This is a genomic window from Vreelandella venusta (assembly GCF_044809155.1).
Classification (GTDB): Bacteria; Pseudomonadota; Gammaproteobacteria; order Pseudomonadales; family Halomonadaceae; genus Vreelandella; species Vreelandella venusta_B.
Genome location: NZ_CP085241.1, coordinates 3,515,564 through 3,625,435, shown reverse-complemented (window position 1 = coordinate 3,625,435; position 109,872 = coordinate 3,515,564). Strand labels below are relative to the sequence as shown.

Here is a 109,872-nt window from a genome sequence, read left to right as displayed (position 1 = left end):
TCATCTCACCATCGGTTGAAAACGGCCGACCATTGTAGCGCCCAACGAGACGGTTATCCACACGAGGTGGCGCCTCTTTTTAGCCTGTGGACAACTTTTCGTAAGCTACGAGGAAAACCTTGTGACGGTCACGGGATAAAAGGAAGAAAGGCCACTTCCAAGGTTTCTAATCACATCTAATTAACAGTTTATAAGGCCGTTATTTGAGGGTTATGCACAGATTTTTTATCATTTTAATGTGTTGATAAAAATAACTTAAAGCAACTTATCCACAATTAGTATCCCCACTATTAATAACAGCAAGTTTTAAATAACTTAATTAGTAATAATAGTGCAGTGACTGCCAAACAGAAACGACACCAAGATGGCAGGGCCATTGCCTTTTTCACGCTTTTTATGCAAGGAAAAATTGCACCGGCGGCGGGAAGTCTCTACAATTTCCGGTCTTGAATTGAATCTACCCGGCTAGTTCCTCACTGGACCGGGTTCTTTGGAATTCACTTTCCGTCCTAAAACCACGTGGGAATAACGAGTTATGAAACGCACTTTTCAACCTAGCGTTCTCAAGCGCAAGCGCGCGCATGGCTTCCGTGCTCGTATGGCAACCAAAAACGGCCGTGCCGTTATCGCACGCCGCCGCGCCAAAGGCCGCAAGCGTCTGAGCGCCTGATCTCGGATTGCGTGTGCTGCATCAAGGCTTTCCCCGGTGCTTACGTTTGCTAACCGCTGGGGATTTTAGTCACGTGTTTGAACAGGCAGACCTAAAGGTTCATGGCAAAGGTATGATGGCGTTAGCACGCTTAAGTACCCGGGGACACCCCCGCATTGGCCTAGTGGTCAGCAAAAAAAATGTGAAACGCGCTGTCGATCGCAACCGCTTTAAGCGCCTTGTTAGAGAATCTGCCCGGCTTCGCCAAGACCACTTACCCTCTGTGGATATCGTGATTCTGGCTAAGCGTGGTGTGCAGGATATCGATAATGAGACGCTACACCGCCAGCTACACGGCATGTGGAAACGACTTCAGCGTGACGCACAGGCGGTGTCTTCAACTCCCCCGCTTGATGGCGTAACACGTGACGCTTGACGACACACCTCGCCGCTCGACCTCGGCCTGCCGCCTGGCAGGCTTTCGTGTGTCATGGGTCGAGTAAATGACACTGCGCCATTAGCATGTTCACCACCCATCGGGCAGAACCCTCATGGACGTAAAACGACTTCTATTACTGATTCCACTGGCTGTACTTGCCTACCTACTGGTAGTCCAGTGGAATCAGGATTACGGGCAGATCTCCTACGATTCAGCGCCTGAAATTACGCAAAGTAGCAACGGCGATTCGCCAAGCGATCCTGCCAATGGCGATGATTTGGCGGTGCCCAGCACGTCGGCACCCCAAAACGCAATCGGCGATGGCATGCAGGATGCGTCTGAAAGCGAGACGGCAAGCCGCGACTTTATCGCCGTGACCACCGACGTTCTCGACGTGCGTATTGATCCGCACGGCGGCGACATTGTCTATGCCGCCTTGCCGCAGCATAAGCTGACGCTGGATTCCGATCGCAACTATGTGTTGCTGTCAGATAATGCCACGCGCAGCTATGTGGCTCGCTCAGGCCTACAGTTGGACGGCCAAGCCAGTCGCATTGCCTTCACTCCCGAGCGTAATGAATACCGCCTGGGTGATGATGAAGAGCAGCTCACTATTGACCTCACCGCCAATGTGAACGACGTTGACGTCATTAAACGACTCTCTTTTGAGCGCGGAAATTATGCGGTCGATGTTAGTTACTACTTAGCCAACAATACCGATGCGCCCGTCAGTGCACGCTTTATTGGTCAACTAGCACGCGATAACAGCCCTGACCCGTCTAGCGGTGTCGCCATGGGTATGAACTCCTATCTAGGGGCAGCTTACTCAACACCGGAAACTCGCTACGACAAAATCGATTTTGACGATATTCAGAGTAGCCAGTTTGAAAACCGCGAAGCACAAGGCGGCTGGGTAGCCATTATCCAGCACTACTTCGTGTCAGCCTGGGCACCCCCGCAAAATCAACAGAACCTCTATTACGCCACCACGGATTCTCGCGGTCGTAATGTGGCTGCCTTTGCAGGCCCGACAACTAACGTTGCCGCGGAAGGGGAAGCTACGCTGAGCGCTACGCTCTACATGGGTCCGAAAGTTCAAGACTACCTTGAGCAAGTCGCACCGAACCTTAAGCTCACCGTGGATTATGGCTGGCTTTGGTTCATTGCCAACCCGCTGTTCTGGCTGCTGGATAAGATCCACGACATCGTCGGTAACTGGGGCTGGTCGATTGTTCTGCTGACCGTGCTGGTGAAGCTGGTGCTCTTCCCGCTCTCTGCCAAGGCCTACAAGTCCATGGCGCGTATGCGCAAACTGGGCCCAGAGATGCAGCGTCTCAAAGAGATGTATGGCGACGACCGCCAGAAAATGTCTCAAGAGATGATGAAGTTCTACCAGAAAGAGAAGATCAACCCGCTGGGTGGCTGTTTGCCGATTCTGGTACAGATGCCGGTATTTATCGCGCTTTACTGGATGCTGCTGGAATCCGTTGAGCTTCGCCACGCACCGTTCATGTTCTGGATCCAGGATCTCTCGGTTAAAGACCCATTCTTCATTTTGCCCATTTTGATGGGTATTTCGATGTTCGTTCAGCAAATGCTGAACCCCACACCGCCAGACCCCATGCAGGCGAAGATTATGAAGATGCTACCGATTATCTTCACCTTCTTCTTCCTGTGGTTCCCGGCTGGTTTGGTCATCTACTGGGTAGTCAACAACATTATCTCGGTCGCACAGCAGTATGTGATTACGCGCAATATCGAGAACGACCCCAGCGTAGGGAAAGGGATGCGAACCAAGTAACGCACCTTCCAATGCCACCAGACCCCCGCCCTAGCGGGGGTCTGGCGTTTTAGGCGACACTTAGGCATAAACGCCTGACTACTTTCCAATTCGCCATCTTCTATCAGCAACGGAAACCGCCATGGCCGACCGACTCTATACTCAAGACACTATTACTGCCTTGGCAACCCCCCCTGGCCGAGGTGGTGTGGGCATTATCCGCGTATCTGGCCCTGCCTGCCGTGATATCGCCTCTGCCATACTCGGCCACTGCCCAGCCCCGCGCCACGCCCATTACGGGCCATTTAAAAGCGCTCAGGGCACCATTGATGAGGGGATTGCCCTACTCTTCAATGGCCCACACTCCTTCACCGGTGAAGATGTGCTGGAGCTTCAAGGGCATGGCGGGCCGATCATTATGGATATGCTGCTGGAGCGCTGCCTTCAGCTAGGAGCTCGCCTGGCTCGTCCTGGCGAATTTTCCGAGCGCGCTTTTTTGAACGATAAGCTGGACCTCGCCCAAGCCGAAGCCATTGCCGACCTGATTGATGCCTCGTCACGTTCGGCTGCTGAAAACGCCGTAAGGTCGCTACAAGGGGAGTTTTCAAGCCGCGTCTCGGCCCTGGTACAGCGGCTTATTGAACTACGCGTATACGTAGAAGCCGCCATTGATTTTCCGGAAGAAGAGATCGACTTCCTTGCCGACGGCCATGTTGCCCAGCACTTGGCGGGCGTACAGCAAGCGTTAGCCGATGTACGTAAAGCAGCCGGCCAAGGGGCTTTGCTACGCGAGGGCATGAGCGTGGTTATCGCCGGGCGCCCCAATGCGGGTAAGTCCAGCCTGCTAAACGCACTGACCGAGCAGAATACCGCCATTGTGACAGATATCGCCGGCACCACTCGCGATGTGCTGCGTGAACACATACACATTGACGGTATGCCGCTGCATATCATTGATACTGCCGGATTACGCGACACCCCGGATGCGGTGGAGAAGATTGGCGTGGCCAGGGCCTGGGAAGAGATCGAAAAAGCTGATCGAGTCCTACTGCTTGTGGATGCAACCACCACCGCGGCCACCGACCCGATGACCATTTGGCCGGAGTTTGTGGCACGGCTTCCCGATCAAACGCGATTAACGCTGGTGCGTAATAAGATTGATACCAGCGCTGAACCGGCAGGAATTGATTTATCCACAGCCACTCCAACGCTGCGCTTGTCAGCAAAAACCGGAGCAGGTGTGGATAGTTTAAAAACTCACCTTAAAGAGGTGATGGGCTTCTCGACCACTACCGAAGGGCGTTTTTCGGCACGTCGCCGTCATTTGGATGCTTTAGACCGCGCCATGGGCGCGCTAGAGACCGGGCGCGCTCAGCTAGATGGCTACGGCGCCGGTGAGCTGCTTGCTGAAGACCTACGCGATGCCCAGCAGGCGCTGGGAGAAATTACCGGCGAGTTCAGCGCTGATGATCTGCTTGGCGAAATTTTCGGCAGCTTCTGCATCGGTAAGTAACGCCCACCCAGCCGCTACTCCTCTACCAGCCAACCCGCATGGTAGCGGCTCTCATTGCCTAACAGCGGCGTTATGTGTGCCATGGCAGCGGCTAAGTGCTCATTCAAACCCCAGGGTGGGTTAATGACAAGCATGCCGCTGCCATACATTCCGTGGCCTTGCTGGTTAGGTTGGCGTAGCAGCAGCTCACTGCGCCAAATTTTACGAATTCCGCTCTCTTCTAAGCCGGTTAAAAGGGTGTGATGGTGGCCTGCGGGCAACAGCGGATACCAAATCATCACCACGGCGTGGCGCACTTTTGCCATCGTATGCGCGACCGTCTCGACCACTTCTTGATACTCCGTTTTACGCTCATAGCTGGGGTCGATCAGTGCGCATAGCCGTGGAGTAGACACCGGCACCAACCCTCTCAGCCCTGCCAAACCGTCACCATAAATTCGCTGGGCCCGCTTGGGAAACGCTTGGCCCTCCAGATGCCCATGTTCCCCAGGGTGCAGCTCATAAAGCTTGAGTCGATCCTGTTCCCGCAGCGGCTGGGATAGCCACCACGGCGATCCAGGGTAGTGGGTTAGTTCGTCCGCTTCCGGCTGAGCATTAACCAGCGCTTCCATCCAAGCGTTCAACAGCACACTGTTTAGATCACGGCGCGCTTGCCACAGCGGCCAAACGCCTTCGCGATACTCTTGTAGCCGCTGTGTCTCTTTTGTAGCAAGCGGATAGAGTCCTCTACCGGCATGAGTATCCACATATGTAATGGCTGTTTTTTTACGTAATAAATAATCGGTAACCGCGTAAAGCGTAAGATGCTTATGTATATCGGCAAAATTGCCCGCATGGTAGGCGTGTTGATAAGACAGCATGGCAGCTCGCTAGCAGTGAATCGAAAAAAAGCCCGCTATATCAGCATAGCGGGCTTTTATCAGCAATACCGAAGTTAGAGCGTTCTCATCAACCGGCGATATGGAAAAACCTGGTCTAGAAGCGCTTAACTCGATAATGGTTGGTTAGCCTTGGCCATCACCCGTGGGGGTGAGGGTAATTTCAACCCGACGGTTCTGAGCACGGCCTTGATCGGTATCGTTGCTCGCCACAGGCTGGGTCGCACCGTAACCCCGGATGTTAAGACGCATAGAAGAAACGCCGTTTTGACCTAGATAGCTACCCACCGCCTGAGCACGACGCTCAGAAAGGCGCTGGTTGTAGTTAGGGTCCCCTACGCTATCCGTGTGGCCTGCAATATTAACGCGCGTGTCTTGATACTGGGTTAATACGCTAGCTACTTCGTTGAGTGCACTACGCGCTTCGCTAGTAAGATCCGCTGAGTCAAAGCCAAACGTTACACCACTTGGCATATTCAGCACGATATCATCGCCGCGACGGTCAATTTCGATCCGTGACCCTTGTAGGTTTTCTCGTAGCTGCCGCTCTTGGCGATCCATGTAAACGCCAATGCCTGCACCTGCAGCGGCACCCACGGCCGCACCGATGAGGGCACGATCACGGCGACTGGTACTTCCATCGCCGGAGAGTGCACCGGCTGCAGCGCCCACAGCAGCACCGATACCCGACCCCATCGCGGTACTGGAGCGCTGCGTTTGCCCGCTGTAAGGGTCAGTAGTAGCACAACCAGCCACCAAAATAGCAGCCGCTAATGGGGTCAGTAGTCGAGAAATACGCATCGCTCACTCCTTGTTGTCTTCAGGGTAGTTGCTTTCTGTATCGCTGATCACTCATTACTTATTAATGCCAGCAACTCATTCAAGAATAATAGACCTTGAGGTGAAGCACGCAGATTTTCAGGCATTTCCATTAAAAGTCCTTTTTCATGGGCACTTTGTAAGCGCTTAAGTAACACTGCCTCAGGCTGCCCGGTATGGCGTGTCCATTTATCCATGGCGACTCCATCGGTTAAGCGCAGCGCGTTCATTGCAAATTCAAGCGGCAGTTCATCCATATGGATGAGCTGCTTGCCTGCAATAAAGCCACGGAGGTCATTGGCACGGCGCAAGTAGGCGTCTGGTTGACGTGTTTTCCAACGCCGTTCTATATGCCACTTCCCCTCTTGATCAATGGTCGTCAGCTTACCGTGAGCCCCCGCCCCGATGCCAAGATAGTCGCCAAACTGCCAGTAATTAAGATTGTGCCGGCTTTGCTGGTGAGGCTTTGCGTAGGCTGATATCTCATAGCGATGTAAGCCTGCTTGCTCAAGCTGCTGGTGACCCGCTTCCTGGATATCCCAAAGCGCTTCCTCTTCAGGGAGTGTCGGAGGGTGAGAAAAGAAGGCAGTATTAGGTTCAAGGGTCAGCTGATACCAAGAGAGATGCTCGGGTGAGAGCGCCAGGGCTTGCTCTATATCTTCCAGTGCTTGTGCAGGCGTTTGCTGAGGCAACCCATGCATCAAATCAATATTAAGATTATCAAACCCCGCTTTACGGGCCTGCTCGACCGCTTGTAGCGCTTCTTGGCCACTATGAATACGCCCCAACGCTTCGAGCTGCGTAGCATGGAAACTTTGCACGCCTAACGATAAACGGTTAATACCCGCTTCTCGATAGCCAATAAAACGCCCTTGCTCGGTTGTCCCAGGATTGGCTTCAAGGGTAATTTCAATATCGGCAGCAAAGGGTAAGCGTTGGCGTATTGCACTAAATAGTTCGCTGTAAAACGCTGGCGATAGCAAGCTAGGCGTCCCCCCTCCAATAAAGATCGTCTCAATCGTTCGCCCTGCCGCCAGGGTAAGATCTCCATCAAGATCTTTCAGAAGTGCGCCTAAATAGGCGGTCTCTGGCAGCTCACTGCGCTCAGGCTCATGCGAGTTAAAGTCGCAATAGGGACACTTGCGCACGCACCATGGCGTATGGATGTATAGCGAGAGCGGAGGTAATGGCTCAGCCATGCGCCACCTTCAAAAGGTCCACTAAACTCTGTAGCGCGCGACCTCGATGACTCAAACGATTTTTGGTTTCACTCGGTAGCTCAGCCACACTCATCCCCTGGTCAGGTAACCAAAAAAGCGGATCGTAACCAAAGCCGCCTTCCCCTCGTGGATGGGCAAGAATCTCACCCTCCCAACTGCGTTGAACAATAACAGGAACAGGGTCTTCAGCATGGCGCAAATAGACCAGCACGCACCAGTAGCGACCGGTTCTCTGCCCCTCCGCACACTCACTCAGTGCTTTAAGCAGCTTTGCATTATTTCGTTGATCGCTTTTAGGTTCCCCAGCGTAACGCGCTGAGTAGATCCCCGGTGCCCCGTGGAGTGCATCAACTTCTAAGCCAGAATCATCGGCCAATGCGGGTAACCCACTGACGCGGCTCGCCTCTCGCGCTTTTAGCAGTGCATTTTCGACAAACGTAAGCCCTGTCTCTTCCACATCGCATACACCAAATTCTGCCTGAGGGCGGACATCAAACCCGAGTGGCATCAGTAACTGGTTGAACTCTTTAAGCTTTCCATCATTACCGCTGGCTAACACCAGGGGAGTAAGCGTTGACATAGGTAAATCTCCAAACAAGAGATGCTCAGTCTACGCCTATCGAATTCTCATCAGAAGCCAACAAAATGTTACTCAATGTATCGATGAAGGCGAGCCTTATAAATAAATTTACTCATCATATTTCCATTAAAAACAATTGACTAAAATAAATATAAACAAAAGAAATAAGTATATGACGTTTATTTTTACCACAACTCTAATAACAAAACTTTACGAAATGTATCTTATAGGCAACACTTGAGTGAGCCACAGCTCACTCTTTCTATCTATGAGGATTTCACAATGTCGCAGGAAAAGACCGATGATTTGGTGTACATCATCACCGAAAAAAGCCCACAGTCTCAGCTGTTTGCTGATTATCTACATGAGCATACGGGCTGTGACGTCAGTATTTACTCTCCAGGAATCGCGCTTCCCGCCGTCACCGCCGAACGCATGCTGATTCTCATCGACAGTGACCACATCAGTATCGAGGCACTGCCGGATTGGCAAGATGCGTTGACCGAAACGCTCGCAAAAGTCCCCCTTGCTGCGTTCAACATCCACGATATGGATCACGCATTAGAAGCGCTCTCCTGCGCTCAGTTGAAAGGCGTGTTTTATCGTAACGAAAGCCTCGAAGTGATTTGTAAGGGTATCCATGCGCTGATGGAGGGAGACCTTTGGATGTCACGAGACCTGATGGCTAAGCTCATCCTTTTTTATCGCAAGTACCAAAGTAACGCCTTCCGACCAGCGTGCGGCCTTACGAATCGTGAAATGGAAATTATCTCTTTATTAAGTGCCGGCTCATCTAATCAGCAAATAGCTGACAAGCTGTTTGTAAGTGAACACACCGTTAAATCGCACCTTTACAACATTTTCCGAAAAATAAACGTGCATAACCGAATTCAAGCACTTAATTGGATACATCAAAACCTAGGCCCCATTTTGCCTAATATCGATACCGCAAGAAGCTTAAAACGGCACCGTTAGCCGTTAAGCCAATCGTTAAAAAATTACTAAAAAAGAGTTACTTACCATGCCGCTATTGTATGTCTTTTTACTCACATGGTTTCTAGCGTTCTCACCAACGTCCTGGGTGCTCGCTAACGAGCCCGCCCCTCCTGCCGAATCGCTGGCAGAGAATGAACAAGATGCTGTCGATGCTATTAATCAGCTATCAAGCTCTGATGGCCCAGAAATTCAGAGCCGCGCTAACGGCAGTAGCGAGCTGACCGGAATAATGGTTGATCGAACCATCACGATGGCAGGCAAAACGTTTTATCGCGCCTTTAGCCAGCAGGCAATGGGAAACGTATTGATAGGCAATGCCACGCTCACCATTCAAGAGCGTCCTGACGCACGTTGGGGCAGCCAAGTATGGATTATGCAAGGCAACCGGATGTACTTCAGAACACAGCTCTCTCCCAGGATTAGCGAAGCGGATCAGGTGGCTGGGGAGGCTGTACAAATCGTCGAGGAAGCACTTCTCCAGCAACAGCTGGCTTCCGCTATTACCTCCGACAAAGACTTGGGAAGAGAGGAGTTATTCTAATGAAAAAGCTAAGAAACATAAGCGCAGCAACAGCGCTACTCGCATTAGCGCTATCCCCCGCTGCTCAGGCTGGCGAACTGATCTATCAACCGCTCAACCCCTCTTTTGGCGGTGACCCGTTTGTCGGCAGCTACTTACTAGGTAAAGCCCAGGCACAGGACACCAACACCGACCCAGATGCACGACGCTCCCAACCTATTTCGTCTACCCAACGCTTGGTACAAAGCCTGGAAAGCCGACTCATTTCACAGCTCATCAGCGATGTGGGAAGGGGCGAAGCCGGAGAGGGCAGTTTTGATAGCGATGAATTCGGCGTCGTGGTCAGAGATGACGGTGGTCAGCTTACCGTCCAAGTAGTAGACAAGCTCACTGGCGACGTTACCACCATCAATGTTGGCGGCTTATTTAACCCTTGAAGCAAGTGATTCGACCATCCAAAAAATTAAACGCAATAAAACAAGGGGACACCCATGAGAATTATCATCGTTGGGATATTAGCATTCTGGCTAAGTGGCTGCGCCGGTACTATCGCCACCTCAGAAAATTTGGAGGGGGCACCCGCTACCCTTACGCCCAGGGGGGCTGCCTACCAAGATCTTATATCGCTACCACCACCAGCAGGGCGTATCTTTGTATCCGTGTATGACTTCCGGGATCAAACAGGTCAATACCGTCCAGCCCCGGCTAGTACGTTCTCCACCGCCGTTACACAAGGGGCCGCAGCAATGCTCACCGGAGCCCTTGCCGACTCGGGGTGGTTTATTCCTCTTGAGCGTGTCGGCTTACAAAACTTGCTGACCGAGCGCCGCATCATTCGCGCAGAGTTTGAACGCTTTGGCCAGCCCGATACGCTGCCATCCCTGCGCGCAGCGTCTGTTATGTTGGAAGGGGGGATCATCGCTTATGAGTCCAACATACGTACCGGAGGGGCGGGGGTTGAATATTTCGGTATCGGCGCCTCAGGTCAGTATCAAGTAGACCAAGTGACTGTAAACCTCCGGGCGGTAGAAATTTCTTCCGGCGAGGTGCTAGCGAACGTAACAACTACGAAGACTATCTACTCCAAGGAGCTGCGTGCCGGTGTCTACCGCTTTATCGACTTCAGTCGTCTACTAGAAGCAGAAGCCGGTATTACAACCAACGAGCCCGTACAGATGGCGGTGATGTCAGCCATCGAGTCGTCGGTCATTCATTTGATTGCACAAGGGGTAGAAAATCGGCTTTGGAACCTGCCCAGCGATGTCAATTTCAACGAAACCATATTGGCGGATTATTTAAATGCACCGGTACCGCTGCTGTAACGCTATTTAATTCCTCAAGGGAACCTTGAAGGTCATGCTTTTGCATGACCTTTTTTTTCGTTAACGACCTTTTAATTAACAATAATTTACTGAATTTAAAAGCTATTTTCATATTCTTCTAATTATTATTTTTTCATCTATATCATTTTCTCAATCATATTGATGATTGCCTCATAGCGATATAAATAATCGCTTACCCATTAAAGAACATTATTTTTAAAAACATTAAACCCGAAAAACTTCTTATAGCAAAAAAACGCTTAGCGTCCAGAATGAGTGCATGTAACAAACAGAAACAACATGTTTCTTTTGGAGGTTTTAAGTGACTACTTATGGCTGTCATTTTTTTACTCGCGCTAAAAAGCAGCTCTGTTTTTTTATATTTTTAGCTGCTTGCCTATTTACAATAGCGCCAGTAAACGCTAACGAGATTGAACAAGCGCTGCTAGAAAAAGCAAGAATCACTCAACATATTGAACAGCAGCAAGAGCAGCTAAATCAGTACGGCGACATAAGCAATGCCAGTATTATTCAACAAATAGGCAGCAATAACAGCGCGACTACTGCACAGTCTCAATCGGCTAACTTTCAAGCAAGAAACTTTGCTTTTATTTATCAATACGGCAACCGGAATAACGCAGATATCTTTCAGCAAGGAAGCGGACACAGCGCTGTTATTTGGCAAGAAGGAAACGGGCACAAGGCTACCATCAACCAACTAAACGATAACCGCGCCTTTGCAGCCGATATCCGCCAGTTTGGCAGTTCAAGCGAAGTACAGATTTCACAATCGGGGAGCGACCCGCGCAGCATTAGCGTCGAACACCACGCGTATTCGGGCAATGCACAGCCGGTCTTCGTCGAGAAACACTGAGCAGCATTCCGCTACCTCAGTGATCACCAAAGCAAGATGGTCGAAAACAAAGGGGAAACACCATGAAAATGCAACTCACCGCACTCGCTGCAGCCGTCGCTTTAACAGCCAGTTTTTCTACTATGGTGCAAGCGGATCCACGTGACTGGGACAATCCAGATAATGACACTACCAGCCACTCTCCCTCTGCGAGTACTTTTAGTGCCCAAGAGACAATCAGAGAAGGTATGGATGGTTTTGAAAAGCACGTCAACCATGCAAACGCCGATGCAAATACTCAGTACTCTAAAGTCCAACAGAGTGGCAGCTATGCTAGTGCTCTTGTTAACCAACATGATGGCCCTCAGTACTCGCTAATTCAACAGTCCGGTTATGCTGATGAAGCTACTGTTTTACAAAAAAATGCAACCAATAACGCCGGTGGTACCAATGAGTCTATCATTAAACAAGAAGGATCAACTCACACTGGGAATACAGCAATTGTAACCCAAATTGGATATCTAAACGATTCTTTCGTGGATCAGCGTGGTAATAATAATAGAGCAGAAGTCGATCAAATCGATAACACAGCAAGCAGCGACTCTATTATCCATCAACGTGGGGATGACAACACTGCAACGATCATGCAGACAAATAATACTTCTCAAACATGGAGCTTCGTTGGGCAATATGGCAATGACAACGTCGCTGACGTTACTCAAAACTACGCAGATCTTAGCTCCTCCTTTATTTATCAAGATAGTAGGGGTAGCCAGGGACATTATGCTGAAGTTAGTCAAACTGGTCCTAGTAACTTCTCAATGATCCGTCAGATGGGTCATACGCAAGGAGGCGCTGTGCATTCCCAAACAGGTAACGCTGGAAACAATACTGCCGTTACCAATCAGTGGTGAAGCATAGTAATATTTTTGCAACATATCTTGTGTCAAAACCGCCCTACGGGGCGGTTTTTTTATGCTTTTTCCTGCTGACTTGACCTTTCATCAACTTATCAACGCCTATCGCCAGCCCCACCATTAAAAAACTAAACACTCCATATGAGAAACCTCATTTTTTTGAAATTTAAGAAAATGGGGTTTTTAAGCTTCAATTTCAATTAAAAGCATCATGGTAATGCCATGAGGATATTCCATACTCAACTCAACGAAACGTTACATAAAAATACAAAACGCAAAGGCAGTTAACATGAAGATTTATCAACAACGCTCCAGCGCTTTGACAAGCATCAACATACCAAAGATTACTCGGAAAGTGTCGCTTTTATCGCTGGGAGTCGTCGCCGCCGTGTTTTCAATTTCATCATTGGCGCAGGATGATCAGATTATTAATCCCGGTGTGAATGAGAAAACGGCATATACCCATATTAATAAGAGTGAAAATTCACTGCTAAATAGTGACATCAAAATTCCAGCATCAAGCGGTAATATGTCACTCATCAAACAAATAGGTGATAGAAACACAAGCACCGTTAATCAAAATCGAGTCATTCAAGGTAACGCTAATTTTTCGTCTATCTACCAAAGCGGAAATTTAAATAACGCCTCAATTAATCAAGAAGGCTCACAAAATATTGGCCTTATATACCAGGACGGTAATCGATTAGAGGCCACTATTACCCAGACAGGTAATCAATTCGAAGCTCAAGTCACTCAGTATGGGCTTGATGCAAACGTCAACATTTCACAATCGGGGAGTGGCTATCGCAGTATTAACGTCGAGCAACAGTCTTACTCGGGTAATGCTTCACCAGTCACTATCGATACCTACTGAGCAACACAAGTTGCCTCAGTTATAACTAAGCAAGTAAATCGAAAAGGGGAAATATCATGAAAACTCAACTAACTACTATTGCTGCCGCTATTGCTTTCACCATGAGCGCCGCTGCACTGGCACAAACAATGCCTGACTCTAGCTTCAATAGCTCTAGGAATACCATCAACGGCATGGCTGGTCCTGGCTACGATGGTAACCCTGTCGGCAGTGATTCTTTCATCAATCAAACGGGGAATAATAACAATAACGCAGTAGTACAATGGGGTACCCAAATTTCGCGCATTCAACAGAATGGCAACAACAACGGCACCAGCATTAATCAAGATGATGTTGTGGGGCAAGCACTAACATCCCCAGGTCAACACTACTCTTTAGTTGACCAGGATGGAAACAATAACTATGCGTCGGTTGCGCAGCTTGGTAAGTATAATGACTCTAAAGTCTATCAAGAAGGTAACCGTAACTACGCAAATATCGATCAAAGCGGTGAGTTAAACGACTCATGGGTCAAGCACGATGGCAATGACAATAGCAGCGAAGTCAATCAGCACGGTAAGTTAAATGACAGCTATGTCCTCTTTAATGGCAATAGTAACTACTCGTCTACCAACCAAATGGGGGATGAACTAGACAGTGACATTATCGCTCATGGTAATGATAACAACTATGTTATTACTCAAAGCGGCTATGGTCACGACTCCTTTGTTCGTACCAGCGGTTCGGGTAACAACTACAACGTAACTCAAAGTGGTGACTTCGGTGCAAGTGGCCAGCACTTCTCACAAATTAAAACAGTAGGTAATAATAACTACAACTCTGTGAGCCAAGGACACTAAACCCTAGGACGCTACTATCTAGATATAATCCGCCCCTTACGGGGCGGTTTTTTCGTTTCAGCGCACCATAATGGTTAATGTGCCGCCTTTGCCTTGGGTAGAAGAACGCGAGCGGTTGGTGCCTTTTACAATATCAACGTCAAGACGCTCATCGTCGGTCAGCAGCTTTACTGTTCCCTCCAGGGTGGTTCCTTCAAACGTGTACTCCGCGGGCACGGTGCCCTGCTTTTCGATGTGCTCGGTTGTTTCACCTTCGCGCGTAATACGCCATTCGGCGGAAAATTCAGCGCCTGGCGAGCCACTCATTGTGATGTGAATCTGTGTCATAGCATGCTCCTGTGCAGCGGCTGCGCCTAACGGTACACCCAGGGTGGTCACAGCGGTTAAAAGTGCGTAATTGAACAATCTATAGTGCCAAGCCGTTTGCCCTTTCATGCTTGCCTACCTCATTAACCACAAGAGCCGCTCGATATGAGCGGCTCTTGCAGTGTAGCAGTAGAAACAGATCTCCGTTACTTTACGTTACATAACAGAGAAGGCTTTTTCTGCGGCATCTAAGGTGAACTGAATATCTTCAGGTGAGTGGGCGCTCGACATAAAGCCTGCTTCAAAAGCAGAAGGGGCAAGGTAAACGCCGTGATCCAACATGGCACCGAAGAAGCGCCGGAAAGCCTCAGGGTTACACGCGGTCGCCTGGGCAAAGTTATCCACCCGTGACTGTGAGGTGAAAAAGACGCCGAACATGCCGCCGGCTGATTGTGTCATCATCGGAACACGTGCCGCATTGGCGCGCTCCTGCAGGCCGTTACACAGGGTTTGCACTCGCTGTGTCAGTGCATCGTGAAACCCCGGTACCTGGAGCTTGGTTAACAGAGCGACCCCTGCAGCCATGGCCAGCGGGTTACCGGAAAGCGTACCGGCTTGGTATACCGGCCCCAGTGGCGAGATATTTTGCATGATCTCCTGCTTGCCGCCGAATGCGCCAACGGGCATGCCGCCGCCAACAATCTTGCCTAGGCAGGTTAAGTCCGGTGTGACGCCGTAGTGCGCTTGAGCACCGCCTAACGCAACGCGGAAGCCGGTCATCACTTCATCAAAAATCAAAATGCTGCCGTGCTCATTACATACCCGGCGCAGCGTTTCTAGAAACCCTGGCTGGGGTGGAATGCAGTTCATGTTGCCAGCCACCGGCTCGACAATAATGCAGGCAATCTGCTCGCCAATCTCCGCAAAACACGCTTCCACGCCTTCAGGGTCGTTATACGACAGGGTAATAGTGTGCTCAGCGAGCGACGCCGGTACGCCGGGCGAGCTGGGTTCACCATGAGTTAACGCGCCGGAGCCGGCTTTAACGAGCAGTGAATCCGAATGGCCGTGGTAATTGCCTTCGAATTTCACAATTTTGTCGCGCCCTGTCGTGCCGCGCGCGAGGCGAATGGCCGACATCGTCGCTTCGGTGCCCGAGCTGGTCATGCGCACCATTTCCATGGTGGGAATGATATTGCAGATAAGATCTGCCATGGTGGTTTCAACCGCCGTCGGCGTCCCAAAAGAGAGGCCGTTATCCAATCGAGCACGCACTGCCGCCAGTACGTCTTGGTCGGCATGGCCGGTAATCATTGGCCCCCAAGAGCCAACGTAATCTACGTAGCGATTACCTTCCACATCGAACAGATAAGCACCCTGGGCGCGCTCCATAAAAACCGGCGGACGATGAAGACCTTTAAATGCTCGGACGGGCGAGTTAACCCCGCCTGGAATATGGCGACTGGCAAGGTCAAACAGTTCAGCAGATGTGGTCATGGCATCCTCAATATAAATGGTTTACCGGCAATGAGATCAAAAACGTACGGGGTGTGGCAAGCGATTGGGCAGGCACTGACCGCTGGGTGGCTGATAGCCCTGAGACAAACTTTCCCAGGTAAAGTGCTGCGCCTGCTCGCACGCCATGGGCAAGCGCTCCCCTACGGCTAATCGGGCGGCAATGGCAGAGGCTAATGTGCAGCCAGAGCCATGAAACGTTTCTGGCAAGCGGGGCCACTGCCACTGGCGGGTAGTGTCTGGCGAGTGGAGGGTATGTATCACTTGCTGCGTGTTGCCCGGCAGAGGGTCGTCGGTTGCGGTTACTAAAATAGCTTGGCACCCCCGCGAAAGTAACGCCACCGCCCGCGCCGTATCGTCAAAAGGCGCGGTAATCTCAGGGGTTAGCGCAGCCAATTCAAAGCGGTTGGGGGTTAAAATATCCACAAGGGGCAATAAACGATCCACATACAATTTTTGCAGGGCCGGTGTGGATAACTCTGTTCCGCCCCCCGCTTTCAGCACAGGGTCAGCCACCACCGGCACACCGGGAAACCGACGAATAATTTGCTCCGCCGCGCGAAGCGTTGGCTCATCGGCTAATAAGCCAATTTTTATCGCGGCGATCTGCATATCGCCCAGCGCCTCCGCCATTTGGCGCATAGCCTGGGGGTCAGCCGGCAAAATCCGTAAGACGTTGTGGCAGTTTTGAACTGTCAGCGCGGTTGGAATCGTGGCGGCCCAACCGCCACAGGCGGCAATGGTTTCACTATCAGCCACTAGCCCAGCACCGCCGGTTGGGTCATGGCCTGCAAGCACTAATACCACGGGAGGAAGAGGTTGGCGCATCAAAAGGGCTTCACCACCGCAAGAATAATAATTGCGATTAACGCAATCACGGGCGCTTCGTTAAACCAGCGGAAAAACACGTGGCTTTTGCTGCAGCGGGCTTGTTCAAATTGTTTTAAATAAATGAGACATACATGGTGATAGGCGATTAGCAGAGCCACCAATGCTAATTTGGCGTGCATCCAGCCTTGGCTCAACCACGCGGGCGCCAAGTAGAGCATCCAGCCGCCAAAGATCAATACCACAATCATTGAGGGCGTCATAATGCCCCGATACAGCTTGCGCTCCATGGTTTTAAAGTAAGTGATCGCTTGCTCATCGCCTTCATCCCGCGCCATGGCGTGATAAACATACAGCCGTGGCAAATAAAATAGCGCAGCAAACCAGGTAACAACCGCCATTAAATGAATGGCTTTTACCCATAAATACATACTCTCTCCTTAGGCAGTAGGGTCATTGCTGGAAAATAGCCGTCTAGGCGTCAGGGCTTTTTTTCAGCACTTTGGCTTTCAACACTGAGAGGGTCAACGTAGTGATAGTAACGTTCGATAGCATCACGGGTAATGATACCTGAAATACGCTGATGCTTTGGTCGATAACCGTGAACCACGTAGAGCGCATCCAGCGTATCCGCCTGTAATTTTAAAAATGCCTCAGAGAGTGTGGCCTGCAACGCAATAGGCGCCATTTCCAGGCGCTGACCGGGAACTTCAAGTAAATCAATCAATTCATCTTCCGGTGGTGTTTCACCCTCAAGCGCCTTATCGTGCTCCAACAACCAACGGGCAAGCTCCGCGGCTTTGAGCGCCAACACCGGCTTTTCACTGCTGGAGCGCTCAATCACCAGCCAGATGGGGCTGCTTTCCAGCAAACGGCGGGCATGGCTTGGCGTGATCATGCGCTCTGTACGCACTAACTGCCGCTCCATCACCGCAGGCACTGAAACCCGCGAAAGTGCCTGCATCAAAGGCTGTTGGAGTGGATGCAAACCGTAGCGTACCGAGCTAATAAAAAAGCCTTCACAGCCCGTTAGCTGGCGCGACGTTAGGCAAGCCACTACCACCACTAACATACCCGGTAGCATTATGTTCGGTGAATGGGTTAGCTCAAGCAGCGCCATCAATGCTGCCAGCGGTGCTTGTAGTACAGCCCCCATCATCGCCGCCATGCCTAACATGGCATAAATGCCGGGGTCTGCCGCTTTATCTGGCCATAGCCAACCGCCTAACATCCCGCCTAGAGCACCAGTAGCAGCACCCACCACTAATACGGGACCAATAATGCCAATCGGCACCCCACCTGCAACGGTAATCGCGGTAATCAGCAGTTTAGCCATCATCAGCGCCAGCAGTACGGTAACGGTCAGCTGGTTGTTTAAGATGGCAGCCACGCTGTCGTAACCAATGCCCTGTACGCCAGGAAACCACCAAGCGACAGCACCTGTTGCTACGCCTACCACGCCTAACCTTAGCCACAGCGGCCACTGCTGCAGATACTGGCTACGTGACACATGAATAAACAAACCTGCTAACAGGCCAATCACTAACCCCATCACTACCACCCAAGGCACATTCAATAATGAACCTAGAGCAACCTCAGGAATACGAAACGCCGGTTCGTTGCCGTACACCAGCTGAGCAACGAGTGCCCCCATGGTTGAGGCGAGTATCACGGGCATAAAGCTCATCAGGGTGTATTCCATCATCACCACTTCCATGGCGAAAATGACACCCGCTATAGGTGTATTAAACGAGGCTGAAATACCCGCAGCGGTACCGCAAGCCACTAACACGCGCAGGCTATTATTGGGTAGGCGAAGCTTAAGCCCCAAGCCGCTTGATGCCGCAGCGCCCAAATGAATGGCCGGCCCTTCACGCCCCGCAGAAAGCCCACCGAGCACAGATACCACACCCACCCACCACTGGTTTAACCAGTTGCGCATGGGGAAACGCCCTTGATGATAGGTAAGGCGCTCAATCACGTGGCCAACACCCAATTTACGGGCGGTCGCCTTTTGGCGATAGAGCAGTGCACCGATTAGGCTGACCGCAATAATGGGCAGTAGCGCCCGAAGCCATGGCGCTAAGCCTTCAAAAGCTTCCGGGTCACCTTCAGGCATATATAGCGCCGCGCCCGCCTCAAGCAGTAGGCGAAAGGCTACCATTAATGCGCCTGTTATCACCCCCGACATCAGCCCCAGCACGCATAGCTGCGGTAGGGCATCCACGTTCGCCAATTGGCGACGAAAACTCTCTAAGGTGAAATCTGATCGGGAAAAACGTGCCACAGCGACCATCCTTGCGCTTGGGTTACGAAAGGTTCTATCAGCATACCCGAATTAACTAACACCGTGGCGTTCATCGCATCGTTCGTACCATTGAGCGCTCTTATGGGGGACGCCTCTTGTGTATCATAGCTTGATACGCTTCGACATCCTGCCCCCAGTGAACAGGGCTGTTGATGACTGGCGCTTTATTGTTAAGACGTAACGTGCTCAACGCGCAAGGAGTGGTTTGTGATTAAGGTTGGTATTGTCGGCGGAACGGGTTACACCGGTGTCGAGCTTTTAAGGCTCCTCGCCCAGCACCCCCACGTTAGCGTAGAAGCGATTACCTCACGATCGGAAGCGGGCGTTAAGGTGTGCGATATGTACCCCAACCTGCGCGGCCACTACGACACGTTGGCGTTTAGCGAGCCCGATGCCAACGCGTTAGGGGCGATGGATGCCGTGTTTTTTGCCACTCCCCATGGTGTGGCCCACGCCCTTGCCGGGGAGCTGCTCGAAAAGGGCACACGGGTTATCGATCTCTCGGCCGATTTTCGCCTGCGCGATGCAGCGGAGTGGAGCCAGTGGTACGACCAGCCCCACGGCGCACCAGAGCTATTAAAAGAAGCTGTTTACGGCCTGCCAGAAATGCATCGTGAGCAGATAAAAAGCGCTCGCTTAATTGCCGTACCCGGCTGCTATCCTACCGCCGTTCAGCTGGGCTACCTGCCGCTTTTAGAAGCTGGGCTAATCGACCCAGGTCAGTTAATCGCTGACTGTAAATCCGGCGTTACCGGGGCTGGCCGTGGTGCAAAAGTAGGGTCACTGCTCGCCGAAGCCAGCGAATCCATGAAAGCCTACGGTGCGGCGGGTCATCGTCATTTACCGGAAATTCGCCAAGGCTTGGGTGATATGCAGCAACATCCGGTAGGACTCACCTTTGTCCCCCACCTAACACCGATGATTCGCGGTATTCACGCGACGCTCTACAGCACACTCACCAGCGAACCCGGCGATTTGCAGGCGCTGTTTGAGCAGCGATACGCCCACGAACCGTTTGTGGATGTAATGCCTGCCGGTAGCCACCCGGAAACCCGCAGCGTCAAAGGTAACAATACCTGCCGCTTAGCGATTCACCGCCCAGGCAATGGCAATATCGTGGTCGTACTCTCGGTGATTGATAACCTCGTGAAAGGCGCATCAGGCCAAGCGATTCAAAATCTTAACTTAATGTTTGGCTTTGAAGAGAATACCGGCCTCACAGCTCCTGCCTTGATGCCTTAAGTCGCTACTAATTCCCAGCAATAGTTGACCCTTTTGCTGGGAATTACCCATAATCGTTTTCTAATACCGATTATTCGTTCTTTAAAGCTCGCGGGAGGTACCCATGAGCGGTGCAGAAGCTTTTGTTCCAACCCCTCTACTTTTATCTGATAGCGCACGCAGTCGTATCAACGCGCTGATAGAAGAAGAGAGCAATCCAGCGCTCAAACTACGCGTTTATGTGACCGGCGGTGGCTGTTCAGGATTTCAATATGGTTTTGATTTCGCTGAAAACGTCGCCGAAGACGATACGCTGATTGAGTTTGGCACTGCCACGCTAGTGGTCGATCCACTCTCCTATCAGTATTTAGTAGGTTCCACTATCGATTATGAAGAGGGTCTTGCCGGGGCGCGTTTTCGCGTACAAAACCCCAATGCTACGACTACCTGTGGCTGTGGCGCCTCATTTATGGTCTAACCAGCGTTAGTAGCAAGCCCACCCCGTGACTTGACGCCTTGGCGGTTTCTCGCCAAGGTTAAAAGGTCAATAACGGTTGCAGACGTGATTTATAAGAAAAACTCTCTTTGAATAACGTCGCTAACCAAACAATACACGGGGAAACGAATGAGCTACTTACTGAAAAAATCTGTCATTGCCACCGCTCTCGCATTGGGCTTGGGCAGTACCACTATCGCGTTTGCACAAACGCCTACTGTAAATGTGGCCACTGACCCAAGCTTTGTGCCGTTTGAAATGATGGACCCAGAAACCGGCGAAATGATCGGTTTCGATATGGATATCATCAACGCCGTTGCCGAACGCGCTGGCTTTGAGGTTAACCTCACTACCATGGAGTTTTCTGGCATTATTCCTGCGGTACAGACCGGCAGCCAGGAAATCGCCATTGCGGGCACCACCATTACCGAAGAGCGTGCCCAGGTTGTCGACTTCTCCGACCCCTACTATGACTCAGGTCTGCAAATTATTGTGCGCGCCGACAACGAAGAGGTCTCTTCGATTGAAGATCTAGCGGGTCTCACCGTTGCCACCAAGATCGGCTCCACTAGCTACGACTTTCTTCAACAAGAACTCGGCGATGATGCTGACATTACTCCCTACCCAGGCACCGCCGACATGTATATGGCGCTGTTAGGGCGTAACGTCGATGCCGTACTGTACGACGCCCCTAACGTGGCCTACTTCTCACAAACCCGCGGCGAAGGACGTACCAAGGTTGTCGGCCCACTGTATGAAGGCCAGCAGTACGGCATCGTGTTCCATAAAGGCAGCGAGTGGGTAGAGCCTACCAACGAAGCGCTAGCCTCCATGCGTGAAGACGGCACCTATGATGAAATCTACACAAAGTGGTTTGGTGAAGCCCCCAGCGCTGAGTAACAGCGCTGTTAGCGACCACTGATACCCATTAGTGCTTTTCATCGCAGGGCCGGGCGGCTACTCCCCCGGCCCTGCGTCGTTGTTTATTTTTCTGGAGATAACGCGTGGACGTTAACTTTCAGTTTGATTGGTCGGCCGCATTTGGGTCGATTCCTTACTTGTTGCCCGGTATTCCTTGGACACTGCTCATCTCGTTCGGCGGCTTGGCGATCGGCTTCTTTATCGGCATTTTCTTTGGTTTATTACGTATCAGTCCCGTGCGCTGGCTACGCTGGCCAGCCGTTTTATATGTTGAGGTTTTCCGCGGTACGCCGATTTTAGTGCAGGTTCTGTTTATTTTTTATGGCTTGCCCCAACTGCTGGGAGGGCCGATCAACGCACTCGTTGCCGGTATTGCCGCTATCGCCATTAACTCAGGAGCGTATATTTCTGAAATAGTGCGGGGCGGCGTACAGTCTATTGAACGAGGCCAGCGAGAAGCATCGCTCTCATTAGGCCTCTCTCGAACCCAAGCGTTTCGTTACGTGATTTGGCCACAAGCCCTAAGACGCATGATTCCTCCACTGGGTAACCAGGGCATCATTAGTATCAAAGATACCTCGCTATTTTCAGTGATCGGGGTCGGTGAATTAGTCCGCCAAGGGCAGATTTATATTGCGACTACCTTTACCGCACTTGAGGTCTATTTCATGGTGGCGCTGATGTACCTTGCCATCACCTGGACTCTCTCTTTGATTCTGCGCCAAGTTGAGCGCAGAGGCCTCGCAGGACAATAAGGAACGTGCAATGACCTCTACCCAATCGCCCATTGTGCGTATGCAGCAGCTCAATAAGCATTTTGGCAGCCTGCACGTACTCAATAATATTGACCTTGAAATTATCCCTGGCGAAGTCGTCGTTATTATCGGTGCCAGCGGTTCAGGTAAATCAACGCTCATCCGCTGTATCAACGGCTTAGAAGAGTTCCAATCGGGTTCTCTTGACGTTGATGGCAACCCACTGCTGCCTAACGGTAAAAGCAGTAAAGCGCTACAAACCATCCGCACCGAAGTCGGCATGGTATTTCAGCAATTCAACCTCTTCCCTCACTTAAGCGTACGCGACAACGTTACCCTTGCCCCCATGAAAGTACGCGGGTGGAGCCGCCAAGATGCCGAAGAGACCGCTGAACGACTGTTAGAGCGCGTTGGCATCGCTGACCAGGCCGAGAAGTACCCAAGCCAGCTCTCCGGCGGTCAGCAGCAGCGTGTGGCGCTAGCCCGAGCGTTAGCCATGGAACCCCGTCTTATGCTGTTTGACGAGCCCACATCAGCGCTGGACCCTGAAATGATTGGCGAAGTGCTGGATGCCATGCGTGAGCTTGCCAAAGAGGGCATGACCATGGTGATTGTGACTCATGAAATGGGCTTTGCGCGTGAAGTGGCGGATCGCGTTATTTTTATCCATAAAGGTGAAATTGCTGAACAAGGGCCTCCCGAACAGCTATTCGACACGCCACAACACGAACGAACACAATCCTTCCTTGCTCGTGTTTTGAAGCATTAGTATCCGCGTTTCTCTGATTTTTTGATCAAATTTTACCGCGTTAAATGGCCTGTCTTCGTGACAGGCCATTTTTTTTGCCTGTGGATACTATTTTTTACACGCGATGCCATATCGCTCTGCAGCCCTGACTATGAGCGCGAATAGTCACTTTATAGAACACCTGTCTCTCTTGTACACAGGTGCGGTAACAAACTCGGTATGGCCCGGTGGATAACCCGTAGTTGATTCTGCCTGTGCGTAAGTCACACTTTCATCCACAGGAGTAGCACCGTTTCTACGCAGGTACTCCGCCGTTTAATCATACGATAGCTAACATCCTAATCAATTGAAATATAGCCAATTATTTTAGTTATCAACAGAATTTGTCCACACCATTAGTTACAACATCAATAGAACTTCTCTTATATATTTTTATTTTGTTATTAATAAAAGGTTAGATAGCGTTCAAGGGTGTGGAAAAACCTGACGGTTACCCACAGGAGGTTTATACTGGCGAGCTTATTTCGTCAGTATCGATTTACTGACCACATCATCCGTGCCAACAGGCGCAAGACGAGGTGTCTCTTGAACTACCCCGACCGCTTTGACGTGATTGTCATCGGCGGTGGCCATGCGGGAACTGAAGCCGCACTGGCCTCTGCTCGTATGGGCTGTCAAACCCTACTGCTGACCCATAACATCGAAACGCTTGGCCAAATGTCATGTAATCCTGCGATTGGTGGGATCGGCAAAAGTCACTTGGTGAAAGAAATCGATGCCCTTGGCGGTGCAATGGGGCTAGCCACGGACCTCGGCGGCATCCAATTTCGCGTGCTTAACGCACGCAAAGGGCCAGCAGTGCGAGCAACCCGCGCTCAGGCCGACCGTATTCGTTACAAAGCCGCTATTCGTGGCATGTTGGAAAACCAACCCAACTTGACGATCTTTCAGCAGGCCGCTGGCGATCTGATTGTGGATAACAACACCGTGCGTGGCGTCGTGACCGAAACCGGCATTCGCTTTCATGCGGAATCTGTCGTGCTCTCAACGGGTACGTTCCTGGGTGGCGTTATCCATATTGGGTTGGATCAAAGCCGCGGTGGTCGTGCCGGAGATCCCCCCTCCAATGCCCTCGCTGAACGGTTGCGCGCGCTGCCGTTTCACGTGGATCGGCTCAAAACCGGGACGCCGCCGCGTATTGATGCCAAAACCGTCGATTTTTCGCAGTTGGAAGAGCAACCGGGTGATACACCCACACCCGTGATGTCCTATTTAGGCTCACGGGAGATGCACCCCCAGCAAGTGAGCTGCCACATCGCGCACACCAATGAGCGTACCCATGAGATTATTCTGGGTAATTTAGATCGCTCGCCGATGTACTCCGGCGTCATCGAAGGAATTGGCCCACGTTACTGCCCATCGATCGAAGATAAAGTGCATCGCTTCGCTGATAAATCGAGCCATCAGGTGTTTATCGAACCTGAAGGATTAGATACCCATGAGCTGTACCCCAACGGTATTTCTACCTCGCTGCCGTTTGATGTTCAGCTGCAGGTCGTGCGCTCAATCAAAGGGTTAGAAAACGCGCATATCACGCGTCCGGGCTACGCAATTGAGTACGATTTTTTCGATCCGCGAGACTTAAAACACTCGCTGGAAACCAAATTTATCCACAACCTATTTTTTGCCGGACAAATCAACGGCACTACAGGCTATGAAGAAGCAGGTGCCCAGGGGCTACTGGCAGGCTTAAACGCTGCTCGTCGTGCCAAGCAGTTGGAGGCTTGGTACCCGCGTCGTGACGAAGCCTATCTTGGCGTGCTGGTGGATGATCTGATTACCATGGGCACCAAAGAGCCCTACCGCATGTTTACCTCCCGTGCGGAATACCGTCTTCTATTACGCGAAGATAACGCTGATTTGCGCTTGACTGAGAAAGGCCGTGAACTTGGCCTGGTAGACGATACCCGCTGGGCAGCGTTTAGCGAGAAACGCGACGCTATCGAGCGTGAAACCGAACGCTTAGCAACGGTCTGGGTGCAGCCAAATACCCCTGCAGCAGATAAAATTGCCGAGAAAACCGGCAAGCCACTGTCACGTGAGTACTGTTTAAGCGATCTACTCAAGCGCCCTGAACTCACTTACGCTGATATTGCAACGCTGCCTGGTTTGGAAGAGGCTGGCGTTGAAGACGATGCTGTTACTGAACAGGTGCAAATCCAGGCGAAATACCAGGGTTACATCGAACGTCAACAGGACGAGATCGATAAGCTAAAGCGCCACGAAGCAACGCCGCTACCTGCTGAACTGGACTATGACCGCGTAGAGGGCCTCTCTAACGAGATTCGTCAGAAACTGAGTGAAGCACGACCGGAAACGCTGGCGCATGCAGCACGCATCTCGGGAGTAACGCCCTCGGCGATATCGATTTTATTGGTTCATTTAAAAAAGCGTCGTTTGGTGAGTAGTTCTGAGGTGGTTAACGGATGAACCCTTTGCAGCCTCTAATAACGAGCCTACCCACTGGCGTTGCGCCCCGTGTAGATGAAGGCCTGGCCGCGCTTAATGTGGGCGCTACCCCCTTGCAGCGCGAACAGCTGCTAGCGTTATTGGCTCTGTTGCATAAGTGGAACAGGGCTTATAACCTCACTGCAGTGCGTGATGTGGAAGAGATGGTCTCCCGACACGTGCTTGATAGCGCTGCGGTGGCTCCTTATGTGCATGGGCCGAGGCTACTTGATGTTGGCGCTGGGCCGGGGTTGCCGGGGTTAGTGTTAGCAATTCTCAAGCCTGAGCTGCAGGTAACGCTGCTGGATAGCAACGGTAAAAAAGTGCGCTTTCAACGCCAAGCGGTGATGGAACTAGGGCTTAACAACGTTACCCCCACCCAAGTGCGCGTTGAGCAGTTTAACGGCCAGGCGTTTGATCAAGTTATTTCACGGGCGTTTGCTAGCTTGGTGGATTTTGTCACCCTCACCCACGCATTACCGGCAGCAGACGGGCAGTGGCTAGCCATGAAAGGCCCCGGCGCCGATGAAGAATTGAAACAATTACCCCCAGGTATCGTGCTCCAAGAGCGTCATTTGTTGAGCGTACCTTTTGAAACGGCCGAGCGGCAGCTGTTGATTCTGACCCCAAAAGGAGTTGAGTAGTGAGCCAGATCATTGCCCTGACCAACCAAAAAGGCGGCGTGGGCAAATCCACCTCAGCCGTTAATTTAGCGGCCAGCCTAGCAGCGCTGGATCGCCGTGTACTGCTGGTTGATTTAGACCCGCAAGGGCATGCCAGTATGGGCAGCGGCATCGACAAATATGAGCTGGATAAAAGCGTACTCGACGTACTGCTGGGGGAGGCAACCGCCAACGAGGTTATCGTCCGCGACCTGCCGGTAAAATTTGATGTGCTGCCCGGTAACGGTGACTTAACGGCGGCTGAAGTCGAGCTACTGGACATCGATCAGCGCCAAAGCCGTTTATCGCTGGCGCTTAACGCGGTGGCGGATGACTACGACGTGGTGCTCATCGACTGCCCGCCGTCGCTTAATATGCTGACGGTTAATGCCCTAACGGCAGCGGATGGGGTGCTGATCCCTTTGCAATGCGAGTTTTACGCATTGGAGGGCCTATCAGCACTGCTGGATACGGTCGAACAAATCAAGCAGAGTGTTAACCCTGAACTCGCTATTTCAGGCATTTTGCGCACCATGTACGATAAGCGCACCAGCTTAACGCGAGAAGTCGATAAGCAACTGCGCGACTTCTTCGGTGATGCGCTGCTGAAAACAACCATTCCGCGCAATGTAAAAGTTGCCGAGGCACCCAGTCATGGGTTGCCAGTCACGCAGTACGCGCGCTTTTCACGCGGTAGCCAAGCGTATCGAGTGTTAGCGAAAGAGATGATTCGTCGTCTATCACTTTAATGATCTCGCAGTAACGTATTGCTAAAAGTTCGAGGGGAAGCGAATGACGCGTAAACGCGCGCTAGGACGTGGCCTGGATGCCCTGATTGGTGCGGGCGCCCGTCGTCGTGACAGTTTAGATTTAACCGGTGACGCTACGCTAGAGCGTACAGACGCGCCGTTACTGCCCGCTGCCTCCCATGATGCGTCAGCGGAGCGCCTAGAGCGTCTGCCTTTAGGCCAGCTTTCCCGCGGTAAATATCAGCCCCGCCGAGATATTCAGCCCGAAGCCTTGGAAGAGCTGGCCGACTCCATTCGCGCTCAGGGCGTTATGCAGCCCATCGTGGTGCGCCCGGTAGGAGAGGAGCGCTACGAAATTATTGCCGGTGAGCGTCGCTGGCGAGCTGCGCAGTTAGCAGAATTAGATGTCATCCCGGCTGTTATTCGTGACGTCAGCGATGAGGTTGCGCTTGCTCTGGCGCTAATCGAAAACATTCAGCGTGAGAATCTGAATGCCGTTGAAGAAGCCTTGGCGTTAAAACGCTTAGGTGATGAATTCGAGCTTACCCAGCAGCAAATAGCCGACGCGGTCGGTAAATCACGCACTCAGGTAGCCAACTTATTACGCTTACTAGCACTAGATCCTGAAGTGCAAACACTGCTTGAGCGCGGTGATCTCGATATGGGGCATGCAAGAGCGCTGCTATCGCTTAATAGCACTCAGCAGCGCCAGGTTGCCCATGAGGTCGTCAATAACGACTTGACCGTTCGGGCTACCGAAGCGCTAGTCAAAAAAGTGCAATCGAGCCAAGCGCCTATTAAATCCTCTTCGCGTGTTGCTAAAACGCCAGATGTAGCACGGCTCGAGACTCATTTAGGCGAGTTGTTAGGTGCGCCTGTCTCAATTGATCACGGGCAGAAAGGTAAAGGTAAAGTGACAATTCGCTATACCAGCCTTGAAGAGTTAGACGGTATCTTGGCGCATATTAAATAGCAGGCTTATTAAATGAGTGGGTCAAAGCGCAACTTTTTTAACCCATTGGTCGCATGTAGTTGCTAAAACGCGTCAAATCCGTGCAACTTCGGTTGAAGGTGTGATAGCGCTTCCCTATAATCGCGCAAGATTTGTGCAGGACGTTCATCATGACGATGGGCAATCGGTTGTAAAATTATTCAACCTAACGTGCTGGGATATTATGCGACGTTTAGAAACCCAGCGACAAAGAACATATTTTGTTCGGCTACTGCTGGCGCAACTTTTTGTTACGCTTTTAGGAATGCTGCTTGCTCTTTCGATAGCACAACTGGTAGACGCGCTATCAGTACTAAAAGGAGCGCTGGTAGCGCTGCTACCACATGCTTTTTTTATACAGCGAATAGGGGTTTTTCGCGTAAGGCGTCGTTCATCAAGCGCAATGGACTTATTTCGCGCCGAAGCAGGTAAGTTTGGTTTGACGGTGGCACTTTTTTCATTGGTATTCGTTGTAGTTCCACCCTCAAACCCAGCTTTCTTTTTTAGTGCTTATGTCGCGGTTGTTTTGACGCATTGGCTAGCACCCTGGTTAATGCCCAGGAAATCGCACAACTTATTGAGGTGACATGTCTATGGCCGCAGGAAACGAAGTCTCATCGACTTACTATATCCAGCACCACTTGCAGAACCTAACCTTTGGTAATCATCCAGAAAATGGTTGGTCGCTGGCCCATTCCGCTGAAGAAGCACGTGAAATGGGTTTTTGGGCTATCCATCTGGATACCATGGGTTGGTCAATTGCCATGGGCTTGTTGTTCATTTGGCTCTTCCGTAAGGCGGGTACACTTGCCACTACCGGTGTACCCGGCGGCTTACAAAACGCCGTGGAAATGGTGGTTGAGTTTATTGAGAACCTGACCCGTGCCACTTTCCATGGGCGTAATTCCATAATTGCGCCTCTGGCGCTGACGTTGTTCGTGTGGATTCTACTCATGAACACGCTAAAAATTATCCCCGTTGATTACTTCCCTGTGCTGTTCAATAAGCTAGGTGTTGAGTACATGAAAATTGTACCGACAACGGACCCCAATGCCACACTTGGTATGGCGTTAGGCGTGTTCTGCCTGATTATTTATTACAGCATCAAAGTGAAAGGGGCAGGGGGCTTTGCTAAAGAGCTTTCATTGACACCATTCAATCACTGGGCCCTTATTCCTTTCAACCTGGTGCTGGAAGTGATTGGCTTGCTCGTGAAGCCGCTAGGCCTTGGGCTGCGTCTGTTCGGCAACATGTTTGCCGGTGAAGTTATCTTTATTCTGATCGCCCTGCTGCCTTTCTGGGCTATCTGGCTGTTGGACGTTCCGTGGGCCATTTTCCACATTCTTGTGGTAACGTTGCAGGCCTTTATTTTTACCACGCTCACGATCGTGTATCTGAGCGCGGCGCACGAACACCACTAAACCAAGCAACAACGCTTTCATTAACCCTCAACCCTTAACCAAAACTTAAACTCTGGAGCAACATCATGGAAATGGTTTATCTTTCAGCTGCTATCATCATCGGTCTGGGTGCACTGGCTACTGGTATTGGCTTCGCCTTGTTAGGCGGCAAACTGCTTGAATCTACTGCGCGTCAGCCGGAACTTGGCGACCAGCTGCAAACCAAAACCTTCATCATGGCCGGTCTGCTTGACGCCGTTCCGATGATCGGTGTTGGTATCGCGATGTACCTGATCTTCGTTGTTGCCGGTTAATGCAGCTTAACCGAGCGGCTCTCCGCTCGGTTTTGTTTCACTCCGGTCGCCACGAACTTGTCAGAGGTACATCCCTGTGAATATCAACATGACGCTTATCGGGCAGACGATCGCCTTCGCGATCTTTGTCTGGTTTTGCATAAAGTATGTGTGGCCTCCGATCAGCAACGCGCTTCACGAGCGTCAAAAGAAAATTGCTGATGGCTTGGACGCAGCTAGCCGTGCTACCCGTGATCTTGAGCTAGCTCAAGAGCGTGCTGAACAGACGCTACGCGAGAGCAAGGAACAGGCATCTAAAATTCTCGAGCAAGCTAACAAGCGCTCTGCCCAAATGATCGAAGAGGCACGTGAACAGGCCCGCGCTGAAGGCGAACGCCTAATCGTAAGTGCACGTTCAGAAATTGAGCAAGAAGTGAATCGAGCAAAAGACGAACTTCGTGCCCAGGTTTCTCACCTCGCCATCATCGGTGCTGAGCGTGTTCTTGAAGCTTCGGTTGACGAGAAAGCACATCGCAAGTTACTTGATGAGCTTGCTGCTGAACTGTAAGGAGGTGACCCATGGCGGAATTACTTACCGTCGCTCGTCCTTACGCTAAGGCGGCGTTTGAATACGCGCGTGATCATGAGGCGTTTGATAGCTGGTCTCAGGCGCTTGGTTTTTTGAGCGCTGCGGTGGCTAACAGCGACGTACGTCGTCTGTTGGGTAGTCCAAAACTTGAGAACGACAAAAAGGTAACGCTGCTTTCGGATATGTTGCCCGAAAAGCATGACGGCCTGTCGCGGTTTTTGGATACCTTGGCCGACCAAGGTCGTTTGTTGGCACTGCCCTTCATTGCTGAACAGTTCGAGTACTTGCGTGCCGAACATGAACAGCGTGTTGAAGTGACAGTAACATCAGCGTACAAGCTGACTACCGCCGAGCAAACCAAGCTAGCGAACGCACTTAAGAAACGTCTGAATCGCGAAATCTCCATTACTACTCAGGTGGACAAGTCGCTTATTGGCGGTGTCATCCTGCGTGCCGGCGACACCGTCATTGACGGGTCGGTGCGTGGTCGATTGAACCGCCTTTCCGAAGCGCTGACCGTTTGAGTCTGAGGGACATGGCATGCAGCAACTGAATCCTTCCGAGATCAGCGACATCATCAAGCAGCGAATTGAGAAGCTTGACGTCGCATCTGAAGCCCGTAATCAGGGCACCATCGTCAGCGTTTCCGACGGTATCGTGAAAATTCACGGCCTCGAAGACGCGATGTTTGGTGAAATGATTGAATTCCCCAACAGCATTTTTGGCATGGTACTGAACCTGGAGCGTGACTCCGTTGGTGCTGTTGTCCTGGGTGACTACTTGCAGCTTGAAGAAGGCATGACCGCTCAGTGTACCGGTCGTATTCTTGAAGTACCGGTAGGACCTGAGCTGATTGGTCGTGTTGTCGATGCGCTGGGTAATCCCATCGATGGCAAGGGCGATATCAACGCCAAACTGACCGACGCGGTAGAAAAAGTAGCGCCCGGCGTTATCACCCGTCAGTCCGTTGATGAGCCGATCCAAACCGGTTTGAAATCTATCGACGCTATGGTGCCGATCGGTCGTGGTCAGCGTGAGCTGATCATCGGCGACCGTCAGATTGGTAAGTCTGCCATTGCTATCGATGCGATCATCAACCAGAAAGGCAAAGGCGTTACCTGTGTCTACGTGGCCATCGGTCAAAAGCAGTCGACCATTGCTAACGTCGTCCGCAAGCTTGAAGAGCACGGTGCGATGGAACACACCATCGTTGTAGCTGCAGGCGCTGCCGATCCGGCACCCATGCAGTTCCTGGCCGCTTACTCTGGCTGCACCATGGGTGAGTACTTCCGCGACCGCGGTGAAGACGCACTGATCGTTTATGATGATCTTTCTAAGCAGGCCGTTGCGTACCGTCAGGTATCGCTGCTGCTGCGTCGTCCGCCGGGCCGTGAAGCGTATCCGGGTGACGTGTTCTATCTCCACTCTCGTCTGCTTGAGCGTGCTGCACGCGTGAACGTCGACTACGTAGAGAAGTTCACCAACGGTGAAGTGAAAGGCAAAACCGGTTCGTTAACCGCGCTGCCTATTATCGAAACCCAAGGTGGCGACGTATCAGCGTTCGTTCCGACCAACGTTATCTCGATTACCGATGGTCAGATCTTCCTGGAAACCAACCTGTTTAACTCCGGTATTCGTCCGGCGATTAACGCAGGTCTCTCGGTTTCTCGTGTTGGTGGTGCTGCACAGACCAAAATCATCAAGAAACTGGGCGGTAGCGTGCGTCTAGCGCTGGCTCAGTACCGTGAACTGGCGGCGTTCTCGCAGTTTGCATCTGATCTTGATGAAGCGACGCGTAAGCAGCTTGAGCACGGTCAGCGTGTGACCGAGCTGATGAAGCAGAACCAGTACTCGCCGATGTCTGTGGCGCAAATGGCGCTGTCTCTGTACGCCGCTAACGAAGGTCATCTGGATGATGTGAGCGTCGAAAAAGTGCTGGACTTCGAACGTGCTCTGCACGATTACATGAAGTCTGAGCACGGCGACCTGCTCGACAAGATCAACCAGACCGGCGACTACAACGGCGAGATTCAGGACGGCTTGAAGTCAGGTCTCGAGAAGTTCAAGGCGACTCAGAGCTGGTAATGTCCGGCCCGCCTGCGGGCGGGCTTGCATGCTTTCTGAGAGCCACGAACGAAGGGTAGATCGCTATGGCAGCTGCAAAAGAGATACGCACCCAGATCGGGAGCATTAAAAATACGCAGAAGATTACCAGTGCCATGGAAATGGTCGCTGCATCGAAAATGCGTAAAGCGCAAGATCTGATGAAGGCTGGCCAGCCGTACGCCAAGCAGATCCGCAATGTGGTAGGCCATATTGCCGACGCAAACCCCGAATACAAGCACGACTACATGGTCGAGCGTAACGAGGTAAACCGCGTTGGTTATATTGTGGTCTCCACCGACCGCGGTCTGTGTGGTGGTTTAAACGTCAACTTGTTCAAGGCTGTGGTGAAAGACGCCATGTCCTGGAAGAAGCAAGGCGCTGAGCTGGACTTCTGTGCCCTCGGCTCTAAAGCCGGTGCTTTTTTCCGTAACTACGGGGGCAACCTGGTTGCCGCCAAAAGTGGTTTAGGAGAAGCACCGACCGTTGAGGGTCTGATCGGTAGTGTTAAGGTCATGCTCGAAGCTTACGACGACGGGCGTCTAGACCGTCTGTACGTGGTATATAACGAATTCGTTAATACCATGACACAGCGTCCCGTTGTACGTCAGCTTCTTCCGCTGTCGTCCGATATGGGCGCTGACGCGAAGCATGACGAAGAAAACGCCCGTCCCGGAAGCTGGGACTACCTGTATGAACCGGATGCCAAGGCGTTGCTAGACAGCCTGTTGGTTCGATTCATCGAATCGCAGGTGTATCAGGCGGTAGTCGAAAACGGTGCGTGCGAGCAGGCCGCCCGAATGATCGCTATGAAGAGTGCCACTGATAACGCGGGCAACCTGATCGACGATCTGGAGATGGTATACAACAAGGCCCGTCAGGCCGCCATCACCCAGGAAATTTCCGAGATCGTCGGCGGCGCTTCTGCCGTATAACGCCTAGGGAGCTTGCTATCGCTTAGATGGCTCCCGGCAGACAGGTTTCATTTGCAGGTTTTTGAGAGGAACCAAGATGAGCGGACGTATCGTACAAATCATCGGCGCGGTGATTGACGTAGAGTTTCCGCGGGACTCTGTGCCCAAGGTCTACGACGCGCTGAAGGTCTCCGAAAAAGAGACTATCCTCGAAGTCCAGCAGCAGCTGGGCGACGGCGTGGTGCGCACCATCGCCATGGGCTCCACTGAGGGCTTGAAACGTGGCTTGGACGTGACCAGCACAGGTGCTGCGATTTCCGTACCGGTTGGTAAGGAAACGCTGGGTCGTATCATGAACGTACTCGGCGAGCCGATTGACGAAGCGGGCGACATCGGCGAGCAAGAGCGCATGCCGATTCACCGTAAAGCACCGAGCTATGCCGACCAAGCAGCGTCTAATGAGCTGTTGGAAACCGGTATCAAAGTTATCGACTTGGTCTGCCCGTTCGCTAAGGGTGGTAAGGTCGGTTTGTTCGGCGGTGCCGGTGTTGGTAAAACCGTTAACATGATGGAGCTTATCCGCAACATCGCCACCGAGCACAGCGGCTACTCTGTATTCGCTGGTGTCGGTGAGCGTACGCGTGAGGGTAACGACTTCTATCATGAAATGACTGAATCCAACGTTATCGACAAGGTAGCGCTGGTCTATGGTCAGATGAACGAGCCGCCCGGCAACCGTTTGCGCGTGGCGCTGACCGGTCTAACCATCGCTGAGAAATTCCGTGATGAAGGCCGTGACGTTCTGCTATTCGTCGATAACATCTACCGTTACACCCTGGCGGGTACAGAGGTATCTGCCCTGCTGGGTCGTATGCCGTCTGCGGTAGGTTACCAGCCGACACTGGCCGAAGAGATGGGCGTTCTTCAGGAACGTATCACCTCGACCAAGACAGGCTCGATCACATCCGTACAGGCCGTTTACGTCCCTGCGGATGACTTGACCGACCCGTCGCCGGCCACCACCTTCTCGCACTTGGACGCCACTGTCGTATTGGCGCGTTCTATCGCTGAGCTAGGTATCTACCCGGCTATTGATCCGCTGGATTCTACCTCACGTCAGTTGGATCCGCTGGTCGTCGGTGAAGAGCACTACAACACCGCTCGCGGCGTACAGAACGTTCTGCAGCGTTATAAAGAGCTGAAGGATATTATCGCGATTTTGGGTATGGACGAGCTGTCTGATGAAGATAAGCTGGCTGTATCTCGCGCGCGTAAAATCCAGCGCTTCCTGTCGCAGCCGTTCTTCGTGGCCGAGGTCTTCACTGGCTCGCCCGGTAAGTATGTTTCTCTGAAAGATACTATCACTGGCTTCCAGGGCATCCTCGCGGGCGAGTATGACGATCTGCCGGAACAGGCCTTCTACATGGTCGGCTCCATCGACGAAGCTGTCGAAAAAGCCAACCAGATGAAGAAGTAATCCCGTCCATTAGGGGGATTCGCTATGGCGAATAGCTTCACTTGCAATATCGTCAGCGCAGAAGCATCTATCTTCTCAGGCAGTGTTGAGCAGGTAGTAGCTTCCGGGATTATGGGTGACCTCGGCATTTTGCCGGGGCACGCCCCGCTGCTGACCGAGCTTCAGCCGGGCCCTGTCCGCGTGATCCACGATGATGGCAAGGAAGAAAACTTCTTTGTCTCAGGTGGCTTCATGGAAGTCCAGCCGGACGTGGTAACGATCCTGGCAGACGCTGCGGCGCGTGCAGGCGACCTCGATGAGGCTGCCGCTGAAGACGCGCGTCAGCAAGCGCTGAAAGCCTTTAACGAGAAATCAGCGGAGCTGGATTATACCCGTGCTGCTGCTGAACTTGCCGAAGCCGTTGCTCAGCTGCGAACGATCCAGCAGCTGCGTAAAAAGGCGGGTAAAGGCTAGAACACGCATTTGCGTGAAGAAAGCGCTCCTTGAACCCGATAGGGTTTAAGGGGCGTTTTTTTTGTCTGTTAATATGAGAAAACGCATTCAGCGTAGGGACGCTCGTTTGTAATAGCGCATCGGCACACTATGAGTCTGTACAAGGGAGAGAGCGATGTCATTGAACGATGAAACCCTACAGGAACTAAAATCTGAGCTGCTTGACGAGCTAAATAAAGAACAACCAGACAAAGCGGTTCTTGCGGAGCGCTTAGCCGAAATTCGTTCGGCAGACATTGGTGAGGTCATTGAAGAACTCATTGAAGAGGACGAAGAGCTGCCCGCTGCGTTGCTGGTACTCGATATTCTCTCCACCGAGCGTGCTGCCAACGTACTGGGTTATCTACCAAGAGAAAGTCAGCTGGAAGTGGTGGGTAAGCTGTCGGACACTCAGGTGCTTAAACTGCTCGAAGATATGGGGTCTGATGAGCGGGCTGACTTATTTAATCTGCTGGGTGAAGACCGCCGAGAAGCGCTGCTTCGCCGTATGGCCCACCAAGAGCGGGAAGATTTAAAGCGTTTAGCGAGTTATGAAGAGGGCACCGCAGGCGCCATCATGACCTCTGACTATGTGGCCATAGCCAGTGGCATGACGGTGTCGCAAGCCATGATGCGCGTGCGTCAAACCGCCCCCGATGCGGAAACGGTGTATCAGCTCTACGTGCTTGATAGCGACGGCCAACTGATCGGTACCATGTCACTACGCCAGCTTATGGTGGCGCGCCCTGGGGCACTGGTGGATGACATCATGATTAAAGATGTTATCCACACCCCCGTTGATAAAGAGCAGGAAGACGTGGCCCGCATTGTGGCCCGCTATGATTTACTTGCCCTGCCGGTGGTTGACGCTGACGGACGCATGGTGGGTATCGTGACCCACGATGACGCCATGGACGTTGCCGAGTCGGAAGCCACCGAAGATATCCACAAAGGGATGTCGATTGGCCAGCTGGAAGATGGCGTTAGCCGTGTACCGCTGTGGAGCCTCTACCGTAAACGGGTCTTCTGGCTGGTACTGCTGGTGTTTGCCAACCTGTTTTCAGGCGCAGGTATTGCCTACTTTGAAGACACCATTGCAGCCCAAGTGGCGCTGGTGTTCTTTTTACCCTTACTGATTGGTAGCGGCGGTAACGCAGGTGCCCAAGCGGCCACGCTGATGGTGCGCGGTATGGCAACCGGCGATGTGGGAGTTAAAGACTGGAGCAAAATGCTGGGCCGTGAGCTGTTGGTCGCAGGGTCGCTAGGCCTGACAATGGCGGTAGCGGTCACGCCGATAGGCGTCATGCGCGGCGGTGAAGCGGTGGGCATTATTGTCGCGCTTAGTATGGTCACGATTGTGCTCTTTGGCAGCATGATCGGCATGTGTCTGCCGTTTCTGTTAGAGCGCTTTAAAGTCGACCCGGCGACAGCCTCAGCACCGCTGGTAACCACGTTGATTGACGCCACGGGCGTGTTGATTTACTTCAGTATTGCCACTGCCATACTGGCAGGCGTTTAGGAAGATTTAACGCATCGAACTGCTGGCAGCGCGGGTAATAAACATGACCTCCACGTGGCCCAGCCACTCAATATCGCTTGCCAGCGCTTTCAACTGGCTTGCTAAGCACTGCGGGGGCTGGTGCACTGAGTCGCCAATAATCAGCGATACGGACACCTTATCGTCTAGGTAGTGCAGCTGTAATTCGCTTAATGTCCGCCATACAGGATGCCTATACCAGCGCTCATTAAGTGCGGCCTCTACCTCCGGGCGAAGGGGAAGGCCTGGTAAGCGGCTGGGGTCACCCTCACCAGCATCATCTTCAGGGTCGATGTGGAAAATAACGTCGGTGAGCAGTGGAAAGTCATGGCGTAGCCGTCGGCTAACTTCGTTACCGATTTCATGGGCTTCTGAGACGGTAATTTTAGGGCCCACGACCACATGCAGATCAACCATGACCCAGCCTGCCGATTGCCGGGTGCGTAGGTCGTGCACGCTGTCGACGCCCGGAACGCTGCAGGCAACATCATGCATTTGCTGCTGAATACGCTCGGGCAGTGCGGTATCCACCAACTCCCGCGCCGACTCCCAGAGTAAATCCCACCCCACTTTACCGACCAGTAAACCAACAATGATCGCGGCCACGGCGTCTAACCAGCCAACACCAAACTGCGCACCAATGAGCGCAACCAGTACGACTGCGGTAGAGAGCGCATCGCTGCGTGAGTGCCAAGCATTGGCCTCAAGAAGCTTTGAATTGACACGCTTGGCCACCCGCATGGTGTAGCGGAAGATCCACTCTTTGCTTATCAGGGCCAAAACGGTAATCAAAATCGCGATTAGGCCGGGCGCTCGCACTGCGGTGCCGCTGAATAGGCGGTCTAAGCTTGACCAGGCGATGCCGCCTGCGACGAAGATGAGTACGCTGCCCAGCAGCAGCGTGGTCAGGGTTTCGATACGGCCATGGCCATAATGATGGTCAATATCCGGCTCTTGACGGCCATAGTGAATGGCTGCCAGTACAAAACCGTCAGTCACAAGGTCAGAAAGTGAGTGGATGCCATCGGCAATCAGCGCTGCTGAGCCAACGAAAAAGCCCACCGCGACTTTAACGATACTAAGCAAACCATCCAGCCACGCGCCGATATAAGTGACGCGTTTGGCCTCTTGGCTATCTAGCTCGCGGTTGGGAACCACTGGCGTTTCTACGGTCTGAGTCATGAGGTACCTTGCAGGGACGCACACTTCCAATAGTTGCCCATTGTAGCGCACAGCAGTACTAGCTCTATAGCCTGTTTATCAGTCGCGCACTTTTTCCAGTGCGGACAACGAATTAATGGATGTGTATCCTTAGCGCCACGATAAATGCAGAAACGGCGCTAAATAGTTAAAAAGCATACAGGATGACCTATGGATTGGCTCCAGGTAGTGGTACTCGCGGTCGTACAAGGCATTACGGAATTTTTACCTATCTCAAGCTCTGCTCACCTGATTTTGGTGCCGGTGCTTACTGCCTGGGAAGACCAAGGGCTCGCTTTCGACGTCGCGCTACACTTAGGGAGTTTAGCCGCCGTCGTGCTGTATTTTCGCCATGAAATCTTACGGATGCTCGCCAGCAGTATCGATGCCGTTACCGGTAGAGGCGTTAACGAAGACGCAAAGCTGGCCTTATGGGTAGTGTTGGCAACGCTTCCGGTTTGTATCATTGGCTTTTTAGGGCGTGACCTTGTTGCAGAGCACATGCGCTCGACACTGATTATTGGTATGAGCCTGATTGGCTTTGGTGTGGTATTAGGCTATGCCGATTGGAAAAATCGAGGCAGTCGAAGCGAGTACCATCTGCGCCTTAAGGATGTGCTGATTATTGGTGTTGCCCAAGCGCTGGCGCTGATTCCAGGCACCTCGCGCTCTGGCATTACGATTACCGCCGCGTTGCTGGTGGGGATGAGCCGGGAAGGGGCCGCGCGTTTCTCTTTTCTACTCTCAATACCGGTGATTGTATTGGCCGGTGGACTAGAGGTTATTGGGTTAGCAAGCTCTCCTGCGCCGATCGATTGGCCTGCGATGATAGTCGGAACGTTGCTATCAGGCATTAGCGCCTACCTCTGTATACACTACTTCTTAGTCATTATTAAAAAGCTAGGGATGCAGCCGTTTGTGGTCTACCGGGTGCTGTTTGGTGCGTGGCTGCTGTGGTTCTTCCACTTTTAATACCCAAGCATACTGTTCAAGGAAACTGATCATGAACCGCTACCACCGATCGTCGCGTGTCATCGGCTTAGTGCTGCTCATTACCCTCTTACTTGTTGGCTGTTCAGAAAATGACCGCCCCTTGGAATCGCCCGTTCGTTTCGAAGGCGCTATTTTTGGCACGTTTTACCAAGTAACCGTGATGGATCCACTGACCCAAGGTGAGGCCAACGCGCTGGAAGAGGGGTTCCTGGAGGAGCTTGAGAGTGTCGATCAAGCGATGTCGACGTACCGTGACGACGCAGAGCTGATGGTGTTTAACGAAACCCCGCTCAATGAATGGCAGCCGCTATCCAATGAGCTAATCGAAGTGCTTGCCATTAGCCGTTCGGTATCAGAAGAGAGCAGCGGCGCTTTTGATATTACCGTGGGTGGTTTGGTCAATTTATGGAGTTTTGGCCCGGAAGCTCGCCCTGAAGTCGTCCCTTCTGAAACCGAGCTAAACGAGCGCTTAGCCACGGTAGGTTACGATGCGATTGATGTGGACACCCAGGCCATGCAGGCGCGGCGTACTCGGGATGTATTCGCCGACCTTTCAGCGGTTGCTAAAGGGCACGCTACTGACCGGGTCGCGGCGTATCTTGATCAGCAAGGAGTAGAGCACTATTTAGTGAATTTAGGCGGCGACCTGATTTCACGCGGTTACCGTGACCCCGAGACCCAAGAATCGTGGCGTGTTGGCATCGAAGTGCCCCACACAGGCCCCCAGCAGGCCCAGCATATCCTGCCCTTGGAAAATATGTCGGTGGCGACCTCAGGCGATTACCGAAACTTTTTTGAGGAAGATGGCAAACGTTACTCGCACACCATTGATCCGCGCACCGGTCGTCCGGTCAACAACCGCTTAGCGTCTGTCTCTGTGTTTCACCCGTCCAATGCCTGGGCCGACGCCTGGGCGACGGCGCTCACTGTTACTGGCAGTGACGCTGGTATGCAGCTAGCGCTTGAGCACGATCTTAATGCCCTGCTGTTAATTAAAAGCGAGGAGGGCCAGTGGCAAAGCCTTGGCACCCCCGCATTTATCAACTATTTCGGTGACGCGCTGGTGGAGGAACTAGGTATAGACGCCTGGGAAGACCCGTCTGCCACCCGCCAAACGGCCACAGGTGAATAACATGCAAGAGCTTGATATCGTTATCCTTGCGGCGGGTAAAGGTACCCGCATGCGCTCGCAGATGCCCAAGGTACTGCACTCTTTGGCAGGCAAGCCCATGGTGCAACACGTTCTGGATACCGCGGCAGAGCTTAACCCAACACGCATACACGTCGTTATTGGCCATGGCGCTGAACAGTTACGCGCATCCCTGGCGGAAAGCGCTGTTTCCTTTGCTCTGCAAACTGAGCAAAAAGGCACCGGCCACGCGGTGGCCCAAGCCCAGCCGCAGCTGGGGAGTGGTAAGGTACTGGTACTTTACGGGGATGTGCCGCTTATCCGGTGTGAATCGTTACATGCCCTGTTAGCCCAGGTGGATGAGCAACACATGGGGCTGTTAACCGTCACGCTAGATGACCCCAACGGCTACGGGCGTATTGTGCGCAACGAGGCAGGTGACGCGGTAGCCATTGTTGAGCAAAAAGATGCCGACCCCGCACAGCTGGCGATTACTGAGTGCAATACCGGCATTATGGCGATGACCAGCGCCCAGCTAAAACGCTGGTTGCCCCAGCTATCGGCGGAAAATGCCCAGGGTGAGTACTACCTGACCGACGTGATCGCCATGGCCGCGAAAGAGGGCATTAACGTATGTACCGCCCAACCAGCCTCTGCGGTAGAGGTGGAAGGGGTTAATAACCGGGCTCAAATGGCCCGCTTGGAGCGGGCCTACCAGAAGCAGTTGGCCGATCAACTTATGCAACAAGGCGTCGCGCTAGCTGACCCGGCAAGAATTGACATACGCGGTAAGCTAACCTGCGGTCACGACGTCTTTATCGATGTGGGCTGTGTGTTTGAAGGCGACGTAACGCTTGGCGAAGGCGTTCAGGTTGGCCCTTATTGCGTTATCAAAAACAGCACCATTGGCGCTGAAAGCGTGATCGAGAGCCACAGCGTTATGGATTCGACGGTTGCCGCTGGGTTGAACCAAATAGGCCCCTATGCGCGGCTGCGTCCCGGTACACGCTTAGCTGTTAAAGCTAAGGTAGGTAACTTTGTCGAAACCAAAAACGCTGAGGTGGGCGAGGGCAGCAAAATTAATCACCTAAGCTACGTTGGCGATGCCCATTTAGGCCGGAACGTGAATATAGGGGCAGGGACGATTACCTGTAATTATGACGGTGCCAATAAGCACCGCACGGTGATTGGTGATGATGTCTTTATCGGTTCCAATAGCGCGCTTGTTGCGCCGGTAACGGTAGGTAAAGGGGCCACCGTGGGCGCTGGCTCCACGATTGCTAAAGACGTTAGTGAGCACGCGCTGGCGGTTACCCGCAGCCGGCAGTTGGAAAAGGCCGACTGGCCGCGTCCGGAAAAAAAGCTTAATTAATTCGGCTTTCATATAATTTATTAGTGTTCTAAAAGCGCGCTAAAACGCCAAGGAGAAACGTTTATGTGTGGCATCGTCGCTGCGGTTGCACAACGCAATGTGCAAGGCATTCTGCTGGAAGGGCTTAAACGCCTTGAGTATCGCGGTTACGATTCGTCTGGCATGACGGTGCTCCACGAGGGGGCGCTAACTCGTCACCGCGCCCTAGGTAAAGTGGTGGCTCTTGAAGCGCAGCTAGCCACCGCGGCGCTGCCCGGTGTTGCCGGTATCGCCCACACCCGCTGGGCTACCCACGGCAAGCCTTCTGAAGCCAATGCTCACCCTCACCACAGCAGTGATCAAGTCGCCGTGGTGCACAACGGTATTATCGAAAACTACGAACACATTAAGGCAACGCTGCAAGCAAGCGGTTACGCTTTTACTTCGGAAACCGATACTGAAGTGATTGCCCACCTGCTGGCCGACAAACTGCAAAGCGGACTTGGCCTGTTTGAGGCCACCCAGCAGATTGTAAATGGTTTAGGCGGCGCTTATGCGCTAGGTGTTATGAGTGCATCCGAGCCTGGCCTGGTGGTGGGCGCCCGTCAGGGGAGTCCGTTAGTGGTAGGCGTGGGTATTGATGAGGCGTTTTTAGCCTCTGACCCGCTGGCGCTTTTACAAGTCACCGATCGTTTTATCTACTTAGAAGAGGGCGACTTGGTTGAGCTTCGCGCTCTGGGCGAAATTCGTATCGTCGACCGTGAAGGCAACACAGTAGAGCGGCCTATCCAGACATTTGAGCACGGTGACGGCGCCGCCAGTAAAGGTGATTACCGCCACTACATGCTTAAAGAGATTTTCGAGCAACCGGAAGTCATTAGCGCAGCCCTTGAAGGGCGTTTAAGTGCAAGTAGCGTACTGGTAGAAAGCTTTGGCCCCGAGGCCCAGGCGCTGTTTGAAAACACCCGTCATATTCATATTATTGCTTGCGGCACCAGTTACCATGCAGGCTTAGTGGCACGCTACTGGCTTGAGCGCTACGCCGGTGTGCCGGTGCAGGTAGAAGTCGCCTCCGAGTACCGTTACCGCCACCCAGTGGTGCCCGAAGGCACGCTTTTTGTCACTCTATCTCAGTCGGGCGAAACCGCCGATACGTTGGCCGCGCTGCGCTTTGCCAAAACGCTTAACTACCTAGGCACCTTGGCGATTTGTAACGTACCGGGCAGCTCATTAGTGCGTGAATCGGACACAGCGCTAATGACGCGGGCGGGGCCGGAAATAGGCGTAGCGTCTACCAAAGCCTTCACCACCCAGCTAGTCGCGCTGATGCTTTTGACACTCTCGGTGAGTAAGGCCAAACATCAGCCTGAAAAAGCGGAGGCGATTGCCGAAATAGTCACAGCGTTACGCCAGCTGCCTGCTCTTTGCCAACAGGTTCTGGGGTTGGATAGCCAAATTGAAGCGCTATCGCAGGCATTTGCAGAAAAGCACCACGCGCTGTTTTTAGGCCGCGGCGCCCACTACCCCATTGCGCTGGAAGGCGCGCTTAAGCTGAAAGAGATTTCTTATATTCACGCTGAAGCCTACCCCGCAGGCGAACTTAAACATGGGCCGTTGGCGCTGGTAGATAGTGAAATGCCGGTGATTTCCGTGGCACCTAACGACGACCTGCTGGAGAAGCTTAAATCTAACCTGCAAGAAGTGCGCGCCCGGGGCGGCCAGCTATTTGTGTTTGCCGATGAAAGTGTCGGCATTAACGAGCAAGCCGATATTCGCGTATTGGCGCTGCCTCACGTACACGAAGCACTCGCTCCGCTACTTTACACGCTGCCATTACAGCTACTTAGCTACCACGTTGCCGTGCTAAAAGGAACCGATGTGGACCAGCCTCGTAACTTAGCGAAGAGCGTCACCGTGGAGTAAATAGCGAGACACAATTAATTGCAAAAGCAGCGATAAAAGCGCTTTACAGGATGCGACGAATGGCCGCATCTTATGCGCAATCGCTGCGTTGCAGCACTCTGTTAGTGTGCTTATTATCGTGGCGATATTCCCTCACCTCGTCAGGACCTCGCCACCATGAAACCACCTAACGTCCTTGCAATGCGGCAGGCTACTTGCCGGTTTGCTTGGTTGTTGTCGGCACTTTGTTTGTTTGCTTTTCCTAGCCTCTCCTATGCAGCTTCCGGCCCTTTAGATCTTACCGCTTCGTTTGCGGGTATTGCCTCTGTTGCTATCTTCGTTCTTGCCTACGCCTTGGTAATGAGCGAAGAGCTGATCCACATGCGCAAATCCAAACCTGTACTCGTGGCCGCCGGTCTTATTTGGGCACTAGTGGCGTGGGTTTATGTACAAGCCGGCATGCCGCACGAAGCGGAAGCGGCGTTTAAAGAAACGCTGCTTGAGTACACCGAGTTGTTACTGTTCTTGCTGGTGGCGATGACCTACATCAACGCCATGGAAGAGCGCCGTATCTTTGATGCCCTGCGGGCATGGCTGATACGTAAAGGTTTCAGTTATCGTAGCTTATTCTGGATTACGGGCTGTCTTGCCTTCGGCATTTCTGCCATTGCCAACAACATGACCACGGCGATGCTAATGTGTGCGGTGGTGTTGAAAGTCGCAGAAGGCGATAAAAAATTTATTAGCCTGTGCTGTGTCAACGTGGTGGTGGCATCCAATGCAGGCGGCGCGTTCAGCCCGTTTGGCGATATCACCACATTGATGGTGTGGCAGGCAGGCCAGGTACCGTTTGGCGGCTTCTTTGCGCTACTGATACCTGCCATTGTCAATTTCATCGTGCCGTCGGTGATTATGAATTTCTTCATCGTCAATCGACAGCCTGCCGCGCTTACTGAAAACGTCTGGTTAAAGCGTGGCTCGCGCCGCATCATCGCGCTGTTCCTGCTGACCGTGGCTATTTCCGTGCTGTGCCACTCGGTTCTTTATCTACCGCCTGCGATGGGTATGATGTTTGGCCTTGGCCTGTTGCAATTCTTTGGCTACTACCTGCGGCGCAGCCTGCCGCGCTCACTAGAGCGCAAGCGTGAGCGTTACTCTCGTCGCGGCGACTGGAAGAAGCTTGAGCAACTGGGCAGCGTCGTGCCTTTTGATATCTTCAGCCGTATTGCCCGCTCAGAGTGGGATACGCTGTTATTTTTCTATGGGGTCGTGATGTGTGTAGGCGGCCTGGGATTCATGGGCTATTTGAGCCTCTTATCAGAAACTCTCTACGGTAACTGGAACCCAGTGTGGGCCAACGTCGTCTTGGGGCTGATTTCAGCGGTGGTCGATAACATTCCGGTTATGTTTGCCGTGCTTTCCATGGCGCCAGATATGTCGCAGGGTAACTGGCTTCTGATTACCTTGACGGCTGGTGTGGGTGGTAGCCTGCTTTCGATGGGTTCTGCAGCGGGAGTTGCGTTAATGGGGCAGGCACGCGGTATTTATACCTTTGCGGTTCACTTGCGCTGGGTACCGGCTATTTTGCTGGGTTATGCTGCAAGCATCATGGCCCATCTATGGATTAACGCAGCGCTGTTTTAAGTTCGCGGCTAACGCCGTTAGGTAAAACAAAGCGCCCCCTATCATTGATCGGGGGCGTTTTGGTAAAAGCGCAGCAGCATCGACACTTAGGGCGTCTTCAACCAGTAACATGCGCATATCAACAGATGACGCTTTTTTTCACGGCTGGCTAATTAGGAACGTAACATGACAAGCGATTCTCCTTTCGGCCACCGCTCCTCAGCCATCACAGTAATGCCGTGCCCACCGGAGCAGCGGCGTGAAGCGCTGCTGCATTTAGCGGCGGTACATGACCCTGCCCAACAGCCTGCTTTACAGCAGGCTTTATCCAGCGTCAAAGGTGGGCCTGACACTGTTTGGCAGGGCCTTTGGATAGCCACCCAAGCGGGCCATATCGACGCTGCTGCCTGGGTGCAGCCATTGGCTAACCAAATGGCGCAGCTTTGGCTTCCCAGGCAGCATAATTCAGCGGCTGATGCGCTGTTGAACGCCCTACAGGGCTGGGTAAGCGAGCAGCCGATTGCGCTATGCCATGTGGCGCTAAACGATGGCACAACCACCTGGGAAACGGCATTAGTCACCCACTCTATGCGGACACTTGCCACCCTGGAGCACCTTGTGTGGCCGTGCCAAGCGGTTCCATCGCACGATAATCGGCTACTGCTAAGCCCCTTTGTTGAATTGGCCCCTGCTCAACAGCGGGCGCTGGTAGCGAAGGTGAGCGAAGGCTCGTTAGACTGCCCAGGGCTTCGCGAAGCGCTCACCATCGATGCGCTGCTTGCCGGGTTTTATGGTCAAGCGCCGAATGCACCAGACCATTGGTACCAGGTATGGCATCAGGGGAAAACAGTGGGCGTACTGCTACTTGCACCCGACCCTGTGAGCCAGCGCTGGTCACTGCAACTGATGGGGCTGCTACCTGAGTGGCGAGGTAAGGGGCTTGGTAAGTCAATCATTGAAAAAGCGCAAATGCTGGCTAATAAGGCAGGCGCCCGCGACATAACGCTCACCGTTGATACGCAAAATACGCCAGCAAAGCGTGTATATGCTCAGGCAGGGTTTACGCGCTATGCTCAGCAGCGTTTACTGGCATGGTGTTAATTTGTCCATCGTGACACCGTTTTTAAACCGCTAAATAAAGCACAGAGTACGGCATAGGTTGAATTGCCGCGCTTAGTAGCATTTTCTTACGCTTGGCGTTCTCGGTATACTAATACGATATGCACGTCTTGGCGTTTCGGTTGCCGCAGGTTGATGATGTCGCTGCCGCGCGCAGGGTTAAGCACAAAACGTTTTATGACAAAACTCAAGAGGTGGTGAGAGTGAAATCTAAGCTGATCATGAGCGGGCTGGCGGCCCTAGGCGTCATGGCAGGCACATCCGGTGCTTATGCCCAAGACGCAGCACGAGACGCAATTGCTGAGCGCTTAGCGCCGGTAGGCCAACTCTGCTTGCAAGGCCAAGACTGCGGTACCGCCGCTGCCCCGGCCGCTGCGAGCAGTGATGGCGGTGGTGACGAGATTGATGGCGCAGGTATCTATAACAATGTCTGCATGGCGTGCCACGAAACTGGTGCAGCGGGTGCCCCTATTCGCGGTGATGAAGCGGCATGGGCTGAGCGAACCGAACAGGGTTTTGCCACCCTGCTGGAACACTCCATCAACGGTATTGGTGCCATGCCTGCCCGCGGCGGCAACCCCAACCTGTCAGACGAAGAGATGGAAGCGGCGACAGCGTATATGGTCGAGCCTGTCATGGAAGTTCCTGAGCTAGGTGGCGGTGACGAAGGCGCGGCTGCTGAAGCAACTGACGAGAGTAGTAGCGACGAGATGGCGGCGGCAGATGCTGCGGCCAGCGAAGATGAAGCGGTCGCCAGTGAAGAAGACGCTTCCAGCGGTGGCAGCGGTTTAGACGGTGAAGCGCTTTACGCCAGTGCGGGCTGTGTGGCGTGTCACGCCGCTGGCGTGGCGGGTGCACCGAAGATTGGCGACGCTGAAGCTTGGGGCCCGCGTATTGAGCAGGGTACCGACGCACTCTACCAAAGCGTCTTCAACGGTAAAGGCGTGATGCCGCCGCGTGGTGGTAGCAGCGCTTCCGATGAAGAGATTATGGCCGTGGTGGATTACATGGTCTCGCAAGTACAGTAAAGGCTAGCGGCCCGCCCTTATGGGGCGGGTAGGCCAAGCGTTATAAAATATCCACAGGTGGGTGCTCCAACCCCCCTGTGGATATTTTTTTGCGCGATACATCGCGCTTGCCCAGCACGCTTACCCCAGCAGCGAGCGCAGCCCAGCAATGGCATCCTTACCGCGTGCCTGCTTTTTCTCCGGGTCTTCTTTATCGGCGCGGCCCTCCCACTCCAAGTCATCAGCGGGCAGCTCATCCAAAAAGCGGCTGGGTTGGCAGTCCATCAGTTCGCCATAGGCCTTGCGCTGGCGTGCGAGCGTTAGCGTCAGCGTGCGTCGGGCGCGGGTGATGCCGACATATGCCAAGCGGCGCTCCTCTTCCACGGTGCCCATTTCGATGGCGTTACGGTGGGGCAGCAGATCCTCCTCCAGGCCCATCAAGTAAACGTGGGGGAACTCTAGCCCTTTCGAGGCGTGCATGGTGAGCAGCTGCACCCGGTCCGAGTCATCCTCTTCGGCCTGTTGCTCCAAAATATCCCGCAGCACTAAGCGTGAAATGGCCGCTTCTACGCCGTCGGTTTCCGTTGCGGTAGAGTCATCTGCGTCTTCCGGATCGCGGTTGAGCGACTTCTCTAACTGATCAATCAAAATCCATACGTTGGCCATGCGCCGCTCGGCAATAGTAGGGGCGCTGGCGTTTTGGTAGAGCCACGCCTCGTAATCCATATCCCGCAGCATATCGCGGATCGCGGCAATGGCATCGCCCTGATCCATCCGCTTGCGCACACCATCAATAAAGTGGGTAAAGCGCGATAGCCGCTCCACGGCGCGGGTAGGTAGGGTTTGCTCAAGCCCTAGCTCATGGCAGGCGGCAAACAGCGAAATCGAGCGCTCGGTGGCATAGTTAGCGAGCTTTTCCAGCGTACCGGGGCCAATCTCGCGGCGGGGCACGTTGACGATGCGTAAAAAGGCGTTGTCATCGGCGGGATTAATCAGCAGGCGCAGGTAGGCCATGGCGTCTTTAATCTCGTTACGGGAGAAAAACGACGTGCCGCCAGAGAGTTTGTAGGGAATTTGGTAGTGCTGAAGCTTGAGTTCTAATAAACGCGCCTGGAAGTTGCCCCGGTAGAGCACCGCAAAATCCCGCCACTCGGCTTTCTCTTTGATGCGCCGGGTGAGCATTTCACTGGCGACCCGCTCTGACTCCGCCTCTTCATGGCGGTTAACGATCACACGAATCGGCGCCCCGTCGCCCATATCCGACCACAGGGTTTTGTCGTAAACGTGGGGGTTATTGGCAATCAGCGTGTTGGCAGCGCGCAGGATGGTGCCGGTGGAGCGATAGTTCTGCTCCAGCTTGATGACTTTCAAGCGAGGGAAATCCTCCCCTAAGGTGACGAGATTTTCCGGCCGCGCGCCCCGCCACGCGTAAATCGACTGGTCGTCGTCGCCTACCACGGTAAAGGTGGCCCGTTCCGCCATCAGCAGCTTTACCAGCAGGTACTGGGAGACGTTGGTGTCCTGATACTCATCCACCAGCATGTAGTGGATTTTACGCCGCCAGCGGGCCAGCGCCTCAGGGTCGCGCTGTAAGAGCACCACCGGCAGCAGAATTAGGTCGTCAAAATCCACCGCGTTGTAGGCTTTCAAGTGGCGAACGTAGGCTTCATAGACGCGTGCGGCGAAGTGCTCGTCATCGTCGGCCGCGAACGAGAGCGCATCCCCCGGCAGCACTAGGTCGTTTTTCCAGGTCGAGATTTTGGCCTGCACGGCGTTGATCTGCTCGGCATCCACCTGGGCATCCTTGTTCATCAAGTCGCGCAGCAGCGCCTTGGCATCCTCCGGGTCGAACAGCGAAAACCCCGGCTTGTAGCCCAGGGTTTTCAGCTCGCCGCGAATGATGTTGAGGCCCAGGTTGTGGAAGGTCGAGACCGTTAGCCCGTGACCCTCTTTGCCCTTGAGCATTTGGCCCACCCGCTCTTTCATCTCCCTGGCGGCTTTGTTGGTAAAGGTCACCGCGGCAATTTTGCGCGCGCTCATGCCACACTCTTGCACGAGGTAGGCAATCTTGGTGGTGATCACGCTGGTTTTGCCCGACCCCGCGCCCGCCAGTACCAGGCAGGGGCCATCGATGTAGCGCACCGCTTCTTGCTGGCGTGGGTTGAGCCCTTTGATACGGCTAAGAATGCTCTTTGGCGGCTGGGGCATCATGGTGAAGGGTGACCTCTACAAGTGTTTCGGGGCAATTTCTATTACAATCAGCGGCGCTGGGCGAACGCACAATGAGTTAATAATAGGCAGGTGGTAATGTTTGAAGTAGCGCTATTTGAACCGCGTATGGCACCCAACACGGGCAACATTATGCGCCTAGTGGCGAACAATGGCTGCCGATTACATTTAATTGAGCCACTGGGCTTTGATCTCGAAGAGAAAAAGCTACGTCGCGCTGGCCTAGACTACCGCGACCTTGCCAACGTGACGCGCCATGCGGATTTTACGGCGTTTTACACCGCCATGCAGGGGCGTACTATCTGGGCGATTACCACCAAAGGCACCCGTGCCCACAGCGACGCGGCTTTTGCGCCGGGAGACGTGCTGCTGTTTGGCTCAGAAACCGCCGGACTCTCCCCGGAGGTGCACGCTATGCTGCCGGCTGTGCAGAAACTGCGCATCCCCATGCAGCCCAATAACCGTAGTTTGAATCTTTCCAACGCGGTCGCGGTGGTGAGCTATGAAGCGTGGCGCCAGCAAGGCTATGCTGGCGCATTAGACAGCGAGTAACAGGCAAGACTAGCCAGCGATGCCGTAGCGGTCGCGATAAGCGCGAACGGCCTCGGCGTAAGCCAGCATTTCGCCGCCCGCATGCTCTTCTAGATACGTCAGCACTTGCTCTAAGGTAACGATACTGACCACTGGCATGCCGTACTGGGCCTGTACTTCCTGAATAGCGCTCTGTTCGCCTTGGCCGCGCTCTTGACGGTCAAGCGCAATAATAACGCCGCCTGCGCGAGCGCCGCTTTGCTCAATCAGGCTCATTACTTCGCGGATCGCAGTGCCCGCGGTGATCACGTCATCAATGATCAAAATATCGCCAGAAAGCGGCGCACCCACGATGTTGCCGCCCTCGCCGTGGGTTTTGGCCTCTTTACGATTGAACGCATAAGGCATATCCCGGTCGTGGTGGTCGGCTAGGGCCGCTGCGGTGACCGCCGCCAAGGGAATGCCTTTATAGGCGGGGCCAAACAGTACATCTGCCTGCAGGCCGCTATCGACAATCGCTTGAGCGTAGAAGCGGCCCAGCTTAGCGAGCGCACGGCCGGTTTGAAACAGCCCTGCATTGAAAAAGTAAGGGCTTACTCGCCCCGATTTAAGCGTGAACTCGCCAAACTTGAGCACGCCCTGCTCAATGGCGAAGGCAATGAAATCGCGTTGATAGGGTTGTAGAGTGGTGGCCACGGTGGTCTTCTCTTCTCGGTAGGAGTGGTCGATAAGAATGTAAGTCAAACGCAACAATAAAACGGGGCTAAATAGCAAGATTAGGTTTGTCTATTTACCCAAACGTCTAAACGTCGGGTATCATACAGCAGCGACGCAAAAGGGACGATTTATGAAAATTGCCAGCATCAATGTCAATGGTATACGTGATGCCGTCGACCGTGGCTTCCTGGACTGGCTGGCTCAGCAGGATGCCGACGTGGTCTGCGTGCAGAACATCAAGGCGAAAAGTTTTGAACTGGATGACCACATCCTCTATCCGGAAGGCTACGAAGGCTACTTCCTGGATGCCGAGGAGGATGGTTTCTCCGGTGTGGCGCTTTATTGCCGCAAAATCCCTAAAGCCATTATGTACGGCTTGGGGTTCCCTCAGTGCGATCACGAAGGGCGCTTTCTGCAAGCGGATTATGACCGCTTCAGCATCGCCACGTTCTTGATGCCTGATGGAAGTGACCAAAAAGCCAAACAGGCGTTTATGGAGCAGTACCAAGAGTACCTGACGAAGATGTCCCGCAAACGTCGCGAATACATCATCTGCGGTACTTGGCACGTTGCCCATAAAACCATCGATTTGGCCAACTGGTCGGACAACCAGCTCACTTCTGGTTTCCGCCCGGAAGAGCGTGCCTGGATGGATCAGGTGCTTGGCCCCACCGGCTTTATCGACACCTTCCGCGAAATTAATCGCGACGCTGGTGAATATACCTGGTGGCCAAAGCTCGACCAAGACGTGCCCCGTGAGCGCCAAGAAGGCTGGCGGATCGACTACCAGCTGGTCGGCCCCAACTTCCGTCGCCATGTGGTCGACGCGTGGATTGATTACGATGCGACCTTCTCTGAGTTCGCACCGTTGATCGTTGAGTATGACTTAGCGCTGTAAGCGCTCACTTTCCCGCGTCGCGTTACCCGTCTCAGCAACAGGCCAGCGTAAAAGCTGGCCTGTTGCTTTACGGTGTTTAACCGCACACCCTTAGCCGCGAATGCCCAGCGCTTCACGCTGCTTTTCGCGCAGCTCATCACCGGCTTTTTCAGCCAAATCCAGCATGGCATTCAGCTCTTGACGGTTAAACGCACCGGCTTCCGCCGTGCCCTGCACTTCAATTAGCTCGCCGCTTTCAGTCATTACCACGTTCAAGTCGGTGTCGGCTTTGCTGTCTTCCGGGTAGTCCAGATCCAGCACCGGCACGCCTTTGTAGATACCCACCGAAATCGCGCTGACCAGCTGCTTAAAGGGGTCGCCTTTGATCTTTTTCTCGCGCTGTAAGTAGCGAATCGCATCTACCAGCGCCACGCAGCCACCGGTAATCGCCGCCGTACGTGTGCCGCCATCGGCCTGGATCACGTCGCAATCCACGGTAATGGTGAACTCGCCCAGCTTCTTCAAATTCACCGCCGCGCGCAGGCTGCGGCCAATCAAACGCTGAATTTCCAGGGTGCGGCCACCCTGCTTGCCACGGGTCGCTTCACGGCCGCTGCGGGAGTGGGTGGCGCGGGGCAGCATGCCGTACTCAGCGGTAATCCAGCCCTGGTTTTTACCGCGTAGCCAGCGAGGCACGCCCGCTTCCACACTCGCGTTGCACAGCACCTTGGTATCGCCAAACTCCACCAGCACAGAGCCTTCTGCATGGCGAGTGTAGTCGCGGGTTAAGCGAATTTCACGGAGCTGGTCGGCTTCGCGACCGCTGGGGCGAACAACATCAGGACGCTTAGCACTGCTCACAGATAGCACCTCTCACAATAAACGCGTTTCAGGGAAAAGCCGTCCATTGTACACGTCTGAGCGTGCGCTGATGGGCCTATCGGTTAGACTGTCCGGAACCCACTAATATGGATAGGATGCATCGACCCATGGCCGCTTCCCGCCGCGTACACAGCATGACCGCCTTCGCCCGCACCGAGCAGGCCGCCCCGTTTGGCACCCTGCAGGTCGAGATTCGCTCGGTGAACCAGCGCTACCTAGAGCCGCACTTTCGCCTTCATGAAAGCCTGCGGGATTTAGAACCGGTGCTGCGCGAAGCGCTGCGTACCCGCCTGGCCCGAGGCAAGGTAGAGTGCAGCCTGCGGTTCGAGAGCGCCGACACCGCCCAAGCACCGGCAGTGAACGCCCAGCGCCTAAAAGAGATTGCCGATGCCCTGGCCGCCATTCAGCAGCAGGTGCCCAGCGCCGTGCCGCCCACGACGCTTGCGCTGCTCAACCAGCCCGGCGTGATGGAAACCCAGCACCTCGACCAAGAGGCCATTAAAGCCGCCGCCAAAACGCTATTTAACCAAGCGCTGGATGAGCTGATCGACGCCCGCGCCCGCGAAGGCGAAAAGCTCGCCGAGATGATTACCACTCGCCTAGACGCCGTCAGCGAGCAAGTGGCCACCGTACGCAGCCTGCTCCCGCAAATTTTGGAACGCCAGCGCGCCCAGTTGCTAGAGCGTTTAGAAGTCGCCAAAACCGAACTCGACCCCCAGCGCCTGGAAGCCGAACTGGTGCTGGTAGCGCAAAAAGCCGACGTAGATGAAGAGCTAGACCGCCTCACCGCGCACATTGAAGAAGTGCGCCACCAGCTCGCCCAAAAAGGCCCCAAAGGCCGCCGCCTGGACTTCCTGATGCAGGAACTTAACCGGGAAGCCAATACGCTCTCGTCTAAATCCGTGGTAGCAGAGACGACCCGCTGCGCGGTGGAGTTGAAGGTGCTGATTGAGCAGATGCGGGAGCAGATTCAGAATATTGAGTGATATTTCTCGCGGCTAACGGTCATTGTTAGCCGTTAGGCAGGCGGAAGTCAGTATGTAGGCGCTTCCAATGTTCTCGAAGCGCCTGCTTATGAAGCTCATACATGGGTAGCTCTACCAGTGCGTTAGGCCACAGGGTGCGCGCTTTATCAAGCGTGTCATCCAGGTGAGGCTTGATTAAGCGCCAAGGAATGTCGGCTTTTTTAGCCCACTGCTGAAAGCTTTCCATGGAAGTTTGATACCACGCTTTTTGGCCCGCTAAATTGAGCGCAGTAGTACGCTCGTTTTCCATGGTCAATATGGGTTTTCAAACTATGCGCGAGCAGCTCACGCAGCGCACCTTCAGGCAGCAGGTTAGATAATAAGGGATGCAGCCGTTGGTGCTTCGACCAGTCTCTCGCTAAGATCTCTTCCGATTTAGGGAAATTAGGGTGCGTAATCAGGCTTAGCGTTGGGCGCTCAGAATTGTGGCGAAATTCATCAGCGAACAGCAGGATATTCTTACCATGGGAGTAACCAGCAAGATGGCCTACCACGCTCCCATGCAAAGAGAGCTGCAGAATACTCAATCGATCCATTTAGCCCGCCTTTAAACGGTTATTCATCCCCTAATAAGCCTTTCCAAGGATTATCGATGACGCTATCGCTGGTATCTTCCTCATTGGGAGCCGCTGCGTCTGCCGTATGGCTCGCGAGTAGAGCCAACACGGCGTCGCGCTTCTCATGGGGGATCAGCATAATCTCGCTATTCAGCCCTTTAGCCACCAGTTCTAACGTGTTAAGGCGCGGGTTGCCACTGGCTTCAAGCCGCTGATACTGCTGGCGCGACATTCCCACCCGCATCTGCATGTCACTCTGCTTGAAACCCAGCTCAACACGGCGCGTTTTGATCTGATCTAGTAGCGGCATAGTGATGTTGTCAAATGAGTTGCTTTTTAGTCTATGACAACACATTAGTTGCTATTTTTGTTAAAAGCAATTTATAAGATTACAACTTTATGCAAGTGCGTAGTGCTTGATGGGTGTTAAAACCTCGTTAAGTGCAATGGCTGTATTCACGGCTTGGCGTACCTGCCCGCGTACTTTCTCTATCTGGTTTGTGCCGTCGCCGGCAGGTGGCCTCGCTCAGGTGCAAAAAAGTCGGTTCACACAGCTGTTCTGCTTGGTGTTTTTGATGCGCATCACGGTAGGGCGCATCAGCATTTTATATGATGGTTAGCCCCGCTGTCGTGAACGTTGATAAGAGAGAAGTACAATGGACAAAACAAGCTGCGATAACAAAACGGCAGACACGCTATCCAAAGGGCAGCCCTCATGGGTAGATGAATTTAGCGTTGTGAAGAAGACCCACGGTGCCCAAGAGGCGCAGGCCGTCGCCATTGCCGATATATTGGGGTTAAAAGGCCCGCTGCCTGAGCCTCATGAAGAAACGCTAAAAGCGGTTGCTGATATTATTGAAGGTGCGTCATTGGATGACGTGGCTGAGCTGAAAAAAGCACTGCTGCATTGGAAACAGTTCGAAAAAGGCCGCACGGTTTCAAAGGATGAAGCGTTAGTCGACGATTGGCGCTCTGCGCCGTACCCCTATAAGAATCGGCTGTCTCGTAAAACGTACGAAAAGCAGAAATACTACCTTCAAGTGGAATTGCTAAAGCTCCAAGCGTGGATTAAAAAAACGCGTCAGCGTGTCGTTATTATCTTTGAAGGTCGCGATGCTGCAGGAAAGGGCGGCACTATTAAGCGCTTTATGGAGCATCTAAACCCACGTGGCTCCCGGGTTGTAGCGCTTGAAAAGCCAACAGAAACCGAGCAGGGGCAGTGGTATTTTCAGCGCTACATTAAACACCTGCCAACGCACGGTGAGCTCGTTCTGTTTGACCGCTCCTGGTACAACCGGGCGGGCGTCGAGCGGGTCATGGGGTTTTGCACCGACCAGCAGCATCAGGACTTTTTACGTCAAGCGCCTGAACTTGAACGCAACTTGGTGGGCAGCGGAGTGCATATCATCAAGTTCTGGTTTTCGGTCAGTCGTGAAGAGCAGCAGCGCCGTTTTAAAGAGCGTGAACTGCACCCACTCAAACGTTGGAAACTGAGTCCAATTGATTTGGCATCGCTGGAAAAGTGGGATGAGTACACGGCGGCTAAAGAGACCATGTTTTTCCACACGGATCACTCTGAGTGCCCTTGGGTGGTCATCAAGTCGAACTGCAAAAAACGTGCGCGCCTCAATGCCATGCGCTACGTGTTAAATGCATTCGATTATGAGGGCAAAGATATTAATAACATTGGGGCAACTGACCCCTTGGTGGTAGGTCGCGCTGAGTTTTCAAACGGCTAAAGCCCGATGAAGAGGTGGTCTCGGTTCGTAGATAGGCAGTGCATGGCTAGCAGCGAGTGCTACTGTTAACTTAGCACCGCTGGTACTAGCAACACGCTGGTCAAATGGTTCTCCCACATTGATCGAGGATGCCCTGTCATGCGGATGTTGCGCTACCTCTCTTTCGTCCTACTGCTCGGTATGCTGAGCATTTTGCCCCTCACCACCCACGCCAACCCCACCACTTGGCAAGCGCTACAAGAGGGCGGCCTGGTCATCCTCATGCGCCACTCTCTTGCTCCCGGTATCGGTGACCCGCCGGGGTTTGTGTTGGAAGACTGCGAGACCCAGCGCAACCTTTCCAGCGAAGGGCGTGCCCATGCGGTGGCAGCAGGGCAGGCGTTGCGGGAGCGGGGCGTGGCGATTGATGCGGTGTACAGCTCCCAGTGGTGCCGGGCGTTGGAAACCGCTGAGCTGATGGCGCTGGGGGCGGTGGTGCCTGCGCCGTGGCTGAATTCGTTCTTTCGTGGGCGTGGGGATCAGGTGGCCATTACCCAAGCGGCTCGTGAGCGTATTGCGGGGTGGCAGGGGCCGGGTAATCTGCTGCTGGTGACGCATCAGGTGAATATCACGGCGCTGACCGGTGGGGGCGTTAGCTCCGGGGAAATGGTGATCGTGCGCCCTCAAGAGGAGGGTTTCACAGTGGTGGGACGGCTGAACGTTCCCAGCCGTTAAGGCTTTCTATTCATTTCCTTCAACGAACCGGGGAAAATTATTCGCTCCTCATCCGTAAGCTTAGGTTTTACGCTGGGCGTATTGATAAGGAGAGCGTTATGTCATCAGCCAATACTCCATCCGTTCGCCGCGTGGTCGCTCAGCATCCTGCTCACCGGGATGATATTGGTGATCTGGTCACCCGCCGACCGCTGCCAGGGCCGGGGTTGGATCAGCTCGATCCATTTCTGTTTTTGAATCACCACGGCCCGCAGATTTATCCGGCAAACAATCAGGGGCTGCCCTTTGGGCCGCACCCGCACCGTGGGTTTGAAACGGTGACGTTTATTTTGGAAGGCTCGCTGGCCCATGCCGACAGCGCCAAGCACCAGAGCGTGATTCACGCAGGCGGCGTGCAGTGGATGACCGCAGGCAGCGGCATTGTGCATGCGGAGATATCGCCGGAGGCGTTTTTGCGCGAGGGCGGCCCGCTGGAAATCTTGCAGCTGTGGATCAACCTGCCGTCTCGGCTGAAGATGAGCGAGCCGCGCTACGTGGGCTTGCAGCAGGAGGGCATTCCTGCGGTTCCACTGGCGGGCGGCGGAACGCTCAACCTGATTGCGGGGGAGTGGCAGGGGCAAACAGGCCCGGTTGAATCGCTGACGGGCGTATTCATGTCGACGCTGGCGCTGCCTGCTGGCACGCATGAGCGGCTACCTGTAACCCCTGGGCGGCAGGTGTTTCTGTACGTGGTGAGTGGCAACGTGACGGTGGGCGGCGAGCCTGCCAAGGCGCACCATTTGATCGAAGTCGACCGTGACGGTGAAAGCCTGAGCATTGAAGCAGCGAGCGATGCGCGCCTGCTGTTTGGCCATGGCGAGCTGATGGATGAGCCGGTCTACTCCCACGGCCCCTTCGTGATGACGACGCGCGATGAGATCGTCCAGGCGGTGGAGGATTACCAGAACGGTAAATTTGGCGGGCTTACGCTTTAAAGACCGCTAAACCGGCTCGCCGCGATAGTAGTGCCATAAAAACAGCGACCCCACGCTGCGCCAGGGCGACCAGTGCTCCACCATCTGGCGAGCCTGCTTCGGCGTGGGTTTGTTCTCCATACCCTTCAAGCGGCCTAGCGCTACCCTTAACGCAAGGTCGTCGGCAGGGAAAATATCGGGGCGCTGGAGCGAGAACATTAGGTAAATCTCCGCGCTCCAGCGGCCAAACCCACGCAGCTGGGTAATCGTAGCAATGGCCTCGTCATCGCTGAGATGCGCTATGCCATCGGCGCTAAAGGTGCCCGAAAGCTCTGCGTCGGCCAGCCCTTTAGCATACTCGATTTTTCGCCACGATAGTCCCGCATCGCGCAGCGCTTGGCCTTCCACCTCCATCACCGCCTTGGCGTGCAGTTCCGGCAGCAGCGTATTCACCCGGCCCATAATCGCCCGAGCGGCCTCGGTGGATATCTGCTGGCTGACGATTGTCGAGAAGAAGGTCGCAAAGCCTGGGTCGCGTTGGCGCGGGTTGGGCGCGCCGACTAAGGGGTAGGCGCGAGCAATGTCGGGGTCGGCATTGGCCAGTGCCTGCATGGCGTGCTCGATGGTGCTGGAGGTCATAACCGGCTCACTTAATGAAAAGATAATCGTAACATCCTAGCAGTTGCCTCTTGGATGCTGCTGCGTAAGTGTCCAACGGGCTAGCCCTTTGCGTGCTAACTTTTTTAGTGGCGTATATTTCTACTTTTGTCTAATCCTGACATCATTTGTCGCTATCCAAGACCGTTTTATAAGCAGGCGCTTTTTCCAGCGCTTGGGGAGAGAGGTATGCAAGAGTCGTCATCGGGGCTGGCGCGTAACCCGCGATTGGCAGAGTTTGTTCTGGCGCTGGGCGGGTTCGGCATTGGCACCAGTGAGTTCGTCATTATGGGGTTGATGAACCGCGTGGCGGAGGATTTAGCCGTGACGGTGCCCCAAGTAGGCTATGCGATTAGCAGCTACGCACTGGGTGTGGTGGTGGGCGCACCGCTGATCTCGACACTGGCGGCAAGGGTGCCCAGGCGGGCATTGCTGATTGCGCTGATGCTGGTGTTTGCCGTGGGCAATATTGCCAGCGCCATGGCGCCGGGGTTTTGGTCGTTTGTGGGTCTGCGCTTTTTGGCGGGGCTGCCTCATGGTGCTTACTTTGGCATAGCGGCGCTGGTAGCAGCAGGGGCGGTGCCAATTGACCAGCGGGCACGGGCCATTGCTCGTGTGATGATGGGGCTTACCGTGGCCATTTTGATTGGCGCGCCGCTGGGTACTTGGGCGGGCAATCTGTTTGGATGGCAAATTGCCTTTGCCGGTGTAGGGGTGGTTGCGCTGCTCACCGCGCTGTTGATTCGTCTCTGGGTGCCGGTTCAGCCGTTTGATGCCCATGCCAGCCCGTTGAGAGAGCTCTCTGCACTGGTGAAGCAGCGGGTGCTGGTCACCATCGCGATTGCCTGTATTGGCTGCGGCGGTATGTTCTCAATCTTTAGCTATGTGATGCCGACACTGACTCAGCAGGCGGGCATGAGCGAAGCGCTGGGGCCGCTGGTGCTGGTGATTTTTGGCCTGGGCTCTATCGCCGGTAATCTGGTGGGCGGGCGCATGGCGGATAAAAACCTGATGCGGGCCATTCCTACCATTTTAGTGTGGTGCGCCGTGGTGCAGGGGCTCTTCTACTTCGCTGCTAACAATGTATGGTCAGGACTGCTGTTTGTGGGGTTGGTAGGGACTAGCATGGCGCTGGCGCCTTCGCTGCAAACCCGCTTGATGGACGTGGCCGAAGATGCCCAAACCATGGCAGCGTCCATGAACCACGCAGCCTTTAACGGGGCGAACGCGCTGGGAGCGTGGCTGGCGGGCTTGGTCATCAGTGCGGGCTTTAGCTGGTCGAGTACGGGACTAGTGGGTACTGGGCTGGCGCTGTGTGGTTTAGTGATTTTTGCCTGGGGACGCTGGTTAGAAAACCGCACTTTTCCCGCAGAGCCTGCCGCTGTTAAGGGCTATAAATAAGCCGTGGCTAAACAATGTGGTGGGGATTTAAAGTGGCAAAAAGCGCGCAACGTTCCTAGGGTGTAAAGGTGCAACCCATAAGGAGGTGATCTATGCATAACCTATTGAAGACATCGCGCGTTGCAACCCTGCGCTTCGTAACTTTAAGCGCTATTGCCGCATTAATGCTGTTTCTGGCGGGATGTGGTTCAACCACTGGCGAGCGCGCCACTAGCGGTGCCGGGGTAGGCGCAGCCGTTGGCGCCGGGGCCGCCGCGGCCACAGGTGGCAGCGTGACACAAGGAGCTGTGATTGGGGGTGGCGTGGGTGCCGCCACTGGAGCCGCCACGGATGAGGACGATATCAACCTCGAATAACTCGCCCCACTAGCGGCATAGCCTGAAGCCGCGCATGCCTAGATGAAAGTGGTCGGCGTGTGCGGCGTTATAGTCTGGCCCGAGCACGTTGCCGAAGGTATCACACGCGCCATCTCTCGCTGCGCGTAAAAATGTTCCCGCGTCGCCTTCGTCCTTCCAGTCGTTAATCAGCGCAATCTGCTGGCCATTCTCAAACTGAAAGCCCACCACGTCTAACGCTTCTGCGGTGGCGTGTTCACTGCGCCTACCTGTTTCACGGCCATACACATTGCGACAGGCAAAGCTGCCCACATGGTTGACCTGTGCTATGGGGCTGCCCATGATTTCCAGGGCGGCAGGTTGTAAGGCGTGGTGTTCATACATCACCCAGGCCAAGGCCAGCGGGCAACTAGCGACAAAGCTTTGGTTAAAGCGCACGCTGCTGGAGTGCATACGTACCACGTTGCTGAGCGGACAATTAGCCGTCGGTGTGTAATCAGCGAGCGGCGTGTAGCGAAGCTCGCGCTCAGGTACCGTATCCAACACCGCCAGGCAGGCCTCACGATTATCATTTAAGCGTTTGAGTTTGAGCTGGGTAACGGGAGTGATCGGGTCGTCGACATGCAGTGCCGCCCAGGGTGCCCAGTGGCGGGGTATCTCGATAACCCCTTTATGTAGCGCCGTTCCAAGCGCAATTAAGCATAAAATAATTACCGTACTGCGCATGCTGATCTCCTTATCACTGCGCGCGAAACCCTACAGCCCACGCTATGGGTGTGCGATACTGCACGTTACTTTATGCATGTTTGTATATGGCAACTGCGTGCAATAGTAGCGCTGCTAATAACGACATAAGGTTGGCGCGGTTATCTGCATCGTCTGTTTGGCCAATCGTTTTAGCCACGCTTTACACGCTTTTTTGCTAACTTTTTTGCTAATTAGGGAAGCGCTTCATGTCCCAGGGTACGCTTTTTATCGTGTCTGCCCCATCGGGTGCTGGCAAAACCAGCTTGGTTCGCGAGCTGATTGAGAGCCTGGACGGTATTCAGGTGTCGGTATCGCACACCACGCGCAGCAGGCGCGAAGGGGAGGTAGACGGCGTTAACTACCACTTTATTTCTGTGCCCGAGTTTGAAGCAAAGATCGCAGATAGCGACTTTTTTGAGTATGCCAAGGTCTTTGATAATTACTACGGCACGTCGCGCCAAGCCGTACAAACGCTGCTGGATGCTGGGCAAGACGTTATCTTGGAGATTGACTGGCAGGGTGCTCAGCAGGTACGTCAACAGCTCGCTTCTGCGGTGTCGATTTTCATTCTGCCACCATCGCGCAGCGAGCTGGAGCGGCGTCTTGCCAGCCGTGGCACTGATGAGCATGCGGTGATCGCCCGGCGCATGCGCGATGCGGTTAGCGAGATGTCGCATTATGATGAGTACGACTACTTAGTCATTAACGACGACTTCACCACTGCCCTGCAAGAATTGCAGTCGCTGGTGATCAGCCGCCGCTTAACACGGGCCGCGATGCAAAAGCGTCACGCACCGTTGCTCGACGCGCTCTTGTCACAGGCGCCTAGCGTCGAGTAATCTATCAGGTTCTATCACCACTCTTTTTTCGCTGGCCGGCAACGTTATCTAACAACGCCGGCTTGGCGTCGTCATTACAGGAAGGCCCCCATGGCTCGCGTAACCGTTGAAGATTGTCTGGAAAATGTTGAAAACCGCTTCAAACTGGTGATGATCTCTACTCATCGTGCGCGTCAACTGGCGCGCGGCTCGCGCGATACACAGCTGGCGTGGGAAAATGATAAGCCCACCGTGGTGGCGCTGCGTGAGATTGCAGCGGGCCTGGTCGATCACACGATTCTTGACGAGCCAGTTGAAGCCCCAGTACGCACGCGTCCTGCAATGACGCCTCATATCGACGACTAAGCTTGAAAACAGAACCACTAGGGCTACGAACCGATTAGAGGCGCGGTAAATGTTCACCATCGATGACCTGGCCGACCGACTTGGCGGCTATTTACCCCCGGACGAGATCCAGCAGGTCAAGCGCGCCTTCTACTACGCCGAGCAGGCTCACGATGGTCAGCGTCGTCGCTCTGGCGAGCCCTACGTTACCCATCCGCTCGCCGTCGCCAATATTCTCGCCAATATGCACATGGACCATCAGAGCCTGATGGCGGCCATGCTGCACGATGTGATCGAGGATACCGGCGTCTCAAAAAAAGCCCTGGTGGCACAGTTTGGTAAACCGGTGGCTGAACTCGTCGATGGCGTCTCCAAGCTAACGCAGATCACCTTTGAAGATAAAGCCGTTGCCCAGGCGGAGAATTTTCAAAAAATGGTGTTGGCGATGTCGCGGGATATTCGCGTCATTATCGTTAAACTGGCTGACCGGCTGCATAATATGCGCACGCTGGGCGCGCTGCGTCCGGATAAAAAGCGCCGTATTGCCCGCGAAACGCTGGAAATTTACGCGCGTATCGCCGGGCGTCTGGGCATTAATACCATCCGGATTGAGTTAGAAGATCTCTCTTTTCAAGCTATTCATCCCATGCGCGCCGAGCGTATCAAACGTGCGGTGGCTAGCGCGCGGGGTAATCGCCGTAGTGCCATGCGGGAAATCCAGTCGTCACTACAGCAGAGCCTGGATGACGAGGCGCTGCCGGGAACGGTTGTTGGTCGTCAGAAGCATTTACTGTCGATTTATAAAAAAATGCGCGACCAGCGCAAGCCGTTCGCGGAAATTATGGACGTGTTCGGGTTTCGCATCATTACCGAAGATGTGGCCAGCTGTTACCGTATTCTTGGCGTGGTGCATAATCTCTACAAGCCGGTACCGGGGCGCTTCAAAGACTATATTGCTATACCCAAGGCGAACGGCTACCAAAGTCTCCACACCACGCTGTTTGGCCAGCGAGGTATGCCGATCGAGGTGCAGATTCGCACCCGTGAAATGGAAGCCATGGCCAATAACGGGATTGCCGCCCACTGGCTTTACAAAGCGGGGCAAACCGATCATCCGATTGCCGAAGGTAGCCATGCGCGCGCCCGCGCCTGGGTAAAAGGGCTGCTGGAGATGCAGCGCCACGCAGGTGACTCCCTAGAGTTTATTGAACACGTCAAAAATGACCTGTTCCCCGATGATATCTACGTGTTTACCCCTAAAGGCGACATCATGGAGTTGCCTCAGGGTGCCACAGTGATTGATTTCGCCTACAGCGTGCATACCGATATTGGCAATAACTGCATTGCCTGCCGTATTGATCGTCACCTCGCTCCGCTTTCCACCCGGTTAGAAAGCGGCCAAACGCTGGAAATTATCACTGCCCCGGGGGCTAAGCCTAATCTAGCGTGGCTGAATTTTGTAACGACAGCTAAAGCGCGCTCGGCCATTCGCCACGCGCTTAAACACCAGCAGCAGGCTGAGGCCATTATGCTGGGCCGCCGGTTGCTGAATAAGGCGCTGACGCCGTTTGAAACCAGTTTAGAAGAGCTGGATGAGGGTGTTTTCAGCCAAGCGTTTAAAGAACTGGATGTCACCTCGCTGGATTCGCTGTTGGAGTCGCTGGGGCTAGGTAACCGAATGGCCCACGTGGTGGCGCGGCGGTTAGTCGATGTCGCCCACGGCGACCGTCGCGACCAACCCCTGACGGAAGGCAACGATAAAGCCGTCGTGATTAGCGGCAGTGAAGGCATGGTGATCAACTTCGCCCGCTGCTGCCACCCGCTGCCCGGTGACCCGGTGGTCGGCCATCTCTCGGTAGGCAAGGGGCTGGTGGTGCATCGCAGCGAGTGCCGCAACCTCGCCGATTTGAAGAATGATCCTGAAAAGCTATTCGCGCTTGAGTGGTCGGAAACGATTGAAGATGACTTCCCCGTTGCGCTGCGCATTGAAATTGAAAGCCGTCGCGGGCTGGTGGCCGAACTGGCCGGGCTGGTGACCGATGCGGATGCGAATATTGAGCGCATTGGCATTGAGGAGCGTGACGCACGCCTCTCTACGATTAATTTAACCCTATCGGTGAAAGGGCGCGTTCATCTTGCCCGTATTATCAAGCGTATCCGTAACTTGCCTAACGTTAGCAAAATTACCCGAATGGCGAATTAACAGCCCATACCTGCGGGCCTCCGGCAAAAGGTGGCAGCACGGGTGATGGGTAAAAATAATCAGTTTAAACCGTTAAGGAAGGAGCACGATCACCCATGAGCAATAAAGCCGTTATCAATACCGAAAAAGCACCCGCTGCCATTGGTCCCTATTCACAGGCGATTAAAGCAGGCAATACGGTGTATATGTCGGGTCAGATCCCCCTCAATCCAGAGACAATGGAGATCATCTCTGAGGATTTCGAAGCCCAGGCACGTCAGGTATTCACCAACCTGCAAGCGGTATGTGAAGAAGCGGCTGGTTCGCTGGGCGATATCGTTAAGCTCAACCTATACCTTGTTGATCTAGACAATTTTGCCATTGTAAACAAGGTGATGGAGGAGTTCTTCTCCCAGCCGTTCCCGGCCCGCGCAGCGGTAGGCGTGAAAGCGCTGCCTAAAGGTAGCCAAGTAGAAGCCGAGGCCGTGATGGTCATTGGTGACTAAACGCCACGGTTTAATGTGACGTTTAATGGGTAGGTATAAAAAAGAGCGGGCTGTTTCAAACAGCCCGCTCTTTGCATTGTGGTGCCACTAACACGCTAAATAGCCGCACAGGTGCGTTTAGATGTTACGCCTTTTGCGCTTCTAAAAAGCCGCCCTCTTTAAGCACTTGGGCATAGCCCTCTTTGTAGCTTGGGTAGCGAAACTCATAGCCAGTCTCAAGAAGTCGGCTGTTATCGCAGCGCTTGCTGGTACGGCGGCGCAGCGGTGACTGCATGGTCTCAGACGACTCTACTTTCAACTGTTTGGCTAGCCACGCCATCACGTTGTGCATGGTAACCGGTTCGCAGTCGCTCCCCAGGTAGAGGTCGGAAAGGGGCTGGCCCTTCTCTTGGCAGCGAATTAAATGCGCCAAAATACCGGTGCAGTCGTCCCGGTGAATACGGTTGGAGTAAATCACCGGCGTTACCGGGGAGATACGGCCTTCTGCTACCTGATGAATCAGCCGGTCTCGGCCTGGGCCGTAGATGCCCGAAAAGCGCACGACGGTACCGGGTAGCGAATGGTTGAGCAGCGCCTGCTCCGCTTCACACATCAGGTTGCCGGAGAAGCTGGTGGATTCAGTCGGGCTTGCCTCGTTGACGACCTCGCCCTCTTGCTGGCCATACACGCTGGTCGATGAGACGAAGAAAATACGCTTTGGCGGCTTTTTGTGCTGTTCCAACACGCTTAATACACGTTTAAGGCCATCGGGGTATGCGCTTTGATAGGCGCTCTCTTCAAAGCGGTCGGCGCTGACGGTGTAAATCACGTAGTCGGCTTGAGGCAGTGCTGTCGCATCGGCGCCTTCAAGATTGTTGAGATCCAGCGCTAGCGGCTCAATGCCACTACCCTGTAAGGCATCAGCGTGGCGGCGCAAACCAATGACGCGATGCCCCTCGCTGAGCAGCTCACGACCTAAGGTAATGCCGATATCGCCACAGCCGATAATCAATACAGTTAGCTTCACCTGGCTCACTCCTCTTGATAAATATTCCCTATCAGATACAAAGTCTCTATGAGATGTGACATCGTCAATAGGACTTGCTTGTCCTTGCCATCCCGCTAACTGTCACGATTATTAGTCACAAGCAGCAACGAGAGGATGCCCACTGGCACCGTTATGACTTTAACAGAACTTCGCTATATCGTAACCCTTGCTCAAGAGCGCCACTTTGGGCGGGCGGCAGAACGCTGCCATGTTTCCCAGCCAACGCTCTCCGTGGCCGTTAAGAAGTTGGAAGAGGAGCTTGATAGTCCCCTCTTCGAGCGCTCGAAATCTACTGTGCAAGTGACGCCTCTAGGCGAAAAAATTATTGCCCAGGCACAGCGGGTGCTAGAGCAGAGCAGCCTGATTTATGAAATGGCCAGTGCGGGGAAAGACCAGCTAGCTAATCCTCTGCGGATTGGCGCTATTTACACCATTGGGCCCTATCTATTTCCCCACTTGGTGCCTGCACTTGCCAACGCCGCGCCGCAAATGCCGCTCTATATTGAAGAGGGGATGACCGGCACGCTGAGGGCCAAGCTGCGCAGTGGCGAGCTGGATGTGATCATCGTCGCGCTGCCGTTTACCGAAACCGACGTGGTCACCAAGCCGATCTATGATGAGCACTTTGAAGTCCTGATGCCCGCTAACCACCGTTGGGTGGAGCGTGACGTCATTTACAAAGAGGACTTATTAGAAGAGCGGCTGCTGCTGCTGGGCGAAGGCCACTGTTTCCGCGATCAGATTTTAGAGGCCTGCCCGGCGATTACCCAGAAGCTTAACAGCCCGAATAATACGCTGATTGCAGAGGGCGGTTCACTGGAAACCATTCGGCATATGGTGGCGTCAAAGTTAGGAATTACGGTATTGCCACAGTCAGCACTCGGAACCGACCAATATGAAAATGCCATGCTGGTCAGCCGCCCGTTTGCCGACCCAGCACCCTCACGCACAGTTGCCATCGCTTGGCGGGCAAGCTTTCCAAGGCCGAAGGCCATTGATGCGCTTTCCCAAGCGATTAGCCAGTGCAGGCAGCCGGTGCATAAGGTGAATAGCGCCTCATGAGTGAGCTTTCCGCCCCGGTAACGGCGCTGAAAGGCGTAGGCGAAGCGCTGGCGATTAAGCTTGCCCGACTCGGCATCGAGCGTGTCAGCGATCTGCTGTTTCACCTGCCGTTGCGCTACCAGGATCGCACACGACTCACCCCGATTGGCCAGCTGCGGGCAGGGTATGAAGCGGTGGTAGAGGGAGAGGTGACCGCCAATGATGTGGTGAAAGGGCGCCGGCGCAGTTTATTGATTCGCTTGCGCGACGGCAGCGGCATCTTGAGCCTGCGCTTTTTTCACTTTTCGCCGGCGCAACAGCAGCAGCTTCGCCCTGGCGTGACCGTGCGGGCGTTTGGCGAAGCGCGTGCGGGAGCGACGGGGCTTGAGATTTATCACCCTGAGTACCGCCTCAGCGGCGGCAGTGAGACGCCGGTAGAGGAGTACTACACGCCGATTTACCCCACCACCGAAGGGCTGCACCAAACCCGCTTGCGCGCACTGACCCAGCAGGCGCTGCATCTGTTAGCACAAGCCCCCGACGCGTTGCCCGATGTGATTCCCGATGCCCTGCGTCAGCGCTTCCAGCTGCCGGGGCTACACGCCAGCCTGCAGCTTTTACACCAGCCTCCACCGGATGTGGATTTAGAGCAGTTAGCCCACGGCCTTCACCCCGCTACGCGTCGGCTCGCCTTGGAAGAGCTGCTGGCCCACCAGCTTAGCCTGCGGGAAGTGCGCCTGCGTATTCAGGCCGACGGCGCGCCGGTGCTGCCCTCTGGGCGTAGCCTGCAAACGCGTTTTTTAGCGCAGCTGCCGTTTGCACTGACCGGCGCCCAACAGCGCGTGTTGGAAGAGATTGCTCTCGACCTTGCCCGCCCCGCCCCAATGCTGCGGCTGGTGCAGGGGGATGTCGGCTCTGGCAAAACCGTGGTCGCCGCGATGGCGGCGCTCTCAGCGCTGGCGGGCAACTGCCAAGCGGCGATGATGGCGCCCACGGAGATTCTGGCGGAGCAGCACTACCGCTCCTTTAAAGCCTGGTTGGAGCCGCTGGGCATTGAAGTGGCATGGCTGGCGGGCAAGTTAAAAGGCAAGGCGCGGTTGGATGCTAAAGCCGCCATTGCCGATGGCCGAGCGCGCATGGTGGTGGGGACGCACGCGCTATTTCAGGATGACGTTCATTTTCAGTGCCTGGGCCTGGCGATTATTGACGAGCAGCACCGTTTTGGCGTCCACCAGCGTCTCGCCTTGCGAGAAAAGGGCGAAGCCGGTGGGTTAACGCCCCACCAGCTCATCATGACGGCCACGCCGATTCCCCGCACGCTGGCCATGAGCGCCTATGCGGATCTCGATGTCTCGGTGATTGACGAACTGCCGCCGGGGCGCACGCCGGTGAAAACCGTCGTGGTCTCTGACGAGCGCCGCCCCGAAGTGGTGGAACGCATCCGTAATGCCTGTAGCGACGGCCGCCAAGCCTACTGGGTGTGTACGTTGATCGAAGAGTCCGAGGTGTTGCAGTGCCAAGCGGCTGAGGTGACGCGGGATGAACTCACCCAGGCGCTGCCGGAACTGGCCATTGGGCTGATTCACGGTCGCATGAAAGCAGCGGAAAAAGCCGACGTGATGGACGCCTTCAAAACCGGCGAGTTAGATTTGCTGGTGGCGACCACGGTAATCGAGGTGGGGGTGGATGTGCCCAACGCCAGCCTGATGATTATCGAAAACCCGGAGCGCTTGGGGCTTTCACAGCTTCACCAACTGCGCGGCCGGGTCGGGCGTGGCAGCACAGAAAGCTTCTGTGTGCTGCTATACCATCCGCCGCTCTCCAAAAGCTCACGGGAGCGCTTGGGCGTGATGCGGGAAACCACCGACGGCTTCCGCATTGCTGAAAAAGACCTGGAGATTCGTGGCCCCGGCGAGGTGCTGGGCACCCGCCAAACCGGCCTTGCCCAAATGAAGATCGCAGATTTAGAGCGCGATGCCGACCAGCTAGAGCGGGTCACCGCCCTGGCCCAGGCGCTTCAGGGCAATGCTGATGTCACTGCTGTGCTGGTGCGCCGCTGGCTGGGCGAGGCCGTAGGGCGCTACGGGCAGGTGTAGCACCGTGCTGCTAAGCAGCGCTGTGCGTTGGCTCCACAGCGGGTGCGCTGGCTAAACGGCTAGCGGCATCGCCTAAAGGGGCTAGCTGTTGCGTGATTAAACGTAGCTGGCTCTGAATCGGCCGGTAAAGCGCCACAGCGTTCTCTTCTTGGGTAACTGGCGGCCCTTCCATTTGCGCGAGTAGCTCTTTGGCGTGCTCATCGAGTGGCTCGATGGGTAAACGGTTATGCAACTGCTCTGCCAGCTGTTCTAAAAGGGCGCTGATGCGCTTGGCAAGAGGAACCAGTGCAGCATCGTCTTCATCTTCTGCAAGCCGGTGGCGGTGGGCACCCAGTGCTGAAAGATGGCTTAACAGCGTATTGGACAGCACCAAAAAACGCAGCCCGTTGTCGGCATCCTGCTTTCGGTAGTGGCCCGGCTCGTGGAGCATATTGGTCAGCAGCGTTGAGAGTGCCGCATCGGCATTGTGGGCATTACGGCGCGCGAGCCGGTAGGCCAAATCGTCCTGTTTGCCCTCTTCATACTGATGGATAATTTCGTCTAAATAGCGCCGGTGGTTGTTTAGTACGTTGGCGGCTTCCCGGTAGAGCCTCCGGCCCTGCCAGTCGGGCAGAATAAAAAACACCGCGAGCCCCGCGATTAACGAGCCAATCAATGTATCAAACAGGCGCGGCCAGATCAGATCAAAGCCATCGCCTACCTGATTAAAGCTGCACAGTATCAGCAGGGTGATGGAGGCCGTTGCAATGACGTAGTGTTTTTCCCGATTGGCAAAAAACGAGACGCCCGCGGCCACTGCAATCATGCTTTGCACCAAGGGTTGTGGAAATAGGCTAATCGACGCCCAGCCCGCGATTAACCCAAGCATCGTGCCGATGATGCGCTGGGAAAGGAAGCGTCGCGTGGTGGCGAAATTGGGGCGGCAGACAAACAGCGTGGTTAGCAAAATCCAGAAGCCCTGCTCCGGGTCAAGCCACTGCAGCAGCCCGTAGCCCGCGACCAGCGCGGTGGTTAAGCGTACCGCGTGGCGAAAGGTGGGTGACCCCAGGGTAATGTTTAGCCGTACCCGTCGCCAGGCTTCCAACAGGCTGGAGGGCGAGCGGTCGAAGAGCGTGCTGTCCCGGCGCGGGTCCACGTTATCGGGATTGTGAGCACTGGCAATCTGCGCCTCCAGCGTTGAGAGGTTATCGGCTAAGGCGTTGAGGGGGTGTATTAAAGGCCGCCACTCGGGCTTGCCGCGCTCGCTTAGGTTGTCGATAGAGGCACGCAGATCCGCCAGCGCTTGCTCGCTCTGCTCGTGGCTGAAGGGGCGGTTAAGCAGCAGCGACTTAGCCAGCTGGCGGCAGGCACGGCCCTGCTGGTCTAATAGACGCTGGCAACGGAACAGCACGTCGTGGTGGAAAAACGCTTCGGTGAGCGCGCTGTAGGGGTAGTGAGTGGAGCTTGCCCGCTCGTGGATATCCTGTGCGATAAAGTAAATTTGCAGATAGCGGTTCAGCTTGCGACTGCCCCGTTGCCCTTCCAGGCGACGAAAAATGATCTCTTTTGCTTGGTTAAGGGCATCCACGACCTGGCCGTTTTGCCGCGCCAGCGCCACTCGGCGGGCCTCTATATCCACGCCACGCACGGGTTCAAACAGCGCAGATTTGAGAATTAAAAACGCGCTTAGGGCTTTATATACCCTCGCCATGCTCTGTTTGACCGGCTGGCGGGAGAACAGCGCACACCATACAACGGAAATGACCCCGTACCACGCCGCGCCGGCTAACAGCAGCAGTTGGCGCGCGGCGACGTCTTCATCCACGCCGCCGTGCTGTTCAATATTGATCATCGAGTAGATCGAGAGAATCAGCGTGCCGGAGGCAATAGTGGCGTAACGCTGACCAATCGCCCCCAGCATAATCAGTGTGAAGGTTGAGACCGCCAAGCCCACTGCAAACAGCCACGGCCACGGAAACAGCCACTGCACCACAAACGACGCCGAGGCAAAACATAACAGGGTGACCGCTAACGCCTGCAAACGGCCCTGCCAGCTATCATCGGTTTCGGAAAGCGCGCTTGCGATAATGCCTAAAAAGAGCGGAATAACGAGCGCCACATCCCCCGCTAGCCCGCTGAACAGCAGTGCCCCGCTGAAGGCGATAAACACCCGCAGGCTGTAGGCAAACTTATCCAGTGTCCAAAGACGCCGTAGAGGCGATGAAAGTGGCATAGAGTCTCTTTGCTGCGTCTCTTATTAGACTTTAGTTTATATTCTGTTGTGGCGAGTGGCTAGGCGTTCGCTATAAAATCGACAGCGATGCGCAGCCAACAAAAAACCCCGCAGCGCGATGGGCTACGGGGTATTAGCCATCAGCGACTGGCCGAACAGGGTTACAAATATTTCAGTAGCTTTTGCAGCTTGTTCATATCGGCGGAGTCGCCGACGAGGCGCACCTCGCCGTTTACCATACCGTCTAAAAACGCCTGCTGAGTAGGCTTTTTGAGTATACGCAACGCGGCATCTTGATCGCGAAAGCGTAGCTCAAGGTCAAGATCCACGGGCAGGCCTTTGTCGGACGACACCCCTTGGGGCGTCATCCGGTAGTAGCGGGCAATGCTTAAGTCTTCCGTGGCAATTCCCCAGTCCAGGCCGCGCATGCGTTCCAGCTGCTCTTTGAAGCGTGGCTTGCGGCGCAGGGCGCGCTTGAGCATAAAACTCAGCAGCCACAACGTCAGCTTGAGCTTCATTAGGAAACAGCGTCCTTGAGCGCTTTGCCTGGCTTAAAGGCAACGTTTTTACTGGCGGGAATCTGTAGCGGCGCGCCGGTTTGCGGGTTCTTGCCGGTACGAGCAGCGCGTTCACGAACGGTAAAAGTACCAAAACCGATCAGGGCGACATCTTCACCTTTCGCGACGCTGTTGGTGATCTCATCCAGAATGACGTTGAGGACTTGGCCCGCTTTGTCTTTGGAAAGGTCGGCACCTTCAGCAATAGCAGCGGCGAGTTCAGGTTTACGCATAGAGGAAACTCCCTTGTAACAAAATCAAGCGTACGCTTGTGATGTGTAAAAACAGTATTGTTTAAAGCATTACCCGGCTGGTCCAGCTTCTTTAGACTAGTCGTGAATGCGGCGAAAATCAGCCTAGCAGCGCAGGGGCCGCTCTGGAAAGCTCCACTTTCCTTCTCACACAGCCGCCTGTCAACGCAAAACCAATCAAACGTCCGTCTTTATCTTCGGCAAGCGCCGTAAAATCGTCGCCATCGCCCTCGATTCGCCAGTGCTCCGGCGGCTGAGCGGGAGGGTAGGCCACCACGGGCAGTAGCGGTGTTTTGACGACCACCGGCCAAGCGCCCAAGCTCACTGATGTTGGCGAGCCGCTCAGCGTTGCAGCCAGGGCTTTCACGCTAGCCTGCAGCGGCTGTACATACATGGCGTTAACGCCATCGATACAGGCCACATCGCCCAGCGCAAATATATGCGGGCGGTTCGTGCGTAGCTGCCGATCCACATGGATGCCGCTGGGGCTAACGTTCAGCCCGGCCGCTTCGGCAAGCTGAGTGCGGGGCGCCAAGCCGGTGGCTAACAGCGCAATATCCACCGTGTGGCGCTCGCCGTTGTCCAGTTGCAGCGCCAGCGCGTTGTCTGCATCTTGAGACAGGGTTTCCAAGGTGCGCCCTAGCGCTAAGCGAATGCCCGCTGCTTGAAACGCATCGGCCAGCGCAACACCTAACGGCTCGGGAAGCAGGCGCGGCAGCGGGGCGCTTTCAGGCGCGATCATAGTGACGTGATGCCCGCCTGCGTGGAGGTCATTGGCGAATTCACAGCCCACGAGGCCAGCGCCAATAATCGCGACGCGGGTAGGCTTTGTGAGCGCCCTGTGCAGGCGGCGATAGTCATCTAAGTCATTGACGGTAAAGCAACGCTCAGCCAGTGCACTAGGTATACGAAACGGCGTGCGTGGAGCCGCGCCGGTGGCCAATACCACGTCGTCATAGCCAAGCGCTTGGCCGTCACTCAGGCGTATCGTTTGGTTATCCACATCCAGTTGCGTGACTTGGGTGTGGGTAATTACCTGGGCGTCTAGCTCGTCGGCAAGCGCCTGCGCGTTGCGCTGGGCGAGCTTATCGGGGCTTAAGCGCTTGGCAAAGCCGGTGGAGAGCATCGGCTTGCTATAGTCATCGCCGCTGTCAGCGCTAACCAGCGTGATAGTGCGCGTATCTCCCTGGCGGCGCAGCGCGCGGGCTAAGCCAACGCCCGCCATGCCGGTGCCAATAATCACCAGCGCTGCGTGGGGGGGAGCGGTACCTTGTTGAGACGATGTGGGCATGCAGTCACCAAAAGTCGGTGGAACAAAAGCCTGTGAGAGCACCATGTTACACTACCGCCCACTTTTTTGACTGCCTTGGAGAATCCGGTGAAGGCTCCAGTTTTCCGGCAAGCCCAGCCTTTTGCGCACTGGCTACCCGTTGATGCGCTGCGCCCTGCGATGAGTACGCCCTGGCAGCACTGGGTGGCTTCTACCGACTCGTTGACTGCGCGGCTAACCGCGGCGGCAGGCGATAAGCCGTTTCGAGTGCGTTTATTACGCCAAACCATTGGCTTTCCCCAGCGGGACGAGGCGCTGGCCCTGGGGATTGAACCACGACGCTATGCATGGCTGCGAGAAGTCGCGCTCTGTGTGGACGATACGCCTTGGGTGGTTGCCCGCTCGGTGGCGCCGCTCACCCAGCTGCAGGGGAAAGGCTTAGAGGGGCTTGGCGAGCGTTCGCTAGGCAGCTGGCTGTTTCGCCAGCCTGATTTAGTGCGCGGCCCGCTATATGCCACCAAGCACTGGCCGCGCTTTGCCCACCACCTATGTGCGCCTACAGTGGCCGGCGTTTGGGGGCGGCGCTCGGTTTTTCAGCACAGCGGGCTTTCGCTGCTGGTTCAAGAGTATTTTTTATCCACTATGGCGGATGATCTTGGCCTGCCTTCGCGCTAGGCTAATACGGCATCTTTTTTCGTGAGGTAAGCATGGATCGTTCTCTGTTGCGGCCAACGGGGTGGGCTCGGGTGGCGGATTTTTTACAGCTGATGCGCCTGGATCGGCCCATTGGTACTTGGCTCTTGATGTGGCCAACCCTATGGGCGCTGTGGATTGCGGCAGAGGGTGTACCTGGGCGCAATGTATTGCTGATTTTTATTGCCGGTGTTTACGTGATGCGCGCGGCGGGCTGCGTGGTAAACGATTATGCGGATCGCCATTTTGACGGCCATGTGAAGCGCACCAAGCATCGGCCGCTTGCCACCGGTCGCATCAGCGAAACCGAAGCGCAGCTGCTGTTCGTTGGGCTAGTCGCGGCTGCGTTTATTCTAGTGCTGCTTACCAACTGGTTTACCGTCTTGCTCTCTATTGGCGGCTTGGCACTGGCGTTTATCTACCCCTTTATGAAGCGTTACACCCACTTTCCCCAAGTGGTGCTAGGGGCGGCTTTCTCCTGGGCGATACCCATGGCGTTTGGCGCCGTGCTTGGGAGCGTGCCCCTTGAGGCATGGCTGCTGTTTTTCGCCAACGTATTGTGGACCGTGGCCTACGATACCCAGTACGCCATGGTTGACCGCGACGATGACTTAAAAATCGGCATTAAATCAACGGCGGTGCTGTTCGGAGACGCTGACCGGTTGATCATTGGCCTGCTGCAGTTTGCCACGCTGGCGCTGTTAGCCTGGGTCGGGCTACGCGTAGGGTTAGGCGGTTTTTTCTGGCTGGGGCTAGTCGCGATGGCAGCAACGTTTGCCCATCAGCAGCGGCTAATTGCGCACCGTGAGCGTGATGGCTGCTTCCAGGCATTTCTGAATAATTACTGGTCGGGGCTGCTTATTTTTGCCGGTATTGCGCTGAGCTGGTGGCCAATCACTGGCTAAATATGGTGCTTGTCATAAAATTGTCACCAAGTCATGGTGTTATCGTCACAGATACTTCATTGAACTGTTTTCTATGAGCTAGTTTCATTGCACACCGTGAGGCCTAGGAATGACCGCCAAGACCGTTTTGATTGTCGATGATGAGGCGCCGATTCGCGAAATGATCGCAGTGGCGCTGGAAATGGCTGACTATCACGTGCTTGAAGCGGATAACGCCCAAGATGCCCATGCAATGGTGGTCGACCATCAGCCTGATTTACTGCTACTGGATTGGATGATGCCCGGCACCAGCGGTATCGAGCTTGCAAGGCGGCTAAAACGCGAAGAGGCGACCGCTGAAATCCCGATTATTATGCTCACTGCCAAGGGTGAAGAGGATAATAAAATTCAAGGTCTGGAGGCGGGTGCTGACGACTACATCACTAAGCCGTTCTCACCGCGTGAGCTGGTGGCCCGCTTAAAAGCCGTGCTGCGACGCACGACCCCCAGGGGCGTTGAAGACCCTATTGAAATTAATGGCCTGCTGCTCGACCCGGTGAGCCACCGGGTAAGCGCGCATGGTGAAGCGTTAGAAATGGGCCCCACCGAATATCGCCTGTTGCAGTTTTTTATGACCCACCAAGAACGCGCCTATACCCGCAGCCAGCTGCTTGATCAGGTTTGGGGCGGCAATGTGTACGTTGAAGAGCGCACCGTTGATGTACATATCCGCCGTTTGCGTAAAGCTCTGGGCGAAGCCCACCAAAACCTTATCCAAACAGTGCGAGGTACTGGGTACCGCTTCTCCGCACGGGTGTAACGCGTGCGTCTTTGGGGTCGAGAAGTGTGGCGAATTGCTTGGCTGGCGACCGTCGGAGTTTTGCTAGGCTGGGCGTTAGGCGCGCCAGGGCTGGGGCTTGCCGCAGGGCTGGCGGTGTGTTTGTTTTATCACCTTCGCCAGCTGCGGGCGCTTTTTCAGTGGCTGACGCTGCATCCCCAGCATGAGCCACCTTCGGCCCACGGTATGTGGGGCGAGCTATTTGATCGCCTCTACCGTTACCAAAAGAGTCAGCGTATTACGCAGACACGTTTGCGGGCGACCCTTGCGCGTATTCAAGAATCCTCAGAAGCGATGCGCGACAGCGTTGTGATGCTAGACCGCCACGGTGACTTGGAGTGGTGGAATAGCGCCGCCGCAGAAATGCTGGGCCTGCAAACCGCCCACGACCGGGGGCAGCATATTACGAATCTGCTGCGTGACCCGCGCTTTATCAGCTATTTCAATGCCAGCGAGTATGGCGAGCCTTTAACGCTGACCTCGCCTATTGATGAGCGCCGAATTCTACAGTATCAAATTACCCTTTATGGCGACGATGAGCGGCTCGTTATGGCGCGAGACATTACCCGCCTGCATCGCCTGGAGCAGATGCGTCGCGACTTTGTCGCCAACGTCTCCCATGAGCTACGCACTCCGCTAACCGTGCTTTCCGGCTATTTGGAAACGTACAGTGACTTAAGCGACCAGCTGCCACCGCGCTTAGGCCGCGGAATTGGGCAGATGGAGGCGCAAACCAAACGCATGCAAAGCTTGGTCAATGACCTGCTACTGCTCTCACGGCTAGAAATTGACCAAGGTGGAAAAGATCACCAGCCGTTTGCCGTTGGGCCGTTGCTTGAGAGCATTCGTCAGGATGCCGTGGCGCTTTCCAGTCAGCAGCAAGGGGGGCATGCGGCAAATAGCCTGTTGCATAATATCGACGTGCACGTTGAGGGAGAGGCGCAGCTAGTAGGCAGTGAGCAGGAAATTCGCAGCGCTATTTCTAACCTTGCGTTTAACGCGGTTCGCTACACACCGGCCGGGAGTCAAATAACCCTGAGCTGGACCACACAAGAGAATGGAAGCGCCTGCATCGCGGTAGAGGATAATGGTGAGGGGATTGACCCTGTACATATCCCCCGACTGACCGAGCGTTTCTACCGGGTTGATAAAGGGCGCAGCACAGCAACTGGCGGCACTGGCTTGGGCCTAGCCATTGTTAAGCATGTGCTGCTACGCCATGATGCCCAGCTGCACATCGTCTCCCGGCCTGGTGAGGGCGCGAGGTTTCGCTGCATATTTCCTGCCACTCGGGTCTTGGCCCGCTAATTCGGTGGCGCTTGCCACACTATTTACTTTCACCGTCTATTGGCTTTCAAAGCCGCCCCCGCCTTGATGAACAATTTTTGTATAAGTGTGTCAGTTTGACTGTTAAGAATGGTCAAACTCTGCGCATGTGTCATTTTTAGCCACTTTTGTGGTTTTAAGTGTGCTTTCCTAGCGGTCAAAAAGGCGTTATAAAAAATAATAAGTATCTGTATTTTATAACTTTATAAATTTTTTTGGCAAAGTGGCATAGGTAATGCAATCATCTTGGTAAGGAAGATAACCGCTGGAACTGGTAAGCCTATATGGCACTCTTCCTTAAATTTAGCGGTATCAAACAGCGATCGAGGAGACGGAATATGATGTCCATGGAATTACTCAAGAAAGCTGGCATTTTAGGTGTATCTTTTGGCTTGATGGCTAGCCCTCTAGCATTCGCCGACACCACTGAAAATTCATCAATTGATCAAAACCAAGGTATTACAGCTGATGAGCAGCCCCTAGATAGTCATTCGCAAGATAGTGCGGATGAGGGCAGCTACGATACTGAAGATTTAACTACTGATCACGACACACAAGGTTCAGACGTCGTCGGTGAGCCTAATTCATCTGATATGAGCGATGATGAAGAGTACACGCCAGAAGAGCTTGTTGAAGAAAATAGCGCATCGTGATTGATAATTTTAATCGATAACATTGTTTTACAAAGTTGGAAATAACTCTTACGCTAAGGAATGAGCATATCAAGGGCAAGGATGTCCTACGCAAGGATGCTCACCGATTCAAGGAGTGAATCTAGCGACGATCAATACGTTAGTCAGGGTTAATTCCAAGGTTGGAGTCCCGCAAAAGGATAGGAAGCTAACGCCAAGCATCGCCCATATTAAGAGTTATCTAGACCCCGCCACGGCGGGGTCTTGTTTTTGTGGGCGGCCGAAAAGTTTGTTCATTCCAGATGTTCATTTCGCAGTGAGCGCGCCACGGTAGTGGTGGTCCCACATCAAAACGGCGCCTGCGACTGCACCGGGAATTAAGAATACGTTTGCTAGGGGAATCCAGGTGACGACGGTTACCCATCCGCCATAGGTCAGGCTTGGCCACCAGCGCTGCGAAAGCCGGTGGCGCATATCCCGAAACGTTATCTTATTGTTGTCCATTGGATAATCCAAATAGGTAATGGCCATTATCCAGGCAGAAAAAAGCGCCCATAAGACAGGCGAAAGTAGGTTAAGCCCAGGTATCCAGCTTACGACGAACAGCGCTGCTGCGCGGGGCAGGATGTAGCCTAGCTTAACCAGCTCGCGTCCTACGGCATCAATCGCCGTTTTTGCCAGCCCGCGGTCATCTAACGGTGCGCGGCCAGTAACTTGCTGCTCTACCTTGGCAGCCAAAAAGCCGTAAAACGGCGCAGCGATCAGGTGAGTGACCAGTGTGAAGGTGAAAAACACAACTAATAGAAGACTGACGAAAAACAATGGCCAAATGAACCAAGATAACCACTCAAGCCAGCTAGGCACCATGGTCATTGCGCTATTTAGCCAGCCAGAGAAGCGGTGAAACACCCAGCTAAGCATGCTGACATACACTGCCAAATTGACCAGAAGAGGCAGAAAAATATAGCGCCGTAGGCCCTTTTGATACACCAAATAGGTGCCTCGGCGTAGTGCGGTTAATGCATTCAACCTGTTGACTCCTTAACAATACGCCCAAACAGAGCATTTGGGCGTATTGCAGGAGGTATTGAGGGGTAGGTCAAGACTTGTTAAGCACTTCCTGGTCGATACTATCGAGGTTGGTATGGCGAATATCCAATCCTTTAACAAGGTAGACAACATACTCGGCGAGGTTGTTGGCGTGGTCGCCCACACGCTCCAGAGCGCGCAGAACCCACATGATGCTTAGCACGGAGCTGATTGAGCGAGTATCTTCCATCATAAAAGTCATTAGCGAGCGCATGGCGCTACCGTACTCGTCATCAACAAGCTCGTCTTCACGCACTACCTGCATGGCAAGCTCGGTATCAAAGCGAGCAAAGGCTGTTAACGCATCGCGCAGCATCTTGCGCACGTGTTCACTGATGTGCCGCACTTCTACCAGGCCGCGAACGCTGCCATTGCTTTCACTTAATAGCATTGCGTTACGGGCAATTTTGCTGGCTTCATCGCCGATCCGCTCAAGATCTGAGGTGGCGCGAATAACCGCCAGTACCAAGCGAAGATCAGACGCTGCTGGCTGACGGCGTGCCAGTACGCGAGTGCACTCGTCATCTATTTGTAGCTGCAGGTCGTTGACCTGGCGGTCGTTATCACGCACTTTTTCGGCGAGATGACTGTCGCCTTCAAGCAGCGCATAGACCGCATCTTGCACCTGCTTCTCCACCAAGCCGCCCATGGCCATCAGGTGGGTTTTTAGCTCTTCAAGTTCTTGGTTGAACTGACGAGAAATATGCTGGCTGTGGGTTTCGCTATTAATATCCATTGCGCACTCCTGACGGGATGTCGTTGGGGCCTAGGTGATGCGGCCGGTGATGTAATTTTCAGTGCGTTGTAAACGCGGGTTGGTGAACACTTGGTCGGTTAAGCCAAACTCAACCAGTTCACCGTGATGCATAAACGCCGTGTAGTCGGAAACCCGCGCGGCCTGCTGCATATTGTGAGTGACCAGCACTAAGGTAAGCTGCGATTTAAGATTGCGGATCAGCTCTTCTACTTTAAGCGTTGAGATGGGGTCCAGCGCCGAGGCAGGTTCATCTAAGAGTAATACGTCGGGCTGTACGGCCAGCGTGCGGGCAATGACTAAGCGCTGCTGCTGCCCGCCGGAGAGCTGCCATGCTGAACGGTGCAGCTGGTCTTTAACCTCGTCCCATAGCGCGGCAGACGTTAGTGCCCACTCAATAATGTCGTCCCGCTTACGCTTGGGTAAACGGCGCTGTAAGCGCAGCCCAAAGGCGACATTTTCATAAATCGACATAGGAAACGGGTTAGGGGTTTGAAACACCATGCCCACGCGCCGCCTCAGCTCAGTGACGTTCATTTGAGGAGCATGAATATCCTGTCCTTCAAGCGCGATATGCCCGCTATGAGAAACGGATTCATTAAGGTCATGCAGCCGATTAATTGCCCTGAGCAGGGTGGATTTGCCACAGCCAGAGGGACCGATAAACGCGGTCACACGGTGGCGAGGCACGTCGAGCGTCAACTGTCGCAAAGCAGATTTCCCCGCATAGGCGAGGTTAAACTGGTTAATGCTTAGGCAGCACTGCTCAGGTGCAAACGTAGTCACTGGAGCGTGTGTTGCTTGGGTAGACGTTAAGGACGCTAGCATTCGTTTCCTCGTTGACGCCTTAAATAATGACGCAAAAATATGGCAGTTAAGTTAAGCACCAGCACAATTAGCACTAACAGCAATGCGGTGGCATAAACGAGAGGAATGGCGGCCTGAACATCTTCCCCGTGAAACGCTGTATCAAATAGATGATAGCCAAGATGCATAAACTTGCGCTCAAGGTGCAAATAAGGAAAGTCACCATCCAGCGGCATTTGCGGCGCCAGTTTGGCAACGCCTACCAGCATTAAGGGAGCTACTTCCCCGGCGGCCCGGGCGATGGCTAATATCACCCCGGTGAGCATCGCAGGGGTAGCCATGGGCAGCACCACTCTGGTCAGCATCTCCAGGCGTGTCGCACCGAGCGCTACGGCCCCTTCGCGCTGGGCGTCGGGGATACGCGCTAACCCCTCTTCCGTTGCCACAATTACCACCGGCAAGGTTAATAGCGCGAGGGTGAGAGAGGCCCATAACAGCCCGCCGGTGCCGAAGGTAGGCGAGGGTAACTCGTCGCTGAAGAACCACTGATCAATCGAGCCGCCGATGCCGTAAACGAAGACCCCAAGGCCAAAGACCCCATATACAATCGACGGTACGCCGGCCAGGTTGCGCACGCCAATGCGCACGAGGTGAGTGAGCCGGTTTTGGTGCGCGATTTCATTGAGATAAATCGCCGCCAGCACGCCAAACGGGGTCACAATCACTGACATTAAAATCACCATCAGCACGGTGCCAAATATAGCCGGCCACACACCGCCGCCGGTGTTGGCAGCCCGCGGCCCTTCGCTTAAAAAGCGCCACACGTTTTGCCCCCAGGCCGCAGCTTTCTGCCCCCACGACATGGCGTTAGGGGCCTGGATATGACGAACACTGGCAAGCGGCTGGCGCAGCGTTTGGCCGTCGGCCGTTATCAGCAGTAACTCGCTGCTGCTTCGCTGGCTCGTAGGTTGTGCAAGCGTCGTAAGAATGTAGTCTTCCGCTGCCTGTCCGGTTAATCGCTGGTCATCACTCTCTATGGCCACTAAACGGCCAATAAAATCGCCCCACGGAGTGCGCTCTAGACGGATCAGGTCGTTTGGAGTCGCTTGTTCGACGACCTCCTCAAGGTTTATCCAGCGCCAGTTAGCCCCGGTAATGTCGCTGTTGCCGGTGAAATAGAGCCGCTCCATGCCTGCGTTTAGCGGCAGCGGCGTTTCGCGTACGGGCTGACCAATCACACGCTCACCCGACGCAAGCGTGACCTCCTCCAGGGCGGCGGGCCAGAAGTGGCCCAAGCCGCGTGTTGCAAGCAGAGCAAGCAGCGCCGCTAACATGAGCAGTGAAAGCGCCACGCAGGCGGCACATAACCACGGCCACAGCCCATCGTTTAACCAGCTCACCCGCCGCTTACTCTGTTCGGAAAGAGGCGTCATTGCCTGCCCCCCAGCCGGTGGTAGCGGCGGCGTAGGCGCTGGCGCACTGTTTCTGCCAGGGTATTCACTAAAAATGTGAAGATGAATAGCGCAAGCGCTGCCAAAATCAGCAGATGGTAGGTAAGCCCCCCGGGGGTTGCTTCGGGCAGTTCAATGGCAATGGCGGCGGAGAGCGAGCGCAACCCTTCAAAGGGACTGGCGCTAAACAGAGCTGTGTTACCGCTCGCCATGAGTACGATCATGGTTTCACCCACGGCGCGGCCTGCGCCAATCATCACCGCTGAAAAGATGCCGGGACTCGCGGTGGGCAGCGCTACTTTCCAGAGCGCCTGCCATCGGCTTGCGCCCAGTGCTTGCGCGCCTTCCATCAGAGTCGGCGGGATATCAGCGAGCGCATCTTCGGCTAGCGCATAAATACTTGGGATGACGGCAAACCCCATGGCGATGCCGACGATGAGGGCGTTGCGTGTGGCGTAATCCATGCCGTAGCGCTGGTCGAGCAAGCGGCGTAGGTCACCCCCTAACAGGTGCTGCTCCAGCAGTGGCGCGAGCCATAGCGCCACGGCGACCATGCTTACAAGCCACGGAATTAACCATAACCCTGCCCAGGAGTGCGGCAAGCGCTGACGCAGCCGAGCGGCGGCAACGTGCCACAAAGCGCCCGCTAATAGAGCGCTGAAGGGCAGCCATACGATGAGCAGCAGGGCGCTCGCTAAGTGGCGCTCTACCCAGGGAGCGAGCACTAAACCCGCAATAAAGCCCACTACGACGCCAGGCACGGCTTCCATAAGCTCTAACGCGGGTTTTAGCCGACTACGCAATCGCGTCGACATAAACAGCGCTGAGTAGATCGCGGCGCCCAGCGCAATCGGTGTGGCAAACAGCATTGCGGCGAGCGCGGCTTTTAGGGTGCCCCACGCCAGCGGCGATAGCTTACTAAGCGCGAAGGTGTCGCCTAGCGCTAGCAGCGGCAGCGTTTCCCAAATAAGGAAAACGCCAATGGCAAGAATCGCCAATAGCACCCCAATGCCCCCGGCGGTGATGAGTCCAGTGGCAATACGGTCTTGAAGTTGGCGCAGCGGCAGATAAACACGGGGTAGCCGAGGAGGAGTCATGTCGACATCATAGAGCAGCGGGTGCCATCGCTAAAATAAACATGCATGGTGGAGTTTCCCTACCCTAAAACATTTTTATGACAATTAAATGACAGTGGCTACCAGGGCTGTTGAGCATTTAATTCCTCCGGCGGCAGCGGTACAAAACCTGAGGCACGGACAATTGCCTGACCCTCTGGCGACATAATCAGCGCGATAAACGCCTGCTCTGCAGCGGGTAACGACTCCCCCGGCGGTAAATTAACGTAGAGATAAAGATCGCGAGAGAAAGGGTAGTCGTCCCGCTGGATCGATGAATCCGTCGGTGCCAGGGTGTTGCCATGCTGGTCGGCAAGTGGGAGTGCCTTTACCATCGGGGTAAGGTGGTTGTAGCCCGCATAGCCCATCGCATTAGGCGACTCTCCCACGGCGGCAACCACGGCGGATGAGCCAGGGTGCTCGCTGATATCGACCCGGAACTGCCCATTACACAGCGCCTGCTGTTTAAACAGCCCATGGGTGCCGGACGCCAAGTTGCGCCCATGCAACGCAATGTGTCCATAAGGCCATTGCGCGGTCTCAAGTAACGTTTCCCAGCGTCTAATTGGGCGCGTGGCTCCACACGCGAGACTGGTCGAGAAAATAGCATCGATCTGTTGGCGGGTTAACGCGTCAAGCGGGTTGTGACGATGCACAACCACAATCAGGGCATCCCGCGCTACGCGAAGCTCTAGGGGCGGGTAGCCATAGCGGTCGATAAACTGCTGGCGCTCAGTCGCAGACATTGGCCGGGACATGGGGCCAAGGCGTGTAGTGCCAGCGATAAGCGCCGTCGGTGCACTGGCCGAACCGCCCGCTTGAAACTGCAGATTAATGTCGGGGTGGCGAGCGGTGAGCGCTTCTCCCCAGCGTAACACCAGCCCCGCCATGGTGTCAGACCCCACTGCCCCTAGCGTGCCGCTGGTAAGGGTGGGCGCTGTCGGCTGCCCCCAGGCTATCTGGACGACCAGGAGGAGTGTGCCTAGCAACGCTAAGCGCAGGCGATATTTCTTCCCAGGAGATAAACCGTTACCCTTCAAACGTCTTTCCTCTTGTGATTAACTAATGCCATTCTGTTGCGATGCAGCAACATCACAACAATAAACTTACAAAGCGACGACCTTATGACACCGTTGGATTCTGATTTGGATGACGTGCCTGCGCCCCAAGGGCAGCTCACGTTAAAGCTACTGGCTTCTCGACAAGATACCAATCTCTACGGCGATATTCCTGGTGGATGGCTCGTTAATCTGATGGATCAAGCCGCTGAGCTTGCCGCAGGCCGTGAAGCCGGCGGGCGAAACGCAACCGTTGCCATTGAAGCGATGGATTTTCTAAGCCCGGTACGCGTTGGGTCGATGGTAAGCGTCTATACCCAGGTGCAGGATATTGGCCACAGCTCGATCAAAATTGATGTGGAGGTATGGGTGCGTGCGCCCCATGGCCGCCATATTGAAGAGCGTCAGAAAGTCACCGAAGCGCGCTTTGTGATGGTGGCGCTTGATGACAACGGCCGGATTCGCGCAGTGCACAGCTAAGCGTTCGCCGCTGCATATCGAAAAGGGCGCCGTGGCGCCCTTTGTGCTTAAGAAGACAATGCCCGCTTAAGACGTCCTCGCGTGTTGAAAGCGACTACGCATTTAGCTCTGCGCGGTTTCTTAGGTAAGCGTACTCACCCACATCGCTAAACGGACGCAGCACTTCCTGGAACGCTGAATACGACTCCCAAACACGGCGCGACTCCTCGTCGCCGTCTACCTGGCGCTGAATCGCTTCTTTGGAGGATTCATAAAGGGCAGCCATGACGTCTTCGGGGAATGTACGCAGCTGCACGCCGTGCTCGTCGACCAGTGTTTCCAGCGCTTGCGCGTTGCGATAGGCGAATTCGCTGATCATGGCCAGGTTAGAGGCTCGCGCTGCTTCGCGGATAACGTCCTGAAGATCTTCGGGTAGGGCGTTCCAGGCGTCTAGGTTAACGGTGCCTTCTAGCACGGCGGTCGGCTCATTCCACACCGATGTGTAGTAGTAATCCGCCACTTGGTGCAGGCCAAACGCCATATCATTATAAGGGCCTACCCAGTCGGCAGCGTCCAACACGCCGGTTTGCAGCGAGGTAAAGATTTCTGAGCCGGGCATATTAACGGTAGTTACTCCGATGCCGTTCATCGCTTCGCCCGCCAGCCCCGGTAGCCGTAGGCGAAGGCCCTGCATATCGGCCAGAGAGTTAATCTCTTTTTTAAACCAGCCCGCCATCTGGGTGCCTGTATTACCGACTGCAAAGGGCTTGAGGTTGTGGTTAGCGTAAATCTCATCCCACAGCTCTTGACCACCGCCGTGGTATAACCAGGCGTTCATCTCAGTGGTATTCATGCCGAACGGCACGGCAGTAAAAAACTGCGAGGCGGCGACTTTTCCGCGCCAGTAATAAGCGGCGGAGTGGCCCATTTCAGCGGTGCCGGCGGCGACGGCGTCAAACACTTCCAGTGCTGGCACAAGCTCACCCGCACCGTGTACGCGAATACGCATACGGCCATTAGAGAGCTGCTCTACCCGACGGGCGAAGTCATTCGCGCCGGTACCGAGTGCGGGAAAGTTTTTCGGCCAGGAGGTCACCATATCCCAGGTGTAGGTTTCGTTAGCGCTGGCGGTGGAAACGAAGGGGGCGGCGGCGACACCGGCGGCGCCAAGGCCGGCGGCTTTAAGGAAGTTGCGGCGTTGCATAATGAGCAAGACTCCGGAAATTATAGGATATTTTTGTCAACGTGCTGGAAAGCACCGTGTCCGTTTGCCAGTATGCGCTAACCCCGATTTAATCGGCAAGCCATTGCCCTCAACGCCAGAAGGGACGCTTAAAGTGGCGTTAGTTTCGCAAACCCCAGCACTAGCCACTTAATGCCATTACCTTCAAAGCTGACTTGCACCCGGGCGCGGGCGCCTTCGCCCTCGGCGTTTAAGATAATCCCTTCACCAAACACCGGGTGTGCCACTCGCTGGCCGACGTGCAGGCTGGGCAGGTCACCGTCACTCTCAATGCTTTGTTGGGCAAAGGAGGTACGTGACGCGGTGACAGGGCGAGAAATATGCCCGCGCAGGCGCACTTCTTCCAGCAGGTGGGGGGGGAGTTCGCGTAAAAAGCGCGAAGGCCGTGGAAATACCTCTTTGCCGTGCAGGCGGCGTGTTTCGGCATGGGTGAGATAAAGCTTTTGCATGGCCCGGGTGACGCCGACGTAGCAGAGGCGCCGCTCCTCTTCGAGCCTGCCCGGCTCTTCCAGTGACATTTTGTGGGGAAACAATCCTTCTTCAACGCCGGCAATAAACACCACGGGGAATTCCAACCCTTTGGCTGAGTGCAGCGTCATCAGTTGAACGCTGTCCTCAAACTCTTCCGCTTCGTGGTCACCGGCGTTAAGCGCCGCCTCAGAAAGAAACGCTTCCAGCGCTGCCATGCCTTCGCCTGCCTCGGGCGTTTCAAAGGCATCGCCATGGGTAAAGGCACGGGCGGCGGTAACCAGCTCTTCTAAGTTTTCCACCCGCGCTTGGCCCTTCTCGCCGCGCTCGCTTTTATGGTGCTCAATCAGTCCGGTATGCGCGGTGACGTGGTCGATGATTTCGTGCAGAGGCAGCCCGGCGGCGTCGTTATCCAACTGTTCTATCAGGTTGGCGAAGGCTTGTACCGCATTCGCGGCTCGGCCCTTTAAGGTACCGTCGTTGATGGCGTCATGGAGCGCTTGCCATAGCGGCACGCTTTGCTCCCGGGCGCGGTGGCGAACAATTTCCACCGTGCGGGTGCCGATGCCTCGGGTAGGCACGTTGATCACCCGCTCTAAAGAGGCATCGTCATCACGGTTAAGCAGTAGGCGCAAATACGCCAGGGCATTTTTGATCTCTAAGCGCTCGTAGAAACGGTGGCCGCCGTAAATTCGGTAGGGCATGCCCTGGCGAATCAGTGTCTCTTCTAGCAGCCGCGACTGGGCGTTGGAGCGGTAGAGAATCGCCACGTCCCGGCGGTTAAAACCGTCATCGACCTTCTCTTTGATGGTATCGACGATATAGCGAGCTTCTTCCAGGTCGTTAAACCCGGCATAGACGGAAATCGGTTCGCCCTCAACGCCATCGGTCCATAGGTTTTTACCCAGCCGCTCGCTGTTATGGCTAATCAGCGTATTAGCCGCTTCTAGAATCGCGCTGGTAGAGCGATAGTTCTGCTCTAGACGCACGGTGAGCGTGTTGGGAAACTCTTCTTCAAAGCGGCGGATATTTTCCACTTTGGCACCGCGCCAGCCGTAGATGGACTGATCATCATCACCGACGGCGGTCATCGGCGTCTTCATGCCGGTGAGCAGCTTTAGCCAGGCATACTGCAGGGTGTTGGTGTCCTGAAACTCATCCACCAGGACATGACCGAAACGTTCCTGGTAGTGCCGTAACAGCGCTGGGTTGTCGCGCAGTAACTCCAGGCTTCTCAGCAGCAGTTCACCGAAATCGACCAGCCCGCCGCGTTCGCAGGTGAGCTGGTAGCGCTCGTAAAGTTCAACCATCTGGCCCAGGTACGCATCGCCGTCGACATTGACCTGGAAAGGGCGTAGGCCCTCCTCTTTGCAGCCAGAGATAAACCCCTGCACTTGGCGGGGCGGGTAGCGCTCGTCATCAATCGCGTAATCTTTCAGCAGCCGCTTGATCAGCCGCAGCTGGTCATCGGAGTCGATGATTTGGAAGTGCTGGGGTAGCCGGGCATCCTGCCAGTGGGTGCGCAAGAGACGGTGGGCGATGGAGTGGAAAGTGCCGACCCATACGTGGCGCATGGAGATGCCGAGCAGCGCCTCTAGACGAGTGCGCATTTCCCGCGCCGCTTTATTGGTAAACGTCACCGCCAGCAGGGCGTAGGGAGAGAGCCCTTCGGCCTGCATTAGCCAAGCGATGCGGTGAACCAGCACGCGGGTTTTACCCGACCCCGCGCCCGCCAGCACGAGTAGATTGCCCTGGGGGGCGCTAACCGCCTCGCGTTGGGCGGGGTTGAGCTGATCAAGAATCGCCGTGACGTCGTCCATATAAGCCGCTGCCGGTTCGAAAATGGGCAGCCAGTTTAGCACAGCCAAGGAACTGGCTGTGTATACAGGATGAGCGCTTAGCTATCTTCGGGGTAGCGCAGGGTGTTCAGGCTCTTTTTAACCGCCTTCAACTGTTCGGCAAGTTTCGGCCCACGGGTTTTGGCAACGCCAACTGCTAATACGTCGATAAGCACGAGGTGGGCAATACGCGAGCTGAGCGGCGTGTAGATCTCGGTGTCTTCATGAACGTCAATGTACAGCGGCAAGCTGACTTCACTGGCCAGCGGGGAGTCGCTGGGGCAGAGGCCAATTACCGTGGCGCCCGCATCGCGGGCTAAACGCACGCTAGCCACCAGCGCTTTGGTGCGGCCCGTTTGGGAGATCGCCACCACCACGTCGCCCTCTTTGAGCGTTACTGCAGACATGTTCTGCATGTGCGGGTCGGCATAGGCCGAGGTGGAAATCTGCAGGCGGAAGAACTTGTGCTGGGCATCGAAGGCCACCGCGCCAGACGCCCCAAAGCCATAGAATTCAACCCGGTTGGCCATGGCCAGGGCATTAACGGCTTTCCCTAACGCGTCGTTATCAAGCCGGTCGCGCACCGATAGTAGCGTGCCCACGGTCGAGTCGAAGATGCTGTGGGAAAACTCTGCGACCGAGTCGCTATCGTTCATGGAGAACTGGGCGAACTGGCTGCCGCTCGCCAGCATTTGCGCTAGCTGCAGTTTGAAGTCCTGGAAGCCATTGCAGCCCAATGCGCGGCAGAAACGCACCACGGTGGGTTCGCTCACTTTGGCTTCCGTGGCGAGATCCACAATTCGCATATGGATCACTTCGTCAGGATTGCGCAGCACAAACCGCGCGACCTTTTGTTCGGAGCGACGAAAGTGCTCCATGCGGCGTCTCATTTCATCGAACAGGGCGCGGCTCACAGTCAGCTCCTTGGGTGCTCAAAAACAAAGGATTACAGTACGACAAAATAAATCTGTTTAAAACGTTCGTTTTTAAATGGCGCTTCATCATCTGGCTCAGCGCTGCGGCAGGCGATTTAAGATGGCATGCCAATGCGTGAGCCAAGCCTAACCTAAAGGCGTTTAAATGCCGTTAAGACATTTGAGCAGAATTCGTCATCATTTTGTCAAGTAGGTTATAGTAAGAAGTGAAGTGCCGCACTGCATCATTTAAAAAATCAGTCGTCACGGATGCAGGTGGACGTAGGCATATTCACCTGGAGGAACGTCGATTATGAGAAACGTCGAACGAATCACCTCGGTAAAAAACGAATTGCTCGACATCTTTATGAGCATGCAGGTCGATGAGCACGCCGAGCAACGGCGCAGCTCTGCCCAGCGCAGCTTAAGGGCGCGTAGGGGAATAGAGTTACATCGGGAGTTTCAGAAGTTGTCGCGGGATATTGCTCCCTTGCCCGAGTACGAGCAAGAAAGCGAACTGCACTAGCATTTAAACGAAACCGCCCCGCTATGAAGCAGGGCGGCTGTTTGCTTGGCTTTTTTAGGGCCTTAGTAAAGGCTCAAATAAGGCCTGTCACAAACACAATGATAACGCCAACGGGCGCTACATAGCGTGCGATGATGTTCCATAGGCTGACCCCCGTTGCAGAGAGGCCCAGCTCAGCTTCTACGCTTTCACGCTTCAAGCACCATGCCACAAATACAATCGCGCCTAGGCCCGTTAACGGCAGCAGAATTTTGCTGGTAAAGGTATCTAGTAGGTCAAAAATATTCAGGCCAAAGAAGAGCACCTCTGACCACACGTTAAACGACAGCAGCGCCGCGATACCCAGTAACCATACGCCTGCACCGCTTGCTAACGTCGCAGTGACGCGCGTCATTGATGTGCGCTCTTCCAGCATTTCCACTGTGGGTTCAAGTAGGGAAATGGCGGAGGTTAAAGCGGCAAAGGTGAGCAATAGGAAGAACATAAGGCCTAAAATGGTGCCGCCTGCCATGTTACCAAACGCGAGCGGCAGCGTGACGAAGATCAAGCCTGGGCCTTCACCGGCGCTTAAGCCATTGGCGAAGACAATCGGGAAGATAGCTAAACCGGCTAGCAGCGCGATGACGGTATCCAGAATAATCACCGTGCGCGCAGTGCTAATCAGGTTAACATCTTCTCCTAAGTACGAGCCGTAAGCCATCATGATGCCCATACCCAGCGACAGCGTGAAAAACGCTTGGCCCATAGCGGCGAGTACTACGCCACCGTTCAGGGCACTCCAATCAGGGCGGAACATAAAGGCCAGTGCTTCGCCAAAATAACCGCTGGCCACGCCGTAACCTACGAGTATCAGCATTAATATGATGAGCGCAGGCATTAACAAACGCGCAGCACTCTCAAGCCCTTTAGTGACACCGCGTGCCACGATACCAACCACCAGCACCATAAAGGCGGTATGCCAGAGCAGCAGTGTGACAGGGCTTCCCAGCATGCCGCCAAACAAGCCGCTAATACCGTCGGCATCTTGGCCGTTAAAGGTGCCAATGACCGAGCTGAGCGTGTAGTTCAGCGACCAGCCACCAATCACACTGTAAAACGACAAGATCAAAAACGCGGCTAATACGCCGCTAACGCCAATCAGCGCCCAGGCTTTTGATTTGCCGTGGTTAGCCGCCAGCTCAGCCATGGTGTTAATCGGATTTTTTTGGCCACGACGACCAATCATCCACTCTGCCACTAGAATAGGCAGGCCCACCAGTGCCACACAGGCGAGATAGACCAGTACGAACGCGGCGCCGCCGCTGTCGCCGACCATGTAAGAGAAACGCCAAATATTCCCTAAACCCACTGCCGACCCTGCGGCTGCGAGCACAAAGGCCATCTTCGATGACCACTGCGCATGTGCAAGTTTTGCCATGTTTCACCTTCTATATAGGTTCAATTGTAATTAATAAGGTGCTGCTATCGTAAAATGCTAATTTTCAGAAAACTGAACGACAAGGAAAAGTTATTTTCCAGCGTTATTTTCCGAAAGTAGACGCAATTTATCCGATAGAAAGAGCGCTTGCCAGTAAACACAGCTAAAAAGGCTGTTTAAAACAGTTGGCTCTGCTTATCGCCAGCAAATGCTGGCAGGGTGGGCAGCGGCGTCAGCGCCTGTAATTCTCTATAGAGCCTGCGTGCCATCTCAGGCGATTCTCGATTATCAGCGGTATGCACAAATAAGAAAGGGGTTTTCCCCTGACTTATCCACAGGGCAAGGCGGGATTTCCACGGGCCGAAGTAGCTGCTATTAATGGCTTTGTCAATATGGCCAATGAAGCGAATCACCGGCTGCTGTGCCGTGGAAAGCACGTGTAATGGGACTTTCGGCTTTTCCTGTTGGGCATGGGCAAGCCCTGGATGGCCATTGGCGGGGGTGGAAAAGATTGGGCGCACATCAAGCATGACACGGTTCGCCGCATAAGTTATCAACAATTGATTAAGGGCTTTCTCAGCGACGCCTTTTTGAAAAAACGCTGGATGGCGCACTTCAACCGCACACGGTAAGTGAGCGGGCCACTGTGCGAGTAGCGCTTCAAGTTTACATAGCTCTTGAGGACCAAAATCCCTTGGCAGTTGCACCATCGTAGGGCCAAGACGGTCGTGCAGTGGCGTCAGCGCGTCTAAAAATGCCCAAGCGTCTGCTAAGCGGGTTAAACGCTGGTCGTGGGTAACACTTGAAGGCAGTTTAAAACAAAAACGAAAGTGAGCCGGCGCTAGGCGCGCCCAGGTCGCCACCGTTTCTGGCTTTGGTGCACCGCTGTAAAAGGTGGTGTTGCCTTCGACACTTGAAAAGACCGATGCATAGTCACTTAAAAGCCCCGTTTTAGCATGGCGGGGATATAAGCTGCCCAGCCAGTCCTGGTTGGCCCACATGGGTAAGCCTAAATACAGCGGAAGCGTCATATTAAAGGGCCTTACATGGCTATTTGAGCGGTGCGCTGGTGGCGCTCCACTTAAAGTGATAGAACCAATGCTATGCATTCATTGATCAATAGACGTTACCACAGGGTATTTAGGAGAGCGGTATGCCTAAGGGAAAAGTATTGGTACTACATGGCCCAAACTTGAATTTGTTGGGCAGCCGACAGCCAGAGATCTACGGCTATGAGACGTTAGAAGATGTGAATAACCTTTTGCGTGAGAAAGCGGTAACGGCCGACTGGGACATCACCTGCTTTCAAAGTAACCATGAAGGCGTCTTGATTGATGCGATCCACGCCGCCCGGCTTGATGGCACCCAGGCGATTATTATTAACCCGGCGGCCTATACCCATACCTCGGTTGCCATTCTCGATGCGCTCAATGCCTTTGATGGCAAAGTGATTGAAGTGCACCTGTCGAATGTTCATAAACGCGAAGCCTTTCGGCACCACTCCTATGTATCGCTACGCGCCGATGGCGTGATTGCAGGGCTGGGCGTGCAAGGCTATCGCGCGGCGTTAGACGCTGTGCTTGCCTAGCGAATAGCAAAATACGTTAACGATAAAAAGGGTGCCGGTTAGGCACCCTTTTCGGTGGTAGCTTTTTAACAGCGTTAAGCGCTTTTCTTAACCGCTTTGTTTGGCTCACTTTGCTTGCTGTCATTGGCATCGCTTGGTTGCGGAAGCGAAGGCAGTGACTTAGCCAGCATATCCACGCTATGACGGTAGTAGAGCTGGCTCTTGTTGTGCTCGCCCATGCTGGCGTAGAGGCGGGCAAGCTCGGCACATACTTCGCCATTGGGGCGCTGGCGCTGGCTGGCTTCGAAGTATTCCAGCGCTTTTTCCCACTGGCCAATACGCAGCGACAGGCGCCCACAGGCCAACAGCAGTTCTGGGTCGTTGGGGCGCTCTTGCAGCCATTTCTCTGCTTTCACCAGCTGACGTGCGGCATCAACGTTAAGCAGGCCGTAACGTTTTACCAGGCGCGCATCCCAGTGATTATCCAGCGAGTGATTGAGCAGCCGCTCAGCGATAGGCTCTTCGTTCGATTGGAGCAAGGCTTCGGTGTAGAGCACAATCAGCTCGGTATTCCCGCGCAGGTAGTCCGGCATATCGGCCCATAGCCCGCGCACGCGCTCGATATTCGTGGGGTTTTTGGCCTCAAATACGATCAGTTCACGGTAGGCTTTGAACTCAAGCTGCTCACGCTCTTGCTGGGTAATCAGCTTTTGCGCGGCGAGGCGAGGAATCAGGCGGCGTAGCCCTTCCCAATCGTTAACGCTGAGATGCACCTGTTTAAGCATCTTGAGCACTTGGGGATGGTTGGCCAGTTTCTTATCCAAACGGTTAAGAATTGCTAGCGCATCTTCGGGCTGCTGACGGTCGATCATCAACTGCGCTTGCATTAGGCCGATCGCGGTATCTGCACCTTCGGTGGTGAGCTGGGCCTGGTTCAAATGCTCCTGAGACTTCTCGTGATGGCCTTGGTAGTGGGCTGCCAACGCCGCCGAGAGGTAGTTCACCAGCGGCGTGCTGGAGTCGTTAGCGGCGTGTACCAGGGTTTTCTCCGCTTTCTTCCAGCGGCCTTCGGTGAGCGCCACCAAACCACGTACGGTGCGTTTCATGGCACGACGATTACGGGCGCGGCTGTTCCAGGTACGGAAGCGGCCCATCGGCCGAATAATCCCCGTCAGCAGGCGCAGCGTAAAGTGCAGCACGATAAATACACCCAGCAGCAGGACTAAGCCGAACCAGAACGAGGTCTGTACCGAGGTTTCACCGACACGAATCAGCCAGTAGCCGGGCACCGCCATCATTAGGTGCCCAAATAGGGCACCTACAGCAAGGCCTGCGACAATAAGAAGGATGAGTTTTCTCATGCTTCACCTCCGCCTTGGCGACGCGTCTCGAAGCGGTTTTCAATGAAGTTCGCGAGTGCCTGCTGTGACGCGCTGATATCGGGTAGCTCTGGCGTTACCTCGGTTTGCTTTAGCTCTTCCAGGCGAGCCATGACGCTCTGTGTCTCTTCACGCTCGGTGTCGTAGTAGCCATTAAGCAGTTCCAGAGCTTTATCAAGGCTGGCTTCATAAAGTTCCTGCTCTTCTTTGAGAAGGGCGAGCTGCGACTGCTCAAGCACGAGGCGCAGGCTTTGGCGCAGGTAGGTCTCTTGCTCTGGAGTAATTAGCGTTTCCAGCGCTTCATCGTGATGACGAATAACAACCAGGTCTTTTAGCTCTTCGCCAAAGCGTGCGAGCTGGCGCTGGAAGTTGCCGCTAGGCGGCTGTTCGATGCCAGAGGTGACGGCACGCTCTTCTACTTCCTGAGAAAGACGTAGGCCCGCGATGCGTTCCTGCTGGGCGTTCAGCGCTAAATAAATACCGGTACGGTCAACACGGGGAACGGCATCCAGCGCGGCCAGCTCGTTGGCAATCTCACGACGTACCGCGGTTAGCGCGGGGTTGTCGGCGTCTACCAGGCGAGCATCAGCGCTACGCAGCAGGGCGGCTGCGCCATCAACATCGCCTTCCAGCTGCAGGCGTTGATTCGCTAAGCGCAGCAGGTAGGCGGCTTCGGCATGTAGCCAGTCGCGTTCGTCGGTTTCCTGCTCTTGGGAGAGCTGGGCCAGCACGTCATCCAGGGTGCTGTTCATTTCGCTGCGATAGCTGTCTAGCTCGCTGCGCAGCTCGCTCAGAGTGCCTTCTAGCGCTTGGCTGCGCTCGGCTTCGCCGCTTTCGATCCGTGACTCAAGGTCGCTAACGGCCTGCTGCGAGGCGCTGTCTTCAGTCTGCTGAGTCAACGCATCAATGCGCTGCTGCTGACTATCCAGACGCTGCCAGCCTTGCCAAGCAACGAGGGCTAAGGCCACCGCTAGAATAATCACTAGCGCGATGGCGAGAACGCCACCTTTGCCGCTGGTATTACCGCCACCGTTCCCACCGCCATTGCTGCCACTACCTGAGGGGCGGCTGTTATGCCCTCCAGCGTTCGATGGTGGCGGTGTGGCGGTGCCTTTGGCGCTGTTGTTGGCGCTCGATGTGCTGCTACCGGCCGCCTGTTTGGGGGCGGGTTCGTCTTTTTTAGTGCTGCTGGTGGGTGCTTCCGGTGCGGCACTGGCGGTGTCTTTTTTGGTGTCGGCGGGTGTGTGTCCGCCTTTGTTGCGTCGCCGGGAACGGCTGTTCTTAGCGGCGTAAGAGGAGGATGCCGAGGTAGTGCTTGACCCCGTAGGCTCGCTATTGGAAGAGGCGGACACGGCGGTATCGCTCTGCGTAGCGCCCTCTTGGGATGCATCGGCAGGCGACTTGTGTACGCCTTCCTGATCGTTTAGTTGTTTGCTCATCTGTCGCTAGCCCTTATTAAGTTCCTTGATCGACATCGGCACCCTATGGGTTGCAGGACCGATCCAACGCGGCTGCTAGTGCAGCCGGCGTTGCTCCCGACGCCACCTTGAGGTCACAAAAACCCAGTTTACCGGCCAGTGTAGCTAAACGGTGACTGGAAACGATTAGCGGTTGGTTCAACGCTGCTTGATTACACCATTTTGCCAGATGTTCAAGCAGTTCGCCGCTGGTAGCAATTAACGCCCGGTAATCGCCGCTTTTAAGATGTTGCTGCATAGCCGCCGAGGGCGGTTGATAGACTCGCCGATACACTTCTACGCGGGTGACGTGTGCGCCGCGTGCAGTCAAGGTCTCAGTGAGGAGCGTGCGGCCGCCTTCACCTGCTACTAATAGCACCCGCTGATGGGGCAGCGTTTTCAGCGAGGCCAGCGCCAGAAGCGCTTCACTGGTATCTTCACCGCGTGCCGGTGAGGGAATGTGGACGCGCACACCCAGCAGGTTATAAAGGGTCTCGGCGGTGGCGCTGCCTACACAGTAATAGTCAATCCCTACGGGAAGCTGTGGCCAATAGCGATCCAACGCGTCGCTTAAACAGTCGGCGGCGAAGGGGCTGACCACTACTATCTTATGGTACTGATCAATATCCAGCCAGATTCTGCGCTGAGCCGGTGTCTCCGGCAGCGCTTCAAGCTGCATAACATCAAGGGATTCGACCCGCGCGCCTTGGGCACGCAGCGCGGCGGCAAGCGCTGCGCCGCGTTCTCCAGGGCGACAAATCAGTACCGGCTGGGTCATACGTTGCGGCCGTAAACCTCGGCTAGAATATCGCCAGCGCCTTGGTCAAGCAGATCTTCCGCTATACGAATACCGAGTGCTTCCGGCTCATGAATGGAGCCACTGCCTTCAGCCCGCAGCACTTCGGTGCCTTCAGGATTACCCACTAAGCCGCGCAGCCAAATGGTTTCATTGTCTTTATCGAGAACTGCATGACCACCGATAGGCACTTGGCAGCCGCCTTCTAAGCGGGTGTTCATGGCCCGTTCAGCGCGCACGCGGGTGGCGGTGTCAGGGTCATCCAGAGGAGCCAGCAAACCGATCAGTTCCGGGTCGTGCAAGCGGCACTCAATACCCAGCGCTCCTTGGCCACAGGCAGGTAGACAAATTTCAGGCGGTAAGGCTTGGGCGATACGTGCGTCAAGGCCTAAACGCTGCAGGCCAGAGGTGGCCAGAATAATTGCATCAAATTCGCCATCGTCTAATTTTGCCAAGCGGGTTTGCACATTACCGCGTAGATTAAGGATCTGAAGATCCGGTCGGGCCTCGCGCATTTGCAGGCCGCGGCGCAGGCTGGCGGTACCAATGCGGGCGCCCTCCGGCAGCTCGTCGATGCTTTTATAATGATTGGAAACAAAGGCATCGGTGGGGTCGGCGCCATCTAAAATGACCGAAAGGCCAAGGCCCTCTGGGAAATGCATGGGCACATCTTTCATGGAGTGCACGGCGATATCGGCGCGGCCATCCAGCATAGCGTCTTCCAACTCTTTGACAAACAGCCCTTTACCGCCAATTTTAGAGAGCGGGGTATCGAGAATTTTATCCCCTTTGGTAGAGAGCGGAACCAGCTCGACTTCCAAACCGCTGTGTGCTGCCATCAAACGGTCGCGGACATACTCGGCCTGCCACATGGCCAACTGGCTTTTACGCGTGGCAATGCGCAATTTAGTGATGGATGACACGTTATTCTCCCTTGGCCGCTTACACGGCACGTCGAACTATGATAAGTCTCATGATAAAGCACCCGGCCACACAGTAAAAATAACCGGTTAAATTTAAGCATAGCGCTGAAACGCGTCTGACATTTTTAGGTAACGCGATGCCCCTTGAAACACCGCAAGGCCAGCTCGATCAATTTTTCCTGCTTTCACAGGATCTGTTCTGCTGCATCGACACGGCGGGCACGTTGCTTAATGTTAACCCTAGGCTGGAAACGTTGCTGGGCTATTCCAGCCAAGCGCTACTGGGCCGACCTTTTAACACGGTCATTGATCCTCACGACCACCCCGTCATTGAAACGGCGCTGGCAGGCGTGCTGCAAGGAAAACCCCTTAAAGCCTTGGATGTTCGCGCGTTAACAGAAGCAAGGCAACGGCTGTGGTTAGAAGTCTCTGCCTCCGCTAGGGGTCAGGTGATTTATGTCATCGCTCGGGATATTACTTGGCGCAGGTCGATTGAGAAGCAGATGGTGCGCCATCAACGGCTGCTAGAAATGGCGGGTGAGTCTGCGCTGATTGGCGGCTGGTACGTCGATGTGGTTAACAGCGTGCCCGTTTGGTCAGATGAGTTGTGTCAAATCCATGGCATGCCCCCGGGGTTTCAGCCCACGGTGGAAGAGGCTTTTGCGTTTTACGCACCGGGTTCCAGAGAGCAGCTTCGGCGCGATTTTGAAGCGTGTAGCGAGACGGGCATCAGTTTTGACGGTGAGTATGAGTTGGTGACGCGTCAGGGGCGACACCTGTGGGTGAGAGCCATTGGCAGAGCGGTGAGAGATGAGCATGGAGAGATTTTTCAAATACAAGGTTCCACCCAGGACATTAGCCACCGTAAAGCCACCGAGCAAAAGCTACAGCTGCTAGAGCGTAGCGTTGAGTCGAGCACTAACGGCGTGATTATCGTTGATGCGCTCAGCGACGATCTGCCCATTGTCTATATCAACGCAGCTTTTGAGCGCATCACGGGCTACACCCGGCACGCCGTGCTGGGACGTAACTGTCGGTTTCTTCAGGGAGAAGATACCGCGCCGGAATCTCGGCTAGAGCTGCGCAAAGGTATTAATGCGAAGCGTGAAGTGCATGTGGTGATTCGCAACTACCGGTGCGACGGGACGCCGTTCTGGAACGATCTTTATATTTCACCGGTGCGGGATGAAACCGGCACCGTCACCCATTTCATTGGCGTGCAAAATGACATCACCACGCAGCGTGAGTATCAAGCACAGCTACGCCATAACGCTAGCCACGACACGCTCACCGGGCTGCCCAATCGACTGTTGCTCAACCAGCGGTTGGCCCAGGGGTGCGTATTAGCAAAGCGCTATCATCGCTACTTGGCGGTGCTGTTTGTCGACTTGGATGACTTTAAACCGATTAATGACACCCTGGGCCATGAAGTGGGAGATTTCCTGCTGATTGAGGTAGCTAAGCGGCTGGAGGAGGAGCTGCGCCCTTGGGATACCGTAGCGCGCTTCGGAGGCGATGAGTTTATCGTGCTGCTGCCGGATCTAGCCCACGAGCATGATGTCATGCAGGTCGTTGAGCGCCTGCTTGCGCGTATTTCGGCCCCCTACTGGTACCGTACAAATCAGCTACGAATTTCTGCCAGCATCGGTATTGCCACGGATGATGGCACCATGAGTGAGCCACACCAGCTCATTCAGCAGGCAGACCTCGCCATGTACAAAGCGAAGCGCCGAGGGCGCAACACCTTCCAGTGGTATACCGATGAGCTCAATCGTAAGGTCACCGAGCGGGTGAATTTGCGCCACGCGCTGCAACAGGCCATTGAGCAACACCAATTTGAACTTCACTATCAGCCGCAGCTCGATCGCCTGGGGCGCGTAACCGGGGTAGAGGCGTTAATTCGCTGGAATCATCCTGAGCGAGGCAATATTCCCCCCGTGCAGTTTATTGGCCTTGCAGAAGACACCGGGCAAATTATGCCCATCAGTGAATGGGTGCTGGCCACCGCATGCCGAGACGCCGTCGCGCTTAACGCGATGGGCCATGGCCCGATGACCATGGCCGTTAACGTGTCGCCGATGCAGTTTCAGCGGCCAGGTTTTTTGGCATCGATAGACAAAGCGCTGCAAGAGAGCGGGCTTGCACCTGAGCGATTAGAGTTAGAGCTCACCGAGGGCGTGTTAATGGATAGCACCGAGCACACCATTCAGGCGCTGCATGCCCTGCGTAAAATGGGGGTGCACATAGCGTTGGATGATTTTGGCACGGGCTTCTCTAGCTTGAGTTACTTAAAACGCCTGCCGATTAATAAGCTCAAGGTTGACCGCTCTTTTGTGCGTGAAGTGGTGAGCGACACCCGCGACGCGGCCATTGTGGAGGGCGTGGTGACGATGGCGAATAAGCTAGGCCTGGAGGTACTGATTGAAGGTATCGAAACCGCCGAGCAGCTTCACTATTTTAATGCGCTTCAGTGTGATCACTTCCAAGGTTACTACTTCGCTCGGCCCATGCCCCTTGAAGCACTCTATGCGTTTTTACAGCCACCGCTTGCCGCCGCCGTTACCTTTGAGTCGCCTACTTCTTGAGTGCCCATTACCGAAAACGGCATGCCGCTGAGGGCGGCGACTCTGGTACACTTTCTCGTAACGATTCCATTAGTTTTGTCAGCAGGAAAACTCTCCGATGAGCCAAGCTACGAACCAGTCTTGGGGCGGTCGCTTTAGCGAGCCCACCGATGCTTTTGTTGCACGCTTTACCGCGTCTGTGAATTTCGACCAGCGCCTGGCGCGTCAGGATATCCAAGGCTCGATTGCCCACGCCACCATGCTGGCGGGGGTAGGCGTGCTTACCGACGAAGAGCGCGACGCTATTATTAACGGCCTGACCGAGATTCAGGGCGAGATTGAACGCGGTGAATTCCAGTGGTCGGTACCGCTGGAAGATGTGCACATGAACATCGAAGCCCGCCTAACCGATAAAATCGGTATTACCGGCAAGAAGCTGCACACTGGGCGTTCACGCAACGATCAAGTGGCCACCGATATTCGCCTGTTTATGCGCGATGAGATTGACGTAATTGAGGTTGAGCTGACCCGCCTGCGTGAGGGCATGATTGAACTCGCCGACCGCGAGGCCGACACCATCATGCCCGGTTTCACGCACCTGCAAACCGCTCAGCCGGTCACCTTTGGTCACCACCTGCTGGCCTGGCAAGAGATGCTGGCCCGCGACCACGAGCGTCTGTTGGACTGCCGCAAGCGCGTGAACGTAATGCCGCTGGGCGCTGCAGCGCTGGCGGGCACCACGTACCCCATCGACCGCCACGTGACCGCTGAGCTGCTCGGCTTCGACCGCCCGGCAGAAAACTCGCTGGACGCCGTCTCGGATCGCGACTTTGCGATCGAATTCAGCAGCTTCGCCAGCATTCTCATGATGCACCTATCGCGCATGAGCGAAGAGCTGGTGCTGTGGACCAGCGCCCAGTTTGATTTTATCGACCTGCCTGACCGCTTCTGCACCGGCTCTTCCATCATGCCGCAGAAGAAAAACCCGGACGTGCCCGAGCTGGTGCGCGGTAAAACCGGTCGTGTTTATGGCCACCTGATGTCGCTGCTGACGCTGATGAAGTCTCAGCCGCTGGCCTACAACAAGGACAACCAGGAAGACAAAGAGCCGCTGTTTGATGCTGTCGACACCGTGCGCGACTGCTTAAAAGCGTTTGCGGACATGGTGCCCGCCATCGAGCCGAAAAAAGAGAGCATGTACGAAGCGGCGCGGCGCGGCTTCTCCACGGCGACAGACCTCGCTGATTATCTGGTGCGTAAAGGCGTGGCCTTCCGCGATGCCCATGAAATCGTTGGTTTGTCAGTGGCTTATGGCTTAAAGACTAAAAAAGACCTCTCGGAAATGACCTTGGAAGAGCTTAAACAGTTCTCCGATATCATTGAGCAGGACGTGTTTGAAGTGCTGACGCTGGAAGGCTCGGTTGCTGCCCGTAACCACATTGGTGGTACGGCCCCCGACCAAGTGCGCGCCGCTGCAAACCGTGCACGAGAAGCGCTGGCAGCGCTGAAAGGGGTGTCATGAAACGCTGTGCCATCACACTGAGCGCGCTGCTCATGGCTGCCCTGCTGCTGGCGGGCTGTGGCCAGAAAGGGCCGCTTTATTTGCCTGACGATACCAATGATTCGGCCGCTGAGCAGGAGGGGTAATGGATCACTTTAACTACCGCGACGGCGTGCTCTACGCCGAAGATGTACCGTTAACGCAGCTGGCTGCCGAGCTGGGCACGCCCTGCTACGTTTACTCAAAAGCGACCCTTGAGCGCCATTTTCGTGCCTACACCGAAGCGCTTGGCGGCCACCCACACTTGATCTGCTACGCGGTGAAAGCCAACTCGAACCTTGCCGTGCTGGGCCTGCTGGCCCGCTTGGGTGCCGGGTTTGATATTGTCTCCGTGGGTGAGCTTGAGCGTGTGCTAAAAGCGGGCGGCAACCCCGCCAAAGTGGTGTTTTCTGGCGTGGCTAAGCAGCCCCATGAAATGGCGCGGGCGCTGGAAGTCGGCATCAAGTGCTTTAACGTAGAGTCTCGGCCTGAGCTTGAGCGCCTTAACACGGTAGCGGGCGAGCTTGGCAAAGTGGCCTCCGTGTCGCTGCGGGTTAACCCCGATGTGGACGCAGGCACTCACCCCTATATCTCGACCGGCTTGAAAGACAACAAGTTTGGTATTCCAGTGGATGACGCGCTGGAGGTGTACCAGTTGGCGGCCAGCCTGCCCAACCTGCGCGTGACGGGCCTGGATTGCCACATCGGCTCTCAGCTCACCGAAACCGCGCCGTTCCTAGACGCCCTGGAGCGCCTGCTGGTGCTGATGGAGCGCCTTCGCGAACACGGCATTGAGATTGATCACCTGGATTTGGGTGGTGGTTTAGGCGTGCCTTACCGCGATGAGAAGCCGCCCCAGCCGTTTGATTACGCGAGCCAGCTTTTGGCGCGCCTCTCCCGCTGGGAAGGTGGCGAAAAGCTCACGCTGCTGTTCGAGCCGGGTCGCTCTATTGCGGCCAACGCCGGGCTGATGCTCACTCGGGTAGAGTTCTTGAAGCCCGGCGAGACTAAGAATTTTGCCATTGTCGATGCCGCCATGAACGACCTGATTCGTCCGGCGCTGTATCAGGCGTGGCAGGCGATCGTGCCGGTGGATACCCGCCAGCCTCGCGAGACATCCACCTACGACGTGGTCGGCCCTGTGTGTGAAACCGGCGACTTCCTGGGCAAAGAGCGTGAGCTTGCGATCGCCGAAGGCGATCTGCTGGCGGTGCGTTCCGCCGGGGCTTACGGTTTTGTGATGGCGTCGAACTACAACAGCCGCCCGCGCCCTCCTGAGGTGATGGTGGATGGCGATACGTACCACGTGGTGCGCGCTCGGGAAACGCTGGAAAGCCTGTGGGCCGGCGAGGCGCTGCTGCCGGAAGGGGCGCGCTAAAATGCTGCTGCACTTCACCAAAATGCACGGCCTGGGCAATGATTTTATGGTCGTTGACCTAGTTACACAGCGTGCAAGGCTGCTTGATGAGCAGATCCGCCAGCTGGCGGATCGCCGCTTTGGGATTGGCTTTGACCAGTTACTCGTTGTTGAGCCGCCCCGCGACCCAGAAATGGACTTTCGCTACCGGATCTATAACGCTGATGGTAGCGAAGTGGAAAACTGCGGCAATGGCGCGCGCTGTTTTGCCCGCTTTGTGCGCGACCAGCGCTTGACCCATAAGCATGAAATCCATGTGGAAACCGCCGGTGGCCCGTTAGTGCTCAACGTTCAGCACGACGGCATGGTGCGGGTAGACATGGGCAGGCCGCGGTTTAACCCGGCAACGCTGCCCTTTGAAGCGCCGGGCGACCAGCCGCTGCACGAGGTAGACGTAGAGGGCGAAACGCTGCAGCTGGGCGTGGTTTCCATGGGTAACCCGCATGCGGTGCTGCAGGTTGAGGATGTGGATCGTGCGCCAGTGGCGCGTTTAGGGCCGCTGTTAGAGTCGCACCCCCGCTTTCCCAAGCGTGTGAACGTTGGGTTTATGCAGGTGCTATCGCCCAGTGAAATTCGCCTGCGGGTGTTTGAGCGCGGCAGTGGTGAAACCCTTGCGTGTGGTACCGGCGCCTGCGCCGCCGTGGCCAGCGGCATTCGCCAAGGGCTGTTAAAAAGTCCGGTTAAGGTACACCTGCCGGGTGGCCAGCTCAGCATTGAGTGGTCTGATCCGGAAGCATCGCTAGTGATGGTTGGCCCTGCCACGCGGGTCTTTGATGGACGTGTAGCACTCATCTAATTCGAGGAGAACGGCGATGTCACAAGCCCCCGAGCCGCGCAGAACGCTCGACCCCGATCAAGTAGCGTTTTGGCTGGCCCGACACCCTGATTTTTTTGTCGGTCGGGAAGGGCTACTGCAGCAGCTTAAGGTGCCTCACCCCCATATAGAGGGTGCCGTATCGCTGCTTGAGCGGCTGGTTATGGACCTACGCAAGCGCGCTGAAGCGTCGGAAGACCGCTTAGAACACCTGCTGGAAACCGCACGGCATAACGAGTCTCAATACCGCCGCTTACGAGAAACGCTGCTGGCTTTGGTTGAAGCGCAAGACCGCGATGCGTTGGCCCAAGCCCTGGCCACCCAGCTAAGCGAGCGTTTCGATACCCCTGCCATGGCGCTCTGGTGCCCATCAACATTAAGCGATAGTGAAGCAGCGTTGCCACAGCCGCCTCGGCACGTGTTGGATCAGCACGCCAGTGCGCGATTAGCGGCCCTGCTGGATGGTCGCACCAGCCGCTGTGCCAAGCTGAGCGTTAGCGACTGGAAGTGCCTGCTGCCCCATACCAAAGCGCCGCGCCGAGCAGGTTCCTGCGCCATTTCTAGGCTTTCAGCCGGGGAGCCTCTGGGGTATCTGCTGCTTGCCAGCCCTGACCCTGAGAGCTACCGCGCCAGCATGGATACGCTGTTTACCGAGTATCTGGGTGATATCGTTGCGCGGCTTTTGATTCGCCTGGACCCCCATGCCTAACACGCCGATTGCTGAGCAGGTCGACGGCTATTTGACCGCGTTAGCGGCACACGCCAGCCCGGCCACAGTAGCAGCTTATCGTCAGGACTTAGCCGCGCTTTGCCGCTTTACGCAGCAGCGCGGTATTACCGAGCTAAGCGCGCTGGATGCGACGCTGCTCAGGGCGTTTTTAGGTGCGGAACGTAGCCGTGGACTCGCCCCCAGAAGCTTGGCGCGCAGACGCGCTGCGCTCTCGCGCTTTGCGGATTATCTCGTTAAGCAAGGGGAGCTTGCGGATAACCCCGTCAGCCTGCTGCGAACCCCCAAGCAGCCAAGCCATCTGCCCAGGCCCGTGGATGTGGATGCGCTGGCGCGCTTTTTGGATACGCCTCACGATGGCTCGCCGCTGGCGATACGCGACCAAGCCATGCTGGAGCTGTTTTACTCTAGCGGCCTACGTTTGGCAGAGCTGACGGCGTTGAACCTTAACCACTTAACCGCTCATCACGTGCGGGTTATCGGCAAAGGCAGTAAGCCCCGCCAAGTGCCCGTGGGTAGGCGTGCCCAACAGGCGTTGGACATATGGCTTGCCTGTCGTGAAGGGCTGGCTGTTGAGAGTGAAGTGGCGCTATTCGTGGGTCAGCGCGGCGCGCGTCTTGGGCACCGGGCTATCCAGAAGCGCTTGGCGCAGCTTTCGGTGGTACGCGGGCTGCCTGAACACCTGCACCCGCACCGGCTGCGTCATTCGTTCGCTAGCCATCTATTAGAGTCGAGCCAGGATCTGCGTGCGGTGCAGGAACTGCTGGGCCATGCCAACCTATCGACTACTCAGGTGTATACGCGGCTGGATTGGCAGCAGCTGGCCGAAAGCTATGACGCCGCCCATCCACGTGCTAAACGCCGCCCTGCTGGGAGCTAACCATGTCGTCGCTAGACGCGATTACTTTTGATCTTGATGATACGCTCTGGGATAACCAAGGCGTGATGCTAAAAACCGAAGAGGGGCACTATCGTTGGCTGTTAGAAGCCCTGGCGATATGGCGTGACGCCCGCAATGAGCCGCCGTTAGCGCTGAGCTATGAACAGGGGGTGACGGACTATCTGCAGCGCCGCCAGCAGTGGGCCAGCCAAGTGCCCGAGCGGCGTGGCGACTTTACCTGGCTGAGACTACGGGCATTAGAGGCTCAGTTGGAAGCCAGTGGTTTGCCGCGCAGTGCCGCGTTTATGTGGGCCGCTGCTGCGATGAATGAATTTCACCGCCTGCGGGTGCAGGTAACGCCCCATCCTGAAGCGGCTGGGCTGTTAGCCGCCTTAGCTGAACGCTATCGGTTGGCCGCGATTACCAATGGCAACATCCACTTGAAGCGTCAGCCGTTGGCCAGCTACTTTCCCGTGGCGATTGCCGCAGGGGAGCTGCTGGCACCGAAGCCAGACCCTAAGCCGTTTCTGACCGCGCTGAAGCGGCTGAACGTGTCCCCAAACCGAGCGATGCACGTGGGTGACTCTTGGAAAGAGGATGTGCTGCCGGCCCAGCAGCTGGGGATGCATGCTGCCTGGATAGCCGAGCAAGGGGATCAGGCGCTGCCCGCGCGCGTCCACCGCATTGCTCATGTCAAAGAGTTGCCCAACCTAATTGAGTGGCTGGAGAAGCGGCGCTAAACAGACGGTGCTTGTTCGTGCTTATTGCGAACCCTTGTGTTTTCAGAACGACGTGTTCTTCAAGCGAAGGGTGTGAGCCGCTTAAATGGGCGGTTAGTCTGACTCTGCTTGAGCCGGCGTATGCAGCCATTGGTCGAGCTTCTTGGAAAGCGTATCCACGCCGTCGCGCTTAAGCGATGAAAAGAGCTGAACCGACACAAGGTCTTCCCACTCTTTTAAGCGTGAACGGACTTTTTGCAGCGCGGCACTGGCCGGGCCTTTTTTTAGCTTATCTGCTTTGGTAAGCAGAATATGTACCGGCATTTCGCGCTGGTCGGCATAGTTGAGCATCATCTGATCGAACTCGGTAAGCGGATGACGAACATCCATCAGCAGCACCAAGCCACGCAGGCTAAAACGGTTGCGAAGATACTCCGCCAAGTGCTTCTGCCACTCTAACTTAACGGACTCCGGCACTTTGGCGTAACCGTAGCCGGGGAGGTCTACCAAGCGGCGTGATTCATCGTTCATCACGCTAAAAAAGTTGATCAGTTGGGTGCGACCAGGCGTGCGTGACGTACGCGCCAGGGCATTTTGCTGGGTCAGTGCGTTAATCGCGCTGGATTTACCGGCATTTGAGCGCCCGGCAAAGGCCACTTCCGCACCGGTATCGTCTGGGCAGAGCGCAAGGGTCGGTGCGCTGATCACAAAGCGCGCCGTGGGGTAGTTCAGTCGAGGGGCTAGGCTGTCATGGGGGGTAGTCATGGAATCAATCCTGGAAAACGAACGTATAAACGGCCCGCTTCATCACATTGTGGTGAAAAAAAGCGGTACCGCGACGAATTACCCCAAAAGCAGTCTTGGACTTGCATTCCCGCCGCTAGGGTGATTCGTTATAATGCAAGAGGTTTATAACTGCGACCTGGGGCGCTAGTGTACCATCGCGCTCTAGCCAGCAGCGACCAACACAATATGTTGTTCGTTTTGGCGGAGCTGACCCTGGTAAAGTGCTGAACCTGGGCGGCGCCCAGGATGCGTACCAGTCAATAATCAAACGGCATAGTGGACTAGCAATGAGAAAGTTACTGGCAAGCCTGGCAATTACCATGGGTGCCGTTGGCACCGCCCACGCGCAAACTGACTACCAAGCCGACGCTGACGCGGCGGCGGGTCGTGAATTGGCCCAAACCTGTGCGGCCTGTCACGGCCAGCAGGGCATTAGCGCAGCGGGTAGTTTCCCCAATCTGGCAGGGCAGCAGATGTCCTACCTAGCTAAGCAAATTATGGACATTCGCGATGGCAACCGCGTTGTCGCGCAAATGGCCGGTCAAGTAGATAACTACTCTGATCAAGACGCTTGGGATGTCGCGGCTCATTTCGCCGGCCTAGATGCGAATCTCGGCCAGGCGAGCGACGAAGATGCAGAGCTTCTAGCGCGCGGTGAAGAGCTGTATCGGGCCGGTGATATGTCGAAAGGGTTACCTGCGTGCAGCGCTTGTCATACTCCCACAGGTGCTGGCATCGGTAGCGCGGTGTATCCCGCGCTTTCAGGCCAGCACACAGAGTATACGGTGTCTACGCTGCAAGACTTTGCTTCCGGCGAGCGTGCCAACAGCCCGAACAACATCATGGGCGATATCGCTTCCAAAATGAGCGATCGCGATATGGAAGCCGTAGCGAATTATCTACTAGGCCTGAACTAGCCGTTGCCAACAAGGGTTCCTATCTCTCTGGTAATAAAAGAGATAGGGAACCTCTTGTCCTGCTCAACGGTCACAGCTTTCGCTTATCCTTGGAGAATTCTCGCTATGTTTAGAACGTTAATGGTCGCATTGGCCGGTTTGGGTCTTTCTGCTGCTGTCAGTGCCCAAGAGCTAGTCGAAGGCCAGCACTACACGTTACTTGCTAACCCTGTTGCTACAAACGTAGACGACGGGCAAATCGAAGTGACCGAGGCGTTCTGGTACGGGTGTCCGCACTGCTATCGCCTGCAAACGCCGGTAAGCGAGTGGTACGACTCGCTTGAGGACGATGTCAGCATCGTGCATATGCCTGCGACCATGGGGGGCGATTGGAATACCCACGCGAATGCGTTTTATGCTGCAAAGTCGCTGGGGATTGAGGAAGAGCTGCATGCGGATTTCTTTGATGCCATCCATGAAGACGGCCGCACGCTGACCGACGCTGATGAGATTGCTGCGTTTTTCGCCGATTACGGCGTCAGCGAAGAAGAGGCGAAGCAAGCCTTAACGGCCTTTAGCGTGCGTAGTGACGTGAATAAAGCTAACAGCCGCATGCGTGAAATGCGCTTAATGGGTGTGCCTGCACTGGTGGTGGATGGTCGTTATGTAGTGACCCCCAGCACGGCCGGTAGCCTGGATAATATGCCGCAAATTGCTGATGCGTTAATTGAACGCGTACGTAGCGAGCGTGCAGAATAACAGTGCTTGAGCAAGGCCATGTCGGCGGCTTATCAAATAGGCTCACTTCCAGTCACGGAAAATCGTTATTGGATCATGGCCATCTGAGGCTGCTGACGTTTAATCTACAGGTGGGCATTCAGACGTCCGCTTACCACCACTATGTTACCCGTAGTTGGCAGCACTTCCTGCCTCACCCTCAGCGTTTAAAGCGTTTAGCCATAATGGGTGAGGTGCTTAGTCAATTCGATGTGGTTGGGCTGCAGGAAGCTGACGGCGGAAGTTTTCGCTCTAACAGTGTTAACCAAGTGGAATTCCTCGCCAGCCAGGCGGGGTTTCCCCACTATTTTCAACAGCTAAACCGTAATTTGGGGCGTATTGCCCAACATAGTAACGGACTTCTCTCTCGCTTAGTGCCTAGTCGTATTGAAGAGCACCGTTTGCCAGGCGCAATGCCTGGACGCGGAGCCATTCATGTGCGCTATGGTAATGGGCCTGACGCGCTGCATATCTTTGTGGCCCACTTGGCACTGAGCCATCGCGGCCGCGTTCGGCAGCTTAACTACTTAAGTGACATTATTGAGCCTCTTCGCCATGTGGTGGTGATGGGAGATTTGAACTGCACGCCTGACCAGCTGCATGCCCATGAACGCTTCAGTACGTCGCTGCCGCTACACCCGGTCAAGCCGCTTTTAAGCTACCCCTCGTGGCAGCCGCGACGTGCGTTGGATCATATCCTGCTTTCGCAAACCCTCGAAGCTGCCGAAGTGCGCGTGCTGGATCATCTATTTTCAGACCATCTACCGATAGCGGTGGATCTTCCGCTGCCCGTCGCGTGCCTAAACGCGCTAGCCGATGCAGAGAAAAAGCAGCGGCGCTAGCCAACAGGCGCTCAAACGCCGAATAAGCGTATTAATTGGCGCTTAGCCTCGAATAGCGTGCTTATGGGGATGACGTCCGGCCTAGAATCAGCGATGATTCTGGGCCGTTTTATTAATGCAGGACAACCTCAATGCGTGCAAATGCCCAGGAGCCACGTTTATTGCGCTGGCTCGACTGCTTGACCGAAGGGGTGGGCCGGGCCATTGCCTGGCTGGTGATTATCATGATGGTGATTCAATTCGCCATTGTGGTAATGCGTTACTTCATCGGTATCAACAGTATCGTGATGCAAGAGTCGGTGATGTACATGCATGCCGCTGTTTTCATGCTGGGTGCGGCCTGGACACTTAAACGCGATGGTCATGTACGGGTCGATATTTTTTATCGTCGTCTAACGGCGCGGGGGCGTGCTTGGATCGACTTGCTGGGAACACTCTTCCTACTGATCCCTGTGACGCTCTTTATCGCAATCAGCAGCTTTAGCTACGTGCAGAGCAGCTGGGCAGTGCTGGAGCGCTCCCCCGATGGTGGTATTCCCGGCGTCTTTTTGTTGAAAACGCTGATTTTAGTCATGGTGGGGCTACTGCTGCTGCAGGCGGTTGCGCAGCTAATGCGCCAGACGCTGATTATTCGCGGCAAACTACCTAACGCCACTCACGAGCATGAGGAGATTCTCTAGTGCTGGCTGCTTTACTAGAACTGATGCCGCTGGTGCTGTTCGCCACGGTGTGCGCGGTGCTCATGCTTGGTTATCCGGTTGCTTTGGCGTTGGCGGGAACCGCGCTGGCGTTTGCAGGTTTTGGCTTGTTGCTTCAGTCCATGGGGGTTGCGGTGCCTTTTGAACCCCGGATGATGAACGCCATGCCTAACCGGCTCTACGGTATTATGACTAACCAAACGCTGCTGGCGGTGCCGCTGTTTGTATTGATGGGGGTACTGCTAGAGAAGTCCCGGGTGGCGGAAACGCTGCTTGATGCGATGGCGATGGCGTTTGGTGCGTTGCGCGGTGGCCTAGGTATTGCGGTTGTGATTGTCGGCATGCTGTTGGCAGCTTCCACCGGTATTGTGGGTGCTACCGTGGTGACGATGGGGCTGCTATCGCTGCCCACGATGTTGAAGCGTGGTTATTCCCCCGCATTGGCGACGGGCACAATCTGTGCAACGGGAACGCTTGGGCAGATAATCCCGCCCTCGATTGCTCTCGTGCTGCTGGGTGATGTGCTTTCAACGGCTTATCAACAAGCGCAGCTCTCCATGGGCGTGTGGAGTCCTAAAACACTCTCGATTGGTG

The 109,872-nt window shown here is 54.9% G+C and carries 112 protein-coding genes (1 of these 112 running past the window's edge); 73 read left to right on the top strand and 39 right to left on the bottom strand.

What is annotated here, in order from left to right:
* Nucleotides 1-535 precede the first annotated feature (535 nt).
* From rpmH to mnmE, 4 genes are all read left to right on the top strand, one after another.
* Nucleotides 536-670, top strand: a complete 135-nt coding sequence (gene rpmH, locus LG301_RS16810) for a 50S ribosomal protein L34 (RefSeq protein ID WP_009723348.1) — start codon at nt 536-538, stop codon at nt 668-670.
* Between the two features lie 13 nt (nt 671-683).
* Nucleotides 684-1,085, top strand: a complete 402-nt coding sequence (gene rnpA / locus LG301_RS16805; RefSeq protein WP_263066552.1) for a ribonuclease P protein component — start codon at nt 684-686, stop codon at nt 1,083-1,085.
* 115 nt (nt 1,086-1,200) lie between these two features.
* Nucleotides 1,201-2,889: a membrane protein insertase YidC gene (gene yidC / locus LG301_RS16800; RefSeq protein WP_404472336.1), complete on the top strand. Its 1,689-nt coding sequence runs from the start codon at nt 1,201-1,203 to the stop codon at nt 2,887-2,889.
* 121 nt (nt 2,890-3,010) lie between these two features.
* Nucleotides 3,011-4,381, top strand: coding sequence for a tRNA uridine-5-carboxymethylaminomethyl(34) synthesis GTPase MnmE (gene mnmE, locus LG301_RS16795; RefSeq protein ID WP_404472334.1), 1,371 nt, complete (start codon nt 3,011-3,013; stop codon nt 4,379-4,381).
* Nucleotides 4,382-4,395: 14 nt separating this feature from the next.
* Here the strand turns inward: mnmE and LG301_RS16790 are convergent, their stop codons facing one another.
* From LG301_RS16790 to rdgB, 4 genes are all read right to left on the bottom strand, one after another.
* On the bottom strand, nt 4,396-5,241 hold the full coding sequence (locus LG301_RS16790; RefSeq protein WP_404472333.1) for a 23S rRNA (adenine(2030)-N(6))-methyltransferase RlmJ: 846 nt from the start codon (nt 5,239-5,241) through the stop codon (nt 4,396-4,398).
* A 144-nt stretch (nt 5,242-5,385) separates the two neighbouring features.
* Entirely contained in the window at nt 5,386-6,060 is a 675-nt protein-coding gene (locus tag LG301_RS16785) for an OmpA family protein (RefSeq protein ID WP_404472331.1), read from the bottom strand.
* Between the two features lie 47 nt (nt 6,061-6,107).
* Nucleotides 6,108-7,277: a radical SAM family heme chaperone HemW gene (gene hemW / locus LG301_RS16780; RefSeq protein ID WP_404472329.1), complete on the bottom strand. Its 1,170-nt coding sequence runs from the start codon at nt 7,275-7,277 to the stop codon at nt 6,108-6,110.
* Nucleotides 7,270-7,878, bottom strand: coding sequence for an RdgB/HAM1 family non-canonical purine NTP pyrophosphatase (gene rdgB / locus LG301_RS16775; RefSeq protein WP_404472327.1), 609 nt, complete (start codon nt 7,876-7,878; stop codon nt 7,270-7,272). The genes hemW and rdgB overlap by 8 nt, the downstream gene beginning before the upstream one ends.
* 282 nt (nt 7,879-8,160) lie before the next feature.
* On the opposite strand from rdgB, the gene LG301_RS16770 reads away from it, so the two are divergent.
* From LG301_RS16770 to LG301_RS16735, 8 genes are all read left to right on the top strand, one after another.
* The gene (locus LG301_RS16770) at nt 8,161-8,853 is read left to right on the top strand and encodes a LuxR C-terminal-related transcriptional regulator (protein ID WP_404472325.1); all 693 of its coding nucleotides are present in this window, start codon (nt 8,161-8,163) and stop codon (nt 8,851-8,853) included.
* A gap of 46 nt (nt 8,854-8,899) precedes the next feature.
* Nucleotides 8,900-9,415, top strand: coding sequence for a CsgE family curli-type amyloid fiber assembly protein (locus LG301_RS16765; RefSeq protein WP_404472324.1), 516 nt, complete (start codon nt 8,900-8,902; stop codon nt 9,413-9,415).
* Complete coding sequence (locus tag LG301_RS16760; RefSeq protein ID WP_404472322.1) at nt 9,415-9,831, top strand: curli assembly protein CsgF; 417 nt, start codon at nt 9,415-9,417, stop codon at nt 9,829-9,831. The genes LG301_RS16765 and LG301_RS16760 overlap by 1 nt, the downstream gene beginning before the upstream one ends.
* 54 nt (nt 9,832-9,885) lie before the next feature.
* Nucleotides 9,886-10,716: a CsgG/HfaB family protein gene (locus tag LG301_RS16755; RefSeq protein WP_404472320.1), complete on the top strand. Its 831-nt coding sequence runs from the start codon at nt 9,886-9,888 to the stop codon at nt 10,714-10,716.
* 322 nt (nt 10,717-11,038) lie between these two features.
* Nucleotides 11,039-11,590: a hypothetical protein gene (locus tag LG301_RS16750; protein WP_404472318.1), complete on the top strand. Its 552-nt coding sequence runs from the start codon at nt 11,039-11,041 to the stop codon at nt 11,588-11,590.
* Nucleotides 11,591-11,652: 62 nt separating this feature from the next.
* Complete coding sequence (locus tag LG301_RS16745) at nt 11,653-12,483, top strand: hypothetical protein (RefSeq protein WP_404472316.1); 831 nt, start codon at nt 11,653-11,655, stop codon at nt 12,481-12,483.
* 292 nt (nt 12,484-12,775) lie between these two features.
* A complete protein-coding gene (locus LG301_RS16740) occupies nt 12,776-13,360 on the top strand; it encodes a hypothetical protein (protein WP_404472315.1) in 585 nt (194 codons plus the stop codon).
* Between the two features lie 56 nt (nt 13,361-13,416).
* Nucleotides 13,417-14,199 carry a curlin subunit CsgB gene (locus LG301_RS16735; RefSeq protein ID WP_404472313.1) on the top strand — a complete coding sequence of 261 codons (783 nt, stop codon included), beginning with the start codon at nt 13,417-13,419 and terminating at the stop codon, nt 14,197-14,199.
* A 57-nt stretch (nt 14,200-14,256) separates the two neighbouring features.
* Here the strand turns inward: LG301_RS16735 and LG301_RS16730 are convergent, their stop codons facing one another.
* The 5 genes from LG301_RS16730 to LG301_RS16710 form a co-directional block, all read right to left on the bottom strand.
* Complete coding sequence (locus LG301_RS16730; protein WP_404472311.1) at nt 14,257-14,526, bottom strand: hypothetical protein; 270 nt, start codon at nt 14,524-14,526, stop codon at nt 14,257-14,259.
* Nucleotides 14,527-14,721: 195 nt separating this feature from the next.
* Nucleotides 14,722-16,002: a glutamate-1-semialdehyde 2,1-aminomutase gene (gene hemL / locus LG301_RS16725; protein WP_404472309.1), complete on the bottom strand. Its 1,281-nt coding sequence runs from the start codon at nt 16,000-16,002 to the stop codon at nt 14,722-14,724.
* A 36-nt stretch (nt 16,003-16,038) separates the two neighbouring features.
* On the bottom strand, nt 16,039-16,848 hold the full coding sequence (locus LG301_RS16720; RefSeq protein WP_404472307.1) for a hydroxymethylpyrimidine/phosphomethylpyrimidine kinase: 810 nt from the start codon (nt 16,846-16,848) through the stop codon (nt 16,039-16,041).
* Nucleotides 16,848-17,279 carry a protoporphyrinogen oxidase HemJ gene (gene hemJ, locus LG301_RS16715; RefSeq protein WP_404472305.1) on the bottom strand — a complete coding sequence of 144 codons (432 nt, stop codon included), beginning with the start codon at nt 17,277-17,279 and terminating at the stop codon, nt 16,848-16,850. The genes LG301_RS16720 and hemJ overlap by 1 nt, the downstream gene beginning before the upstream one ends.
* A gap of 50 nt (nt 17,280-17,329) precedes the next feature.
* A complete protein-coding gene (locus tag LG301_RS16710; RefSeq protein ID WP_404472303.1) occupies nt 17,330-19,135 on the bottom strand; it encodes a chloride channel protein in 1,806 nt (601 codons plus the stop codon).
* Between the two features lie 228 nt (nt 19,136-19,363).
* Here LG301_RS16710 and argC point away from each other — a divergent pair, with 228 nt between their 5' ends.
* The 19 genes from argC to mgtE all read left to right on the top strand — a co-directional run bounded on the left by argC (nt 19,364) and on the right by mgtE (nt 36,973).
* Complete coding sequence (gene argC / locus LG301_RS16705; protein ID WP_404472301.1) at nt 19,364-20,398, top strand: N-acetyl-gamma-glutamyl-phosphate reductase; 1,035 nt, start codon at nt 19,364-19,366, stop codon at nt 20,396-20,398.
* A gap of 103 nt (nt 20,399-20,501) precedes the next feature.
* Entirely contained in the window at nt 20,502-20,855 is a 354-nt protein-coding gene (gene erpA, locus LG301_RS16700; RefSeq protein WP_009098079.1) for an iron-sulfur cluster insertion protein ErpA, read from the top strand.
* 147 nt (nt 20,856-21,002) lie between these two features.
* Entirely contained in the window at nt 21,003-21,773 is a 771-nt protein-coding gene (locus LG301_RS16695; protein WP_404472300.1) for a transporter substrate-binding domain-containing protein, read from the top strand.
* A 104-nt stretch (nt 21,774-21,877) separates the two neighbouring features.
* A complete protein-coding gene (locus LG301_RS16690) occupies nt 21,878-22,549 on the top strand; it encodes an amino acid ABC transporter permease (protein WP_404472298.1) in 672 nt (223 codons plus the stop codon).
* Between the two features lie 10 nt (nt 22,550-22,559).
* Nucleotides 22,560-23,318: an amino acid ABC transporter ATP-binding protein gene (locus tag LG301_RS16685; protein WP_404472296.1), complete on the top strand. Its 759-nt coding sequence runs from the start codon at nt 22,560-22,562 to the stop codon at nt 23,316-23,318.
* Nucleotides 23,319-23,882: 564 nt separating this feature from the next.
* Complete coding sequence (mnmG, locus tag LG301_RS16680) at nt 23,883-25,787, top strand: tRNA uridine-5-carboxymethylaminomethyl(34) synthesis enzyme MnmG (RefSeq protein WP_404472294.1); 1,905 nt, start codon at nt 23,883-23,885, stop codon at nt 25,785-25,787.
* Complete coding sequence (gene rsmG, locus LG301_RS16675; RefSeq protein ID WP_404472292.1) at nt 25,784-26,449, top strand: 16S rRNA (guanine(527)-N(7))-methyltransferase RsmG; 666 nt, start codon at nt 25,784-25,786, stop codon at nt 26,447-26,449. The genes mnmG and rsmG overlap by 4 nt, the downstream gene beginning before the upstream one ends.
* Nucleotides 26,449-27,216, top strand: a complete 768-nt coding sequence (locus LG301_RS16670; RefSeq protein WP_263066589.1) for a ParA family protein — start codon at nt 26,449-26,451, stop codon at nt 27,214-27,216. Before rsmG ends, LG301_RS16670 begins: the two co-directional genes overlap by 1 nt.
* A gap of 43 nt (nt 27,217-27,259) precedes the next feature.
* Nucleotides 27,260-28,189, top strand: a complete 930-nt coding sequence (locus LG301_RS16665) for a ParB/RepB/Spo0J family partition protein (RefSeq protein ID WP_404472290.1) — start codon at nt 27,260-27,262, stop codon at nt 28,187-28,189.
* Nucleotides 28,190-28,205: 16 nt separating this feature from the next.
* Nucleotides 28,206-28,793: an ATP synthase subunit I gene (locus tag LG301_RS16660; RefSeq protein WP_404472288.1), complete on the top strand. Its 588-nt coding sequence runs from the start codon at nt 28,206-28,208 to the stop codon at nt 28,791-28,793.
* Nucleotides 28,794-28,800: 7 nt separating this feature from the next.
* Nucleotides 28,801-29,628 carry a F0F1 ATP synthase subunit A gene (gene atpB, locus LG301_RS16655; RefSeq protein ID WP_404472286.1) on the top strand — a complete coding sequence of 276 codons (828 nt, stop codon included), beginning with the start codon at nt 28,801-28,803 and terminating at the stop codon, nt 29,626-29,628.
* Between the two features lie 65 nt (nt 29,629-29,693).
* Nucleotides 29,694-29,921, top strand: coding sequence for a F0F1 ATP synthase subunit C (atpE, locus tag LG301_RS16650; protein ID WP_007112217.1), 228 nt, complete (start codon nt 29,694-29,696; stop codon nt 29,919-29,921).
* 76 nt (nt 29,922-29,997) lie between these two features.
* Entirely contained in the window at nt 29,998-30,468 is a 471-nt protein-coding gene (locus LG301_RS16645) for a F0F1 ATP synthase subunit B (RefSeq protein WP_404472284.1), read from the top strand.
* A gap of 11 nt (nt 30,469-30,479) precedes the next feature.
* On the top strand, nt 30,480-31,013 hold the full coding sequence (locus LG301_RS16640) for a F0F1 ATP synthase subunit delta (protein ID WP_404472282.1): 534 nt from the start codon (nt 30,480-30,482) through the stop codon (nt 31,011-31,013).
* A 16-nt stretch (nt 31,014-31,029) separates the two neighbouring features.
* Nucleotides 31,030-32,574 carry a F0F1 ATP synthase subunit alpha gene (gene atpA, locus LG301_RS16635; RefSeq protein WP_404472280.1) on the top strand — a complete coding sequence of 515 codons (1,545 nt, stop codon included), beginning with the start codon at nt 31,030-31,032 and terminating at the stop codon, nt 32,572-32,574.
* A 65-nt stretch (nt 32,575-32,639) separates the two neighbouring features.
* A complete protein-coding gene (gene atpG, locus LG301_RS16630; protein ID WP_263066598.1) occupies nt 32,640-33,527 on the top strand; it encodes a F0F1 ATP synthase subunit gamma in 888 nt (295 codons plus the stop codon).
* Between the two features lie 76 nt (nt 33,528-33,603).
* On the top strand, nt 33,604-34,983 hold the full coding sequence (gene atpD / locus LG301_RS16625; RefSeq protein ID WP_263066599.1) for a F0F1 ATP synthase subunit beta: 1,380 nt from the start codon (nt 33,604-33,606) through the stop codon (nt 34,981-34,983).
* Nucleotides 34,984-35,007: 24 nt separating this feature from the next.
* A complete protein-coding gene (locus tag LG301_RS16620) occupies nt 35,008-35,436 on the top strand; it encodes a F0F1 ATP synthase subunit epsilon (protein WP_263066600.1) in 429 nt (142 codons plus the stop codon).
* A gap of 154 nt (nt 35,437-35,590) precedes the next feature.
* Nucleotides 35,591-36,973, top strand: coding sequence for a magnesium transporter (gene mgtE, locus LG301_RS16615; protein ID WP_404472277.1), 1,383 nt, complete (start codon nt 35,591-35,593; stop codon nt 36,971-36,973).
* Between the two features lie 6 nt (nt 36,974-36,979).
* Here the strand turns inward: mgtE and LG301_RS16610 are convergent, their stop codons facing one another.
* Complete coding sequence (locus LG301_RS16610) at nt 36,980-38,173, bottom strand: cation diffusion facilitator family transporter (RefSeq protein ID WP_404472275.1); 1,194 nt, start codon at nt 38,171-38,173, stop codon at nt 36,980-36,982.
* A 189-nt stretch (nt 38,174-38,362) separates the two neighbouring features.
* Here LG301_RS16610 and LG301_RS16605 point away from each other — a divergent pair, with 189 nt between their 5' ends.
* The 7 genes from LG301_RS16605 (at nt 38,363) to LG301_RS16575 (ending at nt 47,336) form a co-directional block, all read left to right on the top strand.
* Nucleotides 38,363-39,163, top strand: coding sequence for an undecaprenyl-diphosphate phosphatase (locus LG301_RS16605; protein ID WP_404472273.1), 801 nt, complete (start codon nt 38,363-38,365; stop codon nt 39,161-39,163).
* A gap of 31 nt (nt 39,164-39,194) precedes the next feature.
* Complete coding sequence (locus LG301_RS16600; RefSeq protein ID WP_404472271.1) at nt 39,195-40,316, top strand: FAD:protein FMN transferase; 1,122 nt, start codon at nt 39,195-39,197, stop codon at nt 40,314-40,316.
* A gap of 1 nt (nt 40,317) precedes the next feature.
* Nucleotides 40,318-41,685, top strand: a complete 1,368-nt coding sequence (gene glmU, locus LG301_RS16595; RefSeq protein WP_404472270.1) for a bifunctional UDP-N-acetylglucosamine diphosphorylase/glucosamine-1-phosphate N-acetyltransferase GlmU — start codon at nt 40,318-40,320, stop codon at nt 41,683-41,685.
* Between the two features lie 63 nt (nt 41,686-41,748).
* The gene (gene glmS / locus LG301_RS16590; RefSeq protein WP_404472268.1) at nt 41,749-43,587 is read left to right on the top strand and encodes a glutamine--fructose-6-phosphate transaminase (isomerizing); all 1,839 of its coding nucleotides are present in this window, start codon (nt 41,749-41,751) and stop codon (nt 43,585-43,587) included.
* 156 nt (nt 43,588-43,743) lie between these two features.
* Nucleotides 43,744-45,210 (top strand): sodium:proton antiporter NhaD, encoded by a 1,467-nt coding sequence (nhaD, locus tag LG301_RS16585; protein ID WP_404472266.1) that lies wholly within the window; start codon nt 43,744-43,746, stop codon nt 45,208-45,210.
* 165 nt (nt 45,211-45,375) lie between these two features.
* Entirely contained in the window at nt 45,376-46,290 is a 915-nt protein-coding gene (locus tag LG301_RS16580) for a GNAT family N-acetyltransferase (RefSeq protein WP_404472264.1), read from the top strand.
* A gap of 221 nt (nt 46,291-46,511) precedes the next feature.
* The gene (locus LG301_RS16575; protein WP_404472262.1) at nt 46,512-47,336 is read left to right on the top strand and encodes a c-type cytochrome; all 825 of its coding nucleotides are present in this window, start codon (nt 46,512-46,514) and stop codon (nt 47,334-47,336) included.
* Between the two features lie 120 nt (nt 47,337-47,456).
* Here the strand turns inward: LG301_RS16575 and rep are convergent, their stop codons facing one another.
* Nucleotides 47,457-49,526 carry a DNA helicase Rep gene (gene rep / locus LG301_RS16570; RefSeq protein ID WP_404472260.1) on the bottom strand — a complete coding sequence of 690 codons (2,070 nt, stop codon included), beginning with the start codon at nt 49,524-49,526 and terminating at the stop codon, nt 47,457-47,459.
* A gap of 96 nt (nt 49,527-49,622) precedes the next feature.
* On the opposite strand from rep, the gene LG301_RS16565 reads away from it, so the two are divergent.
* Nucleotides 49,623-50,096, top strand: a complete 474-nt coding sequence (locus LG301_RS16565) for a tRNA (cytidine(34)-2'-O)-methyltransferase (protein WP_404472258.1) — start codon at nt 49,623-49,625, stop codon at nt 50,094-50,096.
* A gap of 9 nt (nt 50,097-50,105) precedes the next feature.
* On the opposite strand, the gene pyrE is transcribed toward LG301_RS16565, so the two are convergent.
* Nucleotides 50,106-50,771: an orotate phosphoribosyltransferase gene (gene pyrE / locus LG301_RS16560; RefSeq protein ID WP_404475312.1), complete on the bottom strand. Its 666-nt coding sequence runs from the start codon at nt 50,769-50,771 to the stop codon at nt 50,106-50,108.
* A gap of 151 nt (nt 50,772-50,922) precedes the next feature.
* Here pyrE and LG301_RS16555 point away from each other — a divergent pair, with 151 nt between their 5' ends.
* Nucleotides 50,923-51,690 (top strand): exodeoxyribonuclease III, encoded by a 768-nt coding sequence (locus LG301_RS16555; protein ID WP_263066615.1) that lies wholly within the window; start codon nt 50,923-50,925, stop codon nt 51,688-51,690.
* A gap of 90 nt (nt 51,691-51,780) precedes the next feature.
* On the opposite strand, the gene rph is transcribed toward LG301_RS16555, so the two are convergent.
* Nucleotides 51,781-52,530 carry a ribonuclease PH gene (gene rph, locus LG301_RS16550; protein WP_404472256.1) on the bottom strand — a complete coding sequence of 250 codons (750 nt, stop codon included), beginning with the start codon at nt 52,528-52,530 and terminating at the stop codon, nt 51,781-51,783.
* A 128-nt stretch (nt 52,531-52,658) separates the two neighbouring features.
* Here rph and LG301_RS16545 point away from each other — a divergent pair, with 128 nt between their 5' ends.
* Nucleotides 52,659-53,537, top strand: coding sequence for a YicC/YloC family endoribonuclease (locus LG301_RS16545; RefSeq protein ID WP_404472254.1), 879 nt, complete (start codon nt 52,659-52,661; stop codon nt 53,535-53,537).
* Nucleotides 53,538-53,562: 25 nt separating this feature from the next.
* Here the strand turns inward: LG301_RS16545 and LG301_RS16540 are convergent, their stop codons facing one another.
* Genes LG301_RS16540 through LG301_RS16530 form a run of 3 tightly spaced genes read right to left on the bottom strand, consistent with a single transcriptional unit; the run spans nt 53,563 to nt 54,443 of the window.
* Entirely contained in the window at nt 53,563-53,763 is a 201-nt protein-coding gene (locus LG301_RS16540) for a hypothetical protein (RefSeq protein ID WP_404472252.1), read from the bottom strand.
* Entirely contained in the window at nt 53,738-54,112 is a 375-nt protein-coding gene (locus LG301_RS16535) for a HipA N-terminal domain-containing protein (protein ID WP_404472250.1), read from the bottom strand. The genes LG301_RS16540 and LG301_RS16535 overlap by 26 nt, the downstream gene beginning before the upstream one ends.
* 19 nt (nt 54,113-54,131) lie before the next feature.
* A complete protein-coding gene (locus tag LG301_RS16530; protein WP_404472248.1) occupies nt 54,132-54,443 on the bottom strand; it encodes a helix-turn-helix domain-containing protein in 312 nt (103 codons plus the stop codon).
* Between the two features lie 346 nt (nt 54,444-54,789).
* On the opposite strand from LG301_RS16530, the gene ppk2 reads away from it, so the two are divergent.
* The 3 genes from ppk2 to LG301_RS16515 all read left to right on the top strand — a co-directional run bounded on the left by ppk2 (nt 54,790) and on the right by LG301_RS16515 (nt 57,560).
* Entirely contained in the window at nt 54,790-55,872 is a 1,083-nt protein-coding gene (gene ppk2 / locus LG301_RS16525; protein ID WP_404472247.1) for a polyphosphate kinase 2, read from the top strand.
* 138 nt (nt 55,873-56,010) lie between these two features.
* On the top strand, nt 56,011-56,586 hold the full coding sequence (locus LG301_RS16520) for a histidine phosphatase family protein (RefSeq protein WP_404472245.1): 576 nt from the start codon (nt 56,011-56,013) through the stop codon (nt 56,584-56,586).
* A 98-nt stretch (nt 56,587-56,684) separates the two neighbouring features.
* Nucleotides 56,685-57,560 carry a pirin family protein gene (locus tag LG301_RS16515; RefSeq protein ID WP_404472243.1) on the top strand — a complete coding sequence of 292 codons (876 nt, stop codon included), beginning with the start codon at nt 56,685-56,687 and terminating at the stop codon, nt 57,558-57,560.
* A 6-nt stretch (nt 57,561-57,566) separates the two neighbouring features.
* Here LG301_RS16515 and LG301_RS16510 read toward each other — a convergent pair whose 3' ends face one another.
* Nucleotides 57,567-58,178 (bottom strand): DNA-3-methyladenine glycosylase family protein, encoded by a 612-nt coding sequence (locus tag LG301_RS16510; RefSeq protein WP_404472241.1) that lies wholly within the window; start codon nt 58,176-58,178, stop codon nt 57,567-57,569.
* Nucleotides 58,179-58,385: 207 nt separating this feature from the next.
* Between LG301_RS16510 and LG301_RS16505 the strand changes: the two genes are divergently transcribed.
* Nucleotides 58,386-59,597: an MFS transporter gene (locus tag LG301_RS16505; protein ID WP_404472239.1), complete on the top strand. Its 1,212-nt coding sequence runs from the start codon at nt 58,386-58,388 to the stop codon at nt 59,595-59,597.
* Nucleotides 59,598-59,689: 92 nt separating this feature from the next.
* Nucleotides 59,690-59,953, top strand: coding sequence for a hypothetical protein (locus tag LG301_RS16500; RefSeq protein WP_404472238.1), 264 nt, complete (start codon nt 59,690-59,692; stop codon nt 59,951-59,953).
* A 9-nt stretch (nt 59,954-59,962) separates the two neighbouring features.
* Here LG301_RS16500 and LG301_RS16495 read toward each other — a convergent pair whose 3' ends face one another.
* Nucleotides 59,963-60,658 carry an extensin family protein gene (locus tag LG301_RS16495; RefSeq protein WP_404472236.1) on the bottom strand — a complete coding sequence of 232 codons (696 nt, stop codon included), beginning with the start codon at nt 60,656-60,658 and terminating at the stop codon, nt 59,963-59,965.
* Between the two features lie 227 nt (nt 60,659-60,885).
* Between LG301_RS16495 and gmk the strand changes: the two genes are divergently transcribed.
* From gmk to LG301_RS16475, 4 genes are all read left to right on the top strand, one after another.
* Nucleotides 60,886-61,518: a guanylate kinase gene (gmk, locus tag LG301_RS16490; protein ID WP_404472235.1), complete on the top strand. Its 633-nt coding sequence runs from the start codon at nt 60,886-60,888 to the stop codon at nt 61,516-61,518.
* 90 nt (nt 61,519-61,608) lie between these two features.
* On the top strand, nt 61,609-61,863 hold the full coding sequence (gene rpoZ / locus LG301_RS16485; protein WP_263066638.1) for a DNA-directed RNA polymerase subunit omega: 255 nt from the start codon (nt 61,609-61,611) through the stop codon (nt 61,861-61,863).
* Nucleotides 61,864-61,912: 49 nt separating this feature from the next.
* The gene (locus LG301_RS16480; RefSeq protein WP_404472233.1) at nt 61,913-64,045 is read left to right on the top strand and encodes a RelA/SpoT family protein; all 2,133 of its coding nucleotides are present in this window, start codon (nt 61,913-61,915) and stop codon (nt 64,043-64,045) included.
* Nucleotides 64,046-64,140: 95 nt separating this feature from the next.
* Entirely contained in the window at nt 64,141-64,530 is a 390-nt protein-coding gene (locus tag LG301_RS16475) for a RidA family protein (RefSeq protein ID WP_404472231.1), read from the top strand.
* A 124-nt stretch (nt 64,531-64,654) separates the two neighbouring features.
* On the opposite strand, the gene LG301_RS16470 is transcribed toward LG301_RS16475, so the two are convergent.
* Entirely contained in the window at nt 64,655-65,536 is an 882-nt protein-coding gene (locus LG301_RS16470) for an SDR family oxidoreductase (RefSeq protein WP_404472229.1), read from the bottom strand.
* A 153-nt stretch (nt 65,537-65,689) separates the two neighbouring features.
* On the opposite strand from LG301_RS16470, the gene LG301_RS16465 reads away from it, so the two are divergent.
* Both LG301_RS16465 and recG read left to right on the top strand, forming a co-directional pair.
* Nucleotides 65,690-66,619, top strand: coding sequence for a hydrogen peroxide-inducible genes activator (locus LG301_RS16465; RefSeq protein WP_404472227.1), 930 nt, complete (start codon nt 65,690-65,692; stop codon nt 66,617-66,619).
* Nucleotides 66,616-68,694, top strand: coding sequence for an ATP-dependent DNA helicase RecG (gene recG, locus LG301_RS16460; RefSeq protein WP_404472225.1), 2,079 nt, complete (start codon nt 66,616-66,618; stop codon nt 68,692-68,694). Before LG301_RS16465 ends, recG begins: the two co-directional genes overlap by 4 nt.
* A 10-nt stretch (nt 68,695-68,704) precedes the next feature.
* Here the strand turns inward: recG and yccS are convergent, their stop codons facing one another.
* The 4 genes from yccS to LG301_RS16440 all read right to left on the bottom strand — a co-directional run bounded on the left by yccS (nt 68,705) and on the right by LG301_RS16440 (nt 73,005).
* Nucleotides 68,705-70,906, bottom strand: coding sequence for a YccS family putative transporter (gene yccS, locus LG301_RS16455; RefSeq protein WP_404472223.1), 2,202 nt, complete (start codon nt 70,904-70,906; stop codon nt 68,705-68,707).
* A 161-nt stretch (nt 70,907-71,067) separates the two neighbouring features.
* On the bottom strand, nt 71,068-71,424 hold the full coding sequence (locus LG301_RS16450) for a hypothetical protein (RefSeq protein ID WP_404472221.1): 357 nt from the start codon (nt 71,422-71,424) through the stop codon (nt 71,068-71,070).
* Nucleotides 71,424-71,696: an HU family DNA-binding protein gene (locus LG301_RS16445; RefSeq protein ID WP_009098191.1), complete on the bottom strand. Its 273-nt coding sequence runs from the start codon at nt 71,694-71,696 to the stop codon at nt 71,424-71,426. Before LG301_RS16445 ends, LG301_RS16450 begins: the two co-directional genes overlap by 1 nt.
* Before the next feature lie 118 nt (nt 71,697-71,814).
* Nucleotides 71,815-73,005, bottom strand: a complete 1,191-nt coding sequence (locus tag LG301_RS16440) for an NAD(P)/FAD-dependent oxidoreductase (RefSeq protein ID WP_404472219.1) — start codon at nt 73,003-73,005, stop codon at nt 71,815-71,817.
* Nucleotides 73,006-73,092: 87 nt separating this feature from the next.
* Between LG301_RS16440 and LG301_RS16435 the strand changes: the two genes are divergently transcribed.
* The 5 genes from LG301_RS16435 to LG301_RS16415 all read left to right on the top strand — a co-directional run bounded on the left by LG301_RS16435 (nt 73,093) and on the right by LG301_RS16415 (nt 77,378).
* Nucleotides 73,093-73,659 (top strand): chorismate--pyruvate lyase family protein, encoded by a 567-nt coding sequence (locus LG301_RS16435; protein WP_404472217.1) that lies wholly within the window; start codon nt 73,093-73,095, stop codon nt 73,657-73,659.
* A gap of 32 nt (nt 73,660-73,691) precedes the next feature.
* Nucleotides 73,692-74,582, top strand: coding sequence for a 4-hydroxybenzoate octaprenyltransferase (gene ubiA, locus LG301_RS16430; protein ID WP_404472215.1), 891 nt, complete (start codon nt 73,692-73,694; stop codon nt 74,580-74,582).
* A gap of 109 nt (nt 74,583-74,691) precedes the next feature.
* Nucleotides 74,692-75,381 (top strand): phosphate regulon transcriptional regulator PhoB, encoded by a 690-nt coding sequence (gene phoB, locus LG301_RS16425; protein WP_263066650.1) that lies wholly within the window; start codon nt 74,692-74,694, stop codon nt 75,379-75,381.
* A gap of 3 nt (nt 75,382-75,384) precedes the next feature.
* Nucleotides 75,385-76,707, top strand: a complete 1,323-nt coding sequence (phoR, locus tag LG301_RS16420; protein ID WP_404472213.1) for a phosphate regulon sensor histidine kinase PhoR — start codon at nt 75,385-75,387, stop codon at nt 76,705-76,707.
* Nucleotides 76,708-77,066: 359 nt separating this feature from the next.
* Nucleotides 77,067-77,378 (top strand): hypothetical protein, encoded by a 312-nt coding sequence (locus tag LG301_RS16415; RefSeq protein ID WP_404475310.1) that lies wholly within the window; start codon nt 77,067-77,069, stop codon nt 77,376-77,378.
* A gap of 285 nt (nt 77,379-77,663) precedes the next feature.
* On the opposite strand, the gene cysZ is transcribed toward LG301_RS16415, so the two are convergent.
* The 6 genes from cysZ to LG301_RS16385 form a co-directional block, all read right to left on the bottom strand.
* The gene (gene cysZ / locus LG301_RS16410) at nt 77,664-78,386 is read right to left on the bottom strand and encodes a sulfate transporter CysZ (RefSeq protein WP_404472211.1); all 723 of its coding nucleotides are present in this window, start codon (nt 78,384-78,386) and stop codon (nt 77,664-77,666) included.
* A gap of 70 nt (nt 78,387-78,456) precedes the next feature.
* A complete protein-coding gene (gene phoU, locus LG301_RS16405) occupies nt 78,457-79,182 on the bottom strand; it encodes a phosphate signaling complex protein PhoU (protein ID WP_404472209.1) in 726 nt (241 codons plus the stop codon).
* 30 nt (nt 79,183-79,212) lie between these two features.
* Entirely contained in the window at nt 79,213-80,028 is an 816-nt protein-coding gene (gene pstB / locus LG301_RS16400; RefSeq protein WP_404472207.1) for a phosphate ABC transporter ATP-binding protein PstB, read from the bottom strand.
* Nucleotides 80,022-81,440 carry a phosphate ABC transporter permease PstA gene (pstA, locus tag LG301_RS16395; RefSeq protein WP_404472206.1) on the bottom strand — a complete coding sequence of 473 codons (1,419 nt, stop codon included), beginning with the start codon at nt 81,438-81,440 and terminating at the stop codon, nt 80,022-80,024. The genes pstB and pstA overlap by 7 nt, the downstream gene beginning before the upstream one ends.
* Nucleotides 81,437-82,555, bottom strand: coding sequence for an ABC transporter permease subunit (locus LG301_RS16390; protein WP_404472205.1), 1,119 nt, complete (start codon nt 82,553-82,555; stop codon nt 81,437-81,439). The genes pstA and LG301_RS16390 overlap by 4 nt, the downstream gene beginning before the upstream one ends.
* A gap of 98 nt (nt 82,556-82,653) precedes the next feature.
* On the bottom strand, nt 82,654-83,613 hold the full coding sequence (locus LG301_RS16385; RefSeq protein ID WP_404472204.1) for a PstS family phosphate ABC transporter substrate-binding protein: 960 nt from the start codon (nt 83,611-83,613) through the stop codon (nt 82,654-82,656).
* A gap of 84 nt (nt 83,614-83,697) precedes the next feature.
* Between LG301_RS16385 and LG301_RS16380 the strand changes: the two genes are divergently transcribed.
* Nucleotides 83,698-84,111: an acyl-CoA thioesterase gene (locus LG301_RS16380; RefSeq protein ID WP_404472203.1), complete on the top strand. Its 414-nt coding sequence runs from the start codon at nt 83,698-83,700 to the stop codon at nt 84,109-84,111.
* 94 nt (nt 84,112-84,205) lie between these two features.
* On the opposite strand, the gene LG301_RS16375 is transcribed toward LG301_RS16380, so the two are convergent.
* The 3 genes from LG301_RS16375 to hexR all read right to left on the bottom strand — a co-directional run bounded on the left by LG301_RS16375 (nt 84,206) and on the right by hexR (nt 88,553).
* Complete coding sequence (locus LG301_RS16375; RefSeq protein ID WP_404472202.1) at nt 84,206-85,294, bottom strand: TRAP transporter substrate-binding protein; 1,089 nt, start codon at nt 85,292-85,294, stop codon at nt 84,206-84,208.
* A 128-nt stretch (nt 85,295-85,422) separates the two neighbouring features.
* Nucleotides 85,423-87,621, bottom strand: coding sequence for a DNA helicase II (gene uvrD / locus LG301_RS16370; protein ID WP_404472201.1), 2,199 nt, complete (start codon nt 87,619-87,621; stop codon nt 85,423-85,425).
* 77 nt (nt 87,622-87,698) lie between these two features.
* Entirely contained in the window at nt 87,699-88,553 is an 855-nt protein-coding gene (gene hexR / locus LG301_RS16365; RefSeq protein ID WP_263066666.1) for a transcriptional regulator HexR, read from the bottom strand.
* A gap of 313 nt (nt 88,554-88,866) precedes the next feature.
* Here hexR and LG301_RS16360 point away from each other — a divergent pair, with 313 nt between their 5' ends.
* Complete coding sequence (locus LG301_RS16360; RefSeq protein ID WP_404472200.1) at nt 88,867-89,079, top strand: PA3496 family putative envelope integrity protein; 213 nt, start codon at nt 88,867-88,869, stop codon at nt 89,077-89,079.
* 73 nt (nt 89,080-89,152) lie between these two features.
* Here LG301_RS16360 and LG301_RS16355 read toward each other — a convergent pair whose 3' ends face one another.
* On the bottom strand, nt 89,153-90,496 hold the full coding sequence (locus tag LG301_RS16355; RefSeq protein ID WP_404472199.1) for a sodium-dependent transporter: 1,344 nt from the start codon (nt 90,494-90,496) through the stop codon (nt 89,153-89,155).
* A gap of 176 nt (nt 90,497-90,672) precedes the next feature.
* Nucleotides 90,673-91,527 (bottom strand): DUF72 domain-containing protein, encoded by an 855-nt coding sequence (locus LG301_RS16350; protein WP_404472198.1) that lies wholly within the window; start codon nt 91,525-91,527, stop codon nt 90,673-90,675.
* 122 nt (nt 91,528-91,649) lie between these two features.
* Here LG301_RS16350 and aroQ point away from each other — a divergent pair, with 122 nt between their 5' ends.
* Entirely contained in the window at nt 91,650-92,084 is a 435-nt protein-coding gene (gene aroQ / locus LG301_RS16345) for a type II 3-dehydroquinate dehydratase (protein WP_404472197.1), read from the top strand.
* Nucleotides 92,085-92,158: 74 nt separating this feature from the next.
* On the opposite strand, the gene LG301_RS16340 is transcribed toward aroQ, so the two are convergent.
* The 4 genes from LG301_RS16340 to hemC are packed head-to-tail and all read right to left on the bottom strand — an operon-like array spanning nt 92,159 to nt 96,618.
* Nucleotides 92,159-93,424: a heme biosynthesis HemY N-terminal domain-containing protein gene (locus tag LG301_RS16340; protein WP_404472196.1), complete on the bottom strand. Its 1,266-nt coding sequence runs from the start codon at nt 93,422-93,424 to the stop codon at nt 92,159-92,161.
* Nucleotides 93,421-94,881, bottom strand: a complete 1,461-nt coding sequence (locus LG301_RS16335) for a uroporphyrinogen-III C-methyltransferase (RefSeq protein WP_404472195.1) — start codon at nt 94,879-94,881, stop codon at nt 93,421-93,423. Before LG301_RS16335 ends, LG301_RS16340 begins: the two co-directional genes overlap by 4 nt.
* Nucleotides 94,882-94,924: 43 nt before the next feature.
* Nucleotides 94,925-95,677 carry a uroporphyrinogen-III synthase gene (locus LG301_RS16330; protein WP_404472194.1) on the bottom strand — a complete coding sequence of 251 codons (753 nt, stop codon included), beginning with the start codon at nt 95,675-95,677 and terminating at the stop codon, nt 94,925-94,927.
* Complete coding sequence (gene hemC / locus LG301_RS16325; protein ID WP_404472193.1) at nt 95,674-96,618, bottom strand: hydroxymethylbilane synthase; 945 nt, start codon at nt 96,616-96,618, stop codon at nt 95,674-95,676. The genes LG301_RS16330 and hemC overlap by 4 nt, the downstream gene beginning before the upstream one ends.
* 137 nt (nt 96,619-96,755) lie before the next feature.
* On the opposite strand from hemC, the gene LG301_RS16320 reads away from it, so the two are divergent.
* From LG301_RS16320 to LG301_RS16285, 8 genes are all read left to right on the top strand, one after another.
* Nucleotides 96,756-99,203: an EAL domain-containing protein gene (locus LG301_RS16320; RefSeq protein ID WP_404472192.1), complete on the top strand. Its 2,448-nt coding sequence runs from the start codon at nt 96,756-96,758 to the stop codon at nt 99,201-99,203.
* A 97-nt stretch (nt 99,204-99,300) separates the two neighbouring features.
* Nucleotides 99,301-100,704 (top strand): argininosuccinate lyase, encoded by a 1,404-nt coding sequence (gene argH, locus LG301_RS16315; RefSeq protein ID WP_404472191.1) that lies wholly within the window; start codon nt 99,301-99,303, stop codon nt 100,702-100,704.
* On the top strand, nt 100,701-100,829 hold the full coding sequence (locus LG301_RS16310; RefSeq protein WP_188639640.1) for a lipoprotein: 129 nt from the start codon (nt 100,701-100,703) through the stop codon (nt 100,827-100,829). Before argH ends, LG301_RS16310 begins: the two co-directional genes overlap by 4 nt.
* Nucleotides 100,829-102,100: a diaminopimelate decarboxylase gene (lysA, locus tag LG301_RS16305; protein WP_404472190.1), complete on the top strand. Its 1,272-nt coding sequence runs from the start codon at nt 100,829-100,831 to the stop codon at nt 102,098-102,100. The genes LG301_RS16310 and lysA overlap by 1 nt, the downstream gene beginning before the upstream one ends.
* 1 nt (nt 102,101) lies before the next feature.
* Nucleotides 102,102-102,935, top strand: coding sequence for a diaminopimelate epimerase (dapF, locus tag LG301_RS16300; RefSeq protein ID WP_404472189.1), 834 nt, complete (start codon nt 102,102-102,104; stop codon nt 102,933-102,935).
* 16 nt (nt 102,936-102,951) lie between these two features.
* On the top strand, nt 102,952-103,662 hold the full coding sequence (locus tag LG301_RS16295) for a DUF484 family protein (RefSeq protein ID WP_404472188.1): 711 nt from the start codon (nt 102,952-102,954) through the stop codon (nt 103,660-103,662).
* Nucleotides 103,655-104,560, top strand: coding sequence for a tyrosine recombinase XerC (locus LG301_RS16290; protein ID WP_404472187.1), 906 nt, complete (start codon nt 103,655-103,657; stop codon nt 104,558-104,560). The genes LG301_RS16295 and LG301_RS16290 overlap by 8 nt, the downstream gene beginning before the upstream one ends.
* Before the next feature lie 2 nt (nt 104,561-104,562).
* The gene (locus LG301_RS16285; protein WP_404472186.1) at nt 104,563-105,300 is read left to right on the top strand and encodes an HAD family hydrolase; all 738 of its coding nucleotides are present in this window, start codon (nt 104,563-104,565) and stop codon (nt 105,298-105,300) included.
* Between the two features lie 93 nt (nt 105,301-105,393).
* Here LG301_RS16285 and yihA read toward each other — a convergent pair whose 3' ends face one another.
* Nucleotides 105,394-106,044, bottom strand: a complete 651-nt coding sequence (gene yihA / locus LG301_RS16280) for a ribosome biogenesis GTP-binding protein YihA/YsxC (protein WP_404472185.1) — start codon at nt 106,042-106,044, stop codon at nt 105,394-105,396.
* A gap of 308 nt (nt 106,045-106,352) precedes the next feature.
* Here yihA and LG301_RS16275 point away from each other — a divergent pair, with 308 nt between their 5' ends.
* The 5 genes from LG301_RS16275 to LG301_RS16255 all read left to right on the top strand — a co-directional run.
* Entirely contained in the window at nt 106,353-106,982 is a 630-nt protein-coding gene (locus LG301_RS16275; protein ID WP_404472184.1) for a c-type cytochrome, read from the top strand.
* Between the two features lie 105 nt (nt 106,983-107,087).
* The gene (locus LG301_RS16270; protein WP_404472183.1) at nt 107,088-107,720 is read left to right on the top strand and encodes a thiol:disulfide interchange protein DsbA/DsbL; all 633 of its coding nucleotides are present in this window, start codon (nt 107,088-107,090) and stop codon (nt 107,718-107,720) included.
* Between the two features lie 68 nt (nt 107,721-107,788).
* Nucleotides 107,789-108,580 carry an endonuclease/exonuclease/phosphatase family protein gene (locus LG301_RS16265; RefSeq protein WP_404472182.1) on the top strand — a complete coding sequence of 264 codons (792 nt, stop codon included), beginning with the start codon at nt 107,789-107,791 and terminating at the stop codon, nt 108,578-108,580.
* Nucleotides 108,581-108,711: 131 nt separating this feature from the next.
* Nucleotides 108,712-109,260 carry a TRAP transporter small permease subunit gene (locus LG301_RS16260; protein ID WP_404472181.1) on the top strand — a complete coding sequence of 183 codons (549 nt, stop codon included), beginning with the start codon at nt 108,712-108,714 and terminating at the stop codon, nt 109,258-109,260.
* Nucleotides 109,260-109,872, top strand: partial view of a TRAP transporter large permease subunit gene (locus LG301_RS16255; RefSeq protein WP_404472180.1) — the 5' portion only. 803 nt of this gene lie beyond the right edge of the window; 613 of the gene's 1,416 nt are visible here — the first part of the coding sequence; its start codon is at nt 109,260-109,262; its stop codon lies off the right edge, out of view. Before LG301_RS16260 ends, LG301_RS16255 begins: the two co-directional genes overlap by 1 nt.

Excerpts from the sequence above, each read along its gene's own strand:
- LG301_RS16465 (WP_404472227.1), top strand. The coding sequence starts at position 65,690 with ATGACTTTAACAGAACTTCGCTATATCGTAACCCTTGCTCAAGAGCGC.
- LG301_RS16340 (WP_404472196.1), bottom strand. The coding sequence starts at position 93,424 with ATGAGAAAACTCATCCTTCTTATTGTCGCAGGCCTTGCTGTAGGTGCC.
- LG301_RS16495 (WP_404472236.1), bottom strand. The coding sequence starts at position 60,658 with ATGCGCAGTACGGTAATTATTTTATGCTTAATTGCGCTTGGAACGGCG.
- yccS (WP_404472223.1), bottom strand. The coding sequence starts at position 70,906 with ATGCCACTTTCATCGCCTCTACGGCGTCTTTGGACACTGGATAAGTTT.
- LG301_RS16685 (WP_404472296.1), top strand. The coding sequence starts at position 22,560 with ATGACCTCTACCCAATCGCCCATTGTGCGTATGCAGCAGCTCAATAAG.
- LG301_RS16640 (WP_404472282.1), top strand. The coding sequence starts at position 30,480 with ATGGCGGAATTACTTACCGTCGCTCGTCCTTACGCTAAGGCGGCGTTT.
- pstA (WP_404472206.1), bottom strand. The coding sequence starts at position 81,440 with ATGACGCCTCTTTCCGAACAGAGTAAGCGGCGGGTGAGCTGGTTAAAC.
- LG301_RS16375 (WP_404472202.1), bottom strand. The coding sequence starts at position 85,294 with ATGCAACGCCGCAACTTCCTTAAAGCCGCCGGCCTTGGCGCCGCCGGT.
- hemW (WP_404472329.1), bottom strand. The coding sequence starts at position 7,277 with ATGGCTGAGCCATTACCTCCGCTCTCGCTATACATCCATACGCCATGG.
- LG301_RS16555 (WP_263066615.1), top strand. The coding sequence starts at position 50,923 with ATGAAAATTGCCAGCATCAATGTCAATGGTATACGTGATGCCGTCGAC.
- LG301_RS16310 (WP_188639640.1), top strand. The coding sequence starts at position 100,701 with ATGAAACGCTGTGCCATCACACTGAGCGCGCTGCTCATGGCTGCCCTG.
- mnmE (WP_404472334.1), top strand. The coding sequence starts at position 3,011 with ATGGCCGACCGACTCTATACTCAAGACACTATTACTGCCTTGGCAACC.
- LG301_RS16330 (WP_404472194.1), bottom strand. The coding sequence starts at position 95,677 with ATGACCCAGCCGGTACTGATTTGTCGCCCTGGAGAACGCGGCGCAGCG.
- LG301_RS16785 (WP_404472331.1), bottom strand. The coding sequence starts at position 6,060 with ATGCGTATTTCTCGACTACTGACCCCATTAGCGGCTGCTATTTTGGTG.
- LG301_RS16600 (WP_404472271.1), top strand. The coding sequence starts at position 39,195 with ATGAACCGCTACCACCGATCGTCGCGTGTCATCGGCTTAGTGCTGCTC.
- lysA (WP_404472190.1), top strand. The coding sequence starts at position 100,829 with ATGGATCACTTTAACTACCGCGACGGCGTGCTCTACGCCGAAGATGTA.
- LG301_RS16320 (WP_404472192.1), top strand. The coding sequence starts at position 96,756 with ATGCCCCTTGAAACACCGCAAGGCCAGCTCGATCAATTTTTCCTGCTT.
- LG301_RS16285 (WP_404472186.1), top strand. The coding sequence starts at position 104,563 with ATGTCGTCGCTAGACGCGATTACTTTTGATCTTGATGATACGCTCTGG.
- LG301_RS16510 (WP_404472241.1), bottom strand. The coding sequence starts at position 58,178 with ATGACCTCCAGCACCATCGAGCACGCCATGCAGGCACTGGCCAATGCC.
- LG301_RS16270 (WP_404472183.1), top strand. The coding sequence starts at position 107,088 with ATGTTTAGAACGTTAATGGTCGCATTGGCCGGTTTGGGTCTTTCTGCT.
- nhaD (WP_404472266.1), top strand. The coding sequence starts at position 43,744 with ATGAAACCACCTAACGTCCTTGCAATGCGGCAGGCTACTTGCCGGTTT.
- LG301_RS16415 (WP_404475310.1), top strand. The coding sequence starts at position 77,067 with ATGTCCATGGAATTACTCAAGAAAGCTGGCATTTTAGGTGTATCTTTT.
- LG301_RS16295 (WP_404472188.1), top strand. The coding sequence starts at position 102,952 with ATGTCACAAGCCCCCGAGCCGCGCAGAACGCTCGACCCCGATCAAGTA.
- gmk (WP_404472235.1), top strand. The coding sequence starts at position 60,886 with ATGTCCCAGGGTACGCTTTTTATCGTGTCTGCCCCATCGGGTGCTGGC.
- rpoZ (WP_263066638.1), top strand. The coding sequence starts at position 61,609 with ATGGCTCGCGTAACCGTTGAAGATTGTCTGGAAAATGTTGAAAACCGC.
- LG301_RS16360 (WP_404472200.1), top strand. The coding sequence starts at position 88,867 with ATGAGAAACGTCGAACGAATCACCTCGGTAAAAAACGAATTGCTCGAC.
- phoU (WP_404472209.1), bottom strand. The coding sequence starts at position 79,182 with ATGGATATTAATAGCGAAACCCACAGCCAGCATATTTCTCGTCAGTTC.
- erpA (WP_009098079.1), top strand. The coding sequence starts at position 20,502 with ATGAGCGGTGCAGAAGCTTTTGTTCCAACCCCTCTACTTTTATCTGAT.
- LG301_RS16740 (WP_404472315.1), top strand. The coding sequence starts at position 12,776 with ATGAAGATTTATCAACAACGCTCCAGCGCTTTGACAAGCATCAACATA.
- dapF (WP_404472189.1), top strand. The coding sequence starts at position 102,102 with ATGCTGCTGCACTTCACCAAAATGCACGGCCTGGGCAATGATTTTATG.
- yidC (WP_404472336.1), top strand. The coding sequence starts at position 1,201 with ATGGACGTAAAACGACTTCTATTACTGATTCCACTGGCTGTACTTGCC.
- phoB (WP_263066650.1), top strand. The coding sequence starts at position 74,692 with ATGACCGCCAAGACCGTTTTGATTGTCGATGATGAGGCGCCGATTCGC.
- LG301_RS16480 (WP_404472233.1), top strand. The coding sequence starts at position 61,913 with ATGTTCACCATCGATGACCTGGCCGACCGACTTGGCGGCTATTTACCC.
- LG301_RS16275 (WP_404472184.1), top strand. The coding sequence starts at position 106,353 with ATGAGAAAGTTACTGGCAAGCCTGGCAATTACCATGGGTGCCGTTGGC.
- LG301_RS16735 (WP_404472313.1), top strand. The coding sequence starts at position 13,417 with ATGAAAACTCAACTAACTACTATTGCTGCCGCTATTGCTTTCACCATG.
- hemJ (WP_404472305.1), bottom strand. The coding sequence starts at position 17,279 with ATGTATTTATGGGTAAAAGCCATTCATTTAATGGCGGTTGTTACCTGG.
- LG301_RS16515 (WP_404472243.1), top strand. The coding sequence starts at position 56,685 with ATGTCATCAGCCAATACTCCATCCGTTCGCCGCGTGGTCGCTCAGCAT.
- rdgB (WP_404472327.1), bottom strand. The coding sequence starts at position 7,878 with ATGTCAACGCTTACTCCCCTGGTGTTAGCCAGCGGTAATGATGGAAAG.
- LG301_RS16475 (WP_404472231.1), top strand. The coding sequence starts at position 64,141 with ATGAGCAATAAAGCCGTTATCAATACCGAAAAAGCACCCGCTGCCATT.
- argH (WP_404472191.1), top strand. The coding sequence starts at position 99,301 with ATGAGCCAAGCTACGAACCAGTCTTGGGGCGGTCGCTTTAGCGAGCCC.
- LG301_RS16445 (WP_009098191.1), bottom strand. The coding sequence starts at position 71,696 with ATGCGTAAACCTGAACTCGCCGCTGCTATTGCTGAAGGTGCCGACCTT.
- aroQ (WP_404472197.1), top strand. The coding sequence starts at position 91,650 with ATGCCTAAGGGAAAAGTATTGGTACTACATGGCCCAAACTTGAATTTG.
- LG301_RS16440 (WP_404472219.1), bottom strand. The coding sequence starts at position 73,005 with ATGCCCACATCGTCTCAACAAGGTACCGCTCCCCCCCACGCAGCGCTG.
- LG301_RS16760 (WP_404472322.1), top strand. The coding sequence starts at position 9,415 with ATGAAAAAGCTAAGAAACATAAGCGCAGCAACAGCGCTACTCGCATTA.
- glmU (WP_404472270.1), top strand. The coding sequence starts at position 40,318 with ATGCAAGAGCTTGATATCGTTATCCTTGCGGCGGGTAAAGGTACCCGC.
- LG301_RS16580 (WP_404472264.1), top strand. The coding sequence starts at position 45,376 with ATGACAAGCGATTCTCCTTTCGGCCACCGCTCCTCAGCCATCACAGTA.
- ppk2 (WP_404472247.1), top strand. The coding sequence starts at position 54,790 with ATGGACAAAACAAGCTGCGATAACAAAACGGCAGACACGCTATCCAAA.
- ubiA (WP_404472215.1), top strand. The coding sequence starts at position 73,692 with ATGGATCGTTCTCTGTTGCGGCCAACGGGGTGGGCTCGGGTGGCGGAT.
- atpA (WP_404472280.1), top strand. The coding sequence starts at position 31,030 with ATGCAGCAACTGAATCCTTCCGAGATCAGCGACATCATCAAGCAGCGA.
- LG301_RS16450 (WP_404472221.1), bottom strand. The coding sequence starts at position 71,424 with ATGAAGCTCAAGCTGACGTTGTGGCTGCTGAGTTTTATGCTCAAGCGC.
- LG301_RS16730 (WP_404472311.1), bottom strand. The coding sequence starts at position 14,526 with ATGACACAGATTCACATCACAATGAGTGGCTCGCCAGGCGCTGAATTT.
- LG301_RS16755 (WP_404472320.1), top strand. The coding sequence starts at position 9,886 with ATGAGAATTATCATCGTTGGGATATTAGCATTCTGGCTAAGTGGCTGC.
- LG301_RS16745 (WP_404472316.1), top strand. The coding sequence starts at position 11,653 with ATGAAAATGCAACTCACCGCACTCGCTGCAGCCGTCGCTTTAACAGCC.
- LG301_RS16540 (WP_404472252.1), bottom strand. The coding sequence starts at position 53,763 with ATGGAAAGCTTTCAGCAGTGGGCTAAAAAAGCCGACATTCCTTGGCGC.
- LG301_RS16530 (WP_404472248.1), bottom strand. The coding sequence starts at position 54,443 with ATGCCGCTACTAGATCAGATCAAAACGCGCCGTGTTGAGCTGGGTTTC.
- LG301_RS16765 (WP_404472324.1), top strand. The coding sequence starts at position 8,900 with ATGCCGCTATTGTATGTCTTTTTACTCACATGGTTTCTAGCGTTCTCA.
- LG301_RS16290 (WP_404472187.1), top strand. The coding sequence starts at position 103,655 with ATGCCTAACACGCCGATTGCTGAGCAGGTCGACGGCTATTTGACCGCG.
- hemL (WP_404472309.1), bottom strand. The coding sequence starts at position 16,002 with ATGACCACATCTGCTGAACTGTTTGACCTTGCCAGTCGCCATATTCCA.
- LG301_RS16695 (WP_404472300.1), top strand. The coding sequence starts at position 21,003 with ATGAGCTACTTACTGAAAAAATCTGTCATTGCCACCGCTCTCGCATTG.
- LG301_RS16260 (WP_404472181.1), top strand. The coding sequence starts at position 108,712 with ATGCGTGCAAATGCCCAGGAGCCACGTTTATTGCGCTGGCTCGACTGC.
- LG301_RS16380 (WP_404472203.1), top strand. The coding sequence starts at position 83,698 with ATGACACCGTTGGATTCTGATTTGGATGACGTGCCTGCGCCCCAAGGG.
- yihA (WP_404472185.1), bottom strand. The coding sequence starts at position 106,044 with ATGACTACCCCCCATGACAGCCTAGCCCCTCGACTGAACTACCCCACG.
- rep (WP_404472260.1), bottom strand. The coding sequence starts at position 49,526 with ATGATGCCCCAGCCGCCAAAGAGCATTCTTAGCCGTATCAAAGGGCTC.
- LG301_RS16350 (WP_404472198.1), bottom strand. The coding sequence starts at position 91,527 with ATGACGCTTCCGCTGTATTTAGGCTTACCCATGTGGGCCAACCAGGAC.
- mgtE (WP_404472277.1), top strand. The coding sequence starts at position 35,591 with ATGTCATTGAACGATGAAACCCTACAGGAACTAAAATCTGAGCTGCTT.
- LG301_RS16720 (WP_404472307.1), bottom strand. The coding sequence starts at position 16,848 with ATGCGCCAACCTCTTCCTCCCGTGGTATTAGTGCTTGCAGGCCATGAC.
- atpD (WP_263066599.1), top strand. The coding sequence starts at position 33,604 with ATGAGCGGACGTATCGTACAAATCATCGGCGCGGTGATTGACGTAGAG.
- rsmG (WP_404472292.1), top strand. The coding sequence starts at position 25,784 with ATGAACCCTTTGCAGCCTCTAATAACGAGCCTACCCACTGGCGTTGCG.
- LG301_RS16665 (WP_404472290.1), top strand. The coding sequence starts at position 27,260 with ATGACGCGTAAACGCGCGCTAGGACGTGGCCTGGATGCCCTGATTGGT.
- atpB (WP_404472286.1), top strand. The coding sequence starts at position 28,801 with ATGGCCGCAGGAAACGAAGTCTCATCGACTTACTATATCCAGCACCAC.
- LG301_RS16605 (WP_404472273.1), top strand. The coding sequence starts at position 38,363 with ATGGATTGGCTCCAGGTAGTGGTACTCGCGGTCGTACAAGGCATTACG.
- LG301_RS16500 (WP_404472238.1), top strand. The coding sequence starts at position 59,690 with ATGCATAACCTATTGAAGACATCGCGCGTTGCAACCCTGCGCTTCGTA.
- LG301_RS16520 (WP_404472245.1), top strand. The coding sequence starts at position 56,011 with ATGCGGATGTTGCGCTACCTCTCTTTCGTCCTACTGCTCGGTATGCTG.
- rpmH (WP_009723348.1), top strand. The coding sequence starts at position 536 with ATGAAACGCACTTTTCAACCTAGCGTTCTCAAGCGCAAGCGCGCGCAT.
- uvrD (WP_404472201.1), bottom strand. The coding sequence starts at position 87,621 with ATGGACGACGTCACGGCGATTCTTGATCAGCTCAACCCCGCCCAACGC.
- LG301_RS16535 (WP_404472250.1), bottom strand. The coding sequence starts at position 54,112 with ATGGATCGATTGAGTATTCTGCAGCTCTCTTTGCATGGGAGCGTGGTA.
- LG301_RS16505 (WP_404472239.1), top strand. The coding sequence starts at position 58,386 with ATGCAAGAGTCGTCATCGGGGCTGGCGCGTAACCCGCGATTGGCAGAG.
- LG301_RS16335 (WP_404472195.1), bottom strand. The coding sequence starts at position 94,881 with ATGAGCAAACAACTAAACGATCAGGAAGGCGTACACAAGTCGCCTGCC.
- LG301_RS16610 (WP_404472275.1), bottom strand. The coding sequence starts at position 38,173 with ATGACTCAGACCGTAGAAACGCCAGTGGTTCCCAACCGCGAGCTAGAT.
- glmS (WP_404472268.1), top strand. The coding sequence starts at position 41,749 with ATGTGTGGCATCGTCGCTGCGGTTGCACAACGCAATGTGCAAGGCATT.
- atpE (WP_007112217.1), top strand. The coding sequence starts at position 29,694 with ATGGAAATGGTTTATCTTTCAGCTGCTATCATCATCGGTCTGGGTGCA.
- atpG (WP_263066598.1), top strand. The coding sequence starts at position 32,640 with ATGGCAGCTGCAAAAGAGATACGCACCCAGATCGGGAGCATTAAAAAT.
- LG301_RS16790 (WP_404472333.1), bottom strand. The coding sequence starts at position 5,241 with ATGCTGTCTTATCAACACGCCTACCATGCGGGCAATTTTGCCGATATA.
- recG (WP_404472225.1), top strand. The coding sequence starts at position 66,616 with ATGAGTGAGCTTTCCGCCCCGGTAACGGCGCTGAAAGGCGTAGGCGAA.
- LG301_RS16620 (WP_263066600.1), top strand. The coding sequence starts at position 35,008 with ATGGCGAATAGCTTCACTTGCAATATCGTCAGCGCAGAAGCATCTATC.
- LG301_RS16355 (WP_404472199.1), bottom strand. The coding sequence starts at position 90,496 with ATGGCAAAACTTGCACATGCGCAGTGGTCATCGAAGATGGCCTTTGTG.
- pstB (WP_404472207.1), bottom strand. The coding sequence starts at position 80,028 with ATGCTAGCGTCCTTAACGTCTACCCAAGCAACACACGCTCCAGTGACT.
- LG301_RS16390 (WP_404472205.1), bottom strand. The coding sequence starts at position 82,555 with ATGACTCCTCCTCGGCTACCCCGTGTTTATCTGCCGCTGCGCCAACTT.
- LG301_RS16770 (WP_404472325.1), top strand. The coding sequence starts at position 8,161 with ATGTCGCAGGAAAAGACCGATGATTTGGTGTACATCATCACCGAAAAA.
- LG301_RS16545 (WP_404472254.1), top strand. The coding sequence starts at position 52,659 with ATGGCCGCTTCCCGCCGCGTACACAGCATGACCGCCTTCGCCCGCACC.
- LG301_RS16565 (WP_404472258.1), top strand. The coding sequence starts at position 49,623 with ATGTTTGAAGTAGCGCTATTTGAACCGCGTATGGCACCCAACACGGGC.